This window comes from Angustibacter sp. Root456 (assembly GCF_001426435.1).
GTDB lineage: Bacteria > Actinomycetota > Actinomycetes > Actinomycetales > Angustibacteraceae > Angustibacter.
This window is the reverse complement of sequence record NZ_LMER01000001.1, coordinates 284-113,908: the sequence shown is the minus strand read 5'-3', so window position 1 is coordinate 113,908 and position 113,625 is coordinate 284. Positions and strand designations below refer to the sequence as shown.

General features: G+C 72.2%; 115 protein-coding genes, 4 tRNA genes and 3 pseudogenes (1 of these 122 running past the window's edge). 94 read left to right on the top strand and 28 right to left on the bottom strand.

What is annotated here, in order from left to right:
• From ASD06_RS00610 to ASD06_RS00600, 3 genes are all read left to right on the top strand, one after another.
• Nucleotides 1–511, top strand: the 3' portion of a protein-coding gene (locus tag ASD06_RS00610) for an ABC transporter substrate-binding protein (protein WP_162248018.1). 497 nt of this gene lie to the left of the window's left edge; only the last 511 of its 1,008 coding nucleotides appear in the window; the start codon falls outside the window, past its left edge; the stop codon is at nt 509–511.
• A 61-nt stretch (nt 512–572) separates the two neighbouring features.
• A complete protein-coding gene (locus ASD06_RS00605) occupies nt 573–1,589 on the top strand; it encodes a D-cysteine desulfhydrase (protein WP_056671845.1) in 1,017 nt (338 codons plus the stop codon).
• A 107-nt stretch (nt 1,590–1,696) separates the two neighbouring features.
• Nucleotides 1,697–2,737: a YeiH family protein gene (locus ASD06_RS00600; protein WP_255354467.1), complete on the top strand. Its 1,041-nt coding sequence runs from the start codon at nt 1,697–1,699 to the stop codon at nt 2,735–2,737.
• Nucleotides 2,738–2,770: 33 nt separating this feature from the next.
• On the opposite strand, the gene ASD06_RS00595 is transcribed toward ASD06_RS00600, so the two are convergent.
• The 3 genes and pseudogenes from ASD06_RS00595 to ASD06_RS00585 all read right to left on the bottom strand — a co-directional run.
• Nucleotides 2,771–4,093: a DNA polymerase IV gene (locus tag ASD06_RS00595; protein WP_056671842.1), complete on the bottom strand. Its 1,323-nt coding sequence runs from the start codon at nt 4,091–4,093 to the stop codon at nt 2,771–2,773.
• A 14-nt stretch (nt 4,094–4,107) separates the two neighbouring features.
• Nucleotides 4,108–4,539 carry a type II 3-dehydroquinate dehydratase gene (aroQ, locus tag ASD06_RS00590; RefSeq protein WP_056671839.1) on the bottom strand — a complete coding sequence of 144 codons (432 nt, stop codon included), beginning with the start codon at nt 4,537–4,539 and terminating at the stop codon, nt 4,108–4,110.
• Between the two features lie 31 nt (nt 4,540–4,570).
• Nucleotides 4,571–4,834: pseudogene (locus tag ASD06_RS00585) on the bottom strand (3-methyladenine DNA glycosylase); the annotation flags it as partial.
• A gap of 158 nt (nt 4,835–4,992) precedes the next feature.
• On the opposite strand from ASD06_RS00585, the gene ASD06_RS00580 reads away from it, so the two are divergent.
• On the top strand, nt 4,993–6,387 hold the full coding sequence (locus ASD06_RS00580; RefSeq protein WP_082537554.1) for a 26S protease regulatory subunit: 1,395 nt from the start codon (nt 4,993–4,995) through the stop codon (nt 6,385–6,387).
• 821 nt (nt 6,388–7,208) lie between these two features.
• Nucleotides 7,209–7,658, top strand: coding sequence for a hypothetical protein (locus tag ASD06_RS19500; RefSeq protein ID WP_235502154.1), 450 nt, complete (start codon nt 7,209–7,211; stop codon nt 7,656–7,658).
• Nucleotides 7,659–7,786: 128 nt separating this feature from the next.
• Here the strand turns inward: ASD06_RS19500 and ASD06_RS00570 are convergent, their stop codons facing one another.
• From ASD06_RS00570 to ASD06_RS00560, 3 genes are all read right to left on the bottom strand, one after another.
• Nucleotides 7,787–8,659 (bottom strand): SIR2 family protein, encoded by an 873-nt coding sequence (locus tag ASD06_RS00570; RefSeq protein ID WP_082537553.1) that lies wholly within the window; start codon nt 8,657–8,659, stop codon nt 7,787–7,789.
• A complete protein-coding gene (locus ASD06_RS00565; RefSeq protein WP_056671825.1) occupies nt 8,656–9,663 on the bottom strand; it encodes a ParA family protein in 1,008 nt (335 codons plus the stop codon). Before ASD06_RS00565 ends, ASD06_RS00570 begins: the two co-directional genes overlap by 4 nt.
• 153 nt (nt 9,664–9,816) lie before the next feature.
• Nucleotides 9,817–10,749: a 3-methyladenine DNA glycosylase gene (locus ASD06_RS00560; RefSeq protein ID WP_157371419.1), complete on the bottom strand. Its 933-nt coding sequence runs from the start codon at nt 10,747–10,749 to the stop codon at nt 9,817–9,819.
• A 57-nt stretch (nt 10,750–10,806) separates the two neighbouring features.
• On the opposite strand from ASD06_RS00560, the gene ASD06_RS00555 reads away from it, so the two are divergent.
• The 6 genes from ASD06_RS00555 (at nt 10,807) to ASD06_RS00530 (ending at nt 15,399) form a co-directional block, all read left to right on the top strand.
• Nucleotides 10,807–11,586, top strand: coding sequence for a fumarylacetoacetate hydrolase family protein (locus ASD06_RS00555; RefSeq protein ID WP_056671818.1), 780 nt, complete (start codon nt 10,807–10,809; stop codon nt 11,584–11,586).
• A gap of 36 nt (nt 11,587–11,622) precedes the next feature.
• A complete protein-coding gene (locus ASD06_RS00550) occupies nt 11,623–12,252 on the top strand; it encodes a hypothetical protein (RefSeq protein WP_056671816.1) in 630 nt (209 codons plus the stop codon).
• Between the two features lie 44 nt (nt 12,253–12,296).
• A complete protein-coding gene (gltX, locus tag ASD06_RS00545; protein WP_056671813.1) occupies nt 12,297–13,769 on the top strand; it encodes a glutamate--tRNA ligase in 1,473 nt (490 codons plus the stop codon).
• Nucleotides 13,770–13,879: 110 nt separating this feature from the next.
• A tRNA-Gln gene (locus ASD06_RS00540) sits at nt 13,880–13,951 on the top strand.
• Nucleotides 13,952–14,002: 51 nt separating this feature from the next.
• Nucleotides 14,003–14,075: transfer RNA gene (locus tag ASD06_RS00535), tRNA-Glu, on the top strand.
• A gap of 100 nt (nt 14,076–14,175) precedes the next feature.
• Complete coding sequence (locus ASD06_RS00530) at nt 14,176–15,399, top strand: MFS transporter (protein ID WP_235502153.1); 1,224 nt, start codon at nt 14,176–14,178, stop codon at nt 15,397–15,399.
• Between the two features lie 62 nt (nt 15,400–15,461).
• On the opposite strand, the gene ASD06_RS00525 is transcribed toward ASD06_RS00530, so the two are convergent.
• Nucleotides 15,462–16,178, bottom strand: a complete 717-nt coding sequence (locus ASD06_RS00525; RefSeq protein WP_056671810.1) for an IclR family transcriptional regulator — start codon at nt 16,176–16,178, stop codon at nt 15,462–15,464.
• A gap of 100 nt (nt 16,179–16,278) precedes the next feature.
• On the opposite strand from ASD06_RS00525, the gene leuC reads away from it, so the two are divergent.
• The 4 genes from leuC to murA all read left to right on the top strand — a co-directional run bounded on the left by leuC (nt 16,279) and on the right by murA (nt 20,825).
• Nucleotides 16,279–17,673, top strand: coding sequence for a 3-isopropylmalate dehydratase large subunit (gene leuC / locus ASD06_RS00520; RefSeq protein WP_056671807.1), 1,395 nt, complete (start codon nt 16,279–16,281; stop codon nt 17,671–17,673).
• Nucleotides 17,674–17,682: 9 nt separating this feature from the next.
• Nucleotides 17,683–18,276, top strand: coding sequence for a 3-isopropylmalate dehydratase small subunit (gene leuD, locus ASD06_RS00515; RefSeq protein ID WP_056671804.1), 594 nt, complete (start codon nt 17,683–17,685; stop codon nt 18,274–18,276).
• A gap of 338 nt (nt 18,277–18,614) precedes the next feature.
• Nucleotides 18,615–19,424 (top strand): HU family DNA-binding protein, encoded by an 810-nt coding sequence (locus ASD06_RS00510; protein ID WP_056671801.1) that lies wholly within the window; start codon nt 18,615–18,617, stop codon nt 19,422–19,424.
• 84 nt (nt 19,425–19,508) lie between these two features.
• A complete protein-coding gene (gene murA / locus ASD06_RS00505; protein ID WP_056671798.1) occupies nt 19,509–20,825 on the top strand; it encodes a UDP-N-acetylglucosamine 1-carboxyvinyltransferase in 1,317 nt (438 codons plus the stop codon).
• Between the two features lie 6 nt (nt 20,826–20,831).
• Here the strand turns inward: murA and ASD06_RS19215 are convergent, their stop codons facing one another.
• Together ASD06_RS19215 and cofC are read right to left on the bottom strand one after the other, a co-directional pair.
• Complete coding sequence (locus ASD06_RS19215) at nt 20,832–21,023, bottom strand: hypothetical protein (protein WP_056671795.1); 192 nt, start codon at nt 21,021–21,023, stop codon at nt 20,832–20,834.
• A 10-nt stretch (nt 21,024–21,033) separates the two neighbouring features.
• Nucleotides 21,034–21,720 (bottom strand): 2-phospho-L-lactate guanylyltransferase, encoded by a 687-nt coding sequence (gene cofC / locus ASD06_RS00495; RefSeq protein ID WP_200941765.1) that lies wholly within the window; start codon nt 21,718–21,720, stop codon nt 21,034–21,036.
• A 119-nt stretch (nt 21,721–21,839) separates the two neighbouring features.
• Between cofC and ASD06_RS00490 the strand changes: the two genes are divergently transcribed.
• A complete protein-coding gene (locus ASD06_RS00490; RefSeq protein ID WP_056671789.1) occupies nt 21,840–22,592 on the top strand; it encodes a 1-acyl-sn-glycerol-3-phosphate acyltransferase in 753 nt (250 codons plus the stop codon).
• Between the two features lie 26 nt (nt 22,593–22,618).
• Nucleotides 22,619–23,620: an NAD(P)H-dependent glycerol-3-phosphate dehydrogenase gene (locus ASD06_RS00485; protein ID WP_056672852.1), complete on the top strand. Its 1,002-nt coding sequence runs from the start codon at nt 22,619–22,621 to the stop codon at nt 23,618–23,620.
• Between the two features lie 4 nt (nt 23,621–23,624).
• Here the strand turns inward: ASD06_RS00485 and ASD06_RS00480 are convergent, their stop codons facing one another.
• The 3 genes from ASD06_RS00480 to ASD06_RS00470 are packed head-to-tail and all read right to left on the bottom strand — an operon-like array spanning nt 23,625 to nt 26,270.
• Nucleotides 23,625–24,188, bottom strand: a complete 564-nt coding sequence (locus ASD06_RS00480) for a dihydrofolate reductase family protein (RefSeq protein ID WP_056671786.1) — start codon at nt 24,186–24,188, stop codon at nt 23,625–23,627.
• Between the two features lie 7 nt (nt 24,189–24,195).
• Nucleotides 24,196–25,092 (bottom strand): alpha/beta fold hydrolase, encoded by an 897-nt coding sequence (locus tag ASD06_RS00475; protein WP_056671782.1) that lies wholly within the window; start codon nt 25,090–25,092, stop codon nt 24,196–24,198.
• Nucleotides 25,093–25,118: 26 nt separating this feature from the next.
• A complete protein-coding gene (locus tag ASD06_RS00470) occupies nt 25,119–26,270 on the bottom strand; it encodes a PLP-dependent aspartate aminotransferase family protein (RefSeq protein WP_056671779.1) in 1,152 nt (383 codons plus the stop codon).
• A 69-nt stretch (nt 26,271–26,339) separates the two neighbouring features.
• Here ASD06_RS00470 and ASD06_RS00465 point away from each other — a divergent pair, with 69 nt between their 5' ends.
• Nucleotides 26,340–27,473, top strand: coding sequence for a D-alanine--D-alanine ligase family protein (locus ASD06_RS00465; RefSeq protein ID WP_056671775.1), 1,134 nt, complete (start codon nt 26,340–26,342; stop codon nt 27,471–27,473).
• A gap of 28 nt (nt 27,474–27,501) precedes the next feature.
• Here the strand turns inward: ASD06_RS00465 and ASD06_RS00460 are convergent, their stop codons facing one another.
• Both ASD06_RS00460 and ASD06_RS00455 read right to left on the bottom strand, forming a co-directional pair.
• Nucleotides 27,502–27,972, bottom strand: coding sequence for a DUF3515 domain-containing protein (locus ASD06_RS00460; protein WP_056671772.1), 471 nt, complete (start codon nt 27,970–27,972; stop codon nt 27,502–27,504).
• On the bottom strand, nt 27,951–28,184 hold the full coding sequence (locus ASD06_RS00455; RefSeq protein WP_056672849.1) for an Lrp/AsnC family transcriptional regulator: 234 nt from the start codon (nt 28,182–28,184) through the stop codon (nt 27,951–27,953). Before ASD06_RS00455 ends, ASD06_RS00460 begins: the two co-directional genes overlap by 22 nt.
• A gap of 68 nt (nt 28,185–28,252) precedes the next feature.
• On the opposite strand from ASD06_RS00455, the gene ASD06_RS00450 reads away from it, so the two are divergent.
• Nucleotides 28,253–29,242 (top strand): thiamine-phosphate kinase, encoded by a 990-nt coding sequence (locus ASD06_RS00450; protein ID WP_056672848.1) that lies wholly within the window; start codon nt 28,253–28,255, stop codon nt 29,240–29,242.
• 219 nt (nt 29,243–29,461) lie between these two features.
• Here the strand turns inward: ASD06_RS00450 and rpmB are convergent, their stop codons facing one another.
• Nucleotides 29,462–29,647, bottom strand: coding sequence for a 50S ribosomal protein L28 (gene rpmB, locus ASD06_RS18290; protein WP_082537551.1), 186 nt, complete (start codon nt 29,645–29,647; stop codon nt 29,462–29,464).
• Between the two features lie 177 nt (nt 29,648–29,824).
• Here rpmB and ASD06_RS00445 point away from each other — a divergent pair, with 177 nt between their 5' ends.
• The 9 genes from ASD06_RS00445 (at nt 29,825) to mutM (ending at nt 37,885) form a co-directional block, all read left to right on the top strand.
• Entirely contained in the window at nt 29,825–31,465 is a 1,641-nt protein-coding gene (locus ASD06_RS00445) for a DAK2 domain-containing protein (RefSeq protein WP_056671769.1), read from the top strand.
• Nucleotides 31,466–31,518: 53 nt separating this feature from the next.
• Nucleotides 31,519–33,702, top strand: a complete 2,184-nt coding sequence (recG, locus tag ASD06_RS00440) for an ATP-dependent DNA helicase RecG (RefSeq protein WP_369853650.1) — start codon at nt 31,519–31,521, stop codon at nt 33,700–33,702.
• A gap of 29 nt (nt 33,703–33,731) precedes the next feature.
• A complete protein-coding gene (rsmD, locus tag ASD06_RS00435; protein ID WP_056671765.1) occupies nt 33,732–34,289 on the top strand; it encodes a 16S rRNA (guanine(966)-N(2))-methyltransferase RsmD in 558 nt (185 codons plus the stop codon).
• Nucleotides 34,290–34,325: 36 nt separating this feature from the next.
• On the top strand, nt 34,326–34,817 hold the full coding sequence (gene coaD / locus ASD06_RS00430; RefSeq protein ID WP_056671762.1) for a pantetheine-phosphate adenylyltransferase: 492 nt from the start codon (nt 34,326–34,328) through the stop codon (nt 34,815–34,817).
• A 16-nt stretch (nt 34,818–34,833) separates the two neighbouring features.
• Nucleotides 34,834–35,433 (top strand): hypothetical protein, encoded by a 600-nt coding sequence (locus ASD06_RS00425; protein ID WP_056671760.1) that lies wholly within the window; start codon nt 34,834–34,836, stop codon nt 35,431–35,433.
• Nucleotides 35,434–35,512: 79 nt separating this feature from the next.
• Entirely contained in the window at nt 35,513–36,055 is a 543-nt protein-coding gene (locus ASD06_RS00420) for a DUF177 domain-containing protein (protein ID WP_235502151.1), read from the top strand.
• Between the two features lies 1 nt (nt 36,056).
• Nucleotides 36,057–36,251 carry a 50S ribosomal protein L32 gene (gene rpmF, locus ASD06_RS00415; protein ID WP_056671754.1) on the top strand — a complete coding sequence of 65 codons (195 nt, stop codon included), beginning with the start codon at nt 36,057–36,059 and terminating at the stop codon, nt 36,249–36,251.
• A 37-nt stretch (nt 36,252–36,288) separates the two neighbouring features.
• A complete protein-coding gene (gene rnc, locus ASD06_RS00410) occupies nt 36,289–36,993 on the top strand; it encodes a ribonuclease III (RefSeq protein ID WP_056671751.1) in 705 nt (234 codons plus the stop codon).
• A gap of 7 nt (nt 36,994–37,000) precedes the next feature.
• Nucleotides 37,001–37,885, top strand: coding sequence for a bifunctional DNA-formamidopyrimidine glycosylase/DNA-(apurinic or apyrimidinic site) lyase (mutM, locus tag ASD06_RS00405; protein ID WP_056671749.1), 885 nt, complete (start codon nt 37,001–37,003; stop codon nt 37,883–37,885).
• Here mutM and ASD06_RS00400 read toward each other — a convergent pair.
• The 3 genes and pseudogenes from ASD06_RS00400 to ASD06_RS19490 form a co-directional block, all read right to left on the bottom strand.
• The gene (locus ASD06_RS00400) at nt 37,839–38,771 is read right to left on the bottom strand and encodes an N-acetyltransferase (protein WP_056671745.1); all 933 of its coding nucleotides are present in this window, start codon (nt 38,769–38,771) and stop codon (nt 37,839–37,841) included. The genes mutM and ASD06_RS00400 overlap by 47 nt on opposite strands.
• Nucleotides 38,772–39,602: 831 nt before the next feature.
• Nucleotides 39,603–39,824, bottom strand: a pseudogene (locus ASD06_RS19495) (hypothetical protein); the annotation flags it as partial.
• 54 nt (nt 39,825–39,878) lie between these two features.
• The gene (locus tag ASD06_RS19490) at nt 39,879–40,079 is read right to left on the bottom strand and encodes a hypothetical protein (protein ID WP_056671739.1); all 201 of its coding nucleotides are present in this window, start codon (nt 40,077–40,079) and stop codon (nt 39,879–39,881) included.
• A 55-nt stretch (nt 40,080–40,134) separates the two neighbouring features.
• On the opposite strand from ASD06_RS19490, the gene ASD06_RS19485 reads away from it, so the two are divergent.
• From ASD06_RS19485 to ffh, 8 genes are all read left to right on the top strand, one after another.
• On the top strand, nt 40,135–40,443 hold the full coding sequence (locus tag ASD06_RS19485; protein ID WP_056671736.1) for an acylphosphatase: 309 nt from the start codon (nt 40,135–40,137) through the stop codon (nt 40,441–40,443).
• A 114-nt stretch (nt 40,444–40,557) separates the two neighbouring features.
• Nucleotides 40,558–44,133 (top strand): chromosome segregation protein SMC, encoded by a 3,576-nt coding sequence (gene smc / locus ASD06_RS00380; protein WP_056671734.1) that lies wholly within the window; start codon nt 40,558–40,560, stop codon nt 44,131–44,133.
• 70 nt (nt 44,134–44,203) lie between these two features.
• On the top strand, nt 44,204–44,551 hold the full coding sequence (locus ASD06_RS00375; protein ID WP_056671731.1) for a hypothetical protein: 348 nt from the start codon (nt 44,204–44,206) through the stop codon (nt 44,549–44,551).
• A 35-nt stretch (nt 44,552–44,586) separates the two neighbouring features.
• On the top strand, nt 44,587–45,774 hold the full coding sequence (gene ftsY / locus ASD06_RS00370; protein WP_056671728.1) for a signal recognition particle-docking protein FtsY: 1,188 nt from the start codon (nt 44,587–44,589) through the stop codon (nt 45,772–45,774).
• A gap of 147 nt (nt 45,775–45,921) precedes the next feature.
• Nucleotides 45,922–47,274, top strand: a complete 1,353-nt coding sequence (locus tag ASD06_RS00365; protein WP_056671725.1) for an ammonium transporter — start codon at nt 45,922–45,924, stop codon at nt 47,272–47,274.
• Complete coding sequence (locus ASD06_RS00360) at nt 47,271–47,609, top strand: P-II family nitrogen regulator (protein ID WP_056671722.1); 339 nt, start codon at nt 47,271–47,273, stop codon at nt 47,607–47,609. The genes ASD06_RS00365 and ASD06_RS00360 overlap by 4 nt, the downstream gene beginning before the upstream one ends.
• 2 nt (nt 47,610–47,611) lie before the next feature.
• Entirely contained in the window at nt 47,612–50,059 is a 2,448-nt protein-coding gene (locus ASD06_RS00355; RefSeq protein WP_235502148.1) for a [protein-PII] uridylyltransferase, read from the top strand.
• 66 nt (nt 50,060–50,125) lie between these two features.
• Nucleotides 50,126–51,721 (top strand): signal recognition particle protein, encoded by a 1,596-nt coding sequence (gene ffh, locus ASD06_RS00350; RefSeq protein WP_056671719.1) that lies wholly within the window; start codon nt 50,126–50,128, stop codon nt 51,719–51,721.
• Between the two features lie 159 nt (nt 51,722–51,880).
• Here the strand turns inward: ffh and ASD06_RS00345 are convergent, their stop codons facing one another.
• The gene (locus ASD06_RS00345; RefSeq protein WP_082537549.1) at nt 51,881–53,125 is read right to left on the bottom strand and encodes a glycoside hydrolase family 3 N-terminal domain-containing protein; all 1,245 of its coding nucleotides are present in this window, start codon (nt 53,123–53,125) and stop codon (nt 51,881–51,883) included.
• 51 nt (nt 53,126–53,176) lie between these two features.
• Between ASD06_RS00345 and ASD06_RS00335 the strand changes: the two genes are divergently transcribed.
• The 14 genes from ASD06_RS00335 to ASD06_RS00270 all read left to right on the top strand — a co-directional run bounded on the left by ASD06_RS00335 (nt 53,177) and on the right by ASD06_RS00270 (nt 65,164).
• Entirely contained in the window at nt 53,177–54,265 is a 1,089-nt protein-coding gene (locus ASD06_RS00335; RefSeq protein ID WP_056672843.1) for an amidohydrolase family protein, read from the top strand.
• On the top strand, nt 54,262–55,413 hold the full coding sequence (locus ASD06_RS19205; protein WP_200941763.1) for a GNAT family N-acetyltransferase: 1,152 nt from the start codon (nt 54,262–54,264) through the stop codon (nt 55,411–55,413). The genes ASD06_RS00335 and ASD06_RS19205 overlap by 4 nt, the downstream gene beginning before the upstream one ends.
• A gap of 5 nt (nt 55,414–55,418) precedes the next feature.
• Nucleotides 55,419–56,324 carry a pyruvate, water dikinase regulatory protein gene (locus tag ASD06_RS00325; RefSeq protein ID WP_082537548.1) on the top strand — a complete coding sequence of 302 codons (906 nt, stop codon included), beginning with the start codon at nt 55,419–55,421 and terminating at the stop codon, nt 56,322–56,324.
• Complete coding sequence (gene ppsA / locus ASD06_RS00320) at nt 56,321–58,693, top strand: phosphoenolpyruvate synthase (protein ID WP_056671713.1); 2,373 nt, start codon at nt 56,321–56,323, stop codon at nt 58,691–58,693. Before ASD06_RS00325 ends, ppsA begins: the two co-directional genes overlap by 4 nt.
• 182 nt (nt 58,694–58,875) lie before the next feature.
• Complete coding sequence (gene rpsP / locus ASD06_RS00315; RefSeq protein WP_056672841.1) at nt 58,876–59,352, top strand: 30S ribosomal protein S16; 477 nt, start codon at nt 58,876–58,878, stop codon at nt 59,350–59,352.
• A gap of 2 nt (nt 59,353–59,354) precedes the next feature.
• Complete coding sequence (locus ASD06_RS00310; protein WP_056671710.1) at nt 59,355–59,597, top strand: RNA-binding protein; 243 nt, start codon at nt 59,355–59,357, stop codon at nt 59,595–59,597.
• Nucleotides 59,598–59,694: 97 nt separating this feature from the next.
• The gene (gene rimM / locus ASD06_RS00305; RefSeq protein ID WP_056671708.1) at nt 59,695–60,210 is read left to right on the top strand and encodes a ribosome maturation factor RimM; all 516 of its coding nucleotides are present in this window, start codon (nt 59,695–59,697) and stop codon (nt 60,208–60,210) included.
• Nucleotides 60,210–61,010, top strand: a complete 801-nt coding sequence (gene trmD, locus ASD06_RS00300; protein ID WP_056671705.1) for a tRNA (guanosine(37)-N1)-methyltransferase TrmD — start codon at nt 60,210–60,212, stop codon at nt 61,008–61,010. Before rimM ends, trmD begins: the two co-directional genes overlap by 1 nt.
• 121 nt (nt 61,011–61,131) lie before the next feature.
• The gene (gene rplS / locus ASD06_RS00295; RefSeq protein ID WP_056672839.1) at nt 61,132–61,491 is read left to right on the top strand and encodes a 50S ribosomal protein L19; all 360 of its coding nucleotides are present in this window, start codon (nt 61,132–61,134) and stop codon (nt 61,489–61,491) included.
• A gap of 115 nt (nt 61,492–61,606) precedes the next feature.
• Nucleotides 61,607–62,344, top strand: a complete 738-nt coding sequence (gene lepB, locus ASD06_RS00290) for a signal peptidase I (protein WP_056671703.1) — start codon at nt 61,607–61,609, stop codon at nt 62,342–62,344.
• A 16-nt stretch (nt 62,345–62,360) separates the two neighbouring features.
• On the top strand, nt 62,361–63,152 hold the full coding sequence (gene lepB / locus ASD06_RS00285; protein WP_082537624.1) for a signal peptidase I: 792 nt from the start codon (nt 62,361–62,363) through the stop codon (nt 63,150–63,152).
• 10 nt (nt 63,153–63,162) lie between these two features.
• Complete coding sequence (locus ASD06_RS19065) at nt 63,163–64,107, top strand: NUDIX hydrolase (protein ID WP_056671701.1); 945 nt, start codon at nt 63,163–63,165, stop codon at nt 64,105–64,107.
• Nucleotides 64,104–64,847, top strand: a complete 744-nt coding sequence (locus ASD06_RS00275) for a ribonuclease HII (RefSeq protein ID WP_056671698.1) — start codon at nt 64,104–64,106, stop codon at nt 64,845–64,847. The genes ASD06_RS19065 and ASD06_RS00275 overlap by 4 nt, the downstream gene beginning before the upstream one ends.
• On the top strand, nt 64,844–65,164 hold the full coding sequence (locus ASD06_RS00270; RefSeq protein WP_056671695.1) for a DUF2469 domain-containing protein: 321 nt from the start codon (nt 64,844–64,846) through the stop codon (nt 65,162–65,164). Before ASD06_RS00275 ends, ASD06_RS00270 begins: the two co-directional genes overlap by 4 nt.
• Before the next feature lie 100 nt (nt 65,165–65,264).
• Here the strand turns inward: ASD06_RS00270 and ASD06_RS00265 are convergent, their stop codons facing one another.
• A complete protein-coding gene (locus ASD06_RS00265) occupies nt 65,265–66,242 on the bottom strand; it encodes a hypothetical protein (protein WP_056671692.1) in 978 nt (325 codons plus the stop codon).
• A gap of 198 nt (nt 66,243–66,440) precedes the next feature.
• Between ASD06_RS00265 and dusB the strand changes: the two genes are divergently transcribed.
• The 6 genes from dusB (at nt 66,441) to ASD06_RS00235 (ending at nt 72,925) form a co-directional block, all read left to right on the top strand.
• Nucleotides 66,441–67,673: a tRNA dihydrouridine synthase DusB gene (gene dusB / locus ASD06_RS00260; RefSeq protein ID WP_056671689.1), complete on the top strand. Its 1,233-nt coding sequence runs from the start codon at nt 66,441–66,443 to the stop codon at nt 67,671–67,673.
• 7 nt (nt 67,674–67,680) lie between these two features.
• Nucleotides 67,681–68,448: an SDR family oxidoreductase gene (locus ASD06_RS00255; protein WP_235502146.1), complete on the top strand. Its 768-nt coding sequence runs from the start codon at nt 67,681–67,683 to the stop codon at nt 68,446–68,448.
• Nucleotides 68,449–68,562: 114 nt separating this feature from the next.
• The gene (locus ASD06_RS00250; RefSeq protein WP_157371416.1) at nt 68,563–70,623 is read left to right on the top strand and encodes a CARDB domain-containing protein; all 2,061 of its coding nucleotides are present in this window, start codon (nt 68,563–68,565) and stop codon (nt 70,621–70,623) included.
• A complete protein-coding gene (locus ASD06_RS00245; RefSeq protein WP_056671684.1) occupies nt 70,620–71,090 on the top strand; it encodes a hypothetical protein in 471 nt (156 codons plus the stop codon). The genes ASD06_RS00250 and ASD06_RS00245 overlap by 4 nt, the downstream gene beginning before the upstream one ends.
• Before the next feature lie 72 nt (nt 71,091–71,162).
• A complete protein-coding gene (locus ASD06_RS00240) occupies nt 71,163–71,780 on the top strand; it encodes a YdcF family protein (protein ID WP_200941762.1) in 618 nt (205 codons plus the stop codon).
• 38 nt (nt 71,781–71,818) lie between these two features.
• Nucleotides 71,819–72,925, top strand: a complete 1,107-nt coding sequence (locus ASD06_RS00235; protein ID WP_200941761.1) for an HD domain-containing protein — start codon at nt 71,819–71,821, stop codon at nt 72,923–72,925.
• A gap of 3 nt (nt 72,926–72,928) precedes the next feature.
• Here the strand turns inward: ASD06_RS00235 and ASD06_RS00230 are convergent, their stop codons facing one another.
• Nucleotides 72,929–74,380: a carboxylesterase/lipase family protein gene (locus ASD06_RS00230; protein WP_056672831.1), complete on the bottom strand. Its 1,452-nt coding sequence runs from the start codon at nt 74,378–74,380 to the stop codon at nt 72,929–72,931.
• 142 nt (nt 74,381–74,522) lie between these two features.
• Between ASD06_RS00230 and dnaG the strand changes: the two genes are divergently transcribed.
• From dnaG to ASD06_RS00210, 4 genes are all read left to right on the top strand, one after another.
• Complete coding sequence (gene dnaG / locus ASD06_RS00225) at nt 74,523–76,427, top strand: DNA primase (protein WP_056671679.1); 1,905 nt, start codon at nt 74,523–74,525, stop codon at nt 76,425–76,427.
• Between the two features lie 125 nt (nt 76,428–76,552).
• Entirely contained in the window at nt 76,553–77,128 is a 576-nt protein-coding gene (locus tag ASD06_RS00220; protein ID WP_056671677.1) for a hypothetical protein, read from the top strand.
• A 14-nt stretch (nt 77,129–77,142) separates the two neighbouring features.
• Nucleotides 77,143–77,215: transfer RNA gene (locus tag ASD06_RS00215), tRNA-Asn, on the top strand.
• Nucleotides 77,216–77,443: 228 nt separating this feature from the next.
• On the top strand, nt 77,444–79,714 hold the full coding sequence (locus ASD06_RS00210) for a bifunctional diguanylate cyclase/phosphodiesterase (protein WP_056671674.1): 2,271 nt from the start codon (nt 77,444–77,446) through the stop codon (nt 79,712–79,714).
• Here ASD06_RS00210 and ASD06_RS19060 read toward each other — a convergent pair.
• A complete protein-coding gene (locus ASD06_RS19060) occupies nt 79,677–80,306 on the bottom strand; it encodes a hypothetical protein (RefSeq protein WP_056671671.1) in 630 nt (209 codons plus the stop codon). The two genes, ASD06_RS00210 and ASD06_RS19060, sit on opposite strands and share 38 nt — an antisense overlap.
• Nucleotides 80,307–80,462: 156 nt before the next feature.
• Between ASD06_RS19060 and ASD06_RS19055 the strand changes: the two genes are divergently transcribed.
• Nucleotides 80,463–81,110 carry a phosphatase PAP2 family protein gene (locus ASD06_RS19055; RefSeq protein ID WP_162248017.1) on the top strand — a complete coding sequence of 216 codons (648 nt, stop codon included), beginning with the start codon at nt 80,463–80,465 and terminating at the stop codon, nt 81,108–81,110.
• Between the two features lie 19 nt (nt 81,111–81,129).
• Here the strand turns inward: ASD06_RS19055 and ASD06_RS00195 are convergent, their stop codons facing one another.
• Nucleotides 81,130–84,426 carry a hypothetical protein gene (locus ASD06_RS00195; RefSeq protein WP_056671666.1) on the bottom strand — a complete coding sequence of 1,099 codons (3,297 nt, stop codon included), beginning with the start codon at nt 84,424–84,426 and terminating at the stop codon, nt 81,130–81,132.
• 116 nt (nt 84,427–84,542) lie between these two features.
• On the opposite strand from ASD06_RS00195, the gene ASD06_RS00190 reads away from it, so the two are divergent.
• A tRNA-Ile gene (locus tag ASD06_RS00190) sits at nt 84,543–84,619 on the top strand.
• A gap of 85 nt (nt 84,620–84,704) precedes the next feature.
• Here ASD06_RS00190 and ASD06_RS00185 read toward each other — a convergent pair.
• Nucleotides 84,705–85,298 carry a hypothetical protein gene (locus ASD06_RS00185; protein WP_056671663.1) on the bottom strand — a complete coding sequence of 198 codons (594 nt, stop codon included), beginning with the start codon at nt 85,296–85,298 and terminating at the stop codon, nt 84,705–84,707.
• A gap of 205 nt (nt 85,299–85,503) precedes the next feature.
• Here ASD06_RS00185 and ASD06_RS00180 point away from each other — a divergent pair, with 205 nt between their 5' ends.
• From ASD06_RS00180 to ASD06_RS00170, 3 genes are all read left to right on the top strand, one after another.
• Entirely contained in the window at nt 85,504–85,641 is a 138-nt protein-coding gene (locus ASD06_RS00180; protein ID WP_157371413.1) for a hypothetical protein, read from the top strand.
• 249 nt (nt 85,642–85,890) lie between these two features.
• Nucleotides 85,891–86,199: a hypothetical protein gene (locus ASD06_RS00175; RefSeq protein WP_157371412.1), complete on the top strand. Its 309-nt coding sequence runs from the start codon at nt 85,891–85,893 to the stop codon at nt 86,197–86,199.
• A gap of 96 nt (nt 86,200–86,295) precedes the next feature.
• Nucleotides 86,296–86,787: a hypothetical protein gene (locus ASD06_RS00170; protein ID WP_056671654.1), complete on the top strand. Its 492-nt coding sequence runs from the start codon at nt 86,296–86,298 to the stop codon at nt 86,785–86,787.
• 83 nt (nt 86,788–86,870) lie between these two features.
• Here ASD06_RS00170 and fliW read toward each other — a convergent pair whose 3' ends face one another.
• Genes fliW through flgN form a run of 4 tightly spaced genes read right to left on the bottom strand, consistent with a single transcriptional unit; the run spans nt 86,871 to nt 90,064 of the window.
• Complete coding sequence (gene fliW, locus ASD06_RS00165; RefSeq protein ID WP_082537546.1) at nt 86,871–87,284, bottom strand: flagellar assembly protein FliW; 414 nt, start codon at nt 87,282–87,284, stop codon at nt 86,871–86,873.
• Nucleotides 87,281–88,162 carry a flagellar hook-associated protein FlgL gene (gene flgL, locus ASD06_RS00160; RefSeq protein WP_157371411.1) on the bottom strand — a complete coding sequence of 294 codons (882 nt, stop codon included), beginning with the start codon at nt 88,160–88,162 and terminating at the stop codon, nt 87,281–87,283. Before flgL ends, fliW begins: the two co-directional genes overlap by 4 nt.
• A 2-nt stretch (nt 88,163–88,164) precedes the next feature.
• Complete coding sequence (gene flgK / locus ASD06_RS00155) at nt 88,165–89,571, bottom strand: flagellar hook-associated protein FlgK (protein ID WP_056671645.1); 1,407 nt, start codon at nt 89,569–89,571, stop codon at nt 88,165–88,167.
• 7 nt (nt 89,572–89,578) lie between these two features.
• The gene (gene flgN, locus ASD06_RS00150; protein ID WP_056671641.1) at nt 89,579–90,064 is read right to left on the bottom strand and encodes a flagellar export chaperone FlgN; all 486 of its coding nucleotides are present in this window, start codon (nt 90,062–90,064) and stop codon (nt 89,579–89,581) included.
• A gap of 131 nt (nt 90,065–90,195) precedes the next feature.
• Between flgN and ASD06_RS00145 the strand changes: the two genes are divergently transcribed.
• The 29 genes and pseudogenes from ASD06_RS00145 to ASD06_RS19050 all read left to right on the top strand — a co-directional run.
• A complete protein-coding gene (locus ASD06_RS00145) occupies nt 90,196–91,119 on the top strand; it encodes a sigma-70 family RNA polymerase sigma factor (protein WP_082537545.1) in 924 nt (307 codons plus the stop codon).
• A gap of 94 nt (nt 91,120–91,213) precedes the next feature.
• Nucleotides 91,214–92,440 carry a flagellin gene (locus ASD06_RS19810; RefSeq protein WP_056671639.1) on the top strand — a complete coding sequence of 409 codons (1,227 nt, stop codon included), beginning with the start codon at nt 91,214–91,216 and terminating at the stop codon, nt 92,438–92,440.
• 58 nt (nt 92,441–92,498) lie between these two features.
• Nucleotides 92,499–93,881 (top strand): flagellar filament capping protein FliD, encoded by a 1,383-nt coding sequence (fliD, locus tag ASD06_RS00135; protein WP_056671636.1) that lies wholly within the window; start codon nt 92,499–92,501, stop codon nt 93,879–93,881.
• Nucleotides 93,878–94,318, top strand: coding sequence for a flagellar export chaperone FliS (gene fliS, locus ASD06_RS00130; protein WP_235502145.1), 441 nt, complete (start codon nt 93,878–93,880; stop codon nt 94,316–94,318). The genes fliD and fliS overlap by 4 nt, the downstream gene beginning before the upstream one ends.
• Entirely contained in the window at nt 94,305–94,673 is a 369-nt protein-coding gene (locus tag ASD06_RS00125) for a hypothetical protein (RefSeq protein WP_056671633.1), read from the top strand. The genes fliS and ASD06_RS00125 overlap by 14 nt, the downstream gene beginning before the upstream one ends.
• A gap of 193 nt (nt 94,674–94,866) precedes the next feature.
• Nucleotides 94,867–95,208 (top strand): flagellar basal body protein, encoded by a 342-nt coding sequence (locus tag ASD06_RS00120; protein ID WP_056671630.1) that lies wholly within the window; start codon nt 94,867–94,869, stop codon nt 95,206–95,208.
• Nucleotides 95,208–95,597: a flagellar basal body rod protein FlgC gene (locus ASD06_RS00115; protein ID WP_056671627.1), complete on the top strand. Its 390-nt coding sequence runs from the start codon at nt 95,208–95,210 to the stop codon at nt 95,595–95,597. The genes ASD06_RS00120 and ASD06_RS00115 overlap by 1 nt, the downstream gene beginning before the upstream one ends.
• On the top strand, nt 95,597–95,914 hold the full coding sequence (fliE, locus tag ASD06_RS00110) for a flagellar hook-basal body complex protein FliE (RefSeq protein ID WP_056671624.1): 318 nt from the start codon (nt 95,597–95,599) through the stop codon (nt 95,912–95,914). The genes ASD06_RS00115 and fliE overlap by 1 nt, the downstream gene beginning before the upstream one ends.
• The gene (gene fliF / locus ASD06_RS00105) at nt 95,914–97,515 is read left to right on the top strand and encodes a flagellar basal-body MS-ring/collar protein FliF (protein ID WP_082537544.1); all 1,602 of its coding nucleotides are present in this window, start codon (nt 95,914–95,916) and stop codon (nt 97,513–97,515) included. The genes fliE and fliF overlap by 1 nt, the downstream gene beginning before the upstream one ends.
• A gap of 38 nt (nt 97,516–97,553) precedes the next feature.
• Nucleotides 97,554–98,612 (top strand): flagellar motor switch protein FliG, encoded by a 1,059-nt coding sequence (fliG, locus tag ASD06_RS00100; protein WP_056672825.1) that lies wholly within the window; start codon nt 97,554–97,556, stop codon nt 98,610–98,612.
• Nucleotides 98,596–99,231 carry a FliH/SctL family protein gene (locus ASD06_RS00095; RefSeq protein ID WP_082537543.1) on the top strand — a complete coding sequence of 212 codons (636 nt, stop codon included), beginning with the start codon at nt 98,596–98,598 and terminating at the stop codon, nt 99,229–99,231. Before fliG ends, ASD06_RS00095 begins: the two co-directional genes overlap by 17 nt.
• On the top strand, nt 99,228–100,562 hold the full coding sequence (locus ASD06_RS00090; protein WP_056671614.1) for a FliI/YscN family ATPase: 1,335 nt from the start codon (nt 99,228–99,230) through the stop codon (nt 100,560–100,562). Before ASD06_RS00095 ends, ASD06_RS00090 begins: the two co-directional genes overlap by 4 nt.
• The gene (locus tag ASD06_RS00085) at nt 100,559–101,002 is read left to right on the top strand and encodes a flagellar FliJ family protein (RefSeq protein ID WP_056671611.1); all 444 of its coding nucleotides are present in this window, start codon (nt 100,559–100,561) and stop codon (nt 101,000–101,002) included. Before ASD06_RS00090 ends, ASD06_RS00085 begins: the two co-directional genes overlap by 4 nt.
• Nucleotides 100,999–102,042, top strand: a complete 1,044-nt coding sequence (locus tag ASD06_RS00080; protein ID WP_056671608.1) for a transglycosylase SLT domain-containing protein — start codon at nt 100,999–101,001, stop codon at nt 102,040–102,042. Before ASD06_RS00085 ends, ASD06_RS00080 begins: the two co-directional genes overlap by 4 nt.
• Nucleotides 102,039–103,445: a flagellar hook-length control protein FliK gene (locus ASD06_RS00075; RefSeq protein ID WP_056671605.1), complete on the top strand. Its 1,407-nt coding sequence runs from the start codon at nt 102,039–102,041 to the stop codon at nt 103,443–103,445. Before ASD06_RS00080 ends, ASD06_RS00075 begins: the two co-directional genes overlap by 4 nt.
• 33 nt (nt 103,446–103,478) lie before the next feature.
• Entirely contained in the window at nt 103,479–103,916 is a 438-nt protein-coding gene (locus ASD06_RS00070) for a flagellar hook assembly protein FlgD (protein ID WP_200941759.1), read from the top strand.
• Between the two features lie 152 nt (nt 103,917–104,068).
• The gene (locus ASD06_RS00065; protein WP_056671602.1) at nt 104,069–105,244 is read left to right on the top strand and encodes a flagellar hook protein FlgE; all 1,176 of its coding nucleotides are present in this window, start codon (nt 104,069–104,071) and stop codon (nt 105,242–105,244) included.
• Nucleotides 105,245–105,453: 209 nt separating this feature from the next.
• Complete coding sequence (locus ASD06_RS00060; protein WP_056671599.1) at nt 105,454–105,768, top strand: flagellar FlbD family protein; 315 nt, start codon at nt 105,454–105,456, stop codon at nt 105,766–105,768.
• Nucleotides 105,768–106,535, top strand: coding sequence for a flagellar motor protein (locus ASD06_RS00055; RefSeq protein WP_056671597.1), 768 nt, complete (start codon nt 105,768–105,770; stop codon nt 106,533–106,535). Before ASD06_RS00060 ends, ASD06_RS00055 begins: the two co-directional genes overlap by 1 nt.
• On the top strand, nt 106,535–107,458 hold the full coding sequence (locus tag ASD06_RS00050) for a flagellar motor protein MotB (protein WP_056671592.1): 924 nt from the start codon (nt 106,535–106,537) through the stop codon (nt 107,456–107,458). The genes ASD06_RS00055 and ASD06_RS00050 overlap by 1 nt, the downstream gene beginning before the upstream one ends.
• A gap of 31 nt (nt 107,459–107,489) precedes the next feature.
• Nucleotides 107,490–107,975 (top strand): flagellar basal body-associated protein FliL, encoded by a 486-nt coding sequence (gene fliL / locus ASD06_RS00045; RefSeq protein WP_200941758.1) that lies wholly within the window; start codon nt 107,490–107,492, stop codon nt 107,973–107,975.
• A 139-nt stretch (nt 107,976–108,114) separates the two neighbouring features.
• The gene (locus tag ASD06_RS00040) at nt 108,115–109,098 is read left to right on the top strand and encodes a flagellar motor switch protein FliM (protein ID WP_162248016.1); all 984 of its coding nucleotides are present in this window, start codon (nt 108,115–108,117) and stop codon (nt 109,096–109,098) included.
• Nucleotides 109,095–109,829, top strand: a complete 735-nt coding sequence (gene fliN / locus ASD06_RS00035) for a flagellar motor switch protein FliN (protein ID WP_056671584.1) — start codon at nt 109,095–109,097, stop codon at nt 109,827–109,829. The genes ASD06_RS00040 and fliN overlap by 4 nt, the downstream gene beginning before the upstream one ends.
• Complete coding sequence (gene fliO / locus ASD06_RS00030) at nt 109,829–110,269, top strand: flagellar biosynthetic protein FliO (protein ID WP_056671581.1); 441 nt, start codon at nt 109,829–109,831, stop codon at nt 110,267–110,269. Before fliN ends, fliO begins: the two co-directional genes overlap by 1 nt.
• Nucleotides 110,266–111,111, top strand: a complete 846-nt coding sequence (gene fliP / locus ASD06_RS00025) for a flagellar type III secretion system pore protein FliP (RefSeq protein ID WP_056671578.1) — start codon at nt 110,266–110,268, stop codon at nt 111,109–111,111. Before fliO ends, fliP begins: the two co-directional genes overlap by 4 nt.
• A gap of 4 nt (nt 111,112–111,115) precedes the next feature.
• Nucleotides 111,116–111,391 (top strand): flagellar biosynthesis protein FliQ, encoded by a 276-nt coding sequence (gene fliQ, locus ASD06_RS00020; RefSeq protein WP_056671575.1) that lies wholly within the window; start codon nt 111,116–111,118, stop codon nt 111,389–111,391.
• Nucleotides 111,392–111,394: 3 nt separating this feature from the next.
• On the top strand, nt 111,395–112,159 hold the full coding sequence (locus ASD06_RS00015; RefSeq protein ID WP_082537542.1) for a flagellar biosynthetic protein FliR: 765 nt from the start codon (nt 111,395–111,397) through the stop codon (nt 112,157–112,159).
• The gene (locus ASD06_RS00010) at nt 112,156–113,250 is read left to right on the top strand and encodes a flagellar biosynthesis protein FlhB (protein ID WP_056671572.1); all 1,095 of its coding nucleotides are present in this window, start codon (nt 112,156–112,158) and stop codon (nt 113,248–113,250) included. Before ASD06_RS00015 ends, ASD06_RS00010 begins: the two co-directional genes overlap by 4 nt.
• Nucleotides 113,251–113,361: 111 nt before the next feature.
• Nucleotides 113,362–113,625 (top strand): annotated as a pseudogene (locus tag ASD06_RS19050) (hypothetical protein); the annotation flags it as partial.

Sequence of the window (113,625 nt, the reverse complement as noted above, 5' to 3'; positions counted from 1 at the left end):
CGGCAAGATCGCCGGGGGTTTCAACGACGCGCCGTTCACCACCGAGATGGTGGCGGCGGGTGGCCGGCAAGTCGTCGACTCGGCCCAGATCGCGGGGATGGGCTTCCCCGCGCTGAACATGGTCACCGTCGACCGGACGTTCGCGAAGCAGAACCACGACCTGATTCGCGGCTACCTGTGCGCGGATGCGGCGGCCCACGACCTGATGACGGGGGCCAACAAGAACGACGTCATCACCAAGGCGTCCGACTTCCTCGGCCAGGACCCCAAGTTCGGAGTGCCGACGGGACTCTCGTACCCGCTGATCGCTCCCGCCGACGAGCTCACTCCCAAGGCGCTGGGCACCCCGGATGACGTCAAGAACGGCGCCGTGGTGCAGTCACTGCTGAAGACCGGGGAGTTCCTTCACGACCAGGGCGTCATCAAGACAGTGCCCTCCATCGACGAGATCGCCGCGCACGTCGACACGTCCTTCGCCCAGGAGATCGCGGCAGGCGCCTGCTCCAAGTGACCGGCGCCCGTTCAGTACCCCTCGCACCCACGACCTGACCCGACTCCAAGAAGGAGCCATCATGCACCTGGCCCGCTTTCCCCGGCGCCGCTACACCGCCGGACCCACCCCTATCGAGTTCCTGCCACGGCTGACCGCCGAGCTCGGAGGGCCCCAGATCTTCATCAAACGCGACGACCTCCTCGGCCTCACCTCTGGAGGCAACAAGACGCGGAAGCTGGAGTTCCTGATGGCCGATGCTCTCGCCCAGGGAGCCGACACAATCATCACCACAGGGGCGGTGCAGTCCAACCACTGTCGCCTCACTCTGGCCGCGGCAGTCAAGGAGGGCTTGCGGTGTCGGCTGCTGGTCGAAGAACGCGTCCCGCGCTCCTACGACCCGCAGGCCAGCGGCAACAACTTCCTGTTTCGGCTGCTGGGCGCTGAGAGCGTCACCGTGGTCCCGGCCGGGACGGACCTGGCAGCGGGGATGGAGCAGATTGCTCAGGACGTGACGGCTGAGGGCGGTAAGCCCTACATCATCGCCGGCGGAGGATCGACCGCACTGGGCGCACTGGGTTACGTCGCCTGTGCGGAGGAGATCCTCGCGCAGACATTCGAGCAGTCACTGGCTCTGGACCACGTGGTCTGCGCAAGCGGGTCGGGTGGCACCCACGCCGGCCTCGTGGCTGGCTTCTACGGGAACCAGAGCTCGGTGCCTGTGACTGGCATCAGTGTGCGGGCGGAGAGGGAACCCCAGGAAGCGAAGATCCATGCGCTGGCCACCGAGACCTCTTCTCTGGCAGGGGCTCATCAGTCCGTGCCGGCTGACCAGATCAAGGTCGAGGACGGATTCGTCGGACCGGGCTACTCGCTGCCGACCGACGAGATGGTCGCGGCCATCCAGCTGTTCGCCAGGACCGAGGGCATCTTGCTCGACCCGGTGTACACGGGCAAGACGGCGGCCGGCTTGATCGCCCTTGCCCGCGCGGGTGCGTTCGGCCACGACAGCAACGTGCTGTTCGTCCACACCGGTGGTTCTCCCGCCCTGTACGCGTACCAAGGCGTCGTCCTGGACGAATCATCCGCCACCAGCTGATCCCCCAGTTCCGCTGACGGAACAGGCGCAGGAGGAGGGGGCCGCCTGACCAGCAAGACCCTCAGTGGTGCGTCGCAAGCTCCCGGCCCTGCAACGGAAGGCACGATGTGTTGCGTTCACGCCCAGCTGTAACGAGCGGCCCAGAACTGAGCAGGCTGTTCGGCAGAGGGTTCCTTTCCACCAATGGCCCTGGGTTGATTGCCGTGGGCATCGGAGTGGCCCTGTCGTACGCGCTGAGCTCAGCCGTGCCGGCCATCAGCGCCTTGACGGTCGCTGTCATCCTGGGCGCCTTGTCGCGCAACGTCGGCATCTTGCCGACACGCGCCGTCCCGGGCGCACGGTTCGCCACCCGGACGCTCCTACGAGCCGGAGTCGTGCTCCTCGGCCTTCAGCTGGCGATCTCGCAGGTCCTCGGCCTCAACACCTCGGTCCTCGTGGTGGTGGTGGCCACCGTGACCGTCACCTTCGCGGCCACCCTCTGGGCGGGAAGACTGCTGGGAACCACACCAGGCACGACCCTGTTGGTGGCGACCGGCTTCTCCATCTGCGGCGCGTCGGCCGCTGCGGCGATGGATGCGGTCAGTGACAGCGACGAAGAAGACCTTGCCACTGCGGTAGCCCTGGTCACCCTCTTCGGAGGCGCCGCGATCTTCGTGCTGCCCCTGCTGCGGCAGCCGCTGGGTCTCGACCACACAGCCTTCGGCGTCTGGTCGGGCGCAAGCGTGCACGAGGTGGCCCAGGTCGTGGCGACAGCGTCGGCCGCCGGCCCCGCCTCGGTGGCGATCGCTACGGTCGTGAAGCTCACGCGCGTGGTCCTGCTGGCGCCGTTGATCGCCGGTTACAGCATCATCAAACGGCGGCGTGGCGTCCGCACGGTGTCCGACAAAAGGCCACCCGTCGTCCCGCTCTTCGTCGTCGGCTTCGTCGCCATGGTCGCGCTGCGGAGCACCGGGCTGCTGAGCCCCTCAGTGCTGTCCGCGTTGAAGATCGTCACCACGCTGCTGCTCGCCGGTGCCCTGTTCGGCCTCGGTACCTCGGTGCACATGGGATCGCTGATTCGCACTGGTGGACGAGCGATCGCTCTGGGCGCCGTCTCCACACTCGTGGCGGCCGGGATCTCCCTCCTGTGCATCACCGTGCTGACCTGATACTCATCAGCCTTGAGCAGTCGCAGCCCCGGGTCAACGCCCCGGCAGGTCGGGCGGGTCGGCGGTGGAGAGGTCGGGGTCGTCGTCCGCGAAGGTGCGCACCGGGCCGGGCGGGGTGCCGGGTCCCTCGAACCGCACGGTGACGCGACCGCGGCCGCTGCCCCACACCCAGCCGGCGCCGTACTCGGCGTGCCGGACGTCGGCGCCGGGCCGCCACGTGGGTCGCGGTTCGAGCTCGGGCGTGGGGGCCTGCGCGGGCTCGGGGACGTCGGCCGCCACCTCCTCGTCGGCGGTGATGAGGTCGGGCTGGAACCAGTCGGCGAGGCCCGAGACTCCCACTCCGAGAAGGCGGATGCCGCCGGCGGTCGACCACGTGAGCGTGTCGATCTCGGACAGCAGCCGCCGAGCGGCCCGGGTGATCGCTGCCGTGCCGTCGACGGCCTGTGGGTGCGTGTACGACCGGGTGCGCCCGGTGAAGTCGGCGAAGCGCACCTTCAGCGTCACGGTGCGTCCGGCGAGCCCCTCCTTGCGCAGCCGGCCCGCCACCTTCGCGGCGAGCAGGTCGACCTCGGCGGCCATCCGCGCGGGGTCGCGCAGGTCGACGTCGAACGTCTCCTCGGCCGACACCGACTTGGCCTCGCGGAAGGGCTCCACTGGGCGGTCGTCGTCACCGCGGGCCAGCGCGAGCAGTCCGTGGCCGTGCGCCGACCCCAGCAGCCGCACGGCGTCGTCGTCGTCCATCGCGGCGAGCTCGGCCACGGTGCGGATGCCGTGGCTTGCCAGCCGCGCTGCCGTCGCGGGACCCACGCCCCCGATCGCGGTGACCGGCAACGGGTCGAGGAAGGCCCGGACGTCGTCGGGCTCGACGACCATCAGCCCGTCCGGCTTGGCAGCCTCGCTCGCGAGCTTCGCCACGCTCTTGGACGGCGCCAGGCCGACCGAGGCGGTGAGGCCGCCTGTGGCCTGGGTGACCTTGCGGCGCAACGCCTTCGCGATGTCGGTCGGGGGCGTGTCGGCCGCCGCGAGGTCGGCGTAGGCCTCGTCGATGCTGACCTGTTGCACGATCGCGCTCACCTCGTGCAGCGCCGACATCACCACGCGGCTGGCCTCGCGGTAGGCCGCGAACCGCGGTGACAGGTACGCAGCGTTCGGGCAGCGGCGACGAGCCTCGGCGATGCTCATCGCGGACCGGACGCCGAACACGCGCGCCTCGTACGACGCCGTGGCCACCACGCCGCGCCCACCGACTCCGCCGACGACGACCGGCTTGCCGCGCAGCGACGGCTTGTCGCGCTGCTCGACGGCCGCGAAGAAGGAGTCCAGATCCAGGTGCAGGATCTCGGCTCGGGCGCGCACCCGACCAGTGTCGCTCAGGCGGTGCGCTCGGCGAGCCAGCGGATGGCGGCGGCGTACCCCTGCACGCCCAAGCCGGCGATGACACCCGTGGCGACGGGGGAGACGTAGGAGTGCCGGCGGAACTCCTCGCGGGCGTGCACGTTGCTGATGTGCACCTCGACGAGTGGGGCGGTGAGGGCGGCGCAGGCGTCGCGCAGGGCGACGGAGGTGTGCGTCCAGCCGGCGGGGTTGAGCACCACCGGCGTCGAGCCGTCAGCGGCCTCGTGGAGCCAGCCGAGCAGCTCGTGCTCGGCGTCGGTCTGGCGCACCTCGACGGCGGCCCCGACGTCCCGGCCCGCGGTCTCGCAGAGCGTCACGAGGTCGGCGTACGTGGTGGTGCCATAGATCTCGGGCTCGCGCGTGCCGAGGCGACCCAGGTTGGGACCGTTGAGCACCAGGATCCGCACGCTGACTCCTCACGTTGGCTGCAGGCGCAGCCTATCGGCGGCTCAGCGGTTCCAACGCCGACACGAGCGCGGCGCGCAGCACCAGGCCGCGCTCGGCGAACCCGCGCTGCCTGCGTGCGTGCTCCGCCCGCCCGTCGGGCGTTTCGATGCGCACCGGCTCGACACCGAGCGCGCTGAGGTCGTACGGCGAGGCCTGCATGTCGAGCAGCCGGACGTCGCGAGCCAGCTCGAAGCACTGCGCCACCACGGACGTCGGCACCGTCGGCGTCAGCTTGTAGGCCCACTTGTAGAGGTCGCTACTCATTCAACCAGCAGGCACCTCACGCCAATGCGCGATAGCCACGCAGACACCCCCATCGACCAATACGCACTAGCCTTTCGTCGGGATGGCCACGAGCGAGGGTGGGCCATGCTCGCAATCCGTTGACCGTTGTTGATGACAGAGGGGGGACCATGGCGCCGCCGGTCGGTGTACCTGCAACGGTGGTACTTGTCGACGCCGCGCGAGGACTGCTGTGGGTTCGCTTCGCCAACGGCAACGCCACGTGTCTTGACCCAGACGACGGCCCAGATGTTGGCGTAGGCACCGTCCTGCTCGTATCGGACGACGCCTCCTTCATCGAGGCGCCCGCTGAGGTCTTTCCGAAAGACATCGACGTTGGATCACTCGCCACGGTTGTGATGGCTGACGCCCATGAGCCGTACTGGCTTCGTTACGCGGCAGGTGCCTACGGGCCAATCCACCGCGATGGTGGCCCGGAGGTCTCCGTGGGAGCCGTTGTGCTCGTCACGGGCACCACGTTCAGCCTGGCTCCGGACAAACTATTGCCTGGGCCACGACCTAGAGTCGGGGTGGTTCGGCGCGTTGAGGACACGCGATCGCTCGTCGAGACCGACCATTCGATTGTCTGGCTCCAGCACGATGGCGTTGTCGACTGGGCCGAGTGGTCGACAGTGGAGCTGAGTGACACCGGCGTTGTGAAAGAGATTGATGCCCGCCCACTCAGGTACCGCGACGAGCCTCCTGCGACGGCCACGGTGCATTCCCGGTTCCGCGTCGACCAAAGCCGGGTAACGGAGACGTTTGATGGAATCGAGGGTCTGGACGGCCAGATTGCCGAGCTACGTCAGATCATCGAGCTCACAAATGAGGCTGAAGCGCTTAGAGGCAGGGGCATGCTGCCAATTCGGGGAGTGCTCCTCGCCGGAGAGTCTGGCACGGGCAAGACGATGTTGGCTCGAGCTTTGGCGAATGAGTCAGGTGCGGCATACTTTCACGTGCGCGGCCCTGAGATTGCGAGCAAGTGGGTCAACGAGAGCGAAGAGATGCTGCGCGCGCTAATGGATGAGGCCGACGCGCTTGAGCGTGCGATCGTGTTCTTCGACGAGATTGACAGCCTTGGTGAAGTTCGATCATCTACGGCTCATGAAATGTCCAATAAGCTCATCACGCAGTTTCTGGCGCTGCTTGATGGCTTCGACGACAAGCCGGGTCGGGCGCTGATCGTGGGTGCTACGAATCGACCGGACGCCCTCGACCCCACCATGCTGCGTTCTGGAAGATTCGACCGCCGAATCAATTTCCAACTGCCGTCGCTGGAGGCGCGAGCGGCCATCTTGCGCGCTACGCGGCCGAAGGATGTCGCCGCGGATGTCGACACTTGTGAGTTGGCCGTACTGACGGAGTCATGGTGCAGCGCCGACCTTCGCGCGCTGTGGACCCGTGCTTTTCAATTTTGTCATAGCGAGGGGAGAAGTGTCATTCTTCGGTTGGACTGCGTCGTTGCCATCGAAGGTATCGCCCCCCAAGTATCAGCCCGCCGCGCCCAAGTCGCGAGGCTTGGATGAGGCTTTTCAGAAGGAAGTCGTCTCCCAAGGTCGTGCCTCCGGCCCCGATCATAGGAACCGCCGGCTCGCTGCGAGAGTTTGTGTACTTGGACGAGGTCAGTGTCTACAGTCTGACCTCGGCGCCGGACATGCCACCACCGGTCTCCATGTCCGAGTCGGCCGACACGACAGCGGGAGAGATCTTTCGTGCACAGATCGAGGCGGGCGCCCCGCTGGCGGCCAAGGCGGGTTTGAGCGGGGAACTCAACGCCAGCCGATCAAGCGGCCTCCAGGTCCAACGCAACTTCAATATTCAGAGTCAGTTCGCTCGGCTCCATGGCATGTATCGCCCCACATTCTTGCTGACGCCGAGTGTTGACACTGAGATCCACAGACCAGTGGTCGGTCTCGCCAATGCCTTGACGCGCCTAGAAGAGGAGCGACGAGCGGTACGCGCTGCCAAGCTGACGCGAGGGGCGCTCGCAGAGCTCCGCGTTTCGCTGCGCGCACATCACACTTTCGATGTGACCGCCTTCATTCGCCTGGTGGCGGGGCTCGCCAAGAAGTATCCGAACCTACTTCACGTGTCCAATATCAGTGAACTGCATACTGCCATGGAGGCAGGCGAGTTCCTCGCGGAGCTCATGGACGATCTTGTCCCCATTGAAGGGCTCGCGACGGTGCATGAGATCCTGCGAGATGATGAGGGCGCTCTCTGGGTCGTAGATATGGCCGCGCTCAAAGCCGTTTGGTCCGGTNCCCGCCGAATCCTACATGCAGATTCAGAGTTCGACGTCTTAGGTCGCATCGGTCGGAGTGGTCTGCAGGGACAATGGACGCCCGTGAAGATGATCGACACGTTTCGACGAGTCGTCCCGTCGGCAGCAAGCGGTCTCCTTGCGGCCGTGGATGAGCTCAAGAAGGTAACTGACGAGGGTCCGGTGGAAGTCGAGCGGACGTCACCCGCTGTGGTCGCTGGCATGAATCTCCACATGGAGTTGTCGCTGCACCACGGAGTCGAGCCGACACCTCTGCCGCCCGGTCTCCTTTCCTCGCTGGTAGAGGGCGACACGCTTGAGCGCAGGCTGACGGCCCTGAATGCAGTCGCTGATGAGTTCTACGCGACGCACGCGGATATGGAACGAGATCACGACACCGTCGGCGTGCTGCGTCAACGCGCATGGTGCAGTGCGGCAGCGTCCGCGGCTTCGTCGACAAGCCAGGAGGGCGGGGGAGCGCCTGTGCGGGATTCGCCGGTATTGGAGCTCGAGTTCATCGCGATGTATTGGTAGGACTGAGCCATGGATCCCACTGAGGGTGCCGGCGCGGCAGCGCACAAGAACTAGCGCGGCATTGCATTGAATGCGGACCCCGTCTTAAACGGTGACGACGTGCCACCCGGCCCGAGCGAAGCTTCTGCCTAGGCTGGCTTAGCGCTCTGAACCAGGTCTGCAAGCACCCGAAGCGAGGCTAAGCCCCGCTCATGCTCCCCTGACGGGTATGTGATAGTTGTGACTCCGTGGCTATACCGTAGGACGTCGCGCTCGTAATCAGGCAAAGAATCTTGGGTGAGCATGTAGTGTGCTGGCGACTCATTGCGCCCGCCCAACACGTTCTCAAGAAGCAGTTGAATGTCTGGATCACCGAGCGAGTAGCCGAGCAGCAGAACCGTCCGGGTAAGAAAGAGGGCTTGGAGGACCGAAAGTGCGTGCACCCCATGGAGCCTCAGTCGCGTGAAGTCCGTGCGCGTCAGGATGGTGTCCTCGATGGCGTCAACTGACCCGTGGATCTTGAGTAGGGTGGGAATTCTTCTCCTGACGTCCCCAGCTACTCTTTCAGATTCGTACGTGTGGGTGCTGTAGCCGTGTCCGGTACTGCGCTCAATGATCTTGTCGTAGTTAGTCGTCACAATCAGGTCGGGTTCGAGTTTGACGAGCGCGTCATGCCACTCGCTTCCGTCGAAGTTGCTTCCTGCTCGTCCGTCAACGGCGGTCCTGATGTAGCTGAAGAAGTCCTGCTCCCGCGACACCCGTTTGGCCTCAAGTTTGACGAGTTCGGCTGCATCTAGAAGGCGATTCGCCGTAAGCAGTTCGCTGATCTCATCTTTTCGCTCAGTGATACCGAGGTGGTCGACCAGGCCTGCAAGGAGAGCCTTCCAGGTTGGCGGGCGTACGCCGTCGCGCTCGCACGAGGCCGACAGTCCCGAACCAACCAAGACGACTAGGTTTCGGCGGAGAGCTTGCTCCACCACATCGTCCGGCCAGCCATGGCTGGACGATTCGCCGCCGCTCACAGGCCTACGTTCTCTGCCAGTCGCCGGAACATCTCATTGAGTTGCTCGACGTACCGGGACTGCTGCGTGACTTGGGCCCCGCGCACGCCGTCGCTAGTGCTCAGATCCGAGATGGGGGCGTGGGCCGCCTGGGCAAGAGGCACCATCGAGAACATGTTGGGCACAATGCCTAGTTCAAGAAAGGGTAGGTCAGGCACCCCCAAAGACTGCAGGCGCTCAGCTCGTACGGGAATTTGCAGCCGATAACGCTCGTAGGACTGGACCCCTCGAATCTTCCCGCCGCTACTCTTTGCCACATACTGCTGAACGCTGTATCCGGCCCATCCGTGCCTCATGGGCAGGTCACTAGGGATGTCGTAACCGTCGATGTTGTGGTGGGTCTTGAGACGCTTGAACGCCTCCGAGTATTCACCGAGCCATGCGGAGGCCCAGTCACCGATGTTCTCCAGCGCGTAGAGGCTAAATAGATCGGCGGCGACGGGAGTGACGAAGAAGTCGCAGCCCATGAGAACGCTCCTATTGAGCGCCCCCAGGCTCGGCCCGAGGTCAAAGATCACCAAGTCGAACTTCTCGGCCAGCTGATCAAGCAATTGCCGGATCCAGAGGGACCGTCGCGCTCCGCCGAGCCGACTTGCGAGGAACTCGCCCCATGAAGCACTCAGTAGGTCCTCGACAACGGACAGCGAAGGGTGCCCGGCGATAACCCCCACGCCGAACCGCGTGGAGTCGTGGACCTCAAGGCCCGGCGTCACAGTGGAATCGCCGGCGCGAATATCGCGAAGCGAGCGCAGGATTGTCCGCTGCTCCGCTGCGTCGCGATCCTCGTATATTTGCTCCCAAGCGTTCTCTTGTAGGAGCAATTGAGTCGCGTTGGCCTGGGGGTCACAGTCGGCCACTGCGACTCGCAGTCCTCGGTCCACCGCCATGTAGGACGCGAAGTTGCAGGCCAAGGTGGTCTTGCCGACCCCACCCTTGTTGTTGAAGAACGCGATCGAGGCCGTCACGGCGTCGCCTGAGAAACCATCAGCATGGTGCTATCCAAGCACGACCATGTCCCCAATGAGCGAGTCAGCGCTGGGACGGCGGCGCGCTGCGTTCTTGCAGCCCCTCCTAGTCCAAGACCGGCGCGAAGAGTCTGCACTGCCTCATCTTCGGCTTCATTGCCCCCCGCTCCTCCGCCGGGAGCGGCTCGCTGTGAGCGGTCGGCACAACCTGACGATCGCTGATCGCAGACGCTGCCCGCGGATTGCGAGATCACGTTGTAGTCGTACGTACTCAGCCCGTCCAGCTGCAGTCTCGACATGGATGGGACTGACACCAAGACTGCGCAGGTCGTAGGGGGAGGCCCGCATGTCCACTTCTCTGGCGTCTCGGGCCAGTTGGAAACACGCGGCTATGAGCGAGGAGGGAAGTGCGGGAACGAGTTTGCTCGTCCACTTGTAAAGATCCATCGTCGCGTGCAGGCAGCCCGGCTGCTCGAGCGCCACCTGCGCCTCACGCGTGGGCTGGTGAGCGTTGAGCGGACGCGCTGGCTCGGTGAAGAAGCGGAACGCGTCGAAGTGCGTGCACCGCACAGGGTGCGCCTCCACGACCGCGTCGGTGCCCGCGGGCTCCAGGCGCAGCGGCCAGTCCTCGTGCCGCTGCTCGCCCTCGCGCAGCCGGTAGACCATCGCCCACTCGTGCAGGCCGAAGCAGCCGAGCTGCGCCGGGCGCGACGCAGTGGCGGCGAGCAGGCCGGTGACGAAGTCGACCGTCGCGCCGCGCTCGGCCAGGAACCCGGCGACGTCGACCGCGACGCCCGAGCCGGCGGCCCCGGCGTCCACCTCCGTGTAGAAGCGCCAGCCGAGCCGCTCGAGCGCCGCGTCACCCAGCAGGACCACGCCAGCGCCGGGGTGCCACCGCCGCAGCTGCGCCGGCCGGTGCGAGTAGTAGGTGAACAGGAAGTCCTCGACCGGGTGCTTCTCGCGACGGCGTCGCCGGTCGAGGTGCCCGGTCGTCCAGGCATCGACCTGCGCCTGGTGGGCCGCCTCGAGCGCCTGCCACTCGCGCTCGCGCAGCACGCGCGGGGGAGCGGTGGTCGGAGCGGTCACCCCACCAGGCTAGGTGCCGGGCACGAAGGACGGCGTCACCCTCGGTAGCCTCGGGGCGTGCGCATCGCGAGGTACACCACAGGCGAGGACCCCACGTTCGGTGTGGTCGAGGACGAAGGTGGCCGGCTCGTGCTGGCCGAGGTGCAGGGCGACCCGCTCTACCAGCCGGTGGTGTTCACCGGCGTCCGGACGCCGCTGGACGACGTCCGGCTGCTCGCGCCGGTCATCCCGCGCAGCAAGGTGATCGGCATCGGCAAGAACTACGCCGACCACGCCGCGGAGATGGGGGGTGAGGCGCCGGCCGAGCCGCTGATGTTCCTCAAGCCCAACACCTCGGTGGTCGGCCCCGACGACCCCATCGTGCTGCCGCGCCAGTCGCAAGAGGTGCACTACGAGGGCGAGCTCGCCGTCGTCATCCGGCGCATCTGCAAGGACGTGCCGGTCGAGCGCGTCGGCGAGGTGATCTACGGCTACACCTGCGCCAATGACGTCACCGCGCGCGACCTGCAGCGCGGCGACGGCCAGTGGTCGCGCGCCAAGGGCTTCGACTCCTTCTGCCCGCTCGGCCCCTGGATCGTCACGGACCTCGACGCGACCGACCTCGCGCTCACCACCCGCCGCGACGGCGAGGTCGTGCAGGACGGCCGCACCAGCCAGATGATCCACGACGTCGCCAAGCTGGTCGCCCACGCCTCGGCGGCCTTCACGCTGCTGCCGGGTGACGTGATCCTCACCGGTACCCCGGCCGGGGTGGGGCCGATCGTGGCCGGCCAGCGCGTCGAGGTCGAGATCGAGGGCATCGGCACGCTCTCGAACCCCGTCGTCAGCCGCGACTGAACCCGCTCGACCCGTCAGGGCGCCTAGGGTGACGCCGTGAGCGACGACGACTTCACCCCCTGGACCTCCGACGGCGCCGCGCGCGTCCGGACGGCGGCAGCCGAGTTCTCCGCAGCGATCGTCGCGCACGCCGAGGTCGTGGCGTCCGCCTCTTCGGACGCCGACGTGCCGCGGATCTTCGCCGCCAGCGACCGGCTCCTGCCCGTGGCCCTCGCCTATGCCGACGCCCACTTCGAGCACACGGGCACCGGATCCCCGTTCGGCATCCTCGCCGAGCTGGACGACGACGGGGCTGACGACGACGAGAGCGAGAGCGACGAGCCGGTCACCGGCGTCAGCGTGCTGCAGCGCCGCGACTACCGCGTGGTCGACGAGGCCGCGGTCATCGCCGCAGGGCGCCAGGCCTACCTGCGCGTGTGGCCGGACGACGACGAGGCCGCCGCCGCAGCGGACGTCACTGACCTCGGCCGAGCGCTGTACCAGCTGGCGCACGCTGACGGCTGGCACAGCCTCGACCAGGTCGAAGGCCTGCGCGTGACGGCGGGTGCCGTCGCCGTGTTCGAGCAGGACGAGCTGCTCCGCGGAGATCCGGACGACTGGCCGGACGACGTGTTCGAGCCCGAGGGTGAGCTGTTGTACAGCCAGGCCGACGTCTTCGTCGACTAGGGGAGCGAGGGCGCCGGCCGGACGCCCCCTAGGCTGGACGCATCATGAGCGAAGCGACCGGCCCCGTCCGGCTGCGTGTGGCGCCGTCCCCCACGGGCGACCCGCACGTCGGCACGGCGTACATGTCCCTGTTCAACCTCGCGTTCGTCCGCCAGCAGGGCGGGCAGTTCGTGCTGCGCGTCGAGGACACCGACCGCGCGCGCTACCGCGACGACAGCGAGCAGCAGCTCTACGACACCCTGAGCTGGCTCGGCCTGCACTGGGACGAGGGCCCCGACAAGGGTGGCCCCTTCGCGCCGTACCGGCAGTCCGAGCGGCTCGAGACGTACAAGCCGTACGTCGAGCGACTGCTGGCCGACGGCCACGCCTACTACTGCTGGTGCTCCACCGAGCGACTGCAGGAGATGCGCGAGGCCCAGCAGGCGGCCAAGCAGCCCACCGGCTACGACCGCCTCTGCTACGGCAAGACCCGCGAGGAGCGCGCGCAGCTGCCGGGCTTCAGCGAGACGCCGGTCGTGCGCATGCTCATCCCGGACGACGCGCCGCTGACCTTCACCGACGTCATCCGCGGTGAGGTGAACGCCCCGCGCCCGGACGACCAGGTGATCCTCAAGGCCGACGGCTTCCCGACGTACCACCTCGCCGTCGTCGTCGACGACTACGAGATGGGCATCACGCACGTCGTGCGCGGCGAGGAGTGGATCAGCTCGACGCCGAAGCACGTGCTGCTCTACACCTGGCTCGGTCTGCCGCTGCCGAAGTTCGCGCACATGCCGTTGCTGCGCAACGCGAACAAGTCGAAGATCAGCAAGCGCAAGAACCCGGCCGCGCGCCTCACCTGGTTCCAGGAGCAGGGCTACCTGCCCGAGGCGCTGCGCAACTTCCTGGCCCTGCTCGGCTACTCGATGCCGGGGGGCGAGGAGGTCTTCTCCTTCGACGACATGGTCGAGCACTTCGACTGGAAGCGCGTGAACACCGTCGGGCCGGTCTTCGACCTCGACAAGCTCGACTGGCTCAACGGCCACTACATCCGCAGCCTCAGCGAGGACGATCTCACCGACCGGCTGGTCGCGCGCCTGCAGTTCGACGGACTGCTCGGCGACGAGCCGCGCGAGCGCGACCACGAGGTCGTGCGGGCGGCCACCCCGCTGGTGCAGACGCGCATGGTGCGGCTGAACGAGGCCGCCGGCATGATCGGCTTCCTGCTCGTCGACGATCACGACCTGGTGGTCGAGGACGACGCCCTCGCCTCGCTCAAGGACGACGCCCCCGCGGTGCTCGACGCGGCCGTCACGGCGCTGCAGCCGCTGGCGGACTGGTCGACGGCGCAGATCGAGGCGTCGCTGCGTGCGGCACTGGTCGACGGGCTGGGGATCAAGCCGAAGTTCGCCTTCGGACCGCTGCGCGTCGCCGTCACCGGCCGCCGGGTGTCGCCGCCGCTGTTCGAGTCGATGGAGATCCTCGGCCACGCCTCGACGCTCACCCGGCTCATGGCCCTGCGCTCGCGGCTGGGCTGAAGGCTGGGCTGACGGCTGGGCTGATTTGGGGGAGCGACCGTCGGCCCGCTAGTATCGGCGGTCGGGTCACGGCCCCGGAGCGGTTCCCCGCGTCGGACGTGATACCCCGGTGGGGTATGGTGTAATTGGCAGCACGACTGATTCTGGTTCAGTTAGTCTAGGTTCGAGTCCTGGTACCCCAGCGAGGATGTTCCTGCGAGAGCAGGTAAGATCCTTCACGCAACACCAGCTAGGGCCCCGTTGTGTAGCGGCCTAGCACGCCGCCCTCTCAAGGCGGTAGCGCGGGTTCGAATCCCGTCGGGGCTACGAGCACGAAGGCCCCCGTCCTCGGACGGGGGCCTTCGTCATGTGACACCCAGGAGAGCACCGGGATGAAGTGGCAGGATGTCGAGCGTTGGCGCCGGACGTGACCCGTACCGCTTCGCCGTCCATCGCGCCAGCGCTGACCTCGCTGGCGGTCGGTGGTTTCGCGATCGGCACGACGGAGTTCGTCACCATGGGCCTGCTGCCCGACATCGCCCGCGGCCTGGACGTCTCGATCCCCGCCGCCGGCCGGGTCATCTCGGCCTACGCGCTGGGTGTCGTCGTGGGGGCGCCGCTACTCGCCGTGCTCACCGCCCGCATCCCCCGGACGCGCCTGCTCATGGCGCTGATGGTGGCGTTCGCGCTCGGTAACGTCGCCTCGGCGCTCGCACCGAGCTACACCGGGCTGGTGCTCGCCCGGTTCCTGTCCGGCGTCCCGCACGGCGCCTACTTCGGCATCGCCTCGCTGGTCGCGGTCTCGATGGCCGACCCCGGACGTCGGGGCCGCGCGGCCGCGTTCCCGTTGCTCGGCCTGACCGCCGCCAACGTCGTGGGCGTGCCGGCGTCGTCGTGGCTCGGTCAGCAGCTCGGCTGGCGGGCGGCGTACTGGTTCGTGGCCTTCGTGGGGCTGCTCACCGTGGCGCTCGTGTGGCGGCTGGTGCCCCACGTGCGGGCCCACGAGGGGGCGAGCCGCCGGCAGGAGGTGCGCGCGCTCGCCAAGGGCCAGGTCTGGGTGACGATGGCCATCGGGGCGATCGGCTTCGGCGGCATGTTCGCCGTCTACAGCTACATCGCGCCGCTGCTCACCGAGGTCGCCGGCTGGCAGCCGCGTGCCGTCCCGATCGCGCTCGCCGTCTTCGGCGTCGGCATGACCATCGGCACCGTGCTGGGCGGCCGCCTCGCCGACTGGTCGGTGCCGCGCGCCCTGCTGCTCGGGTTCACGCTCACGCTCGCCGTGCTCGCGTCGTTCCCCTTCGCCGCCCACTCGCGGGTCGGCGTCGCCGCCGCGGTCGTCTCGCTCGGCATCGTGGGCTCGATCACGGTCAACGCCCTGCAGCTGCGGCTCATGGACACCGCGGGCCCGGGGGCGGCGGCGCTCGGTGCCTCGCTCAACCACTCGGCGCTCAACCTGGCCAACGCCTCGGGCGCGTTCCTGGGCGGCCTGGTGATCGACGCCGGCTACGGCTGGACCTCGCCCGCCTGGGTCGGCGCGGGACTGGCCGCCATCGGGCTCGCGATGGCCACGGCGAGCGTGCTCGTCGACCGCCGCCGCGCAGCCGCCCCGACGCCGGCTCCCACGACGCAGATACCCGCCGAAGTCCGGTGATCTCGGCCCCTCAGAGGCCTCGTTGACCGGAAGACGGCGGGTATCTGCGGGGAGAGCCCGGGTCAGCTCGCGCGGCGGAGCACCTCGCTGAGCTTGTTGGCGCCGGCCACGACGGACGGCGCGTGCAGCCGGCCCGGCTGGCGCGACAGGCGCTCGATGGGGCCGCTGATCGACACGGCCGCCACGACGCGACCCGACGGGCCGCGCACCGGCGCCGACACCGAGGCGACGCCGGCCTCGCGCTCGCCCACGCTCTGCGCCCAGCCCCGACGGCGGACGCCGGACAGCGCGGTCGCGGTGAACGCCGCGCCCTGCAGCCCGCGGTGAAGCCGGTCGGGCTCTTCCCAGGCCAGCAGGATCTGGGCCGCCGAACCCGCGAGCATCGACAGCGACGAGCCGACGGGGATGGAGTCGCGCAAGCCGACCGGGCGCTCGGCGGCTGCCACGCAGATGCGGTGGTCGCCCTGGCGGCGGAACAGCTGCGCGCTCTCGCCGGTGTGGTCGCGCAGGGCGGCGAGCACCGGGCCGGCGGCGGCCAGCAGGCGGTCCTCGCCGGCGGCCGAGGCGAGCTCACCCAGGCGCGGGCCGAGCACGAAGCGGCCCTGCATGTCGCGCGCCACGATCCGGTGGTGCTCGAGGGCCACGGCGAGCCGGTGGGCGGTGGGCCGGGCCAGGCCGGTGGCCGCCACGAGCTGGGCGAGGGTCGAGGGCCCGGCCTCCAAGGCGCCCAGAACGACGGCGGCCTTGTCGAGGACGCCGACTCCGCTAGAGTTGTCCATGCCTCGATATTGCCGTCTCACCACGTGAGAAGCAAGTCCCGGCGCGGTGACAACGACGTCACCATCGCTGCCGAGGCGAGACCACGAAAGGACAGTCGACATGGGCCGCACGCTGGCGGAGAAGGTCTGGGACGCGCACGTCGTCCGCAGGGCAGAGGGCGAGCCGGACCTCATCTACATCGACCTGCACCTGCTGCACGAGGTGACCAGCCCCCAGGCGTTCGACGGGCTGCGCCTCGAGGGACGCCCGGTGCGGCGACCGGACCTCACGATCGCGACCGAGGACCACAACGTCCCCACCGTGCCCGGGCCCATCGCCGACCCGGTGTCGCGCACGCAGGTCGAGACGCTGCGCCGCAACTGCGAGGAGTTCGGGGTGCGGCTGCATCCGATGGGCGACGCCGAGCAGGGCATCGTCCACGTCATCGGGCCGCAGCTGGGTCTGACGCAGCCGGGCATGACCATCGTCTGCGGTGACTCGCACACCTCGACGCACGGAGCCTTCGGGGCCCTCGCGTTCGGCATCGGCACGAGCGAGGTCGAGCACGTGCTCGCCACGCAGACGTTGTCGCTCAAGCCCTTCCGCACGATGGCGGTGACGGTCAACGGCGTGCTGCCCGACGGTGTCACCGCCAAGGACCTCGTGCTCGCCGTGATCGCGCGCATCGGCACGGCCGGCGGCCAGGGCCACGTCATCGAGTACCGCGGTGAGGCCATCGAGGCGCTGTCGATGGAGTCGCGGATGACCGTGTGCAACATGTCGATCGAGGCCGGTGCCCGCGCGGGCATGATCGCGCCCGACGAGACGACGTTCGCCTACCTCGAGGGCCGCCCGCACGCGCCCCGGGGCAGCGACTGGGACGACGCCGTGGCCGCCTGGCGGTCCCTGCGCACGGACGACGACGCGCAGTTCGACCGCGAGGTGGTCATCGACGCCGCCGAGCTCACGCCCTTCGTCACCTGGGGCACCAACCCCGGGCAGGGTCTGCCGCTCGGCGAGCGCGTGCCCGACCCGGCAACCCTCGGCGACGACAACGCCCGCACGGCGGCCGAGCGAGCCCTGGAGTACATGGGCCTCACCGCTGGCACCCCGCTGCGCGAGATCGCCGTCGACACCGTGTTCGTGGGGTCGTGCACCAACGGCCGCATCGAGGACCTGCGCGCTGCCGCCCAGGTGCTGAAGGGCCGCAAGGTCAAGGACGGCGTGCGGATGATGGTGGTGCCGGGCTCCGCGCGCGTGCGGCTGCAGGCTGAGAGCGAGGGGCTCGACCAGGTGTTCACGCAGGCCGGTGCCGACTGGCGGCTCGCCGGATGCTCGATGTGCCTCGGCATGAACCCCGACCAGCTGGCGCCTGGGGAACGCAGCGCATCGACGTCGAACCGCAACTTCGAGGGCCGGCAGGGCAAGGGCGGGCGCACCCACCTGGTCTCACCGCCCGTCGCGGCGGCCACGGCCGTCCGCGGAACCCTGTCGTCCCCCGCCGACCTGGACTGAGGAGCCACCATGCAGCCCTTCACGCGACACACTGGTATCGGCGTCCCGCTGCGCCGCAGCAACGTCGACACCGACCAGATCATCCCGGCGGTCTACCTCAAGCGCGTGACGCGCACCGGATTCGAGGACGGCCTGTTCGCGGCCTGGCGGTCGGACGAGACGTTCGTCCTCAACCAGCCGGCGTTCCGGGACGGCAGCGTCCTGGTGGCCGGCCCCGACTTCGGCACCGGTTCGTCGCGGGAGCACGCCGTGTGGGCGCTGATGAACTACGGCTTCCGGGTCGTCGTCAGCTCGCGCTTCGCCGACATCTTCCGCGGCAACAGCGGTAAGCAAGGCCTGCTGACCGCGCAGGTGAGCCAGGACGACGTCGAGCTGCTCTGGAAGCTCCTCGAGAACGAGCCGGGCACCGAGGTCACGGTCGACCTGGAGGCCAAGACGGTGCACGCGGGAGACATCACCTGCCCCTTCGAGGTCGACGACTACACCCGCTGGCGGCTGCTCGAGGGCCTCGACGACATCTCGTTGACCCTCGGACACGGCGACGAGATCACGAATTTCGAGCAAGGTCGTCCAGCCTGGTTGCCGCTGACGACGCCGGCCTGATCCGGCCAGCCTGGCGGCCTCGCAAGAGCCCGATCATCCCCACGGGGGTGATCGGGCTCTTCGCGTCTTCGCCTGCGCTGCAACGGGTTTCGGCGCTCGATCCCGCTGCGGTGCTTGGTCAGCAGATCGCGACCGTCACGGTCAGGACGCCGTCGATCCGTAACCGGAAGGCCCGATCCTGGCCCCCAAACGCTTGCGACACAAGCGTTAAGACCTTCGCATGTGTTGGACGTGGACCCCGTGTGGTCCTACCGTCGTCCACGAGTCGAGCGCCGCTCGACGGCAACGGCATCAGCCGGGCAGCGGCCTGGCGGACATCTCCAAGAGGGAGAAACGCAGTGAACAAGGGACAGCTGGTCGACGCACTCGAGTCACGTCTCGGCAGCAAGCGCGCCGCGGCCGAGGCCCTGGAGGCCGTCGTCGACGTCATCACCGTCACGGTCGCCAAGGGCGAGAAGGTCGCCATCACCGGCTTCGGCACCTTCGAGAAGGCCGCCCGCGCCGCCCGCACCGGCCGCAACCCGCGGACCGGTCAGGCCGTGAAGATCAAGAAGACCTCGGTGCCTCGCTTCCGCGCTGGCACGGCGTTCAAGGAGGTCACCTCCGACGCCAAGGCGCTGCGGGCGTTCACCGCGGCCGCCGCCGGCCGTGCGGCGTCGTCGGCCACCAAGGTCGCCGCGTCGGTTGCGGGCTCTGCGGCCGGTGGCGCTCGTCGGGCGGCCGGGGCTGCGGCTCCGGCGTCGAAGACGACGGCGAAGAAGACCACGGCGAAGAAGACGACGGCGAAGAAGGCCGCGGCGAGCACCTCGACGGCCAAGAAGGCGACCGCCAAGAAGGCCGCGACCAAGGCGACGACGAAGACGGCCGCCAAGAAGTCGACGGCCACCAAGGCGACGGCGAAGAAGGCCACGACCAAGGCGGCTCCGGCCAAGAAGGCGACCGCGAAGAAGGCCACCGCCTCGAAGGCCACCACGAAGAAGGCCACGACCAAGGCCGCACCGGCCAAGAAGGCCACCGCTTCGAAGGCCACTGCTTCGAAGGCCACTGCTTCGAAGGCCACCGCTTCGAAGGCGACCGCCAAGAAGGCGACCGCCAAGAAGGCCACCACGAAGAAGGCGGCGGCCAAGCGCGCGGGCCGCGCCCGCTGACCCACCGCCGAACGACGAGCACGGCCGGAAGGGGCCGGCACCCTCGATGAGGGTGTCGGCCCTTTTCCTTGCGATGATGGGGGCATGACTGACGTCCTCACCGTGCACGGCGGCACCCCGCTCAAGGGCGAGATCCGCGTCCGCGGCGCCAAGAACCTGGTCTCGAAGGCCATGGTGGCGACCCTGCTCGCCGAGAGCCCCAGCCGGCTGCGCGGTGTGCCGCAGATCGCCGACGTCCGGATCGTCTCCGGGCTCCTGGAGCTGCACGGCGTGCAGGTCTCGGACGGCGCCGAGCAGGGTGAGCTGCTGTTCGACCCGACGAACGTCGAGAGCGCCCACGTCGCCGACATCGACGCCCACGCCGGGTCCAGCCGCATCCCGATCCTGTTCTGCGGCCCGCTGCTGCACCGGCTCGGCGAGGCGTTCATCCCCGACCTCGGCGGCTGCCGGATCGGTGAGCGGCCCATCGACTACCACCTCGACGTGCTGCGCCAGTTCGGCGCCGTCGTCGAGAAGCGCCCTGAGGGGCTGCACCTGCACGCCCCCCAGCGGCTGCAGGGCACGCGGCTGGAGCTGCCGTACCCCAGCGTCGGCGGCACCGAGCAGGTGCTGCTCACCGCCGTGCGGGCCCAGGGCCTCACCGAGCTGCGCAACGCCGCCATGGAGCCCGAGATCCTCGACCTCATCGCGGTGCTGCAGAAGATGGGCGCGATCATCAGCGTCGACACCGACCGGGTGATCCGCATCGAGGGGGTCGACTCGCTCCAGGGCTTCACCCACCGCGCGATCCCCGACCGCATGGAGGCGGCGTCCTGGGCGTGCGCGGCCCTGGCCACCCGCGGCGAGATCTACGTCGAGGGCGCCCGCCAGCCCGACATGATGACCTTCCTCAACGTGTTCCGGAAGATCGGCGGCGCCTTCGAGGTCGACGACGGCGGCATCCGGTTCTGGCGCGAGGGCGAGGCGCAGCGCTCGCTCGTGCTCGAGACCGACGTCCACCCCGGCTTCATGACCGACTGGCAGCAGCCGCTCGTCGTGGCCCTCACCCAGACCAGCGGGCTGTCGATCCTGCACGAGACGGTGTACGAGAACCGGCTCGGGTTCACCCGCGCGCTCGTCGACATGGGCGCGACCATCCAGCTCTACCGCGAGTGCCTCGGTGGGCTGCCGTGCCGCTTCGGTCAGCGCAACTTCAAGCACTCCGCCGTGATCTCCGGGCCCACGCCGCTCAAGGGCGGTGACATCGAGGTGCCCGACCTGCGCGGCGGGTTCAGCTACCTCATCGCGGCCCTGGCGGCACAGGGCACCTCCACCGTGCGCGGCGTGGATCTGATCTACCGCGGCTACGAGCAGTTCCTCGACAAGCTCGACGCGGTCGGCGCGCAGTACGAGCGCAGCTGACGTCGCTCAGACGCCGACGATCCGCAGGCCCACCACGCGGTCGTCGGCGACCTCGACGGTGAGGCGCTGGCCGACGCGCAGCAGTCGCAGGCCACTGCGCTCGAAGGCCTCGGCGGCGAACGGCAGGCGCGTGCCGTCGTCCAGCAGCACGCTGCCCGCGCCGGTCGTGGTGTCGAACTCGTGCACCGATGCCTGCATGGCGGCCAGGCTAGTGCGCGGTGCCGGCGGCTGGCCCGCACGGGCACAGGTCGACCGCGCCGCCCAGGGCCGCGGCCGTGGCCGGCCCGACGCCGAGCGCGACGGCCGCGGTGAGGGCGGCCCAGGTGTCGACGTCGCGCCGCAGCCGAGGCAGGTCCAGGTCGAGCCGGACGGCGCCGCGCTGCTCGTGCCGGAGGGCGGAGTCGCCGCCGAAGGCCGGTTGCAGCAAGCCCGGCCGCGCGGCGCTGAGCAGCACGCTGCCGGAGCCCTCGGCGTCAGGGACGACGGCGAGCTGCCGGCTCGCTGCCTGCTCGAGCGCCGCAGCGAGCTCGTCGGGGGTGAGCGCCGGGACGTCGGCGAGGAGCACGGCGGCGGGGTGGTCGGCGGCGAGCTGCTGGGCCACCTCGACACCGCGCCGCACGGCGTCGCTGAGGCTGCGACCGCTGTCGCGGACCACGTGGTCACCGGCGGCCGCGCACTCGGCCGCCAGGTCGTCGTCGGCGGTGACGACGACGACCCGGGCCACTGCCGACGTCGCGCGCACCGCGGCGAGGGAGTCGCGCGCGATGGCCCGAGCGAGTCGTGGGCGGTCGACACCCGCGGGCACCTCGAGCCGGCTCTTGGCACGCGTGGAGCTCTGCACCGGCAGGACGAGCGTCCACCCGTGGCGCGGGCTCGGGGCTGCGTACTGGCTCACCACCCGATGGTCGCAGTCACCGCGTGCTGCCTCGACAAGCCCCCCGCCCGGCGGCGAGGATGCATCCGCTGCAGGATGCAGGTCGGGCGCGACAGCGCTCCCACGACGAAGGAGCGTGCGTGTCGCTGAAGGAGCAGAGCTGGGCGTACCGGTTCGTCGTCCACCTGCTGCGGCCGCTGTTCATGGCGCTGACCCGCCGCGACTGGCGGGGAGCCGAGCACCTGCCCGCTGAGGGTGGCTTCGTCGCCTGCTCCAACCACATGACCTACGTCGACCCGCTGACGTTCGCGCACTTCCTCATCGACAACGGCCGGCCGCCGGTGTTCCTCGGCAAGGAGGAGGTGTTCCGGGTGCCGGTGGTGGGTTGGCTCCTGCGCGAGGCCGACCAGATCCCCGTGCACCGTGAGACGGGCGACGCCGTTGCGGCGTTCTCGTCCGCGGTCGAGGGGCTGGAGCAGGGAAGGTGCATCGCGATCTTCCCCGAGGCCACGCTCACCCGTGACCCTCAGCTGTGGCCCATGGTGGGCAAGACCGGGGCGGCCCGCCTGGCGCTCACGACCGGCTGCTCGGTGGTCCCCGTGGCGCAGTGGGGCCCCCAGGAGATCCTCATGCCCTACGCGAAGCGGCTGCGCCTGCTGCCGCGCAAGACGATGCGCGTGCTGGCCGGGCCCCCGGTCGACCTCGACGACCTGCGCGGGCGCCCGCTCGACGCCGAGGTGCTCACCGAGGCCTCGGGCCGGATCATGCGCGACATCACCGGCTTGCTCGAGCAGCTGCGAGGGGAGCAGGCGCCCGCGCGTCGCTTCGACCCGCGCGAGCACGGCCTGCCCCGCACGGGCAACCCGCACAAGCCGAAGCGGCGCGCCTCGTGAGCCACGGTGTCGCGAGCCACGGTGTCGTGAGCCGCTGCGCCGTGATGGGCGCCGGCAGCTGGGGCACCGCGTTCGCGATGATCCTGGCTGACGCCGGCAACGAGGTGACGATGTGGGCCCGGCGGCCGGAGCAGGCTGCCGCGATCCGCGACCAGCACCGCAACCCGGACTACCTGCCGCAGCTGGAGCTGCCGACCGCGGTGACGGCCACCGCTGACGCGCGCGAGGCGCTCGACGGCGCGGACGTCGTCGTCCTGGCCGTGCCCTCGCAGCACCTTCGCGAGAACCTCAGCGCCTGGCGCCACGACGTCCCCCAGGGCGCGCCCGTGGTCTCGCTCATGAAGGGCGTGGAGCTCGGGACCACCCAGCGGATGAGCCAGGTGATCCACGAGGCCGGTCACATCGCGCCCGAGCGGGTCGTCGTCGTCTCGGGCCCCAACCTGGCGCCCGAGATCGCCGAGCGGCAGCCGGCGGCGAGCGTCGTCGCCTGCGTCGACCACGACACCGCCGACCGCGTGGCCCACGCCTGCGCGACGTCGTACTTCCGCCCCTACACCGGCACCGACGTCGTGGGCACCGAGCTGGGCGGGGCGGTCAAGAACGTCATCGCCCTGGCCGTGGGCATGGCCGCGGGCATGGGCTTCGGCGACAACACCAAGGCGACGATCGTCACGCGCGGGCTGGCCGAGACGGCCCGGCTCGGCGAGGCGCTGGGCGCGGACCCGGCGACGTTCGCCGGTCTCGCGGGTGTGGGCGACCTGATCGCCACCTGCCTGTCGCCGTTGTCGCGCAACCGGACCTTCGGGGAGAACCTCGGTCGCGGCATGAGCGTCGACGAGGTCATCGCCACCACCCGGCAGACCGCCGAGGGCGTGAAGTCGTGCCAGTCGATCCTCGACCTGGCCTACGCCAACGGGGTCGACATGCCCATCACCGAGGGCGTGGTCGCCGTCGTCCACCACGGCCTGTCGCCGCAGGAGATGGGCCGGCGGCTGCTGTCGCGCGCGCGCAAGCCCGAGGCCGACTAGCGGCTCAGCGCCGTACGGCGTACCGCAGGAACACCACCCCGGCGGCGAAGCGGCGGGTCTCGGTGAGCTCGAGGTCGAGCCGGACGTCGTCGGGCAGCCATCGCGTGCCGCCACCAACCACCACCGGGATGACCAGCTGCTGCAGCTCGTCGACCAGGCCGGACCGCACGGCCTGCGTGGCCAACGTGGCTCCGCCGATGCCGACGTCGCGGGCCGAGTCGGCCACCAGCTGCTGGACGGCGGCGGGGTCGAACGTGCGCTCGACCGTCGTGCGCCGGGTGGTCGGCTGCTCGAGAGTCCGGGAGAAGACGACCTTGTCGGCGTCCTGCCACAGGGCCGCGAACTCGTCGGTGATCGCGGAGTCGGGGTCGCCGGAGTCCGGCGGTGCCTCCCAGTAGCGCATCACCTCGTACATACGCCGTCCCAGCAGGTGGGTGCCGAGCGGGCGCACGAGCTCGTTGGCGAAGGTGTGCACCTCCTCGTCGGGCCGGGCCCAGGCGAAGCTGCCCTCGGCGTCGACCGTGTAGCCGTCGAGGGACGTGATCGCGTTGTAGACGAGGCGGCCCACGGCAGTCTCAGCCCGCCTGCTCGAGCAGCCAGCTGTGGGCCCGGCCGATACCCGCGAGCAGCGAGAGGTGGCCTGCGTCGTCGTCGAGCAACGCGCTCGCGCCCGGCACCGCCTGGGCGAGCCAGCTGCCGTGGTCGAGCGGCACCATGAGGTCCTGGCCGCCGGCCATCACCAGCACGGGCACGCGGATGTCGTCGAGGCTGAACCCCCAGGGCTGCACGAAGGCGAGGTCGTCGTCGAGCCATCCGTCGACCCCCGGTCGCAGGCCGTCGGCCATGCTGGCGTGCAGCCACGTGCCGAGCTCGCCGCCCAGCACCGCGAGGTCCGCGGGCGGGAGCAGGGTGCGCATGCTCGCCTCGAGTCCCTCGGGTCCGGCGTCCAGGATCGCCTGCCGACCCGCGACGAGGAACGGACGCAGCTGCTCCTCGCCGGCCACCGCGGCCCCGAACTCCTCGACGTTGTCGTCGCCCATGCCCGCGAGCCAGTCGAGGCCGGCGACGTCGTACGGCGCCACACCGGCAACCGTGGCCGCGGCGAGGCACCGGTCGGGCAGCAGCGCGGCGCAGGCGAGGGAGTGCGGGCCGCCCCCCGATGAGCCGGAGGTGACGAAGCGATCGACGCCGAGCGCGTCGAGCAGGTGCGTGACGTCGGTGACGACGTCGGCGACGCGGCGTCCCTCAGCCCGCGACGACCCGCCGTACCCCGGCCGGTCGAAGCTGATGACGCGCAGGCCCTGGGCGCGGGCGTCGTCGAGCTGCAGCGACAGCACCAGGCCCGACTGGGGCGAGCCGTGGTGCAGCACCAACGACAGGCGGTCGTCGCCGGGCTCGCCGTCGTCGCGGACGTGCAGCGTGCGGCCGTCGGGCAGCGGGACGTCGAGGGTGCGCGCGGGGGAGGAGGCCATGACGCGCAACCTACCTGGGCGGTCCGTCAGGCGCGCAGGGCCTGGTCGAGGTCGGCCCAGAGGTCGTCGACGTCCTCGATGCCCACCGACAGGCGCAGCAGCGACTCCGGGACGACGGGTGACTCGGCCGCGTGCCGTCGCCGGCGCTCCAGCGACGACTCGACGCCGCCCAGGCTCGTCGCGTGCACCCACAGCCGGGTGGCCGCGGCCACCCGCTCGGCGGCCGCCGCGTCACCGTCGACCTCGATGCTGACGATCGCCCCGAAGCCACGCATCTGGGCGACGGCCCGGGCGTGCCCGGGGTCGTCGGGCAGCGACGGGTGCCGCACCGCACGTACCGCGGGGTGCGCCTGCAGCCGCCGGGCCAGCTCGGCTGCGTTGGCTTGCGCCCGCTCGACGCGCACCGTGAGCGTCCGCAGCCCGCGCAGCGCCAGCCAGACCTCCTGGGGGCCGGCGATGCTTCCGGTGAGATGCCGGTGAGCCCGCAGCCGCTCGTGCAGGTCGCGGCCGGCGGAGTCGTCGCGCGTCACGGTCGCCCCGAGGACGACGTCGGAGTGACCCGCGAGGTACTTCGTGACCGAGTGGACGACGACGTCGACGCCGTGGTCGAGCGGGCGCTGCACGACCGGCGTCGCGAACGTGTTGTCGGCGACCACGAGCGCGCCCTCGGCGTGGGCCAGGTCGACGAGCGCCGGCAGGTCGGCGACGTCGAGCATCGGGTTGGTCGGCGACTCCACCACGAGCAGGTCGGCGCCCCGCAGCGCCTCGCCCACGGCGTCGGTGTCGGCGATCTCGACCTGCCGCAGCGTCAGCCGGCCCTGCCTCTGGGCGAGCTGCAGCTGCGTGGTGGTGCCCGAGTAGGCGCTGCTCGGCGCCACGACGACCGAGCCGTCGGGCACCAGCGCGGTCGCCGCCGCCATCGCGGCGAGGCCCGCGGAGTACACGAGGGCCCGGCCGCCCTCGAGCGCACCGAGCACGGTCTCGAAGGCGTCCCACGTCGGGTTGCCGGTGCGGCCGTAGTCGTACGGGCCGTCGGCCACGTAAGTGGAGGTCAGCCACACGGCCTCGTTGACGGCGGCACCCGGCCGGGTCCTCGGGCGTCCGGCGGTGACGGCGACGGTGGCCGGGGCCAGCCCGGCGGGTGAGGCCGGGCGACCGGCGTCCTGGGGTGCGCTCACGGCTGGGAGGGTAGCCGGGCGGGCGCGTCGTCGAAGGCGGCGTCCACGCCCGGGTAGGGTGCTGCGGCGATGAACCTCACCCCTGGCCAGGCCCCCGCCCCGCACAAGCCCCGCGTCGCCGTCGTCTTCGGTGGACGTTCCAGTGAGCACGCCGTGAGCTGCATGACGGCGGCCGGTGTGCTGCGCGCTCTCGACCGCGACCGCTACGACGTCGTGCCCGTGGGAATCGCCACCGACGGCCGGTGGGTGCTGGCCGAGGACGACCCCGACGTGCTGGAGGCGCGCGACCGCACGCTGCCCGCGGTCGACACCTCGGGCCCCGGAGTGCTCGTGCCCACCAGCACCTCCGACCGCACGCTGCGCGCGCTGCGTCCGGGCGAGGTGCCGAGCACCCTCGGGAACGTCGACGTCGTCTTCCCGCTGCTGCACGGCCCGTTCGGTGAGGACGGCACGCTCCAGGGACTCCTCGAGCTCGGTGACGTGCCGTACGTCGGGTCGGGCGTGCTCGCGTCCGCGGCGAGCATGGACAAGCACTACATGAAGGTGCTGCTGGCCGGCCACGGACTGCCGGTGGGGCCGTACGAGGTCGTCACGCCGCGCCAGTGGGAGACCGACCCCGACGCCGTCCTCGCGCGCCTCGCCGCCCTGGCACTGCCGGTGTTCGTCAAACCCGCCCGCGCAGGGTCGAGCATGGGCATCACGCGTGTGGAGGACCCCGCCGACCTGCGCGCCGCCATCGAGGCCGCCCGCGAGCACGACCCCAAGGTCGTCGTCGAGGCTGGCATCGCCGGACGCGAGCTCGAGTGCGGCGTGCTGCAGGACCTCGACGGCACGCCGCGAGCCAGCGAGCTCGGAGAGATCGAGGTCGTCTCGGGTCACAGCTTCTACGACTTCGAGGCCAAGTACCTCGACGAGGACGACGTCCGGCTCACCACGCCGGCCGACGTGCCACCCGACGTGCGCGATCGCGTGCAGGAGCTCGCGGTGGAGACCTTCGAGGTCATGGGTTGCGAGGGCCTGGCCCGGGTCGACGTGTTCCTCACCCCCGACGGCGAGGTGGTGGTGAACGAGATCAACACGATGCCGGGGTTCACGCCGATCTCGATGTTCCCGCGCATGTGGGCGGCGTCCGGCGTCGACTACCCGGCGCTGGTCGACCGGCTGATCCAGCTCGCCCTGCGGCGGCGCACCGGCCTGCGCTGAGCCCAGCCGAGCCCACCTCAGGGCCCGCTCAGCGGCAGCGGTGCTCGCCCTGCGCGATCGCGGCGACGACGTCGGAGAACGGCGGCAGCACGAGCGGCTCGGGTGCGTAGGCGTTCGGCACGAGCACCTGGACGGCGGGATCGCGGCCGAAGGTGGTAAACGACTGGCCGTCCTTCAGCGGGTGGCGCACCCAGTCGACGCCGTTGACCTCGATGCACTCGTCGGTGGTCGGCCCGGGTGGCCGCACGCCGCAGCGCCAGATGACCGCGGGGTCGCCCCACGCGGCCACGGCTGGGGAGTCGGACGACGTCGCCACCCGAGGCTGCCCCTGGACGGACGCGGGCAGCTTCGCCGCCAGCTCGGCGCACGCCGGGTCAGCCGCACCGACCGGCGCCGTGACCTCGAGGGGCCGGGTGAGCCACCACACCGTTCCCGCCGTGACGGCGGCCAACGCCACCGCGGCGGCGAGCAGCCAGGTCAGACGTGGACGACGGTGCACGTGAGCGTGCGGGTGATCCCTGCGACGTCCTGGATCTTGGCGATGACCAGCTTGCCCAGCTCGTCGACGTTGCGGGCCTCGACGCGCGCGATGACGTCGTAGGGGCCGGTGACGTCCTCGGCGAGGGTGACCCCGGTGATCCCGGCGATCGTCTCGGCGACCGTGGCGGCCTTGCCGACCTCGGTCTGGATGAGGATGTAGGCCTGCACCACCACCGCGTCCTCCACTGCTCGGGCGGTGCCGACTGCCCCGCTTCGCCCCGAACGCTACCGTGCCGGACGTGGCAGATGACCTTGCGTCCACGACGACGTTGGCCGACGTGGGCGAGGACGGCCTGCTCGCGGCGATCTTCCCCGTGCTGCCGGTCGCGCCGAGCACGCTCATCGGCCCCGGGGACGACACCGCCGTGGTGCGCGCTCCGGACGGGCGCGTCGTGGTGACCACCGACGTGCTGGTCGAGGGCCGGGACTTCCGCCGCGACTGGTCGTCACCGCAGGACGTCGGGTGGAAGGCCGCCGCGCAGAACCTCGCGGACGTCGCGGCCATGGGTGCGGTGCCGACCGCGCTGGTCGTCGGGCTGGTGGCGCCCGCTGAGCTCCCGGTGACATGGGCAGTGGGCCTGGCTGAGGGCCTGGCGGCGGCCTGCGCCGGCACGGGCGCGGGCGTCGTCGGGGGTGACCTGTCGTCCGGCCCGGTGGTGATGGTGTCGGTGACGGCGCTGGGTGACCTGCAGGGCCGCCCGGCCGTGCTGCGGTCAGGGGCGCGGCCCGGCGACGTGGTCGCGGTGGCCGGCCGGCTCGGTGGGTCGGCCGCGGGGCTCGCGCTGCTGCAGGCCGGGCGCCCCGACGCCGCCCCCGACCTGGTGGAGGCCCACCGCCGTCCGCAGCCGCCGTACGAGGCCGGCCCGGCGGCGGCGCAGGCGGGCGCCACGGCGATGCTCGACGTCAGCGACGGCCTGGTGCGCGACCTCGGCCGGCTCGCCCGCGCCAGCGGCGTCGCCATCGACCTCGACTGGAGCCAGCTCACGGCGTTCGCGGCGCCGCTCGCTCCGGCGCTGCGGGCGCTGGGTCGGCCCGACAACGGTTGGGGGCCCTGGGTGCTCGCCGGGGGAGAGGACCATCCGCTCGCCGCGACCTTCCCGGCGGGCGTCGTGCTGCCCGACGGCTTCACGGCGGTGGGTCAGGTGCTGCCCCCGATCGAGGGGCGCCCCCCGGTGCTGCTGGACGGCGAGGAGCCCGCCGTCCAGGGCTGGGACCACTTCCGCCCCTGACCCCTGGCGTGATCATGCACGTCAGCGCACCCGAGCTGCGCTGGCGTGCATGATCACGAACGAGGTGGGGGGCCGGGGCGGGGTGGGGGCTGGGTGCGGTGGGGGCTGGGTGCGGTGGGGGCTGGGTGCGGTGGGGGCTGGGTGCGGTGAGTGGTGGTGCGGATGCAGTGAGGGCCGGCCCGCAGCAGCGGACCGGCCCTCACCGACGGGGTGCGAGGCTCAGCGGGTGACCTTGCCGGCCTTCAGGCAGGAGGTGCACACGTTGAGGCGCTTGGGGGTGGAGCCCACCATGGCGCGCACTCGCTGGATGTTGGGGTTCCAACGCCGCTTGGTACGGCGGTGCGAGTGCGAGATGGAATGACCGAAACCCGGCCCCTTGCCGCAGACGTCGCAGTTGGCAGCCACGGGTGCTCTCCTGATCGCTGGTACGTGGTCGTGAGGTCTCGCACGCGCGCACCGCAGGCACCGGGACGGGCACCGTGCTGGTGGCGGGGGACGTGCGAAAGAGCCCGAACGGGTCGGGCAACCGGTACAGCGTAGCCGACGGCGGCCGAGCGGCCCAAATGCGGTTAGCCTTCGACCGTGCTCGACCACCTCGACGCCCGCGCCGCCCGTCAGTGGGGACGCGAGGTGCTCGCCCAGCTCGGCGAGCAGCGCGCCGAGATCGACGCCCTCAACGTCTTCCCCGTGCCGGACGGCGACACCGGCACGAACCTCTACCTCACCATCGAGTCGGCCGCCGCTGCCGTCGAGGCGCTGGGAGAGGGTTGCGGGCTGCCCGAGGTGGCCGACGCGTTCGCCACGGGGGCGCTGCTCGGCGCGCGCGGCAACTCCGGGGTGATCCTCAGCCAGCTGCTGCGCGGCTGGGCCCACGTGCTCGCCGAGCAGCCGGACGGCGGGGCCGGCGCCGTGCGTGAGGCGCTGCAACGAGCTGCCGACGAGGCCTACCGCGCGGTGAGCCGCCCGGTGGAGGGCACGATGCTCACGGTGGCGCGGGCGGCGGCCCAGGGAGCGCGCGACGCGGCCGGCGACGACCTCGGCGCCGTCGTGCGGGCCGCGGTCGAGGCCGCCGACGACGCGCTGGCCCGCACCACCGACCAGCTCGAGGCGCTGCACCGGGCGGGGGTGGTGGACGCCGGCGCCCAGGGCCTGATCGTGCTGCTCGAGAGCCTGCTGGGCGTCGTCACCGAGCAGCGCACCGTGCGCTCGCACCGCCCGCCGCCGGGCAGCCGGGCCCCCCGCGTCGTGGCCGTCGACGGCGCCGACGCCGGCCCCGAGTACGAGGTGATGTACCTGCTCGACGCCCCCGGGGACGACGGGGCCTGGCTGGCCACCCTGCGCGACACCCTCGACCGCATCGGTGAGTCGACCGTGGTGGTCGGGGGCGGTGGCCTGTGGAACGTGCACGTGCACACCGACGACGTCGGTGCGGCGATCGAGGCGGGAGTCACCGCCGGGCGCCCGCACCGCATCCGCGTCACGCGCATCGCCGACCAGCTCGGCCGCCGGGCCGCCTCCGGTCACGAAGCGGGCCACGGGCCGAACCACGGCGGCGAGCAGGCGGTGGCGGTGGTGGCCACGGCCGCTGGGTCGGGCCTGGCGGCGGTGCTCGAGCAGGCCGGTGCGGTGGTGGTGCCGAGCGTCCCGGGACACCGGCCGTCCACGGCCGAGCTGCTGGACGCCGTCCGCGCCACGCACGCCCAGGCGGTGATCCTGCTGCCCAACGACCGCGACGCCCTCGCCGCGGCCGGTGCCGCGGCGGCGGCCGCCCGGGACGAGGGCGTGCACGTGGCCGTGCTGCCGACCCGCGCTGCGGTGCAGGGGCTGGCCGCGCTCGCGGTGCACGACCCGCACAGTCCGCTGTCGCAGAACCTCGTGCGGATGTCGGCTGCTGCGGCGGCCACCCGGCACGGCGCGGTCATGGTGGCGGCGGGCGAGGCGCTCACGTCCGCGGGCTGGTGCCGTCCCGGCGACGCCCTGGGTCTGATCGACGGCGACATCGCGGTGATCGGCACGCAGCTGCCTGACGTCGCGGCCGATGTCGTCACCCGCATGCTCACCGGCGGCGGCGAGCTCCTGACCGTGGTGACCGGTGACAGCGAGGACGCCGCCCGGCTGGCTGAGGCGGTCGTCGCGCGCGTGCGCGCTGACCGGCTCGACGTCGAGGTCAACGTCGTGGCCGGAGGGCAGCCCGGCTACCCCCTGCTGCTGGGTGTGGAGTGAGGGTGAGCGAGCCAGGCGGCGCGCAGGCCGGGTCGTCGTCGGCCGAGCTGTCCGTGCGCGCCGACCGGCGGATCGGACCCAAGGCGGCCAAGGCCCTCGAGAAGCTCTTCGGCATCACCACGGTCGGTGAGCTGCTGCGCCACTACCCGCGCCGGTACGCCCAGCTCGGCGAGCTCACCGACCTCTCGCGCCTGCCGGTGGGAGAGCACGTCACGGTGCTCGCCCAGGTGCAGCAGGTGACCGCGCACACCATGCGGCAGCGCCGGGGCAGCCGGGTGCAGGTGCGGATCGGAGACGGCCGGGGGACCCTCGAGCTCGTCTTCTTCGCGGCCAAGTCGTTCCTCACGGCCAAGTACGAGCGCGAGCTGGCGGTGGGCACGGTGGCGCTCTTCAGCGGCAAGGTCGGGCTCTACGAGGGCCGCCGGCAGCTGGCCCACCCGCTCTACGAGCGGCTGCCCGACTACGACCCGCAAGCCGCGCAGGCCTTGGCGCGCAAGCCGATCCCGATCTATCCCGCGGGCGCCGGCATCCAGTCCTGGCAGATCCGAGGGGCCATCACGCCGCTCGTGCAGACCCTGCCGCCGCTGCCCGACCCGCTGCCCGTCTCGGTGCTGCGAGCCCGCGACCTGATGGGGCTCGACGAGGCGCTGCGAGGAGTGCACGACCCGGCGACGATGGAGCAGGCCCTCGAGGCCCAGCGGCGGCTGCGGTTCGAGGAGGCCTTCGTGCTGCAGGCCGCCCTGCTGCGGCGGCGAGCGGCGCTCGCTGACCTGCCGGCGGTGCCCCGCGTTCCGGCGTCCGGTGGGCTGCTCGAGGCGTTCGACGCCAGGCTGCCGTTCGCGCTCACCGACGGCCAGCGCGAGGTGGGGCAGCAGATCGCGGCCGACCTCGCGGCTTCCCACCCGATGCACCGGTTGCTGCAGGGCGAGGTGGGCTCGGGCAAGACGCTCGTGGCCCTGCGGGCGATGCTCGGCGTCGTCGACGCCGGCGGTCAGGCGGCCCTGCTCGCGCCCACCGAGGTGCTGGCGGTGCAGCACCACCGCTCGATCACCGCGATGCTCGGCGACCTCGCCGAGGGCGGCATGCTCGGCGGCAGCGACATCGGCACCCGGGTGGCGCTGCTCACCGGGTCGCAGCCCGCGGGGGTGCGCCGCGCGATGCTGCTCGAGGCGGCGTCGGGCCAGGCCGGCATCGTCGTGGGCACGCACGCGCTGCTGCAGGAGCACGTGCAGTTCGCCGACCTCGGCCTCATGGTCGTCGACGAGCAGCACAGGTTCGGCGTCGAGCAGCGCGATGCGTTGCGCGCCAAGGGTTCGGTGCCGCCGCACGTGCTCGTCATGACCGCGACGCCGATCCCGCGCACCGTGGCGATGACGGTGTTCGGCGACCTGGAGACCTCGACCCTCACCGAGCTGCCGCGCGGCCGGTCGCCGATCACCACCCACGTCGTGCCCGGCGACCACCCCCGCTGGGTCACGCGGGCCTGGGAGCGCGTGCGCGAGGAGGTCGACGCCGGGCACCAGGCCTTCGTGGTGTGCCCGCGCATCGGCGGTGACGGCACCGAACCGGACGTCGACACCGCCCCCGGCGCCGACGTCCCCGACGACGAGACCGGCCGCCGCCCGCCGCTCGCCGTCCTGGACGTGCTCGAGCCGCTGCGGGGGGAGCCCACGCTCGCGGGCCTGCGCATCGAGGTGCTGCACGGGCGCCTGCCGGCCGAGGAGCGCGAGGCCACGATGGCTGCGTTCGCGCGCGGCGAGGTCGACGTCCTCGTGGCCACGACGGTGATCGAGGTGGGCGTCGACGTCCCCAACGCCACGGTGATGGTGGTCATGGACGCCGACCGCTTCGGCATCTCGCAGCTGCACCAGCTGCGCGGCCGCATCGGCCGGGGCAGCGCGCCCGGCCTGGCGCTGCTCGTCACCGAGACGCTCGACGGCACCCCCGCGCGAGAGCGGCTCGCCGCCGTCGCGAGCACCACCGACGGTTTCGAGCTGTCGCGGGTCGACCTCGAGCAGCGGCGCGAGGGCGACGTGCTGGGCGCGGCGCAGTCGGGCTACCGGTCGTCGCTGCGGCTTCTGCGCGTGCTGCGCGACGAGGACCTCATCGGGCAGGCCCGAGAGGCAGCGGCCGAGGTGCTCGCCGGCGACCCCGACCTGTCGGGTCACCCGGCGCTGGCCGAGGCCATCGACGTGCTGCTCGGCGAGGGGCGCGAGGAGTTCCTCGAGCGGGGCTGAGGACGCGCTCACGGCTAGGCTCGCCCGTCGTGACGCGGATCATCGCCGGCGCGGCGGGAGGCAGGCGGCTGCAGGTGCCCGCCGGACGCGACACGCGCCCGACCAGCGACCGCGTGCGCGAGGCGCTCTTCAGCCGGCTCGACCACGAGGGCTGGCTGGACGGCGCGCGCGTGCTCGACCTGTACGCCGGCTCCGGCGCGCTGGGCCTCGAAGCTGCCAGCCGGGGCGCCGCCGAGGTGGTGCTGGTCGAGAGCGCCCGGCCCGCCGCGGCCACGATCCGCCGCAACGTCGCGGCGCTGGGCCTGGTCGGCGTCCGGGTGGCCGAGGCGAAGGTCGAGCGGTGGCTCGACCGGCCGGCCGAGGCGCGGTTCGAGGTCGTGCTCGCCGACCCGCCGTACCCCGTCACCGACGACGCGGTCGACGCCGTGCTGCACCGGCTCGTCGAGCACGGCTGGCTCGCCGACCAGGCGCTGGTGGTGGTCGAGCGGGCCAGCCGCAGCCACGCCCCGCACTGGCCGGCCCCGCTGGAGGCGGCGGGTGACCGCGCGTACGGCGAGACGCGCCTGTGGTTCGCCGAGCGCACCTGAGCCCGAGGTGGCCGGTGGCCCGCTAGGTTCGAGGCCGTGAGCGACTCCCGGCGCGTGTGCGTTTGCCCCGGCTCGTACGACCCGGTGACCCTCGGGCACCTCGACGTCATCGAGCGCGCGGCGGCGATGTTCGACGACGTGGTCGTCGCGGTGCTGCACAACCCCGACAAGCGGGGCACGTTCACGGCGGCCGAGCGGGTCGAGCTGCTGCGGCACGTGCTCGAGGGCCGCGAGCGCGTGCGGGTGGTCGAGTTCGGCGGCCGGCTGCTGGTCGACGTCTGCCGCGAGCTGGGTGCCGCGCACGTCGTGAAGGGTCTGCGCGGTGGTGCGGACTTCGACTACGAGCTGCCGATGGCGCTGATGAACCGTCACCTCACCGGCGTCGAGACGGTGTTCGTGGCCGCCGACCCCCGGTTGGCCCACGTGTCCAGCTCGCTGGTGCGGCAGGTCAACGCCTACGGTGGCGACGTGAGCGGGCTCGTGCCCGACGTCGTCCGCGACGCGCTGGTGGCGCACCGGCGGGCCTGACCCGAGAGGACTGGCTGTGGACGTGCACGACAAGCTCGACGAGATCACGCAGTACGTCGAGGACGCCCGGGCGATGCCGATGTCGGCGTCGGCGCTGGTCAACCGGGTCGAGCTGCTCGGCCTGCTCGACGAGCTGCGCGAGCTGCTGCCCGAGGAGCTGCACCACGCGGACCTGCTGCTGTCGGATCGCGAGGCCGTCGTCGAGCAGGGGCGAGCGCAGGCCGAGCAGCTGCTCGCTGAAGCGCAGACCGAGCACGACCGCCTGGTGGAGCAGACCGAGGTGGTGCGGGCCGCCCGCGAGCGCGCGGCCGAGGTGCAGCAGCACGCCCAGGCCGAAGCCACCCGCCTGCTCGAGGAGGCCGACGACTACGTCGACCGCAAGCTCGGGGAGTTCGAGGTGGCCCTCGACAAGCTGAGCCAGCAGGTGCAGCGCGGACGCGAGCACCTCTCGCAGCGCTCGGCGGTCGACCGCGCGCGGGGCATCGTGGCCGACGCCGACCCCTCAGGTGAGGGCGACGAGGAGCCCGGAGCCCGCGGTACGGCCGGCGAGGGCCACGAGGGCCACGAGGCGCGGGGGTCCGGCAGCGGATTGGGTGACGACGCGGTCGTCCGGTAACCTTGTGCGTCGGCCCTGACCGGCCGAAGCCGCCACTTTCCTGGAGCCTGCGATCACTCTCGACCCCCGCGCGCCGCTCGTGCTCGACACGCACGAGCTGGGCCGCCGTCCGGGGTCGATGGTCAAGATCTCCCGAGAGGTGCCGGCTCCGGCAGAGATGGGCACCGACGTCATCGGCGTCGCCGAGGGTTCGCCGCTGCGGCTGGACCTGCGGTTGGAGTCGGTGATGGAGGGGGTCCTCGTGACCGGCACGGTGGCAGGACGCGCCACCGGGGAGTGCGGGCGGTGCCTGACCGACCTCGAGCAGGACGTCGAGGTCGAGCTCATGGAGCTGTACGCCTACCCCGGCAAGCGGCCTGAAGCCGACGTCGACGAGGACGAGGTGCGTGAGCTCGAGGGCGACCTGATCGACCTCGAGGGCGCGCTCCGGGACGCGGTGGTGCCTGCGCTGCCGTTCCAACCGGTGTGCCGGGACGACTGTCCGGGACTGTGCTCCGAGTGCGGGGCGCGCCTGGCGGACGACCCCGAACACCACCACGACGTGGTCGACCCCCGGTGGGCCGCGTTGCAGGGACTGACCCGGGCCCCGGGCCAGTCGACCGACGACCAGGAAGAGAACTGACGTGGCTGTCCCGAAGCGGAAGACGTCGCGATCCAACACCCGCTCGCGCCGGGCGAACTGGAAGACGACCGCCGTGACGCTGTCCGCGTGCCCGCAGTGCCGTGAGCCGAAGCAGCCGCACATGGCCTGCCCGAGCTGCGGCACGTACGCCGGCCGGCACTACGCCGCGGCCGAGCGCACCGAGCACCAGGGCTGATCGCGCTGTCTCCTCTCGTGTCGACGTCCGACGCGCGATGAGCCAGCCGGCTGACGCCACCGACCTGCAGGCCAGCATCGGCCTGCAGGTCGATGCTGCGTTGCTGCAGCGCGCGCTGATGCACCGCAGCTACGCCTACGAGAACGGTGGCCTACCCACCAACGAGCGCCTGGAGTTCCTCGGTGACTCGGTGCTCGGCCTCGTGGTGACCGACACGCTCTACCGCACGCACCCCGACCTGCCCGAGGGGCAGCTGGCCAAGCTGCGCGCCTCGGTGGTCAACATGCGCGCGCTCGCCGGCGTCGGGCGCACCCTCGAGCTCGGCCGGTACGTCTACCTCGGCCGCGGTGAGGAGGCCACGGGCGGGCGCGACAAGGACTCCATCCTCGCCGACACGGTCGAGGCGCTGCTCGGTGCGGTGTACCTCGACCACGGCATCGAGGTCGCGGCCGACCTCGTGCACCGGCTCGTCGACCCGCTGATGGAGCAGGCCGCCCAGCTCGGGGCGGGCCTGGACTGGAAGACCAGCCTGCAGGAGATGACGTCGTCCGCCGGTCTCGGCGTGCCCGAGTACGTCCTTGACGACGACGGCCCCGACCACGACAAGGTGTTCACCGCCGTGGCGCGCATCGCGGGCGAGGACCTCGGCAGCGGCACCGGCAAGAGCAAGAAGGAAGCCGAGCAGCACGCGGCCGCCACGGCCTGGCGCACCCTGCGGGCGCGGCAGTCCGAGGAGGCCTGAGCCCCGGGTGCCCGAGCTGCCCGAGGTCGAGGTCGTCCGCCGGGGTGTCGAGCAGCACGCCGTCGGCCGGGTGATCCGCTCCGCCGCCGTGCACCACCCGCGGGCGGTGCGTCGGCACGTGCCGGGAGCTGACGACCTCGTCGGCCGCCTCGCCGGCCGCACCGTGCTCGCCGCCCGCCGCCGGGGCAAGTACCTCTGGCTCGACCTCGGCGAGCCGCCGTCGCCGCCCGACGAGGCGCTCGTCGTCCACCTGGGCATGAGCGGGCAGCTGCTGGTGCAGCCGCCTACCGCAGCCCCCGAGACCCACCTACGGGTCGAGCTCGCCTTCGCCGACGACGGCCCCGACCTGCGCTTCGTCGACCAGCGCACCTTCGGGGGCATGGCGCTGGAGCCGCTCGTGGGCGCCGGTGAGGGCGACACCGTCCCGGCCAGCGTGGCGCACATCGCGCGCGACCCGCTCGACCCGCGCTACGACGTCGAGGCGGTGGTGACGGCCCTGCGCCGTCGCCGCACCGGCCTCAAGCGGGCGCTGCTCGACCAGACGCTGGTGTCGGGTATCGGCAACATCTACGCCGACGAGGCGCTGTGGCGAGCCGAGCTGCACGGCGCGCGGCCCACCGAGACGCTGCGTCGCGCCGACGCCCGGCGCGTGCTGGACGCCGCGGCCGAGGTGATGCGCGAGGCGCTCGGGCAAGGCGGCACGTCGTTCGACGCGTTGTACGTCAACGTCAACGGCCAGAGCGGCTACTTCGACCGCTCGCTGGCCGCCTACGGGCAGGCCGGCCGGCCGTGCCCCCGGTGCGGCACGCCGATCCGCCGCGACGCGTTCATGAACCGCTCGAGCTTCAGCTGCCCGCGCTGCCAGCCCCGCCCGCGACGCGCTCGCTGGTAGCGCCCGCGCTGCTGGCGGGCCGGTACTTGCGCCACTCGCGGTCGACCTGCAGGCCGACCCCGAGGTAGAGCCCGAGGGCGTGGGAGTTCTCGGCGCTCACCCCGAGGCCGAGCCGCTTGGCGCCGCCCGCGACCCGGCGACGGAACGCCTCGAGCAGCAACGCCCGGCCGATGCCTTGCTTCTGCAGCTCCTGCGGCACCGCGAGCTGAGCGACCCAGCCCGACCCGTCGGAGAAGATCTTGCCGAGCGCGGCGCCCACCAGCTCCTCGCCGCGCCAGGCCAGCACCTGCTGGTCGGCGGGCTCGCCGGCCACGAAGAGGTGCCGCCACTCCTCGAAGCCCCGGTTGCCGTGTCCGGGCACCGTCGCCCAGCGCGCCCGGTCGTAGATGAGCTCGTGGGTGGCGCGCTCGGCGTCCGGCCCGAGGTCGGTGACCGTGACGGCGTCGGGCCAGACCGGCTCGGGCAGCTGCCAGTCGGGGGAGACCTCGCGCAACAGCTCGAACGACGACAGCCAGTGCTCCCAGCCGTGCCGGTCCAGCGCCGCGGCGAAGGCGTCGTCGCCGGCGAGGGCCTCGACCGAGTGGACGCCGCAGGCGGCGTACCACGCGAGCAGGTCGTCGAAGACGTCCCGGCGCACGACCTCGGGCGCGTCGTGGCGGACGCTCAGGAACACGTCGTCCGGGCTCCACCACCAGGTGGCGGCGAGCAACCCGCCGTCGTCGGCGACCAGGGCGCGGCTGCGCTCGTCGAGCGGGACGGCGAGCTCGAGCACCTGCTTGATCTCGCTCTCGTCGCTCTCCTGAGCGCCGAACCAGTGGGTGTCGAAGGCGGCCTGCAACGCCGTGACGGCGGGCAGGTCGTCAGGCGAGACGGGGCGTGCGCGCATAGCCGGTGACCCTAGAGCGCGCGCACCACCGGTTGCCTCTGGTTTACCCCCTCCGCCGTTCGTGCCGCTCTGCGCCACGTCAGCGCTGCACGGGGCCGTGGGTCACGCTCGCCACCACCCGCGGGCCGCTCAGCCGCACGAGCTCGTGGCCGGTGCGGTCGACGAGCACGAGCTGGCGATCGGCCAGACCGACGCGCGCCGCCGAGGCCCACAGCGCCGGCAGGTCGATGCCCTCGCAGCCGATGAGGGTCCGGGGCCCCGACGTCGTGAGCAGCCGGCCGTCGTCGCCGACCAGCCAGCGCCCGGACGCGGCGTTGCAGCCGTCCCACCCGGTCCAGGTGCCCTGCGGATCGGCGAAGACGAACGGCGGCCTGCTGCCCGCCGCCGGGCGGGCCGGGGTGCGTGAGGGCGGCTCGGCGAGCGTCCAGCGTCCGGCGGCCGTCGCCCGGGACGCCGGTCGCAGGCCGGAGGGCAGCGGCGCCGGCTCGGCGAGCGCTGCGCGGGCCGCGGCGTCGAGGGTGGGCGGCGCGGCCAGCGAGGCGTCGACCCCGGGGCGCGGCGTCACCGTCGCGCCGGGCCGCAGCGTGGCCTGCCGGCGGCCGCCCGTGTCGAGTAGCCGCCAGCCGTCGCCGTCGCGCTCGTACCGCGTGGTGCGCTCGAGCCAGCCGGAGGCCGTGGTGCCGGCGCCGCCGGTGCGGGCGCAGCTGCCGACCGAGCTGTCGCCGGCATCGAGCAGCAGCATCCCGGCTCCTGCCTGCCACGACCCGAAGGCCACCCCGCAGTCGCGCCACCACGACAGGTCGCCGGCGGCCAAGCGCAGCACCGAGCGCNCCCGGACGCCGACTCCACCCGCCACACGCCGACGAGCCCCACCGGGCCGGCCGTCGAACCGATCGTCGAACCGGTCGTCGAGCCGGTCGTCGAGCCGGTCGTGCCCCGCGACGGCTGGCCGGCTTCGGAGCCGTTCTCGGGCTGGGCGCCGCAGGCAGCCAGGGCCGCGAGCACCAGCCCCGCCACGGCGAGGCGCCCGGGCGTCGTGTGCCGGGAGGTCATGGCGGTCCTCCTGCCTGGTCGATCCGGACGTCGCTGGGACGCAGCGCGGCGCCGTCAGGTTCCCGCGGCCCGGGCCAGCTCCGCACGCACCGACGCCGGCACCGTGCCGTCGCGGTCGATCGGCGTCCACAGCTGCGTGTGGTCCCACTGCGAGCCGCAGCCGGCGCACGCGAAGCGGCGGGGCGCCGCGGCGCGGTCGTCCGGTCCCCACTGGCAGGCGTCCTGGCAGGCGTACTGGGCGAGTGGTTCAGGCACCGCCCCATCATCGCGGCAGGTGGCGCGGCGCGCCGAGCGACGTAACGTTCGGCCCGTGGACGACGACCTCGACCGCACCGGCCCGGTGCGCCTGACCGCCTTCGTGCGCGGCGACGTCCAAGGGGTGGGCTTTCGGTGGTGGACCCGCTCTCGGGCTCTCGAGCTGGGGCTCGCCGGTCACGCCACCAACCTGCCCGACGGTCGGGTGCAGGTGGTGGCTGAGGGCGAGCGCGCAGCCTGCGACCGTCTGCTCACCCAGCTGGCCGAGCAGCCCTCGACCACCGGGCGTCCCGGCCGGGTGACCGGCGTGACGGAGCAGTGGACGCAGGCGCGCGGCACGACCAGCGGGTTCACCGAGCGATAGGGGTCGGCCGGGGTCGAGGCGGTACTGTGGCCGCACTTCCCCGCACAGATCCAGCACAGTTTCCGCAACTGGCCCGGCCACGGGCCAGCGCAGTCGGCCAGGAGCGAGCGCCCGGTGTACCTCAAGAGCCTCACCCTGCGGGGATTCAAGTCCTTCGCGTCCGCGACGACGCTGAACCTCGAGCCGGGCATCACCTGCGTCGTGGGACCCAACGGCTCCGGCAAGTCGAACGTCGTCGACGCGCTGGCGTGGGTCATGGGCGAGCAGGGCGCCAAGAGCCTGCGCGGCGGCAAGATGGAGGACGTCATCTTCGCCGGCACCTCCGGGCGCCCGCCGCTGGGCCGCGCCGAGGTGAGCCTCACGATCGACAACACCGACGGCGCGCTGCCCATCGACTACAGCGAGGTCACGATCTCGCGCACGATGTTCCGCGGTGGCGGCTCGGAGTACACGATCAACGGCACGGCCTGCCGCCTGCTCGATGTCCAGGAGCTGCTCTCGGACTCCGGCATCGGCCGCGAGATGCACGTCATCGTGGGCCAGGGCCAGCTGGACGCCGTCCTGCGGGCGACGCCGGAGGAGCGCCGGGGCTTCATCGAGGAGGCCGCAGGCGTCCTGAAGCACCGCAAGCGCAAGGAGAAGGCGCTGCGCAAGCTCGAGGCGATGCAGGCCAACCTCACGCGCGTCTCCGACCTCACCGCCGAGATCCGCCGCCAGCTCGGGCCGCTGGGGCGCCAGGCCGAGGTGGCCCGCAAGGCCGTCGTCGTCCAGACCGACCTGCGTGACGCGCGGTTGCGCCTGCTGGCCGACGACCTCGCCCAGCTCACGAGCACGCTCGAGGCCGAGGTGGCTGACGAGACGGCGCTGCGCGAGCGGCGCGCCGAGGTCGAGCAGGCCCTGAGCGAGGCACGAGCCCGCCTCGCGCGGCTGGAGGAGGCCGCGCAGGCTGAGGCGCCGCTCGTGGCCCGCACGCAGGAGACGTGGTACCGCCTCAGCAGCCTGCGCGAGCGGCTGCGGTCGACCGAGGGCGTGGCCCGTGAGCGGCTGCGGCTGCTCGCCAGCGAGAGCGACGACACGGCGCAGACCGGTCGCGACCCCGAGCAGCTCGCCGCTCAGGCGGCGCGGGTGCGCGAGGACGAGCGGTCGCTCGCCGAGCAGATCACCGGGCACCGCGAGACGCTCACCCGCGCCGTGGAGCACCGCCAGCAGGTCGAGCAGGCGCTCGCCGACGCCCAGAAGCGCCTGGCCACCGCCCTGCGTGCCGCCGCCGACCGCCGTGAGGGCCTGGCTCGGCTGTCGGGTCAGGTGCAGGCCCGGCGCAGCCGGATCGAGGCCGCCGAGGCCGAGGTCGGCCGGCTCGCCGAGACGCTCGAGGAGGCGCTCGCCCGTGGCGCTGAGGCCGAGCAGGAGTTCACGGCGCTGGAGTCGCAGGTGGCCGGCGTCGAGCGTGGCGAGGAGGGCCTGGACGCCGAGCACGAGCAGGCGAGCGCCGCGCTCGAGGCCGCCGAGGCCGAGGTCGAGCGGCTGCGCGAGGCCGAGCGGGCCGCTGAGCGTGAGCGCGCCACCTGGACCGCCCGGCGCGAGGCGCTGGAGCTGGGCCTGGCTCGCAAGGACGGCGGGGGCGCGTTGCTCGCCGCCGACGACCGCGTGAGCGGTGTGCTGGGCTCGGTCGCGACGCTGCTCACCGTCGAGTCCGGCTACGAGACCGCCGTGGCCGCGGCCCTCGGTGCCGCGGCCGACGCCGTGGCGGTCGACTCGCTGGACGCCGCGGTCGGCGCGCTGCGCATGCTCCGCTCGCAGGACGCCGGGCAGGCGGGGCTCGTCGTCGCCGGTGCACCCGCGCCGCAGGACGAGCCCGGGCGCTGGCCGCAGCTGCCCGACGGCGCGCGCTGGGTGCGTGAGCTGGTGCAGGTGCCCGACACCGTGCGACCCGCGATCGAGCGGCTGCTGACCCGCGTGGCCGCCGTCCAGACACTGGACGACGCCCGCGCGCTCGTGCGGGCGCTGCCCGACTGCACCGCCGTCACCTCGGACGGCGATGTGCTGGCTCCCGGCCTGGTGCGCGGCGGCTCGGCCAGCGCACCCAGCCTGCTGGAGGTGCAGGCGGCGGCCGACGAGGCGAGCGACGCCGCCGCCGCGGCCACCCGCCGCGTCGAGCAGCATCGCTTCGCGCTCGCCGCCGCCGAGCGTGCCGCAGCGGAGGCGCTCGAGCGCGTCGAGGCGGCGCTGGAGCGGCTGCACGAGTCCGACGCCCAGCACGCCGCGGTGGCCGAGCGGCTGGGCCACCTCGGTGCCGCCGTCCGGTCGGCGCACGCCGAGGCCGACCGCGTGCGCAAGGCCCGGGAGAGCGCCGTGGCCGCGCTCGAGGCCGACCAGGCGACGCTCAGCGAGCTCGAGCAGCGCCTTGCCGCCGCCGAGGACGAGCCCGACGAGGTCGGCGAGCCGTCGACCGACGAGCGCGACCGCCTCGACGAGGAGGCCGCCACCGCCCGGGCCGGCGAGACCGAGGCTCGGCTCGCCCTGCGCACGGGTGAGGAGCGCGTGCGGGCGCTCACCGCGCGTGCCGAGTCGCTCGAGCGCGCCGTGCGCGAGGAGCAGCAGGCCCGCGAGCGGGCCGCCGCTCGGCGGGCGCGCCGCCAGCGCGAGGCCGAGGTGGCGCACGCCGTCCAGGTGGCCGCCGAGTTCACCCACGAGCTGCTGACCGCCTCGCTCGAGCAGGCGACTGCCGAGCGCGACGCCGCCCAGGCGACGCGTTCGCAGCGCGAGGCCGAGCTGAACGCCGTGCGCGCCGAGCTGCGCGAGCTCGAGGACACGCTGCGCGAGCTCACCGACTCGGTGCACAAGGACGAGGTGGCGCGCACCCAGCAGCGACTGCGCATCGAGTCGTTGCAGGCCAAGGCGGTCGAGGAGCTCGGCGTCGACCCCGACGTCCTCATGGAGGAGTTCGGCCCGCACCAGCTCGTGCCGCCGTCGCCCGCCGTGCCCGGTGACCCCGAGCCCGAGACGCCTCCCGAGCCGCGGCCGTACGTGCGCGAGGAGCAGGAGAAGCGGCTGCGCAAGGCCGAGCGGGCGCTCAGTCTGCTCGGGCGGGTCAACCCGCTGGCGCTCGAGGAGTACGCGGCGCTGGAGGAGCGGCACAAGTTCCTCACTGCGCAGCTCGCCGACCTCGGTCGCAGCCGCACCGACCTCATGGACATCGTCAAGGAGGTCGACGAGCGGGTCGAGCAGGTGTTCACCGCGGCCTACCACGACACCGCCGCGCAGTTCGAGGGCGTGTTCTCTCGGCTGTTCCCCGGCGGTGAGGGGCGTCTGGTGCTCACCGACCCCAGCGACATGCTCACCACGGGCATCGAGGTCGAGGCGCGCCCGCCGGGCAAGAAGGTCAAGCGGCTGTCGCTGCTGTCGGGTGGCGAGCGGTCGCTCACGGCGGTGGCGCTGCTCGTGGCGATCTTCAAGGCCCGGCCGAGCCCGTTCTACGTCATGGACGAGGTCGAGGCGGCGCTCGACGACACCAACCTCGGGCGCTTGATCCAGATCATGGAGGAGCTGCGCGAGTCCAGCCAGCTCATCGTGATCACGCACCAGAAGCGCACGATGGAGAACGCCGACGCGCTGTATGGCGTCACGATGCGCGGCGACGGCGTCACGACTGTGGTGAGCCAACGGTTGCGCGAGGCCTCCAGCGCCTGACCCCACCCGCGACCCGCCCGGGTCGCGCGCCGATTTGAGCCGTGTGTGCCGAGTGAGGCACGGTAGAGGCATGACGGTGCTGATCATCGGGATGCTGGTCACCCTGCTCATCGCCGGTGTGGTGGTGGCGATGGTCGCCGTCCCCGCCTACCGCGAGGGCCGCGACGTGCTCTCGCGTGAGGGTGAGCAGCTCGTGCAGACCGCGCGTGAGCGCACCGTCGAGGCCGTCGGCACGGCCCGGGAGAAGGTCGGTGAGCGGGTCGGCGACCTCGCCGAGCGGCTGCCCAACCGGTCCGCCGACGCCGAGCCCACGTACGAGCCGGCGCCGTCCGCGGCGCTCGGCCCGCAGGAGATCGACCTGCGCGAGCCCGCGACCACGTCCTCGACGGAGAGCGCGGAGCGCCGCCACCGCGCCTGAGCCGCGCCGCGCCCGGTCTGGGAGAATCGCTCCTCGTGGACCCCATCACCCTCGTCATCGTCATCGCCGTCGCGATCCTCTTCCTCGCGGGCGCGCTGGTCGGCCTGCTGCGCGGCCGCGGTCGGGGGTCGGCTCCGTCGGCGCCCCGCCCCGGCACGGACTACGCGCCGGGCGTCGGTGACGACGCCACCCCACCTCGCGACGCGCCCAAGCGCGACATCCAGGACGTCGCGGTGCTCGACCGCGAACCGGCCGTGGTCGAGCCCGAGCTCGAGCCCCTGCCCGCGCTCGAGCGCCCGGCCCCGGCTGGTGGCCGGCTGCACCGGCTGCGCGCGCGGCTGGCCCGCTCCAACTCCACCTTCGGCCAGGGCCTGCTCGCGCTGCTCAGCCGCGACCACATCGATGACGAGACGTGGGACGAGGTCGAGGAGACCCTGCTCGGCGCCGACCTCGGGGTCGGGCCGACCACCGAGCTCATCGAGCGGCTGCGCACCGAGGTGCGCGTCGACGGCATCGCCGACCCCGAGCAGCTGCGGGGGGTGCTGCGGCGCGAGCTGGTGGCGCTCGTCGACCCCACGATGGACCGCTCGCTCGCCCTGGACGCCGCGGTCGGCCGCCCCGCCGTCGTCCTCGTCGTCGGTGTCAACGGCACCGGCAAGACGACGACCGTGGGCAAGCTCGCTCGCGTGCTCGTGGCCGAGGACCGCGACGTCCTGCTGGGCGCGGCCGACACGTTCCGCGCCGCGGCGGCCGACCAGCTGCAGACGTGGGGCAGCCGCGTCGGCGTCCCCACCGTGCGGTCCGACCGCGACGGCGCCGACCCCGCCGCCGTCGCCTTCGACGCGGTGAGCGCCGGCATCGACGCCGAGGTCGACGTCGTCCTCATCGACACCGCGGGCCGCCTGCAGAACAAGGCCGGCCTCATGGACGAGCTCGGCAAGGTCAAGCGGGTCATCGAGAAGCGCTCGCCGGTCGACGAGGTGCTGCTGGTGCTCGACGCGACCACCGGCCAGAACGGCATGCGCCAGGCCCAGGTGTTCAGCGAGGTCGTCAACATCACCGGCATCGTGCTCACCAAGCTCGACGGGACGGCGAAGGGCGGCATCGTCGTCGCCGTGCAGCGCGCGCTCGGCGTGCCGGTGAAGCTCGTCGGGCTCGGTGAGGGCCCGGACGACCTCGCCCCGTTCGACGCCGAGGAGTTCGTCGACGCGCTGCTGGCCTGAGCCGAGCCGCGCCGCGCCGGCGAGCCGTCGCGCGGACGCAACACAGGTTTCACGCGGCCGGGCGGTTGGTGACCTCACCGAAACATTCGCGGTGCGAGGACGAAACCACGGCTGGGGAAGGTCGAGGGCATCCGCTCCCGACTCCCGATGGAGGTTGCCGTGGTCAACACCGGCGACACCGCCTGGGTGCTCACCAGCGCCGCCCTCGTGCTGCTGATGACCCCCGGCCTCGCGCTCTTCTACGGCGGCATGGTCCGCGGCAAGAGCGTGCTCAACATGATGATGATGAGCTTCGGCGCCCTCGGGCTCATCACCGTGCTGTGGGTGCTGTACGGCTACTCGTTCGCGTTCGGCAACGACGTCGGCGCAGGGCTGCTCGGCAGCCCGACCGAGTTCCTCGGCCTCAAGGGCCTGATGGTCGACGCGACGTCGCAGGGCGGGGGCCTGCCGACCATGGCGTTCGTGGCCTTCCAGGCCGTGTTCGCCATCATCACCGTGGCCCTCATTTCCGGCGCCATCGCCGACCGCGCCAAGTTCGGCACCTGGATGGTGTTCGCCGGCATCTGGGCCACGGTCGTCTACTTCCCGATCGCCCACTGGGTCTTCGACTTCACCGTCACCGACGACAAGGGCGTGGTCACCCACGTCGGCGGCTGGATCGCCAACAACCTCAAGGCGATCGACTTCGCCGGGGGCACCGCCGTCCACATCAACGCGGGTGCGGCGGGTCTGGCGCTGGCGCTCGTGCTCGGCAAGCGGGTGGGCTTCGGCCGCGACCCGATGCGCCCGCACAACCTCACGCTGGTGATGATCGGTGCGGGCCTGCTGTGGTTCGGCTGGTTCGGCTTCAACGCCGGCTCGGCGCTCGCCGCCAACAACACCGCCGCCGTCGTCTTCGTCAACACGATCGTCGCGACGGCCGCGGCGATGCTCGGCTGGCTGGCCACCGAGCGCGTGCGTGACGGCCACCCGACGTCGCTGGGTGCGGCGTCCGGCGTCGTCGCCGGGCTGGTCGCGATCACGCCCTCCTGCTCGGCGGTCTCGCCGCTGGGGGCCATCGCCATCGGCGCCGTGGCCGGCGTGGCCTGCGCCTACGCCGTCGGCCTGAAGTTCCGGCTCGGCTTCGACGACTCGCTCGACGTGGTCGGCGTCCACCTCGTCGGTGGACTCTGGGGCACCATCGCCATCGGGTTCTTCGCCACCGACGCTGCCCCGGCCGCCGTGAAGGGCCTGTTCTACGGCGGGGGCCTCGACCAGCTCTGGCGTCAGGTGGTCGGGGCGCTGGCGGTGCTGGTCACGTCGTTCGTCGCGAGCTACGTGATCGGGCTGGTGCTGCACCGGACGATGGGCTTTCGGGTCAGCGAGGAGGCCGAGGTCAGCGGCATCGACTCGGCGGAGCACGCTGAGACCGGGTACGACCTCGCCGGGGTGTCCGGTGGAGGCTTCCGGCCGACCGTGGGGTCGGCCAGCGCAGCGCGGACGACGGAGGTGTCGGCATGAGGCTCGTGACCGCGATCATCAAGCCCCACAAGCTCGACGACGTGAAGTCGGCCCTGGAGTCCTTCGGGGTGCAGGGCATGACCGTGAGCGAGGCGAGCGGCTACGGCCGCCAGCGCGGGCACACCGAGGTCTACCGCGGCGCCGAGTACACGGTCGACCTCGTGCCGAAGCTGCGCGTCGAGGTGCTCGTGGGCGACGACGACGCCCCCGACGTCCTCGAGGTGCTCGTCAAGAGCGCGCAGACCGGGCGGATCGGCGACGGCAAGGTCTGGACCGTTCCGGTCGAGGACGTCGCCCGCGTCCGCACCGGCGAGCGCGGGCTGGACGCGCTCTGAGCGTGCGCGACCTGCGAGCCGAGCGGCTGACTTCGGCGGCCCGGTCCCCGTCCTGGCACACCGGTGACGGGCCGGGTCGCCGGCGCGCGCTCACGACGCTCGTGGACGCGTGGCTGGCCGACGTCTGGTCGGCAGCCGTGGGGGAGCCGGCCGCGCCGGCCGGCGTCGCGCTCGCGGCCGTGGGCAGCCTCGCGCGCCAGGAGGCCGGCCCGACGAGCGACCTCGACCTGGTGCTGCTGCACGACGGCCACGCGCTGGCGAGCCCGGACGTCGCCGCGCTGGCCGAGCGGCTCTGGTACCCGATCTGGGACGCCGGGGTGCGCCTCGACCACTCGGTGCGCACCCCGGCCCAGTGCCGCGACGTCGGCTCGCACGACCTGGCCGCCGGCGTCGGACTGCTCGACCTGCGGGTGGTGGCAGGCGACGCCGAGCTCGTGGCGGCGACTCGCAGCCGGCTGCTCGACGACTGGCGCGGGGCCGCGCGCCGCCGCCTGCCCGAGCTGCTCAGCGCCGTCGAGGAGCGGGCCGAGCGGTACGGTGACGCCGCGTTCCTGCTCGAGCCCGACCTCAAGGACAGTCGCGGCGGCCTGCGTGACGTCACGGTGCTGCGGGCCCTGTCGGCCTCGTGGCTCGCTGACCGGCCGCACGTGCCGGTGGACGCCGCGCACCGCCTGCTGCTCGACGTCCGGGACGCGTTGCAGGTGGTCAGCGGGAGGGCGGGCGACACGCTGCTGCTGGCCGAGCAGGACACCGTGGCCGGGCTCGTGGGCGCCGACGACGCCGACGACCTGCTCACGCGGGTGTCGCGGGCAGCGCGCACGGTGGCCTTCGCCCTCGACACCACGGCCCGCCGGGCCCGGCAGGCGGCTCCCGCGCGGCGCCTGCGCCGCGGCCCGCGCCGTCCGGTGCTGCGGCCACTCGGGCACGGGCTCGTGGAGCACGACGGCGAGGTGGTGCTCGGGGTGGGCGTCGACCCGCGCACCGACCCGGCTCTCGCGCTACGGGCCGCGGCGACCTCGGCGCGGCTCGCGCTGCCGCTGTCGCCGGTGACCGTCGAGCACCTCGCACGGACCGCCGCGCCGGGCGAGCAGCCGTGGACGGCGCCGATGCGCGAGGCGTTCCTGGACCTGCTCGGTGCCGGGCCCGGCCTGGTCGCGACGTGGGAGGCGTGCGACCTGGCCGGGCTGGTGAGCGCCTGGCTGCCGGGCTGGGAGGCGGTGCGCTCACGGCCGCAGCGCAACGCCGTGCACCGGCACACCGTCGACCGGCACCTCGTCGAGACGGTCGTGCGGGCCGGTGCGTTCCTGCGCGACGTCGAGCGCCCCGACCTGCTGCTCGTCGCGGCGCTGCTGCACGACGTCGGCAAGCTGCCCGGCTCGGCTGACCACAGCGCGACCGGTGCGCCGATCGCCCGCCGCGCCGCCGAGCGCCTCGGGTACGAGCCGCGCGACGTGGACGTCGTCGAGCGGCTCGTGCGCGAGCACCTGACGCTCGTCGACCTCGCGACGCGGCGCGACCCCGACGACCCCCGCACGGTGCAGGCCGTGGCCGCGGCGGTCGACGGGCGCGGCGACGTCCTGGACCTGCTGCGCGCGCTCACCGAGGCGGACGCGCTGGCGGCGGGTCCCGCCGCGTGGAGCTCGTGGCGCGCCCGGCTGGTCGACGACCTGGTGGCTCGGGCCCGGCGGCTGCTGGCAGAGGGCGAGGTGCCCGCGCCGGCACCGCTGAGCGAGCGCGAGGCCGCGCTGCTCGCCGCGGTGCGGGACTCGGGGGAGCCCGAGGTCGCCGTCGAGCAGGTCGACGGCATGCACGTCGTCACGGTCGTCGCGCCTGACCGGCTCGGCCTGTTCGCCGACGTCTCGGGCCTGCTCGCCGCGCACGGGCTGTCGGTGCGTTCGGCCCTCGTGCGCACGGTCGGCGGTTCCGGTTCCGGTTCCGGTTCCGGTTCCGGTTCCGGTTCCGGTTCCGCTGCCAGTGCCAGTGCCGGCGCGGTGGCGGTGGACAGCTGGTGGGTGAGCGCGCCCTACGGCGACCTGCCGCCCGTGGCGACGCTCGTGCTCGGGCTGCGGCGTCTGGCGAGTGGCGACGCCACCGTGCTCGACCGGCTGCACCGGCGCGACGCGGCGTACCGGCCCGCCCGGTCGGTGCCCCCTCAACCGCGGGTGGTTCTGGTGCCGGGGGCCTCGCAGGACGCCACGGTGGTGGAGGTGCGCGCGGCCGACCGGCCGGGACTCCTCCACGCGTTGGGGACAGCACTCGCGACGGCGCGGGTCGACGTCCGGTCGGCGCACGTGGCGACTCACGCGGGGCAGGCGGTCGACACGCTCTACCTGGCCGAGCCGGGTGCAGGAGCGCTGGACCCGCCCCGCGTCGGCCGCGTCGTGGCCGCTCTCGTCGACGCCGCGGAGCTGCCGCCTCGTGCGCAGGAGGTCACCGGGGACGCCAAGTAGGCTGGGGGCGAGCTCGTCCACCGTTCGTCTCCAGTCCCACGACGTCCAGCACCCCGAGGTTGCTTCGTGTTCGCCACCCTGTCCGACCGCCTGTCCGCCACGTTCAAGAACCTGCGCGGCAAGGGTCGCCTGTCCGAGTCGGACGTCGCGGCCACGGTGAAGGAGATCCGCACCGCGCTGCTCGAGGCCGACGTCGCCCTGCCCGTGGTCAAGCAGTTCACCGCGGCGGTGCGCGAGCGGGCCCTGGGCGCCGAGGTGAGCGGCGCGCTGAACCCGGCGCAGCAGGTCGTCAAGATCGTCAACGACGAGCTGGTGTCGGTGCTCGGTGGCCAGACCCGCCGCGTGCGGTTCGCCAAGACCCCGCCGACGGTGATCATGCTCGCGGGTCTGCAGGGTGCCGGTAAGACGACGCTCGCGGGCAAGCTCGCGCTGTGGCTGAAGTCGGAGGGTCACACGCCCCTGCTGGTGGCGGCCGACCTGCAGCGCCCCAACGCCGTCACCCAGCTGCAGGTGGTGGGCGAGCGGGCCGGTGTGCGGGTGTTCGCGCCCGAGAAGGGCAACCAGGGCGACGACCTCGACCAGGCGAGCGTGGGCGACCCGGTACGCGTGGCGCGCGACGGCGTCGCAGAGGCTCGCGCCCGCCAGCACGACGTCGTGATCGTCGACACCGCCGGCCGCCTCGGCATCGACTCCGAGCTGATGCAGCAGGCAGCCGACATCCGCGCCGCCGTGCAGCCCGACGAGGTGCTGTTCGTCATCGACGCGATGATCGGCCAGGACGCCGTCACCACCGCCCAGGCGTTCCTCGAGGGCGTCGAGTTCACCGGCGTCGTGCTGTCGAAGCTGGACGGCGACGCCCGCGGTGGTGCGGCGCTGTCGGTGGCGACCGTGACCGGCCGGCCGATCATGTTCGCCAGCACGGGCGAGAAGCTCGAGGACTTCGAGGTCTTCCACCCCGACCGCATGGCCAGCCGCATCCTCGACATGGGCGACGTCATGACGCTCATCGAGCAGGCGCAGAAGGCGTTCGACGCCGAGCAGGCCGAGAACATGGCCCGCAAGTTCGTCGAGGAGGAGGACTTCACCTTCGACGACTTCCTCGCCCAGATGCAGGCCGTCAAGCAGATGGGCTCGCTGAAGAAGATGCTCGGCATGATGCCGGGCATGGCCCAGATGAAGGACCAGCTCGACGCCATCGACGAGCGCGAGTTCGACCGCGTCGAGGCCATGGTGCAGTCGATGACGCCGTTCGAGCGCAAGCACCCCAAGCTCATCAACGGCTCGCGGCGAGCCCGCATCGCGCGCGGCTCGGGCCGCTCGGTGTCCGACGTCAACGAGCTGCTGCAGCGGCTCACCGAGGCGCAGAAGATGATGAAGCAGATGCGCCGCGGCATGGGTGCCATCCCGGGCATGGGCTCGCTGCCCGGCATGGGTGGCGGTAAGAAGGCCAAGGGCAAGGCGCCGCAGCGCAAGAAGGGCAAGAGCGGCAACCCGGCCAAGCGCGCGGAGCAGGAGCGCCTCGCCGCGCAGCGGGCGCAGGAGTCGCGGGGTGCCTCGCTGGGCTCGACGGGATCGCCGTTCGGTGCCGGCACGACGCCGGAAGAGGACGCTCAGGCGCTCAGCCAGCTGCCCGCGGGCTTCGAGAAGTTCCTCGGCCGCTGACCTTCCGTAGCCCTTGTGGCGCGGTGGCACCCCGCTGCACTCCTAGTGGAGGTGGGTGCCCCCGCTTCATTCGTGGAGTGCAGTGATCCTCCCCAGGAGTGCGCTGGTGTGCATGATCACGGCGGGACGGGGCGGACGGCGGGGAGCTGGCTACCGGCGTCAGCGCAGGACGCCGTAGGCGGCCTTGAGTCGCAGCACCCGCAGAGCGGCGGCGTCGACCTTGGCGCGAAAGGCCTTGTCGCTCTTGGCCTTCGCGTACAGCGCCGTGTACATCGCCGGTGCGTCGTCGGGGTCGACAGTGAGCACGACGTCCCCGCCGGCCGCGACGAGCTGCACCGCGCGGGAGCCGGCCGACCAGCGCTGCACCTGGCGTGCCTGACCCAGGTCGTCGCTGATGACGACGCCGTCGAACCCGAGGTCGCCGCGCAGCAGGTCCGTCACGACGGTGCGGGAGAAGCAGGCAGGGTGGTGGGGGTCGATCCGGCTGTAGACCGCGCTCGACATCATCACCATCGGCGTGCCCGCGGAGATGGCCGCGCGGAACGGCTGCAGGTAGGGATCGGTGCGGGTCGTCGTCCCATCCGTGACGCCGCTGGTGGTGTCGGTGTTGCCGCGGACCCGGCCGAGGCCGGGGAAGTGCTTGGCCGCGGTGGCGACGCGCGCCGTCGTCATGCCGGTGATGAACGCCGCGGCGTGGGCTCCCACGGTGTCGGGGTCGTGACCGAACTCGCGCGAGTACCGGCCGATGGGGGCGTTCGAGCGGCCCAGTGAGCTCGGCACGGTGTCGGCCACGGGCGCGAGGTTCACCTGCACACCGGCGTCCCGCAGCTGCTCTCCCCACTGCTGCGCGCGGACCTGCAGCGTGGCGGACGCCCACGTGCCTTGGCTCAGGGCGGACGGGATGTCGGAGAAGCCGGGGCCGGAGAGCACCTGCACCTGGCCGCCCTCCTGGTCGGTCGCGACGAGCAGTGGTACGCCGCCGGTCGCGGAGGCTCCGGCGTCCGACTGCAGCGCCCGGCTCACCCGAGCGGTCGCGGTGACCCCCAGCGCGCTGCGACCGGTGAGCATGACGTTGCCGGCGTGGTAGCGCGTCACGGCCCGGCGCGTGGCGGCGTCCGCGTGCTCGGCCGAGCTGCCCACCATCAGCAGCTGGCCCACGCGCTGGGCGAGGCTGAGGCGAGCCAGCGCCCGCTCGGCGCGGTCGGGCGTGGCCGTCGCCGTCGCCGTCGCCGTCGGGCTGGTCGTCGGAGTGCTTGTCGGAGAAGGCGTCGAGGTGGTCGTCGGGGACGCCGTCGCGGTGGTCGGGCCCGGTGACGGCGAGCCGCCGCCCGCGGTCGACGAGCACGCGGCCAGCACCACCAGCGCGCCCACCACCGTGCCGCTCCAGCGTCGTGTGCTGCTCATCGGCCTCCGTCCCCCGGGAGGCGAACGTACCTCGCGGATAGGGTGACGGCCATGGCTGCGGACGTGCTGCACCTCACCGGACCCGTGCTCGTCGGCCCGCACGAGGAGGTCGAGCAGGCCTGGGTCGTCGGCGGCCGGCTCACCTTCGAGCGCCCCACGGCGGCGGGCCATGACGTCGTCCGGATCGACGGGCACGTGCTGCCCGGCCTCGTCGACGCGCACTGCCACGTCGGCCTCGACGCCCACGGGGCCGTGGACGACGACACCACCCGCGCCCAGGCCGAGACCGATCGCGCCGCCGGCACGCTGCTGGTGCGGGACGCCGGCAGCCCGGCCGACACCCGCTGGATCGACGACGCGCCCGACCTCCCGCGCATCATCCGCGCCGGACGCCACATCGCCCGCACGCGCCGCTACATCCGCAACTTCGCCCATGAGATCGAGCCCGAGCAGCTCGTGACCCAGGTGCGAGCCGAGGCCCAGGCGGGCGACGGCTGGGTCAAGCTCGTCGGCGACTGGATCGACCGCGACACCGGCGACCTGGCACCGTGCTGGCCGGCCGACGTCCTCCAGGCCGCGATGGCCGCCGCTCACGAGCTCGGCGCCCGCGTCACGGCGCACTGCTTCAGCGAGGACAGCCTGCCCGACCTCATCGACGCCGGCATCGACTGCATCGAGCACGCCACCGGCCTCACGGACGAGACGATCGAGGCCGCAGCCGAGCGCGGGGTGGCCATCGTCCCCACGCTCGTCAACATCGCGACGTTCCCGACGATCGCCGACAGCGCCGAGGCGAAGTTCCCGGTCTACGCGCGACACATGCGGGACCTGCACGCCCGCCGCTACGACACCGTGCGCGCCGCGTTCGAGGAGGGCGTGATGGTGTTCTGCGGCACCGACGCCGGCGGTTCCCTGCCGCACGGACTGGCCGCGCAGGAGGTCGCCGAGCTGCACCGTGCGGGCCTGCCGCGCCTCGACGCGCTGGCCGCCGCCACCTGGACGGCGCGAGAGTGGCTGGGCCGGCCGGCCCTCACCGAGGGGGCGTCCGCCGATCTCGTCGTCTACCCCGCCGACCCGCGCGAGGACCTCGGCGTGCTGGCCGACCCCGGTGCCGTCGTCCTGCGCGGACGCCGGTGGTGAGCGAGCCCCTCACCGCGCGTGGGGCGGGGGTGCACGTGCGCCCCGTGGCCCGCCAGGACGTCGAGCCCTACCGCGCGGCCTTCGCGGCGTCCGAGCAGCGGATCGCGCGCTGGAACCCCGTCGACCCGCGCCGGATCGAGGCCGACCTCGCCGAGCAGTCGCCCACCCGCCGCACGTTCGTGGTGCTGGCCGACGACCCTGCCGGCAGTCACGGGCTCGTCGGCCGGGTCAACGTGTCGAACGTCGTGCGGGGCACGTTCCACTCGGCGTCCATCGGCTACGACGCCTACGACCCGTACGCCGGACGCGGGCTGTTCCGCGAGGGTCTGCGGCTCGTCGTCGACGTCTGCCTGCGGGCCGAACGCGATGGTGGCCTCGGACTGCACCGCGTGGAGGCGAACGTGCAGCCGGGCAACGTGCGCTCGGCGCTCGTGCTGCGCTCCCTGGGCTTTCGGCACGAGGGCGAGACGCCCCGCATGCTCCGGCTCGTCGGTCCGGACGGCCTGGCCTGGCGCGACCACGAGCGCTACGCGGTCACGGCCGAGGAGTGGCCGGCCGAGCCGTACGCGCCGCATCGCCGCGCGCGGCGCGTCGTGCTGGTCAACGGGCTGCCCGGTGCGGGGAAGTCGACGCTCGCGCGGGCCCTGGCGCAGGAGCTGGCGCTGCCGCTGCTCAGCAAGGACGCGGTCAAGGAGGCCGTCGGGGCGTCTCTGGCGGCTGCGGACGCCGAGCAGTGGGACGGCCGGTCGCCAGTGCTGGGTGCCGGCTCCACCGAGGCGCTGTGGAGCCTGCTGGCCGACTGCCCCAGTGGGGCCGTGGTCGAGAGCTGGTGGCCGACGTCGGCGCGACACCTCGTCAGCGCCGGGCTCGACCGGGCCGGGGTCGACCCGGCCGGCACCGTGGAGGTCTGGTGCGACGTCCCGGCCGACGTCGCCCGCACCAGGTACCTCGAACGCCTTCCGTCGCGGGCCGCGATCCACGGCGGCTCGGCCGGCCTCGCGCTGTGGGACAGCGGCGGCGCGACCAGTGCGCACCCACTGGCCCTCGGCGACGTGGTGCGTTTCGACACCAGTGCGCCTCTCGAGCCGCGGGCGGTCGCGCGCCTGGCCCTCTGGGTGCGCGCCGAGCCGGGCCGCCCCCTACCCTGACCACCATGGGTGAGCCCCCCGCGACGACGGCGTCGCCGGACGTTCCGGTGCCCGTGTTCTTCCTGTCCGACAGCACCGGCATCAGCGCCGAGACCATGGGCAACGCCCTGCTCATCCAGTTCCCCCACCTGACCTTCGAGCGCCGGCTCATCCCCTTCATCGGCTCGGTGGAGGAGGCGCGACAGGTCGTGGCCATCCTCGACGAGGCGATGGACGGGCCCGTGACGCCGCTGGTGTTCTCGACCGCGGCGACGGAGGAGATCCGGCTCGAGCTCGGCAAGGCCCGCTGCCCGGTCATCGACTTCTACGAGATGCACATGTCGCGCGTGGAGCAGACCCTCGGCGTCAGCGCCCAGAACGTGCCCCGTCGGCTGCACGGCGTGGGTGACGTCCAGCGCTACAACTCGCGCATGCAGGCGATCGAGTACTCGATCCAGCACGACGACGGCCAGACGCTGCGCGCGATCGACCGCGCCGACGTGATCCTCATCGCGCCGTCGCGGTGTGGCAAGACCCCCACCTCGATGTTCCTCGCGCTGCAGCACGGGCTCTTCGTGGCCAACTACCCCCTGGTCGACGAGGACCTCGAGGGCACCGAGCTGCCGCGGCCGCTGCGCGAGCTCGCCGACCGGTGCTTCGGTCTGCTCGCCACGCCGACGCGCCTGGCCGAGGTGCGCCAGCAGCGCCGTCCGAACTCGCGCTACGCCTCGATCGACCAGTGCACGTTCGAGCTGCGACGCGCCGAGGCGATGTACCGCGCCCACCACCTTCCGGTCATCAACTCCACCACTAGGTCCGTGGAGGAGATGGCCGCGCTGATCGTGCAGACTCTCAGCGACCGACGCCAGCCCGGCCGACCCCGCCTGCGGGAGTGGGTCGATCACACCCTCACCAAAGGAAGCGATCTATGAGCGACGACGTCCGGTGGTTCTCCAGCCTCGGCATGGGTGATCTCGACCAGGTCGGGGGCAAGAACGCCTCGCTGGGCGAGATGGTCAGCAACCTCGCCGACGCCGGGGTGAGCGTGCCCGACGGCTTCGCCACCACCGCCGACGCGTTCCGCTCGTTCCTCGGCGAGACCGGCCTCGCCGACCGGATCGCCGAGCGGCTCGCCTCGCTCGACTCCGACGACGTCCAGGCCCTGGCGGCCGCGGGCACCGAGATCCGCCGCTGGGTCATCGAGCAGCCGCTGCCGCAGCACCTCGAGACGGCGATCCGCGAGGCCTTCGCGACCCTGGCCGGCGACGACGAGGAGGTGTCGTTCGCCGTCCGCTCGAGCGCCACGGCCGAGGACCTTCCCGACGCCTCCTTCGCCGGCCAGCAGGACACCTTCCTCAACGTGCGGGGCATCGACGGGGTGCTGCGGGCCATCCGCGAGGTCTTCGCCTCGCTCTACAACGACCGCGCCATCGCCTACCGCGTGCACCACGGCTTCGAGCACGCCGAGGTCGCGCTGTCGGCGGGAGTGCAGCGGATGGTGCGCTCGGACGTCGGCGCGTCCGGCGTGATGTTCACCATGGACACCGAGTCCGGCTACGACGACGCGGTGTTCGTCACGTCGTCGTACGGCCTGGGCGAGGCCGTCGTCCAGGGTGCGGTGAACCCCGACGAGTTCTACGTCTACAAGCCCGGTCTGCGGGCGGGGCGCCCGGCGATCCTGAAGCGCGGCATCGGCACCAAGGCCACCAAGATGGTCTACACCGACGACCGCACCGTCGGCCGCTCCACGGAGTTCGTGGACGTCGACCCCGCCGACCGCGCGCGCTTCAGCCTCACCGACGCCGAGGTGACCGAGCTGGCGCGGCTCGCCGTCGCCATCGAGGACCACTACGGGCGTCCGATGGACATCGAGTGGGGCAAGGACGGTGTCGACGGACGGCTCTACATCCTGCAGGCTCGGCCGGAGACCGTGCAGTCTCGGCGCTCGGCGACCACGATGCAGCGGTTCCGGCTCAACGAGCGCGGCGACGTCATCGCCGAGGGCCGCGCGATCGGGCAGAAGATCGGCGCCGGGCCGGTGCGTGTGCTGCAGTCAGCCGAGCAGATGAGCCAGTTCTCGCCGGGGGAGGTGCTCGTCGCCGACATGACCGACCCTGACTGGGAGCCGATCATGAAGCGTGCCAGCGCGATCGTCACCAACCGCGGTGGCCGCACGTGCCACGCCGCGATCATCGCTCGCGAGCTCGGCATCCCGGCCGTCGTCGGCACGGGGTCGGCGACACGCGACCTGGCCGACGGCCGCGAGGTCACGGTGTCGTGCGCCGAGGGCGACACGGGGTACGTCTACGAGGGCGTGCTCGACTTCGAGGTCATCGAGACCGACCTGCAGGCCATGCCCGAGCTCGACGTCGACATCATGATGAACGTCGGGACGCCTGACCAGGCCTTCGCGTTCTCGCGGCTGCCGAACGCCGGCGTCGGGCTCGCGCGGCTGGAGTTCATCATCAACCGGCAGATCGGCATCCACCCGCGGGCGCTGCTGGAGCTCGACACGCTGGACGAGCCGCTGCGCTCGCAGGTGAGCGAGGCCGTGGCCGCGTACCCCAGCCCGCGCGACTACTTCGTGCAGCGGGTGGCGGAGGGCGTGGCCACCATCGCGGCGGCGTTCGCGCCGAAGCCGGTGATCGTGCGGATGTCGGACTTCAAGTCGAACGAGTACGCGAACCTGCTCGCCGGTGACCGGTTCGAGCCCCACGAGGAGAACCCCATGATCGGGTACCGCGGCGCGTCGCGGTACGTCTCCGAGCAGTTCCGCGACTGCTTCGCGATGGAGTGCGAGGCGCTGCGGTACGTGCGTGACGAGATGGGGCTCACCAACGTCAAGGTGATGATCCCGTTCGTGCGCACGGTCACCGAGGGACGCCGGGTCGTCGAGCTGCTGGCCGAGCAGGGTCTGCGCCGCGGCGAGAACGACCTGCAGGTCATCATGATGTGCGAGCTGCCCTCGAACGCCGTGATCGCCGAGCAGTTCCTCGAGCACTTCGACGGCTTCTCGATCGGCTCGAACGACATGACGCAGCTGACGCTGGGCCTCGACCGCGACTCCGCACTGGTGGCCGAGTCGTTCGACGAGCGCGACCCGGCCGTGCTGTTCATGCTCGAGCGGGCGATCGAGGCGTGCACGGCGGCCGGCAAGTACGTCGGCATCTGCGGCCAGGGGCCGAGCGACCACCCGGACCTCGCCGAGTGGCTCATGCAGCGGGGGATCGCCTCGATGTCGCTCAACCCCGACACCGTCGTCGACACCTGGAACCGCCTGGCGAAGGTCGCCAAGGGCTGAACCCCCGGCCTGTGTCGAGGCGTGGTCGAGAGAACCGGCCACGTCTGGCAGAATGGTCGGCCGTACCGGTGCGTCGCGGCCCCTCTCTCCGCCTCGCGCCGTGTCCCGAGCGCCACGGCACCCGAGTCCCCACCCGGGAGCCCGCCGCGCCACCCCACGCAGACACAGGAGTGACCACACCCGTGGCCGTCAAGATCCGTCTCAAGCGCCTGGGCAAGATCCGGGCCCCGTACTACCGCGTCGTCGTGGCCGACTCGCGCACCAAGCGCGACGGTCGCTCGATCGAGGAGATCGGCAAGTACCACCCGACCGAGGAGCCGTCGCTCATCGACATCGACTCCGAGCGGGCGCAGTACTGGCTCAGCGTGGGCGCGCAGCCCACCGAGCAGGTGCTGGCGCTGCTCAAGGTCACCGGCGACTGGCAGAAGTTCAAGGGCCTGCCGGGTGCCGAGGGCACGCTGCGCACCCGTGAGCCGCGCCCCGACCGCGACGCGCTGTTCAACGAGGCCGCTCGCGCCTCCGCGGGCGATGCGGTCAAGGAGGGCGCGACCACGCCCAAGAAGAAGGCCGCCAAGAAGGCCGAGCCGAAGGTTGACGAGGGTGCCGCTGAGCAGACCGCCGACGCCTCGGCCGACGAGGCCGCCACCACCGAGGCCTGAGCGTGCTCGAGAACGCCCTCGACCACCTCGTCCGCGGCATCGTCGAGCACCCGGACGACGTCACCGTCCGCCGGGTCGACGGCCGTCGCGGCGAGATGCTCGAGGTGCGCGTGCACCCGGACGACCTCGGTCGCGTGATCGGACGGTCGGGGCGGACGGCGAGCGCGCTGCGCACCGTCGTCGGCGCCCTGGCCAGCGGCCGCTCGGTACGGATCGACATCGTCGACACCGACCGCGTGCGCTGACCAGCACCACCTGCGTCCGAGCACCTGACCGCACCGGTCGGGTGCTCGGACGCCGCTGTTTCCCGGCCGCTACGGCCGCCGCACCGAGGGAGTGAGCATGCAGCGTGTCGTCGCCCGCGTCGGACGGGCCCACGGGCTGCGCGGCGAGGTGAGCATCGAGGTGCGCACCGACGTCCCCGAGCAGCGGTTCGTGCCCGGCGCGACGTTCGTCACCGATCCCGCCGACGCCGGGCCGCTCACCCTCGAGACCGCGCGCGACCACAACGGCGTGCTGCTGCTGCAGTTCGCCTCCGTCGCCGACCGCACCGCCGCCGAGGCGCTGCGCGGCGTGCTGCTGCTGGTCGACGTCGAGACCTCTGACGAGCCGGACGCCTGGTACGAGCACGAGCTCATCGGCCTGCGCGTCGACGACCCGGCGGGGCAGGTGCTCGGCGAGGTCGTGCGCCTGGACGCCGGAGCGGCCCAGGACCTGCTGGTGGTGCGCACCGCCGCGGGCGCCGAGGTGCTGGTGCCCTTCGTGGCGGCCCTCGTGCCGGAGGTCGACGTCGCCGGCGGACGCGTCGTCGTCGACCCGCCCGGGGGGATGTTCGACCCGGACACCGAGGCCGACTGATGCGCGTCGACGTCGTCACGATCTTCCCGGCCTACCTGGACGCCCTGCAGCTCTCGCTCATCGGCAAGGCGCGCGAGCAGGGCCTGCTCGACGTGGCCGTCCACGACCTGCGCGACTTCACCCACGACCGGCACCGCACCGTCGACGACACCCCGTACGGCGGCGGCCCGGGCATGGTCATGCGACCCGAACCCTGGGGTGAGGCGCTCGACCACGTCGAGCAGGCGGGTCGCGCCGCCCTCGGCGACGACACGGTCACGCCGCACCTGCTCGTGCCCAGCCCCTCCGGCGTCCGGTTCACCCAGGCGATGGCCCACGAGCTGGCGGCCGAGCGCTGGCTGGCCTTCGCGTGCGGTCGCTACGAGGGCATCGACGAGCGGGTGCTGGACGACGCGGCCGGCCGCTGGCGGCTCACGCCGGTGAGCCTGGGGGACTACGTGCTCAACGGCGGCGAGGTGGCCGTGCTGGCGATCGTCGAGGCCGTCGCCCGGCTGCTGCCCGGCGTCGTCGGAAACGCCGAGAGCCTGGTGGAGGAGAGCCACGAGGACGGGCTGCTCGAGTACCCGGTGTACACCAAGCCGGCGTCCTGGCGGGGTCGGGAGGTGCCGCCGGTGCTGCTGTCGGGCCACCACGGCGCCGTCGCGCGCTGGCGCCGCGACGAGCGGCTGCGGCGCACGGCGGTGCGCCGTCCCGACCTGCTGGCGGCCCTCGACCCGGCCGCGCTCGACGCCGCCGACCGGGCGGCGTTGCAGGGCCAGCGCGACGGATTTCAGGCCGAGCCCCCCGCTGTGGCAGACTAGGCCCTCGCGCCACGCACCGGCCGCGTCCCCGCCACGGGGGAGACGCACGCGCCGACTCGGTGGCGAAACCTGACCACGATGACCGTGGGTGACCCGTGGCACCTGCGAGAACGGACGCGCCATGCACATCCTCGACTCTGTTGACGCCGCGAGCCTGCGGGACGACGTCCCTGAGTTCCGCCCCGGCGACACGCTGAAGGTCCACGTCAAGGTCGTGGAGGGCAACCGCTCGCGCATCCAGGTCTTCCAGGGTGCGGTCATCCGCCGCCAGGGCGACGGCGTCCGCGAGACCTTCACGGTCCGCAAGGTCAGCTTCGGCGTCGGCGTCGAGCGCACCTTCCCGCTGCACTCCCCGGTGATCGACAAGATCGAGGTCGTGACCCGCGGCGACGTGCGCCGAGCGAAGCTGTACTACCTGCGCGACCTGCGCGGCAAGGCCGCCAAGATCAAGGAGAAGCGCGAGACGCCGGTCTCGCGTTGACCACAGACCCCCAGCGGTCGGCTGCGCCCGGGACCCTCTCAGGAGTCCCGGGCGCCGCTGTCTGCGCGCCCGCGGTGAGTGGGTGCGGCCCGGCGTCCGCGATAGGCTCGCGGTGATGGACGTCGCCCCCCAGGACGCCGCCGGCGAGGCAGCCTCCGGTGCCGCACGGCACGAGACCACCGCGGATGGCGTGCGGCAGCAGACGGGGCATCGCCCCTGGTGGCGTGACCTGCCGATGCTCGTGGCGGCCGCCCTCGTGCTCACCCTCGTGGTGCGCACCTTCCTGGTGCAGGCGTTCTACATCCCCTCGGGGTCGATGGAGCCGACGCTGCAGATCGGCGACCGGGTGCTGGTGTCGAAGCTCAGCTACCGGCTGGGTGACATCCACCGCGGCGACGTCATCGTCTTCGACGGTCGCGACTCCTTCGCGGGCTCGCAGGAGGTCGCACCAGCGCACGGGCTGCTCGGCCGCGCGGCACGGCAGGTGGGCGCGTTCTTCGGCGTCTCGCCGTCCGAGAAGGACTTCACCAAGCGGGTCATCGGCCTGCCCGGCGACCACGTCGAGTGCTGTGACGCCGCTGGCCGACTGAAGGTCAACGACCGTCCGGTCGACGAGCCGTACGTCAATCCGGGCGACGCGCCGAGCACCACACCGTTCGACGTCGTCGTGCCTGCTGGGCGGCTGTGGGTCATGGGCGACCACCGCAGCGACTCGGCCGACTCACGGGCCCACCTGGGTGATCCCGGCGGTGGCACGGTGCCGGTCGACCGCGTGATCGGCAAGGTCTTCGTGCGGTTCTGGCCGTTGTCCCGGATCGGTGGCGTCGACGGCGCCCCCGCGGCGCGGCACTGATCAGCGGGGAGTGGACGTGAGCACTGACGACGACCGGCCGCAGCCGGAGGCGGAGTCCGCGGACGGCGCTCCGGCGTTTCGCAGCGAGAGGCACCGCGCGGCTGCTGCCGGCCAGCAGCCACCTGCCTCACGCCGCCGTCGGGCCGGTCTGGGGCTGCTCGGGGCACTGCGCGAGGCGGTGATCGTCGTCGGCATCGCGCTGGTGCTGTCGTTGCTGGTGAAGACGTTCCTCGTGCAGGCGTTCTACATCCCGTCGGTGTCGATGGAGAACACGCTGCTCGTGGGTGACCGCGTCATCGTCAGCAAGCTCACGCCCGGGCCCTTCTCGCTCAAGCGCGGCGAGGTCGTGGTGTTCACCGACCCCGGCGACTGGCTCGAGCAGAACGAGGTGCCGGTGCCCGACCCCGGGCCCCTGCGCCAGGTGCTGATCTTCGTCGGGCTGCTGCCCAACGACTCGGGCAACCACCTCATCAAGCGGATCATCGGCCTGCCTGGGGATCACGTCGTCTGCTGCGACGACCACGGCCGGCTCACGGTGAACGGCGTGCCGCTCGAAGAGCCGTACGTCCACCCGGGCGACCGGCCGTCCGAGAAGCCGTTCGACGTCCGCGTCCCGGCGGGGCAGCTGTGGGTCATGGGCGACCACCGCTCGGCGTCCGAGGACTCGCGCTTCAAGGGCTTCGTGCCGATCGACCTGGTGACGGGGCGAGCCATGGCGGTGGTCTGGCCGTTCTCGCGCGTCGACTGGCTCGGCGTCCCGCAGTCGACGTTCGCCCGGGTGCCCGCTGCGGGTGCGAGCACGCCGTAGGGTCGACCTGATGACGCTCATCGACCGTCCAGCGGCCCGACTGCTGTGCCTGGACCCCAGCGGCGCGCTGCTGCTGCAGCGCGTCGTCGACCCGGCCGAGCCCGACGTCGTGCGTTGGGTGAGTCCCGGTGGGGGAGTGGAGCCGGGCGAGAGCCCGCACGACGCCGCCTGCCGCGAGGCGTGGGAGGAGCTCGGCTTCAGCGTCGACGACCTCGCAGAGCCGGCCCTGACGTCGAGCAACGAGTTCGGTTTCGACGGCCGTCGTTACCTGGGCCACAACACGTTCTTCGCGCTGCGCACTGAGCGGTTCACCCCCGTGCCAGTCGGCATGAGCGAGCAGGAGCGGGCCTTCACGCTCGGGGCGCAGTGGCTCGGCCTCGAAGAGCTCGAGGCGCTCGTCGACTCCGGCGCTGCGGTCGCGCCGGCCGAGATGGTGCAGTGGCTGCCCGAACTTCACGAGCGACTGCCGCGCGAGCCGGTGCGCCCCACCGTCCGCGTGCTGGTGGTCGATGCCGACCACCGGGTGCTGCTGCTGCGCTCGCGCTCGGGCTTCTGGTTCCCCCCTGGCGGCGGGATCGAGCCGGGTGAGACCGCCACGCAGGCCGCGCGCCGCGAGCTCGTCGAAGAGCTCGGGCTGCACCTCGCGGACGACGGCGAGCTCGGCCCCTGCGTGTGGACCCGCCGGCACGTGCTGCCGTCCTTCGACCTGCGCGAGCGCTGGTACCTGCTGCGCGTGGGAGCGGGCGGCGCCGCGGTGGAGCTCGACCACTCCGGCTGGACCCCGCTCGAGCGCAGCACCCTCGACCAGGTGCGCTGGTGGACCCTCGACGAGCTCGCCGCCGAGCAGCGCGACATCCTGACCCCCCGCGCGCTGGCCACGCTCCTGCCGGCGCTGCTCGAGCAGGCCCGCAGCGGAGCCCTCGAGGGGGCCGACCCGGTGCAGGTGGGCGTGTGAGCCCCGCCGGCCGGGCGCCGTCCCTGCGGGTCGAGCGGGCGCTGCTGCGCGAGGAGTGCACGCTGCTCGCCGCCGTCGACGAGGTGGGCCGTGGCGCCTTGGCGGGGCCGGCCAGCGTGGGCGTGGTGCTCGTCGACGCGCGCGTGCGGACGGCGCCGGCCGGCGTCCGCGACTCCAAGCTGCTGACACCGGCTGCTCGCGAGGCGCTCGTGCCGCGCATTCGGCGGTGGGCCCTGGCCAGCGCGGTCGGGCACGCCAGCCCGCAGGAGGTCGACCACCTCGGCATCCTGGGCGCGCTGCGCTCGGCGGCGCGACGCGCGCTCGCCGCGCTGCCCGCCGAACCCGACCTCGTGCTGCTCGACGGCAACCACGACTGGCTCACCGACCCGGCGTCCGACGGCCTGCTCGCGTTCTGCGACGACGCGGTGGTGACGCCGCCCGTGCGCACCCGGATCAAGGCCGACCTGTCGTGCTCGTCGGTGGCGGCCGCGAGCGTGCTGGCCAAGGTGGAGCGCGACGCGATCATGCTCGACCTCGCGGCGCGCTTCCCGCAGTACGGCTGGGACGTCAACAAGGGGTACTCCACGCCTGAGCACGTGGCCGCGATCGCGCGGGCGGGCGCCTCGGAGCACCACCGGCTCTCGTGGCGGCTGCCGGCGTTCGGCGCCGCGCCGCGGGCCGAGGCAGCAGGTGTCGACGCCGTGGTCGATGATGGGCTGATGACGGAGGTGGGCCCGTGAGCGCTGAGGATCTCGAGAACTACGAGACCGAGATGGAGCTGTCGCTGTACCGCGAGTACCGCGACGTCGTGGGCCTGTTCTCGCACGTGGTCGAGACCGAGCGCAGGTTCTACCTCGCCAACTCGGTCGACGTGCAGGTGCGCTCTGACGGCGGCGAGGTGTACTTCGAGGTCACCATGAGCGACGCCTGGGTGTGGGACGTCTACCGGCCGGCCCGGTTCGTCAAGAACGTCAAGGTGATGACGTTCAAGGACGTCAACGTCGAGGAGCTGGAGAACAAGCCGGACCTGTCGTTGCCCAAGGACGCCGGCTTCTGACCTCTCCCGTGGGTTGGGCGCGGTGGCACCCCGTCGCCAACCTATGGCAGTAGGGGCACCCAGTCGCCGCCGCCGAATGCAGTGATGTTCCCCAGAACGGTCACCGTCGGACGTCGGACGGCGGCCGCGCCACCAGCGCCGACGTGGGCTGGTGCTCGGCGTGGGTCCCCCGGAACGCCCTGACCTCCGCGACGAAGCCGTGCTCGTTCTCCTGGACGTCGCTCGGCGCGACAGGCAGGAAGGGCACGTCGTAGCAGGCGAGGGCTCGTTGCAGCTGCTGCGTGCGCCGGTAGAGGCGCGGGCCGAGGTGATAGCGCATCGAGTCGATCTGCAGCGCGCACCCGATGTCGTCCCACCAGCCGTCCGGGGTGGCGACGTGCTCGCCGTCCACGGTGTAGAGCGCCCAGTTCCAACGTGGCTGCGGGATCCCGTGCCGCGCGAACACCTCCCGAGTGTGCGCCTCCGCCACCGAGCGCACGCCGGCGTGGATCTCGGCGACCGCTTCTCGCGGCAGCGCGCTTCGCTGGTTGGCTGCCGTCGACAGTGCCTCGATGAGGTCGCTCGCCGTGCACAGCCCACGCTGCACGACCTCAGCGACGAGCTCCCGCACGTCGCTGAGCCGCTGCATCTGGCGACAGGCGTCGATGACGCAGCGCGCGACCGGGGCCATCGCCAGACCGCTGTGCTGCGTGGGCGTCGGCATCGTGCGCGTGCGCTCGACCATGACGTCGGGGCGGCTCTGCTTGCGACGGTGGTGCGGCACCAGCACGTGCTGCGTCTGAACCCGCGCGACGGCCCGGACGCCACGAAGGCGCAAGGCCGCGGCTCCAGTGAGCATCGCGCCGTCACCGGCGTAGGTGAGCGCCGCAAGAGTGCGTTCGCGAGCGGTGGGTGTACCGGAGTGGGTGATCACCACCCCCGGGTGGGCGCGCTGCCAGGGTCCGCCGCGCCGGATGCGTTTGCAGATGGTCGACAGGCTCACGCCGAGCTGGACGAGCTCTCCGTGGCTGACCACGCGCTCGCGCACTCGCAGGAGGTCGTCAACGGCGGCGTGGTCGAGGGAACGGCGTCGAGGCATGCGACGACTGTGCCCGTCCGCGCGACGTTGCTGCCGCCGTCGCGTGGGCAGTTGTGGACGACGGGCCGCGTCTGGGTCCCGCAGCTTCATTCACCCAAGGCGACTGGGTGCCCCAGCTGCCATAGGTTGGCGACGGGGTGCCACCGCGCCCAACCCACGGGAGAGGTCGGTTTGGGTGGGGGAGGCCGGGCTGGGAGAATGGAGCGCGTGACCGCCACCGCCGACGCCCCCACCGTCGCGCCGCTGGCCATCGGCCCGCACGCCGTCGGGACGCCGGTGGTGCTGGCGCCGATGGCTGGCATCACCAACGCCGCCTTCCGCCAGCTGTGCCGCGAGCTCGCGGGTGAGGCGCTCGCGGACGCCGGCCTGCCCGGCGTGGGTGCGGGGGTCTACGTCAGCGAGATGGTCACCTCCCGCGCGCTGGTCGAGCGCACGCCCGAGTCCCTGCGCCTCATCCAGCCGGCCCCCGGCGAGCACCCGCGCAGCGTGCAGCTCTACGGCGTCGACCCCGCCACCGTCGGTGCCGCCGTCCGGATGCTCGTCGAGGAGGATCGCGCCGACCACGTCGACCTCAACTTCGGCTGCCCGGTGCCCAAGGTGACCCGCAAGGGCGGCGGCTCGGCGCTGCCCTGGAAGGCCACGCTGTTCCGCGACATCGTCCGGGCCGCGGTGCGCGCCGCCGAGCCGCACGGCGTGCCGGTCACGGTCAAGATGCGCAAGGGCATCGACGACGACCACCTGACGTTCCTGGACGCCGGCCGCGCGGCCGAGGCGGAGGGCGTGGCCGCCGTCGCCCTGCACGCTCGGACGGCGGCCCAGCACTACTCCGGTCATGCCGACTGGGACGCCATCGGCGAGCTCAAGGCCGCCGTCACCACCATCCCGGTGCTCGGCAACGGCGACATCTGGAGCGCCGACGACGCCCTGGCGATGGTGCGCCGCACCGGATGCGACGGCGTCGTCGTGGGCCGCGGCTGCCTCGGCCGCCCGTGGCTGTTCGCCGACCTCGCGGCCGCGTTCGCCGGGCGCGAGGTGCGTGTGCAGCCCACGCTCGCTCAGGTCGCCCGCGCCCTGCGTCGCCACGCCGAGCTGCTCGCCGAGCACTATGAAGCCGCGGGTCAGGACGGCGAGCTCAAGGCCTGCCGCGACATCCGCAAGCACGTCGCCTGGTATCTCAAGGGTTTCGTGGTCGGCGCGCACGTGCGGTCGAACCTCGGCCTCGTCGACTCCCTGGCCCGGCTCGACGAGCTGCTGGCCGAGCTGGATCTCACCCAGCCCTGGCCGGGTGACGCCGCCGAGGGCCAGCGCGGTCGCGCGGGCACGCCGCAAAAGCGCGTGGCCCTGCCCGAGGGCTGGCTCGACAGCCGCGAGCTCGAGGGCGAGTCCGCGCGGGCGATCCGCGAGGCCGAGCTGTCGGTGAGCGGCGGGTGAGCGGCGGGTGACCCGCCTGCCGGACGGCTCGCGCGGCACGGCCCTCGTCACGGGCGCCAGCCGCGGCATCGGCGCCGCGACGGCCCTGCGCTGCGCAGCGGCGGGCTGGGTGGTCGCAGTGAACTACCGCCAGGACGCCGCTGCGGCCGCGAGCGTCGTCGAGGCCATCCGCTCCGCAGGAGGCAGCGCCCAGGCCGTCCAGGCGGATCTCACCGACGACGCTCAGGTGGTCGCGCTGTTCGAGCAGCTGGACGAGCGCCTGCCGCCGCTCACTGCCCTGGTCAACAACGCCGGCGTGGTGGACGTCGCGGCGCGGGTCGACGAGCTCAGCGCGCAGCGGGTGCGGCGGATGTTCGAGGCCAACGTCTTCGGTGCCTTCTCGTGCGCCCGCGAGGCGGTGCGGCGCATGTCCACCCGCCACGGCGGCACGGGCGGTGCGATCGTCAACGTGTCGTCGGCCGCGGCCCGCCTGGGCTCCGCCGGCCAGTACGTGGACTACGCGGCAGCCAAGGCCGCGATCGACACGTTCACCCTCGGCCTCGCGCAGGAGGTCGCCGGCGAAGGTGTCCGCGTCAACGGCGTGCGTCCCGGCATCATCGACACCGGCATCCACGCGAGCGGGGGCCAGCCCGACCGCGCGTGGCGACTCGCCTCCACGGTGCCCCTCGCGCGTCCGGGCACCGCCGAGGAGATAGCCGCCGCGATCGTGTGGCTGCTCTCGGACGACGCGTCCTACGCCACCGGGGCCGTGCTCGACGTCAGCGGCGGCCGCTGAGGCCGCGTAACCTCCTCGGGCTCGGCTCGTTGACCCGGCTGGTGGGGACATCGGGTCCCGGGCCGTTCATCGGTGGAGGCAGCCGTGGTTCGTGCACATCGTCCAACTCGTCCGTTGGCACTCGTCGCGGCCATGGCCGCCGCGGCACTCGTCGCGACCTCGGTGGCCGCCCAGGCGGCGACCCCCGCCGACGGCTCGGTGAGCGACACCTCGACGACGACGTCCTGGACGGCGGGCCCGTTCGCCGTCCCCAACGTCACGGGGACCGCCGGCGACATCACCTGCTCGGCGGCGACGCCGTGCGACGACTACACGCTGAAGGTCGACACGCCGGCCGGCTACGGCGACGGCCACCAGCTCAAGGTCAGCGTCGACTGGACGCAGGCGGCGGCCGACTTCGACATCTACCTGCTCGACGCCGCAGGCAACGTGCTCTCGAGCTCGGCGTCGAGCGCCAAGCCTGAGACGATGATCGTCCCGCCGGACGCCGGCACCTACACCGTGCGCGTGGTGCCCTACGCCCCGCTCGGTGACTCCATCAGGGGCACCGCGACGCTGACGAGCACCCCACCCGACCCCGCGCCGAGCACGGCCACGCGGCCGACCTACGGCACCTACGCCCCGCCGGAGTCGCTCAGCGCCGACGTCCACAACGCGGGTGAGCCGTCGATCGGCGTCAACCACCAGACCGGCGCGGTGATGTACCAGGCGTACACCTCGACGTTCAAGGCGACGTTCGACGACGCCACCGCGCCGGCGAAGGCCACGTGGTCCGACGTCAGCGCCACGGCCACCAACGGGTGCCTCGGCGGCAGCACCACGAGCCTCGACCCGATCCTGTTCACCGACCACCAGACCGGGCGCACGTTCGAGTCCCAGCTCGCCGGCAAGGCCGCGCTCACCTGCTACACCGACGACGACGGCACGAGCTGGCACAACACCACCGGCTCGGGCATCAACTCCGGCGTCGACCACCAGACGATCGGTGGCGGGCCGCTGCCCAGCGGCGCGAGCAACCTGCCCACCACGAGCTACCCGAACGCCGTCTACTACTGCAGCCAGGACATCGCCGACGCCTCGTGCGCCCGCAGCCTCGACGGCGGCACGACGTACGGCCCGGCCGTCCCGATGTACTCCCTGCTCGACTGCGGTGGCCTGCACGGGCACGTGAAGGTCGCGCCCGACGGCACCGTCTACGTGCCCAACAAGGGCTGCGGGGCCAACCAGGCCGTCGCCGTCTCGACCGACGCCGGCACCACGTGGTCGGTGCGTCCCAACCCCTCCAGCACGCCCGGTGACTCCGACCCCAGTGTCGGCATCGGCTCGGGTGGCACGGTCTACATGGGCTACCAGGCCGCCGACGGCAGCGCGCGCGTCGCGGTGTCGCACGACCAGGGCCGCACCTGGCAGCACGACCAGAACGTCGGCGCCCAGCTCGGCGTCAAGAACGCGGTGTTCCCGGCGGTCACCGCCGGCGACGACGACCGCGCCGCCTTCGCCTTCATCGGCACCACCACTGGCGGCAACTACCAGGACCAGGCCACCTTCGCGGGCGTGTGGCACCTGTACGTCGCCACCACCTACGACGGCGGCCAGACCTGGGGCACGGTCGACGTCACGCCGAACGACCCCGTGCAGCGCGGGTCGATCTGCACCGGCGGCACCACGTGCGGGAACGACCGCAACCTGCTGGACTTCATGGACATCACGACGGACGCCGACGGCCGGGTGCTCGTGGGCTACGCCGACGGCTGCACCGCGGTCTGCGCGAGCGGCGGTGCGCAGAACTACGACGCCCTGGCCTCGATCGCCCGCCAGTCCGGTGGACTGACGCTGCGCGCGGCGGCCGACCCGCAGCCCAACCTCACGGTCGCGTCGCTGAGCACGAGCGTGTCGGCCAACCGGACGGGCACGGCCACCGCCGTGCTCACGAACACGGGCGCGGCGACGGCCAAGGGCTCGGCGCTGCGGGTGCTGCTGGACGGCGTGGCCGTCGGCACCAGCCCGATGACCGACCTCGCGCCGGGGGAGTCCCGCACGGTCACGCTCAGCCTGGGGTCACGACTGGCCAAGGGCAGCAGCCACGCGGTGCTGGCCGTGGCCGACCCCGACCAGCTCGTGGCGGAGTCCGACGAGGCCGACAACAAGCGCGCGACGTCGGTGACGGTGCGGTGAGCGCCCTGCTGCGGGGCGCGCTGGCCGGCGTCGCCGCCCTGGCGGTGCTGGCTGCCGCCGGCGGGTGCGCCGACCCGGACCTGAAGGCCGCCGACGCCGAGGCCACGAGTGCGCTCGGCAGCGGCTGCCACCCGAGCCCCTCGCCCGGGGCCCGAACGACCCTGCCGGACGACGTCGCCGCCCTCCCGCTGCTACCGGACGGTGCCGTGGTCACCGGGGTCGAGTCACGGTCCGGGCAGCGGACGGTGGTCAGCGCCGTCGTGGAGCGGCCGTTCGACGAGGTGCTGCCGCAGCTGCGACGCACCTACGAGCAGGGCGGTCTGGTGCTCGACCACGGTGAGGTCGAGGAGCACGACGCCGAGTCGGACTTCCACGGCCAGGGCGTCAAGGGGCGCTGGGGCCTGCGCACCGCGGCGGGCTGCGACGGCGCGACGACCGTCAGCGTGGTGGTGGCTCCGGCGTCCTGAGGGGCCGCTGTCGGCGACCCGCATTAGGCTGATGCTGACCTGCCCGACCGCCCGTGAAGGAGTGCGCTGCCGGTGACCACGCGTGGCCACGCGATCGTCCGAGCAGTGCGGGCCCTCCTCGTCGGGGTGCTGCTGCTCGCCGTCGTGGTGCTCGCGGTCACGGCGGTGCGCGTGGTGCGGCAGGGTCGCTCCGACGACGCGCGCCAGGCGGACGCCATCGTGGTGCTCGGGGCCGCGCAGTTCGACGGCCGCCCGCAGGAGTACCTCGTGGCGCGGCTGCAGCACGCCCAGGACCTCTACGAGTCCGGCACCGCGCCGCGCATCGTCACGCTCGGCGGCAAGCAGCCGGGCGACCGCTTCACCGAGGGGCAGGCCGGACGCGCCTGGCTGGTCGATCACGGCGTGCCGGCGAGCGACGTCGTCGCCGTGGGTGAGGGCAACGACACGCTCGAGAGCATCCAGGCGGCGGCTGAGCTGTTCGACCGCAAGGGCTGGCACGATGCCGTCGTCGTCACCGACCCGTGGCACGAGCTGCGCAGCACCACCATGCTCCGCGACGCCGGCGTCACGGCGTACGGCTCGCCCACCTCCACCGGACCGTCCGTGGCCGGGCTCGGGGTGAAGGTCCGCTACGTCGGCCGGGAGACCGTCGCCTACCTGGCTTACGAGCTCTCCCGGTGGCTGGGGTGAACCAGCCGTCACAGCGGGCGCGAGCTTGGGCGGCCACGATGAGCGGGCACGCCACCGGGGGGATCGTGCGCGCGCACGCCGACGCCGAGCCCGTGCTCGCACCACGCGCCCCCCGCGACCGCGAGGAGCGCGAGCGTCTCCAGGACTCCCTGCTCCAACCAGGGGCCACCCGCGCCGAAGGCGCTGGGCGCCGCGCGCGGCCGGAGGAGCCGGACGCCGAACGCACCTGCTTCGAGCGCGACCGCGACCGCGTGCTGCACTCCTCGGCCTTTCGCCGGCTCGCCGGCAAGACGCAGGTGTTCGTCTACCCGGCAGACCACCAGCGCACCCGCCTCACCCACGCGCTGGAGGTCGCCCAGGTCGCGACGTCGGTCGCCCGAGGCTGCGCCCTCAACGTGGCCCTCACCGAGGCGATCGCGATCGGGCACGACTGCGGCCACGGCCCGGGCGGCCACGCGAGCGAGGAGGCCTTCGACACCTTCTTGAGCGAGGGCTACGACCACGCCGTGTGGGGTGCCGACGTCGTGCTGACGCCGCTCAACCTGTGTGCCGAGACCCTCGACGGCATCCGCAACCACTCCTGGTCGCGGCCGGCGCCCAGCACCCCCGAGGGGGTCGTCGTCAGCTGGGCCGACCGCATCGCGTACACGGCCCACGACCTCGAAGACGCTGTGCACGCGGGCATCGTGTCGCTCGACGACCTCCCGGACGACGTCGCCGCGGTCTGCGGCCGCACGCGGCGCGAGCAGCTCGGCACCTTCGTCCGCGAGCTGGTGCACCGCACGACGCAGACCGGCGTCATCGGCATGTCCGACGACGTCGCGCAGGCGCTCGCGGCGTTGCGGGCGTTCAACTACGAGCGGATCTACACCCGGCCCGAGGCCCTGGCACAAAGTGCCGCGGTCGTGGCGGTCCTGCGTGCGCTGGTGGAGTTCTACGTCTCGCGCCCCGCCGCGCTGCCGGTCGACTTCCGGCCCGAGGCGCTCGGCCTGCAGGCCCTGGGCGACGACGAGGCCCGGGTGCGCGCCGCCGTCACCTACGTCGGTGGCATGACCGACCGGTACGCCTTCCGCACCGCCGTCGAGCTGCTGGGCTGGCCGGTCGATCGCCTACCGGTAGGCATCGACCTGCCGCGCCTCGGCTGAGGGTCAGGCCCAGGCGGCGCGCTCGTCGTCGCGCGGCGCGCTGACCGTGCGGCTGCCGTCGCCGTCGAAGACCATCACGGTGCGGTCGGGGTCGTAGGGCCGCCAGGCCGGGCGACCGGTGACCGCGAAGTCGACCCAGACGCGGTGCATGGCGTCGGCCAGCCTCTGCGGTGCCCCGCGGCCCACCAGGCCGTCGGCGCCGGTGGCGTCCAAGGCGTCGAACACGAACGGGATGTCGACGGCGTGGGCGGCCCCGAGGTCGCGATGCGGCGTCCGCCAGGCCATCTCGTAGACCCACGTCCGCGAGGCGCTGCGGGCCGACACGACGTCGAGCGCAGGAAGGCGGAAGAACCGGTCGGTGAGCAGCGCGGCGAGCAGGTCGCCCGGCGTGGCGTCCGGCCGGCCGGCGCGGTAGACCTCGAGCACGGACGCCGGCACGCCACGCGAGGTCAGGAAGGCAGCGAGCACCGGCTCGGTCGTGGCGGCGGCCAGTCCCGTTGGCACGAGGAAGAAGCGGTACTCCTCGGTCGTGGTGCCCGTGAGCAGCGCGACGTCGGCGGACGCACCCGCGGCCAGGGCGCGCAGCGGGTGCTCGGGCAGGACGTCGCCGTCGACGACCGGGATGAAGGCCATCGAGCTGGCCACGACGCTGGGGCCGAAGCGCTCGGGGTCGAAGGAGGCCGTGAGGGCGTCCGACACCGTGCGCTGGGCCGCCACGAGCTCGGTGACCGGCACGTCGGCGAGCGACGAGGCGTTCGCCTCGCGGCCCAGGGTCCGACCCAGCTCGGCCGTGACGAGCGCCGCGTCGGCAGGGGCTGCGGCCGCCTGGGCGGCGCCGCTTTGCGTGATGGCTCGCGCGAACAGACCGCGGGCCCGGGGCGAGGCCAGCAGCGAGGTGATGCTCATCGCACCGGCGGACTCGCCGAAGACCGTCACCCGGCCCGGGTCGCCGCCGAACGCGGCGATGTTGGCCTGCACCCACTCCAGCGCGGCGATCTGGTCGAGCAGGCCGCGGTTGCTGGGGGCGTCCGGGAACCAGGCGAAGCCGTCGACACCGAGCCGGTAGTTGAACGTGACCAGCACCACGCCGTCGCGGGCGAAGGCGTGGCCGTCGTACATCGGGATCGCGGCGTTGCCGTTCACGAAGGCGCCGCCGTGCACCCACACCATCACCGGCAGGCCGGAGCCGCCGGGGTCGGGGGTCCAGACGTTGACGGTGAGCCAGTCGTCACCGGGCACGGTCGGCTGGTACAGGATCTCGTCGACCGGCGGGCGGTAACCGGGGCACGGGGGAGTGGCACCGAACGCGGTGGCCGGGCGCACGCCGTCCCAGGGCGCGGGCGGGGTCGGCGCGGCGAAGCGCCGGGGGCCCGTGGGGCTGGCCGCGAAGGGGACGCCGAGGAAGCGCGCGACGCCCTGGTGCTGCTCGCCACGGACACGGCCGTGCTGGGTCATGACGATGGTCTGCACGGGCGGGCCTCTCGCCGTCGGGTGGGTGCCGGGTCACCGTAGCCCGTGCGAGCGGCCCATCCTGGGACCGAGTCGTCGGCGCGCTCACCTAGACTGCGTCCGGACCACGAGGAGCACCAGGAGCCCAGTGCCGGGTCGGATCAAGGCGGACGTTGTGGCCGCCGTCAAGGAGCGGACGTCGATCGAGGACGTCGTGCGCGAGCACGTCACCCTGCGCACCGGCGGAGTCGGGTCGCTCAAGGGTCTGTGCCCGTTCCACGACGAGAAGTCCCCGTCGTTCAACGTGCGGCCCCAGCTCGGCGTCTGGCACTGCTTCGGCTGCGGCGAGGGCGGCGACGTCCTGTCGTTCGTGCAGAAGGTCGACCACCTCACCTTCGCGGAGGCGGTCGAGCGGCTGGCCGAGCGGGCCGGCGTCCCGGTCGAGTACGAGGAGGGCGGCGGCCCCCGCCCGCGCGAGGAGGTCGGCCGCCGCACGCGGCTGGTCGAGGCCAACCGCACGGCCGAGGAGTTCTACGCCGAGCAGCTCGCGAACAGCTCGGAGGCGCTGCCGGGCCGGACCTTCCTGGCCGAGCGCGGCTTCGACCGCGAGGCGGCGGCCCGCTTCACGGTCGGCTACGCGCCGCGGTCCGGCGAGGCGCTGCTGCGGCACCTGCGCGGCCGCGGCTTCACCGACGACGAGATCGTGCTCGCGGGCCTGGCCGGTCGGGGATCGCGGGGGCCCTACGACCGCTTCCGCGGTCGCCTCATCTGGCCGATCCGCGACATCACCGGCGACTGCGTGGGCTTCGGGGCGCGCCGGCTGTACGACGACGACCGCATCGAGGCGAAGTACCTCAACACCTCCGACACCCCGCTGTTCAAGAAGTCGCAGGTGCTGTACGGGCTCGACCTGGCCAAGAAGGCCATCTCGACCTCGCGTCGCGCCGTCGTGGTCGAGGGGTACACCGACGTCATGGCGTGCCACCTGGCGGGTGTCGACACCGCCGTCGCGACCTGCGGTACGGCGTTCGGCACCGACCACATCAAGGTCGTGCGGCGCATCATGCGCGACGACGACGAGGTCAACCCGGCCGAGGTGGTGTTCACCTTCGACGGCGACGCCGCGGGGCAGAAGGCCGCGCTGCGCGCCTTCGGCGAGGACCAGCGCTTCGTCTCCCAGACCTACGTCGCGGTCGAGCCGCACGGGCTCGACCCTTGCGAGCTGCGCCAGCAGCACGGCGACGAGGCGGTGCGCGAGCTGATCGCGCGCAAGGCCCCGCTGTTCGAGTTCGCCATCACCACCACGATCGGGCGGTTCAACCTCGACACCGCCGAGGGCCGGGTGCAGGCGCTGCGGGCGGCGGCGCCCGTGGTCGCCCGGATCAAGGACCGCACCCTGCGCCCGGAGTACGCGCGGCGCCTCGCCGGCTTCGTCGGGCTCGACGTCGAGGAGGCGCGCCGAGCCGTCGCCGCGGTGGGGCGCGCCGACGAAGCCGCGGGTCGCCGGCCGATCCCTGTGGCCGCGCGGCCGCCTGCGGATCCCGACCCGTCGGCGCCGGCCGTCGAGCCGGTGCTGCCCCGGCCCGACCCTCGGCACCCGGACGTCTCGCGCGAGCGGCAGCTCCTGCAGTGCGTGCTGCAGGCGCCGTGGGTGCTCGACGCCGCCGAGTTCGACGCGCTCGGCGACGACGCCTTCGTGGCGCCGATGCACCAGGTGGTGCACGCCGCCGTGCGTCAGCTCGGAGGGCTGAAGATCGCCGGTGCCGGCTGGCACGAGCAGGTGGCCGCGCAGGTGCCGGACGCCGTGCGCCCCTACGTCACCGAGCTCACGGTCTCGCCGCTGCCCGTCGTGGGTGATGACGGGTTGGCGCGCCTCGGCGTCTCGCTGCAGATCGATCTCGCTCAGCGCGACCTGCTGCGGCGTGAGAAGGAGGTGCACAGCCGCATGCAGCGCCTGGACGCCGCTGGCGACGCGGTGGGCTACATGGCCGCCCTGCGGGAGGCGCAGGTGCTGGTGGAACGGCGGCGGGCGTTGGCGTCGCGCGCCGACTGACCAAGCCCGCGATGCGGGACGGTGCTGGTCACGATGTGAGACGAACGCTCGTCGTTGTCACACCGTTGTCGAGACGTGACCGCCGTCCGGCGGTGCACGCCCGATCCGCTGCTTACCCTGGGGGCATGCCATGGCTCCGCCGGTCCGACCGCCTGCCCGCGCTGCCCGCGCAGGTGCGCGAGGGCCTGGCGCTGCGCCGCGGTGAGCGCCTGCTGGCGCACGCCCAGCGGCTCGACGGCGGCTGGGTCATCGCGACGTCCGCGGCCCTGGTGCTGGTCGACCCCGTCGACGGGCCGCTCAAGGGCCCGGGGACGCCGTCCGAGCGGCGCTGGTGGCACGACGTCGCGGACGCGACCTGGGATCCGGACACGAGCTCCTTCGCGATCCGCTGGGCCGACGGTTCGCCGTCCTCGTCACTCGCGTTGTCCGAGCCCGTCGCGAACCTTCCGCAGGTGCTGCGCGAGCGTGTCATGAGCACCTTCGTGCTCTCGCAGCGGGTACCGGTGCGCGGTCGGCGCGGGGTCACCGTGGCCGTGCGCCGACACGCCGTCGACGGCACGCTGTTCATGCAGCAGGTGCCCGACGACGGCGTCAACCTCACCCGGGCGGCCGTGGCTGACCAGGTGGCGGCCCTGACTCGCGACCTCGCCGAGCAGGCCGGACTGCCACCGGATGTGAGATCTGCCCCGGAGACTTGCTAAGGTTCTCCAGCCGATCCCGCGTAGCTCAATCGGCAGAGCATCCGACTGTTAATCGGACGGTTACTGGTTCGAGTCCAGTCGCGGGAGCCGCAGTCGAGGGGGCCCTGGTCGACGACCAGGGCCCCCTCGTGCGTCTCGCGCCAGCGCTCGTGCCTCGACGGCGCGACCGGGGCGGCATGAGATGGGTCACGCGCGCCGCGAAGCGGCCTTCAGGCCGCGGCATCGACGGCCGATAGTGGAAGATGACACTGCCGGGTGTCATCGTTGCTGCCCGCCACGCGTGGTGGCTCGACTCGACCGGACGAGGGAGCGGTGATGGCGCAGACCGCGGCTGCCAGGCTGCCGCGCGCTACGTGGCTCCTGCGCGCTCACGTCGCGCTCGTGCTGACCTGCCTCGTCGTCTACGTGGCCGACCTCGGTTCCACCGTCAGCGCCGCGGCGTTCGTGGTGACCGGACTCGCGACCGCTGCGGCGATGGTGGTCGGCCCCCGGCTGCACCGGCCGCAGGACGTCGTCACCTGGCGACGCCTGCTCGTCACGTGCGTGCTGTTCGCCATCGGCCCCGCGGTGCGGCCTCAGGTCGACGGCCTGCACGGCCTGGGACTCGCCCTACCCGATGCCTTCCTGCTGCCTGGTTACGTCATCGCCCTGGTCACGCTGCGCCGGCTGCTGCGGCTGCGCGGCAGTCGCGACCCCGACGCCGCGCTCGACGTCGCGGTCGTCACGGTGGGCGCGGCGCTGCTCTCGATCAGCTACATCGTCGGCCCGGCCCTGCAGCACTCGAGCCTGCCCGGGTGGACGGCTGCGATCGTGGCCGTCTACCCGGTGCTCGACGTCGTCCTGCTGGCCCTGCTGGCCTTGCTCGCCTTCACGGCGCGCGAGCGGACGCCGTCGCTGATGCTCGTGGGTGGCGCCATGCTGGCCCTGCTCGTCGGTGACCTCGGCTACAACCTGCTGGGCAGCCGGGGAGCGCTCACGGCGCCGCCGGTGTTCGACACGCCGTACCTGCTCGCGTTCGGCCTGCTCGGCGCCGCGGCGCTGCACCCGTCGATGCGGGCCGTCGGGTCGGGGTACCACGAGCGCGTGCAGGCGTGGTCGTGGCAGCGACTCGCCGTCCTCGTGCCAGCGCTGCTGGTGCCGTCGCTGCTGATCATCCCGGACGCCAACCTGCCGCTGGTGGTGCGCTGGTTGCAGGCGATCGGCAGCGCCGGGCTGGTGGCCGCGATCATCGTGCGCGCCGGTCGGGCGGTGCGCGAGCAGAGCGACTCGCGCCGGGTGTTCGAGCACCTGGCGACGCACGACGCGCTCACGGGCCTGGCCAACCGTCCCGCGCTCAACGAGCGGCTCGAGCAGGAGCTGGCGCTCGGCAACGGCGTCAACGTGCTGTTCATCGACCTCGACGGCTTCAAGATGGTCAACGACTCCTGGGGCCACGCCGTGGGTGACGAGCTGCTGCTGCTGGTGGCGGACCGGCTCCGGCGGCACCTGCCGCCCGACGTCGTGGTGTCCCGCGCCGGCGGCGACGAGTTCATCCTCGTGACGCCGGCCCGCCAGCACGACCTCGACGGCACGGTGTTCGCCGAGCACGTCATCGCCGAGCTCTCGCAGCCGTACGCGCTGTCGGTGGGCGACGTCGTGGTCACGCCGTCGATCGGGGTGGTGTCGTCCGCGGCGGCGGGGGAGCGCACCGCGGACGCGCTCGTGCGCGACGCCGACACCGCCATGTACCGCGCGAAAGACGGTGGGCGCAGCCGCGCCGTGGCCTACGACCCGTCGATGGGTGAGATCGTGCGCGGCCGCGTCACCCTCGACCGCGCCCTGCGCCAGGCGCTGGGCCGCGGCGAGATGGACGTCGCGTTCCAGCCGCTCGTCGAGCTCGCCACCGGCCGGCTGCTCGGCTTCGAGGCGCTCGCCCGCTGGAACCGGCCGGACGGCGGCCCGTGCACGCCCGACGTGTTCATCGCCGCGGCGGAGGAGAACGGCCTCATCCTGCCCATCGGTGACTTCGTGCTCGACCGGGCGCTGGCCGAGCTGAGCACGTGGCGGTCGAGCTCGCCGTGGGAGATGGGCGTCAACGTCAACGTCTCGGCGCGCCAGCTGCAGGACCCCGGCTTCACCGGGCGCGTGCTGGCGGCGCTCGCGCGATTCGACGTCCCGGCGTCGGCGCTGCGGCTCGAGGTGACCGAGTCGACGCTGGTCGGTGACGAGGCCACGGCCGCGACGTCGCTGCGCGAGCTCGAGCGAGCCGGGGTGTCGATCTCGGTCGACGACTTCGGCACCGGCTACTCGTCCCTGAGCTACCTGAGCCGGCTCAAGGTGCACGAGGTGAAGATCGACCGCTCGTTCGTCGCGGGGGTGACCACGCGACCGGAGGACCTGGCGATCGTGCGAGCCACAGCGGCCATGGCGCACGCCCTCGGGCTCGCGGTCGTGGCCGAGGGCATCGAGACCGAGGAACAGCGCCACGCGCTCGTCGAGCTCGGCATCAGCCGTGGGCAGGGCTGGTTGCTCGGCCGGCCGATGCCTGCGGCGTCGGCCGCCGCCCTGGTCAGCCGCGTCTGGGGCGCTGCGGCTCGCCGTCCCTGAGGTCGATGCCCACCGGCTCGCGCAGGTCGAGGGCCTGCGGCACCGGTGTCGTGTAGGCCCAGTAGCCCTGCGCGTCGACCATCTCGTACTCGACGTCGGCCACCACGGCGTCCGCGATGCGCTTGACCGCTCGAGGGACGTGGAAGCCCTCCATGTTGCGCTGCGGGACGTCGAGCACCAGGACACCGCCGCGTGGGCCGAGCGTCGCGGCCACGGTGCCGACGATGAGCTGGAACGCACCACCGTGCTGCTCGCTCGGCCGGACGCCGACGAGGCCGATGTACCAGCAGCGGCCTGCCGCGTAGTGCTCCGGCCAGCGGGCGGCGAAGAACTCCGGCGACACCAGCGGCATCGCGGTGAGGTCGTTGGCGAGCGTGGCGATGCCCGCGATCACGCCGTCCGCGCGCTCGGCGAGGTAGACCGCCACACGGTCGTCGGCCATCACCTCGTCGAACTCGGTGCGGGTCATGACGTGCCGCTGGATCGCGGCCGACCGCAGCTCGGCGAAGGCGTCGCAGTAGGCGTCCCACGCGCGCTCGCGCAGCTCGCCGTCAACGACGTGGACGACCTTCAGGGCCAGGTCCTCGCTCATGATCGGCAAGGTATCGGCGGGAATCCGCCGAGCGTGGGAGGGCGGCGCCGACACGGCGCGCCGCCCCCTTCCGCCACTCAGGCCGGTTTGCGCCACCCAGGCCGCGGTGCGCACTCCGGCGGCGGTCTGGGCGGCGGAGGCAGGCATGATCGTGCGGTGCTTCGTGTGCGACGGGCGTGGTGGCCGACCCTGGGTCTCGCCCTGGCCGTCGCGGTGCTGACCGTGCTCGTCGCTACGGGTGCGCTGCTGGGGCTCGACTCGACGGCGCAGCCGTGGCTCACCTCCCAGCCGGACGACGGCGTCGGCCGCCGCGTGGCCGGCGTCCTGGCGGCGCTGGGCGAGGTGTGGCTCGTCGGCTTCGTCCTGCTGGGCACGGTGCTGTGGGCCTGTGCCCGCGACCGGAGCGCGCGACCGGCGGTGGCTGCGGTGTCGGCAGCGGCGGGGACGGCGCTCACCGTCGTCGTCCTGAAGGCGGCGACCGGCCGGACGGCGCCCGGGGCCGGCGCGAGCGATGTCCTGGCCGGCGGTCGGTCGTACCCGTCGGGGCATGCTGCGACCGCCGCGGTGTGCCTGCTGCTCGTGGCGTTCCTGATCGCCGCAGCTCTGCGCGGACGAGCGCGCGGCGGGGTGGTCGTCGCGGCGACGGCGCTGTCTGTCGCGGTGGCGTGGGCGACGGTGGCTCTCGACTTCCACTGGGTGAGCGACGTCGTCGGTGGCCCGCTCGTCGGCGCGGCCTGGGCGACCGGCGTCCGGCCCTGGCTGCGCACCGAACCGGTCGGTGCGCGCCGGGGCGAGGGCGCGTAGCCGAGGTCGCTCGCACCGGCTACGGCGTCGGGGCCGCCTGGGCCTGGTCGAGGAGGCGCTGGGCGCGCGCAGCCCAGTCGGCCGACGGCTCGGCGTCGATGACGGCCTGGCTCCTGGCGAAGGCGGCCGTCGCTGTCGTGTGGTCGCCGCCCCCTCGAGCGCTCTCACCCCAGCTCGTCAACGCCTCGCAGAGCAGCGCTCGGCAATCCTCGTCGGCTGCCGCCAGCGGCTCGAGAAGGTCGGCGGCCTCGGCGTACGCCGCCACCGCCTCGGCGGTGCGGTCAGCGTGGGCGAGGTCATGACCGTGTTTGACCAGGTGCATTGCGAGGCTGTGGTGCGCCTTGGCGTCCGTGCCGTCGGTGCGGGCGAGCGCGACCAGCTCGGCGCCGACACTCACGGCGTCTTCGCGCCGCCCGCCGTAGCGAAGCCCATACCGCCACTGCGCAAGGGCGAGGACGCGTCGATGGATGTCGAGAGGGGTCGCTTCGCGGCTCATGAGGTCGCTCAAGCGCTCGTCGACCGGTCGACCGAGGGCGCCTGCGGTGGCGTGCCTCGACGCCTTGTTCAGGTGGTACAGCAGCCCCCACGCCTCGCGTGCGGCGGCGCGCGACAGGCGGGGGACGCCGGCCCCCACCGCCTCGACCAGGGCGGCCGGCTGGTCGTCGGGTGCGGAGATGACGGCGTCAGCCACCAAGCGCCAGCACCGTTGGGCGTCCCCGGGCTCGATGTCGTCGTCGGTCAGGCACCGCAGCGCGATGTCGACCGCGGCAGCACGCCAGGTGGCCGCGAGCTCGTCATCAGGCGCCGCATCGGCGGCGGCCACGAGCCGAGCCGTGGCCTCGGGGCCGTAGAAGGTGAGGTCGGCGTTCGCCGCTGCGTGCGCCAAGGGGGCTGCAGCGACGGGGTCCAGCTCGCCGAGCCGGATCATGCTGGCGCGGGCCCACGACGGGTGGCGCTCCAGGTTGGAAGTGAACACGGCGGCGAAGCCGGTTGCTGCATCCTGCGACGAGCCCAGACCGGCGTCGGCGCGGGCGAGCTCGAACCGGGCCCGTGACCCGAGATCCGGGTCCTCGACGACGTCCGCCGCAGCGGCCGCACGTTCCGCCCACGTCCGCGCTTCGGCATGGGTCTGCACGTGGTTGAGTGCCACTGCCAGCTGGACGGCGGTGTCGGCGTACGGCAGCTTCAGCCCCAGCTCCTCGTACTCGGTGGCGGCAAGGCGCCCCCACGGCACGGACTCGGTGGGCTCACCTCGCTGCAGGTGATGCTCGGCCAGCCAGCTGGTGGCGTGCGCTGCACCCTCGGCGAAGCCGACCTCTGCGCGGAAGTCGCGCACGCGCTTCGCCGCCTCGACCGTCGAGGCCTCGTCGTCGCCCCGAGCGGCGATCGTGCGCAGGCCGACCAGAGCGTCGTCGACCAGGTGCCGCGGGTCGAGGAAGGGGAGGCCGACCGCCACCTCGGTGCGCGGCGCCCGGGTCAGCCGGCTCACCTGCGAGAAGCGCTCGCGCGCCTCGTCGAGCCGCCCGAGGTGCAGCAGGGCGTCCGCAGCCCAGACGTCCGCCGCGGCCACCGCGGTCTTCTGGTCGTCGGCCGCGGCGAGGCGCCGGGCCTGCTCGACCAGCTTCAGTGCCTCGTCGGCGTCCCAGCCCTCCCACTTCGCGGCGGAGGCGACCATGGCTCGGCTGAACAGCGCGCGCGCGTGCAAGCTGAGCTTCGAGTGACCGTGCACGAGGGTGTGCGCGAGGTCGGGTGCGTCGACCGGTTGCGGGGCGTGCAGCAGGGCGCGTGGGCGGCTGCGACCGGCCTCGATGTCGGCGAGCGTGTCCAACGCGCGGCGGATCAGCTCATCTGCGGGGTGCTCGTCGGCCGCCCCTAGCAGGATGCGTCGCGCTCCGGCTGGGTCTTTGTCGATCTCGAGTTGGGCCCAGGCCCAGCCAACGATCGTGGCCGGCGTGTCGTCCAGCGATGCGGCCGCGCTCGCCAGCGTGGCCCGGGCGGCCCGTCGGCCGCGGTGACCGCCGAGGTCGTAGGCGGCCTGGTGGAACGGGTCCTCGACGTTCGCGATGGTGCGCCGGATGGAGCGATCGTCCTCATGGCGTAGGTGGCCGCGCAGGGTGATGGCGTGGTGCATGACGGTGGCGGTGTAGGCCGACCAGTCGCGGCCACACGCGGTGTAGTAGATCGGGCGGCCGGTGTCGTCGAACGTCATGGCGAGCAGACTCACCGCGAGAACGTCGGGCAGGCGCAGGTGGTCGGGGACGCCGAGCGCGTCGACGATCGTGCGATGCCGTTCCAGCGTTCCCTCCTCGCCGTCGGGGGGAAAGAGGATGAGCGACTTGCGCGTCACGCGCAGCTCGTTGAGCTGCTGCATCTCCCACGCGAGGCTGTCGGTGCGCCCGGCCATCGCCATGATGGCGCGGCTACGACTTGCGGTCGCCTGCATCGCCGCTTGCCAGTCGTCGTGAGACCAGTACGACCGCGCCGCGCCGAGAGCGGGCAGCTTCTCGTCGGGGCGACCGATGGCTACCAGCCGCCCGCTGTTGTGCAGCGCGGTCGCCAGGAACTCCTCGAAGCGCCGGCGACCCGGCACGAAGCGGAACCGCGGGCCGAAGGAGGCCATTGGTGTGAAGAGCCGGAAGTCGTCGTCGGCGAACGAGCGCAGGAACAGGATGCTGTCGGCGCCAGTGCCCTGGGCGAAGTCGACGACGCGGCCGCGGCGGCTCAGGCGGTCGACCCACAGGGCGGGTAGGTAGCAGTAGGTGACCAGCAGGTAGGCCGCCAGGTCGAGGCCCAGCCCGCGTGCCCAGGCGCCTCGGTTGACGGCCGCGACGCCGGCGTACGCCGTGAGGACGCCGGCGCCGACGAGGAACGCCTTGACGACGGTGGCGCCGAGCAGGGCGAGTGAGTGCGCGCGGGTCTTCGAGCCCTCCGCGTCGGTGATGCCGAAGATCCCGGCCACGCCCCAGGTGAGGGCGCCGCTGACGAAGACGAAGCCCGCGAGTGCCGCGGCGACGATCCACGGTGCGAAGCCGAGGACGACCTGCAGCGCGACGGCGACCGCGGCCAGGGCGAAGGGGCCGAGCCAGGTGCGTCGCAGCTGTCGCCGCACCGCAGCAGCGGCGTCCGAGAGCTCGTGCACCCGACCGCCGGCGGCTTCGAACTCGCCCATCTCGACGAGCAGCCAACCGTAGAGTCTGTCGAGCTTCCGGCGCTCGAGGGCTCCGCGATCGTTGCGCTGGTTGACCGCCACCAGCGCCGACCACAGGGCGACCAGCGCCACGAGCCCGAGCATGGGGGTGACCTGGTCGACGCTCACGCAGACGGATACTGCCCGTCCGTGAGGCCTGTCTGCAGCGTTTCGCCGGATCTCGGCGGCGGTGGTGTCGGCGGCGAACCTGCGGGCGGCGGTACTGTCGGCAAGCGCTACGCCCGGGGGCGGTAGCTCAGCCGGTCAGAGCAGCGGACTCATAATCCGTCGGTCGTGGGTTCGAGCCCCACCCGCCCCACCACTTCAGCTCAGCTCACCACTTCAGCTCACCACTTCAGCTCACCACTTCAGCTCACCACGTCCGCTCACCACTTCAGCCCCACCACTCAGTGTCGACCGGGCCGACGCAGCGCCGTCCGAGCGCCGAGGAGCACCAGGCCGCCCAAGGCGAGCAGGATCACGGCAACTGCCAGGGCCGCACGACTGACCCCGCCGGTGGCGGCGAGATACTGGCCGTTCTTCACCGGGCCGACGCTGGCCGCTCCCGTGCAGGGGCGGCCCACTCGGTGCTCGTAGACGAGCCACGGGAAGTGAAAGCCGTCTTCGGCGACGTGCACTACGCCGTCCGTGAGACGACTCAGCGGAACGGTGAAGACCCGCCTCGATCCCTCCGGAACGGCGACGTACCAGTTGAAGCGGGATGGGTCGGGGAACAGCATGTCGTCGAAGTGGTAGTCAGAGATGTTGAACCGTGTTGAATGCGCTGGCGCAGCGGTGTTGTCGATCGTCACCGCGACGGTCCGTGATGCGCAGTTGACGTCATCCACAGACACCGACGCCTTCCGGTAGTGCAGGATCTGGCCACACAGCACACGGTCCTGCTGAGCGAGCTTTGTCCCGTCTTCGAGCTCGACCGACAGAGCGTTGTAGGCGTTGTGGTGGATGGCCGGGTGCTCCACAGCAATGCCGCCCGGCTCCACTTGAAGCGAATCCGGACCCCATGACTCAGGCTCGTCCTCTGTCGCGGGCCTGAGTCGGAAGACGTAGAAGGTGGTCGGTGTGGATACGTCACGGTTGTCGAGGGTGATGGTCGCGAACTCCTGAGCGCAGTCGAACGAGTCGATGCTGGCGCGAGGTTGCGCGGGTGCCGGATCGGATGAACTCGTCGGGCTCGCGGTCGTGGGCGTGAGACTCGATCGTGCGGTCGCGCTGTTCTGCGAGGTCGTCGCCGAGGTCGTCGCCGAGGTCGTCGCCGTGGTCGTCGCCGTGGTCGTCGGGGTGACGATGCTCGGCGTCGCGCTGCTGCCCTCTCTGCGGGGCTGAGCGCCGGCGGCGTCGGCAGTTCCTTCCAGACCGGCCAGAGCCAGAGCCAGGGCCAACGCCGTACCGATCGTCAGTGGCTTGAGTCGCACGGTTCACCTCACCGCTCCCGCAGAACACTCGAGTTCCAGTGCAGGGGCTCGCGAGCCGACGTGGCAGGGCACGAGGTCCCGGCGTGCCTACGCGTCGGCCCCGGCCGGCGGGACCTTCGCCCGCGTGCAGAGAGGGCGACCCAGCGCCATGCTCGGAACCATGACTAGGTACCTGGTTGAAGCCCACGCCGCCCTGGACGGCGGATCAGAGCGCCGTGTGGACGTCGAGTCGCTGCTTGCTCAGCGTGATGACGTCCTGCCGGACCCAGCACCCAAGGTGCTTGGTGAGGACGTCGTCGACCACCTCGTCCTGCAGTTCACGATCGAGGCCGACAACGAGAAGAGCGGCGACGCGAAGGGCCGCAAGATCGCGCACGAGGTGCTCGACGTCGGGGACGTCGACGACGGCGACGAGCACGGGCTGACTCTGGTCTCGGCTCGTGCCCTCGACTGGGAGGAGAAGGACTAGCGAGCCCGCGCGGCAGCCGCCTCCGGTTGCGGGGCGGGTCGAGCGCGCCCACGATCACGGGTGATCGGGGACCACCAACCCACAAGGAGCCCGGACATGGACGGCACGACCATCCTGTGGATCGTCATCGCCATCGTCGTGATCGCGGTGATCGCCTTCGTCGCCGCGACGATGATGGGCAAGCGCCGCACCGAGGCGCGTCGCACCGAGGCCCAGGAGCTGCGCGAACGCGCGGACTCACAGCGCGCTGATGTCATGCGGCGCGAGGCCGAGGCGGCGCAGGCGCAGGCGCAGGCACGGCGTGCGCAGGCCGAGGCGGACGCCAAGATGGCCCAGGCCCAGCAGCTGCAGGCCGAGGCCCACGAGCGGGTCGAGCACGCGACGCAGACGCGCGAGGAGATGCACGAGCACATCCGCCGCGCTGACGAGCTCGACCCCGACGCGCCCGCGCCGCAGGAGCAGGCGCTGGCGGAGGGCGCGCAGCACGACGGCCACCACCGCGTGGACGGCGAGGTCGACCTGCGAGAGGGCGACACGGAGCGCGCCGCATCGGCCCGCGGAGAGCACCGGGTCGACGGCGACCGCTGACCTTTCCGCCGCCCAGGCCGCTGCGGCAGAGCGCAAGACGGCCAGGGCGGCGGAAAGCGGCCTGGGTGGCGGAAGGGGAGAGGTCAGGCGGCGACGAGCGGGGCCTGCAGCGGCAGGTCCGGCGAGGGCTGCACGACCTGCACGGCGCGCCGGGTCACCTGGTTGACCACGATGGGCGCCAGCAGGTTCGCCGTCGACTCGGCCAGCGAGGCCCCGACGGTGACGACCACGAGCAGCAGCGCGTCCTCGGCCCGCTCGAGGCCGATGAGGGCGGCCGTCTCGTCGTCGATCTCGGGCGCGTAGTCGGCGAAGAACACCGACGGCGCGGCCACGACGAGCTGCAGGTCGGGGTCGATCACCGAGCGCAGCCGGAACAGCGAGCCGGAGTCGCCGAGCTCGACCAGCAGGCAGCGCGACATCCCCGGCAGGCCGGGAAGCGCATCGGCGAACTCGATCACGCGGTCGTCGTCCATTGGTGCTGTGCCCTCCGGGCTCATCGCAGGAAGTCCATCAGAGAAGGTTGCAGCACTTTCGCGGTCGCCGACAAGGCGGCCTGGTAGGTGGTCTGCTGCAGCTGCAGGTCCATGATCGTCTTCGGCAGGTCGATGTCCTCGACCCCCGACAACGTGGTCCGCAGTGACAGCACCGTGTTGTCGGCCGTCGTGGCCGCGGCCTCGGCGCGGTTGTAGCGCACGCCGACGTCCGTGAGCGTCTGGAGCACCTGCTGGCTGCGCGAGTCGAGCTTGGTGAGGTCGCCGGCGAGCTGGCTGGTGTCACCGACGGCGTGAGCGGCGATGTCGTCGAGGAGCGTGAACACCGAGGTGGCACCGTCGCCGAAGACCGCGGTACCGCTCGCGGCGGCGTCGACCGTGCTACGAGCGTCGAGCCGCCGGACGACGGACCCGCCGTCACCCACGTAGGTGTAGGTCGTCGGGTCGAAGGCCTGCGAGCCGCTGGTGGTGCCACCGAAGATCGGCCGGCCCGCGTAGGTGGTGTTGGCCAGCCCCATGAGCTCCGAGCGCAGGCTCGTGACCTCAGCGGCGAGCGCCTGGCGCGAGTTCACGTCCATGTTGCCGGTCGAGGAGGCGCTCAGCGTCAGCTCGCGCACCCGCTGGAGGCGCGAGTTCACCGACTGCAGGGTGCTGTCGGCGGTGCCGAGCCACGCCTTGGCGTCGTTCGCGTTGCGGGAGTACTGCTCGTTGGCACCGATCTGCGTGCGAAGCGCCAGTGACGACACCGTGCCGGACGGCGAGTCCGAAGCCCGGTTGATCACCTTGCCGCTGCTGAGCTGTTCCTGCAGCCGTGAGCTGCGCTGGAGGCTCGACTGGAGGTTCGCGAGCGTCGAGGCCGCGATGGACGTCTGGGTGATGCGCATCGTCACCTACCTACCTGTCCGGTGCGGTTGATCAGCGTGTCGAGCATCTGGTCGATGGCGGTCATCATGCGGCCCGCACCCTCGTAGGCGCGCTGGTACATCAGCATGTTCGACATCTCCTCATCGAGGCTGACGCCGGAGACCGACTGGCGGGCGCCGTCGGCGTTCTGGCTGATGGCCGCGTGCACCGTCACCTGGTTCTGCGCCGAGGCGGACGCGACGCCGGTGGCGGCGACGAACGCGCTCCAGCGGGCGTCGGCGCCGGTCGTGGACGTCGCGAGCTGGCCGATCTGGTCAGCGATCGAGCTGTCGAGACTCGGTGTGCCGGACGGATTCGCGACGGCGGCGCGCACCTTGCGCGGGTCGGTGAACGCGACGGCGAGCGTGGACGCCGTCGTCCCGGTGAAGAACGCACCCGGGGCGCTGGAGTCACCGTCGAGGTCCTGACCGGTCGCGTGGATGGCGTTGACGGTCGACCCCAGCGTCGACGCCACCTGGTCGTAGCCGGCTGCGGCGTCCGGGTAGGTCGACCGGAGCGAGTCGACGAGGCCACCGAGCTCGCCGGAGGTCAGCGTCGCGGCCGCGCCGTTGGTCCACGTGAGCTTCAAAGGGGCGGACGACAGCGAGTCGATCGAGGTGCCGTCGGCGACCTGGAGGGCGTACGCCTTCGTCGACGACACGATCGTGACGCCGCTGACCGAGAGGCTGACGGTGCCGTCGTCGTTCGCCGTGCTGCGTGCCCCGACGAGCTCGGAAAGCCGCAGCACCATCTGGTCGCGCTGGTCGATGAGCTCGTTCGCCGGGTCACCGCTCGCACCGGCGATGCGGATCTTGTCGTTGAGGGCGGCGACACCCTGGGCCGTGGTGTTGACCTCGGTCGCGAGCGTGTCGAGGTGGCTACGCGTGTCGGTGTAGGCGGCGTCGAGCGCGTCGCGTCCGCGGCGCAGTGTGCCGGCCACCGACGTCGCGTTGCTCATCACGGCCTGGCGCGCGGGGATGGAGTCGGGGGCGTTCGCGAGGTCCTGCCACGAGCTCCAGAAGGCCGCGAGGTCCTTCGACAGTCCGGTGTCGGACGGCTCACCGAGGATGTTCTCGATCTGGCTGAACGCCGTCGCCTGGGCCTGTGTGTACGACGCGTTGGCGTGCGCGTCGCGCTGCCGGGCGTCGACGAAGACGTCGGCCAGCCGGCGCAGCGAGTCGACCGTGACGCCGCTGCCGACGCGGTCGATGAGCGCGCTCGCGTTGAAGCCGACCTGCGACGGCGTTCCGAGCGCCGCGAGCTCCGCCCGCTGGCGGCTGTAGCCCGCGGTGTTCGCGTTGGCGATGTTCTGGCCCGTCACGGTCAGCCCGGCGCGCTGTGCCATGAGGGCGTTGAGGGCCGTGCTGAGCCCCGAGAACGTGCTGCTCATCGTCGCCTCACAGCGCCCGGTCGATGACTCGGGTGGACGGCGTGGGGCGGCTCTTGCGGCCGTCGGGGGAGTACGTCTGCGCCGCGTGCGTCTCGACGCCCATGAGGGCTTCGCGGCTGGTGCGCGCGGCGGTGCCGAGCAGCTCGCGGTTGGACTTGGAGATGCTGCTGATCTCGTCGGTGAGCGACAGGAACGCCTGGCGGTGGTCGCGCAGGATGTCGTCCCACGGCGCGTCGGCGGCGTCGGCCAACGCGGTGAGGCTGGGGCCGGGCAGCAGGCCCAGCTCGGCGGCCAGCTCGTCGACGGCGACGGCGCGCGCCAGCTCGGCGCCGCGAATCTGCTCGATGATCATCTCGACCTCGCGCGTGGCGTGGGCAAGCCAGCGGGTGCGCCCGCTCGCGAGTACGAGCTGCTCCTCCTCGAGCTTGAACAGCAGCAGCTCGAGGAGCTCGCGCTCGGTCCACAGGACCGTCGAGACCTCTGCAAGGCCCATCGGACTACCTCCCGCCGGAGCACCTCTCCGTCTGACATCTCATCGGCTGCACAGACTGTGACCTGAGGTAATCACCCACACCGCTCTTCTGGACGCTACAGGTCACGCGATGCCAGGACGAAGACCGTTGCATGCAGCCGCGCGATCCGTCCTCGTCCACCCCAGGGCTGGAGGACCGCACCTCCGACGCGCCGCTCGACGACTCGCAACGCGACCTGGTCCGCCAGCACCTTCCGGTGGTGGGCTACCTCGTGTCCGAGATCCTCGGGCGGGTGCCCCAGCACGTGCAGCGTGACGACCTCGTCTCCGCCGGCCAGCTCGCGCTGGTGAAGGCGGCGCGTGCGTACGACGCGTCGACCGGCGTCCCGTTCGGGCACTACGCCCGCACGCGGATCCGCGGTGCGCTGGTCGACGAGCTACGAGCCGCCGACTGGGCCACCCGTTCGGTCCGCAGCCGCGCCCGCTCGATGGCGCGCGCCGAGGACCGGCTGGCCGCCGAGCTCGGCCGCTGGCCGAGCGACGCCGAGCTGGCGCGTGAGCTGGAGGTCGACCTGGCTTCGGTGTCGTCGGCGCGCACCGACCTGCACCGCAGCGTCGTCGTCAGCCTCGACCAGCTCGTCGAGAGCACCGGCTCGGCCGACGAGCACCTGTCTCCCGGCATGCACCAGGTGGACGCCGGTCAGTACGTCGTGCAGGCCGAGCGCATCCGCTACCTCACGGCCGCCGTGCAGGCGCTGCCCGAGCGGCTGCGCGTCGTCGTCGAGCAGTACTTCCTGGGCGAGCGGCCGATGGCCGAGATCGCCGCCCAGCTGGGCGTCACCGAGTCGCGGGTGTCGCAGCTGCGCGCCGAGGCGCTCACGCTGCTGCGCGACGGCATGAACACCCACCTCGACCCCGAGAAGGTGGCCGTGCCCGAGCGTCCCGACGGCGTGGTCGCCCGCCGGCGGAGCGCCTACTACGCGCAGGTGGCGGCCTTCGCCGCGGCGAAGGTGCCGGCCCAGCGAGCGGGCGAGCCGGTCACCGACCTCACCGGCGACGTCACCCTGACGGCCTAACCAAAAACCCTCAGCCCCACCGCCGACCCGCCGAACTGGCGGGTGGCAGCCCACGGACGGGCGCCGTCCAGAAACTCACGGAGGAGCAAGCATCATGGGTCTTCGGATCAACCAGAACATCGCGGCGCAGAACGCCTACCGCAACCTGTCGGTCACCGACGGGCAGATGAGCAAGTCGCTGGAGAAGCTGTCCAGCGGCTTCCGCATCAACCGCGCGGCTGACGACGCCGCTGGCCTCTCGATCTCCGAGGGCCTGCGTTCGCAGATCGGTGGCCTGAAGGTCGCCGTCCGCAACGCTCAGGACGGCATCAACGTCGTGCAGACCGCTGACGGCGCCCTCAACGAGAGCACCGCGATCCTGCAGCGCATGCGTGACCTGGCTGTGCAGTCCGCGAACGGCAGCAACGACTCGAACTCCCGTGGCGCCATCAACGAGGAGGCCAAGGCGCTCAAGTCCGAGCTCAACCGGATCTCGGACAAGACGACGTTCAACAACGTCAACCTGCTCGACGGCTCGTTCGCCAAGGACTTCCAGGTCGGCTACCAGGGCGGCGACACCATCAACGTCGCGGTGGCCTCCGGTGGTGCGGCCGTCACGGCCTCTGGGGCCACGAAGGCGTCCACGACGAGCAGCGCAGCCAGCGCGCTCAACCAGGACTTCAGCGCCGCGGGCAACGCCCTCGTGGTGAAGTACAAGGTGGACGGTGGCGCCGAGCAGACGTTCACCTACTCGACCGACCAGTCGGCTGCGGCCGACAGCGACGCGGCCGGTACTGCGATCGCCACGGCTCTGGGTGCGGCGTCCGGCCTGGACGCGACCTACGACGCTGCCACGCAGAGCTTCACGCTGACCTCGGCGGGGACGAACGACGGGGCGACCTCCACCCTGGAGATCACGTCGGTCGACAACGGCGCCTCCGGTGCGGCCTCCGGCCTCACCACCGGCACGTCCACGGGTGCCGAGGCCATCGCCGCCAGCAACAAGGACTCGTTCGGCGCGGGTGGCCTGGGCCTGAACTCGGTCGACCTGTCGACCCAGAGCGGCGCCACGTCGGCGATCGCGAGCATCGACAGCGCCATCAAGACGGTGTCGACCGCTCGTGGCAAGCTCGGTGCTCTGCAGAACCGCTTCGAGCACACGGTGAACAACCTCAACGTCACCGTGGAGAACCTGTCGGCGTCGGAGAGCCAGATCCGCGACACCGACATGGCTCAGGAGATGACCCAGTTCACCCGGGCGCAGATCCTGCAGCAGGCCGGCACGTCGATGCTCGCCCAGGCGAACTCGTCGCAGCAGTCGGTGCTCAAGCTCCTCGGCTGAGNGGGTCCCTCAGGACCCGCCCGCCTTGCGTCACCGACCAGGAAGCGAAGGAGGCGACGTGGCGACCACCGTCGACGGGCTGATCAGCGGCCTGGACACCACCGGCATCATCAGCCAGCTGATGCAGGTCGAGGCCGTGCCGCAGAACCGCCTCAAGACCTCACTCACCACCGAGCAGTCCGCGCTGAGCGCGCTGCAGTCGGTGAACACCCGCTTCTCGAGCCTGCAGAGCGCCGCGGAGAAGCTGCAGCAGGCGGCCACCTGGGGTGCGGCCAAGGCCAGCTCCTCGTCGAGCTCCGTCACAGCGACCGCCGCCTCTGGCGCGCTCGGTGGCTCGGTGACCTTCTCGGTCACCCAGCTCGCGGCGGCCCAGTCGAGCATCAGCGGCCAGACGTTCTCATCGCTCACCGACACCTCAGCGATCACCGACCCGGGCCTCGAGTTCCACCTCGGCTCCGGATCGACCGCCAAGACCGTCGCCGTGCACAAGCCGGCCGACGGTTCGCTGCAGTCCCTGGTCAACGCCATCAACGGCACCAAGGACGCCGGCGTCCGCGCCGCGGCCGTCCAGGTGTCGCCCGGCCAGTACCGGCTGCAGCTCACCGCCACCTCGACCGGCGCGGCGAACACCTTCGCGCTGGCGCGCGCGGACGGTCAGCCGCTCACGAGCCTGTCGTTCAGCGACGTCACCACCGCCCAGGACGCTGTGCTCCACGTCGGCGACCCCACGTCGGGCTACGACATCACCTCGGCGAGCAACACGATCGAGGGTGTGCTGCCAGGAGTGACGCTCAAGGTCACGGGCAAGGTCAGCGACGTCACCGTCAACGTCAACACCGACACCTCGTCGATCGCAGACGCAGTGCAGGCACTCGTCACCGCCGCCAACCTCGCGCTCACGGGCATCTCGAACGTGAGCTCGCAGGGGACCATGGGTGCCGATGGCAAGCGCACCGGCGGCGGCGCACTTGCCGGCGACAGCCTCATGCGCCAGCTCACCAGCCAGCTGCTCAGCAAGGTCACCTCAGGTGTCGGCGGGACGTCGTTGTCGACGGTCGGGATCGGCGTCAACAAGGACGGCATCATCACCTTCGACCCGGCCAAGTTCACCGATGCCCTGGCCGCAGACCCGGTTGGTACGCAGGCGAAGTTCACGACCGCGGCCACGGGCGGTACCGGTTTCGCCGACACCGTGCAGGCACTGGCCAAGTCCGCGAGCGACAGCACCGGAACCATCGCGAGCGCGATCGACGGGCGCAACTCGACCATCAAGACCCTCACCGACCGCATCTCCGACTGGGACGTCCGGCTGGCCAGTCGCAAGGAGGCCCTGCAGCGCCAGTACTCGGCGCTCGAGATGGCGCTCGGCAAGCTCAAGAACCAGTCGACGTGGCTGGCTGGGCAGATCAACCAGATGAGCAACACCGGAGGCTCCCAGTGACGTTGCCCACCTACGGCACCAACCAGGCCTACCAGCGCGCCGCGGGCCGCTACGGGTCCGAGGCCGCCGCCACCGCCTCTCCGGCCAAGCTCGTCGTCATGCTCTACGACCGGCTCGTGCTCGACCTCGCGCGTGGCCGGCAGGCGCAGCTCGACGGTGACCGCGAGGCCGCGAACGAGCAGCTCGCCCACGCGCAGGACATCATCGCCGAGCTGCTGTCGAGCCTCGACGTCGACGCGTGGGAGGGCGGCGCCGGTCTGGCCAGCCTCTACCGCTGGCTGATTCGCGAGCTCATCGCGGCCAACGTTCAGCTCGACCCGCAGCGCACCGCTGGGTGCCTCGCCGTCGTCGAGCCCCTGCGTGACGCGTGGACCGAGGCGCTCACCAAGGGTGCAGGGGCACCCGCGGCCGCGCCGCTCATCGGTGCGACGGCCTGACGTCGTGCACCTCGCCGAGCAGGACGACGACGAGCGCAGCTGGCGCGCCGAGTGGGAGGCCGCTCTGACCCTGCTCGACCTCGACCTCGACGCCGCGGAGGCGCTGCTCGCCGCGTCGCGGGGCGGCCCCACCGCGGGTGCCGTCGAGGCGCTGGGTTCGTGGACCCCGCCCGCCGGACTCGGCCGGCTGCCGGAGTCGTTGCAGGAGCGGGCCGAGGCTGTCCTCGCTCGCCAGCTGCGAGTCATCGAGGACGTCGCGCAGGCCGCCGTGCGGTCGCGCCAGCAGCTCGAGCTGAGCCGCCGCATGGCGCCCTCGCAGCCCACCCCGCCGCTCTTCGTGGACGCCGCGGTCTGAACCGCTGGCCGTCGCGCACCGTGATGGCATCGCTCACGGTGACGGCTGCTGAGCCAATCGGGGAAACGTGAAAACGGTTGTCCTGCAGGGCTCAAGTGGTGACGCACAGCGACGAAGGAACTAGCGAGCACGGATCGCTCACCCCCGGCCACGGATTGGCCTGACGCCTCGGCGACCCCTTGGGTGGTAATCCGTGTTCAACGACGTCACGAGCGTGGCGCTGCACAGCGCGTTGACCGGCCTGTCGGCCCGGCAGCGAGCCATCGCGGACAACATCGCGAACGTCCAGACGCCTGGCTACCACGCCACGCGCGTCAGCTTCGAGGACGACCTGCGTCAGGCGGTCGAGTCCGGTAGCGGCTTCGCCTCGCCGGTGGCCCAGACCTCGCTGGAGCCCACGCGGCTCGACGGCAACAACGTGAACCTCGACACCGAGACGCTGAGCAGCGTCGACACGAACCTGCGCTACCAGCTGACGCTGCGCGCCGTCGACCACGACTTCAGCATCCTGCGCGCGTCGATGAAGGCCGTCTGATGCCGATCTTCGAGGCGCTCGGGATCGCGCAGTCTGGCGTCGCCGTCTACCGCAAGTGGCTCGACGCGGTGAGCGACAACATCGCCAACATGAACAACGTGACGTCGACATCGCAGGCCGCGTACCAGCAGAAGTCCATCATCGCGACGGCGATGGACGAGGGCGTGCAGGTCGGCGGCGTGGCCCTCGGCAGCGCCCAGGGCCGGCTCGTCTACGACCCGACCCACCCGCTCGCCGACGCCGGAGGCTACGTGCGTTACCCCGACATCGACCTCGGCCAGCAGATGGGCCAGCTGATCATGGCCCAGCGCGGGTACCAGGCGAACCTCAGCGTCGTCGACCGCGCTCGCGAGGCCTACCAGGCCGCGCTGCAGCTGGGTCGTGGCTGATGAGCGTCCCCGCGATCGGCGCGGCTTCGCTCGCGTCGGCGGTCTCGCTGCCCACGGCGGGCGCCGCCGGCGCCACCGCGTCGGCAGCCACCGACGGCAGCGGCTTCGCGCAGGCGCTCGCCGGTGGTCTGCAGAACGTGCAGGACGTCCAGTCGCACGCTGACCAGCTCGGCGTCCAGGCCGCCACGGGCGACCTCAAGGACGTCCACGACTACATGATCGCCGCGACCCAGGCTGAGCTCACCACCGAGCTCACGGTGACGCTGCGCAACAAGGCCCTCGAGGCGTTCAACGAGATCATGAGGATGCAGGGCTGATGCCTCGAGCGATGAACCAGACGCTGCAGCGTCTGCAGAAGCAGCTTGCCGCCTTCACGGTGGCCCAGCGCGTCATCGGCGTGCTGCTGCTCGTCGGTGTCGTGATCGCCGGCCTGGCGTTCTTCCGCTGGGCCAGCGCGCCGACGTACGCACCGCTGTTCAGCAACCTCGCGGGCTCGGACGCCAGCGCGATCGTCGACAAGCTCGACGGTGACGGCGTGAAGTACAAGCTCGCGGACGGCGGCAGCACCGTGCTCGTGCCGAACGACGTGGTCTACACCGAGCGCGTCAAGCTCTCGGGCGCCGGGCTCCCGGCGTCGAGCGAGGGCGGCTACTCGCTGCTCGACCAGCAGGGCGTCACCGCGTCGCAGTTCCAGCAGCAGGTGACCTACCAGCGGGCCCTCGAGGGCGAGCTGGCCAAGACGGTGCAGGCCATCGACGGGGTCAGCACGGCGGTCGTGCACCTCGCGATCCCGGCCAAGGACGTCTTCCTCGACGAGCAGAGCAAGCCGAGCGCCTCGGTGCTGGTCGGCATGAAGCCCGGCGTCCAGCTGAACGACCAGCAGGTGCAGTCGGTCGTCCACCTCGTGGCCTCGAGCATCGAGGGCATGAGCCCCGAGGACGTCACGGTCGTCGACGGCAAGGGCAACCTGCTGTCCACCAAGGGTGGACCGGGCTCAGTGGGCGTCGGCGGCACCAGCCGCGACCAGATGACCGCCGACTACGAGTCGCGTCAGGCGTCGCAGCTGCAGTCGGTGCTCGACAAGATCGTCGGCCCCGGTCGCGCTGTGGCGCAGGTGAACGCGACCCTGCAGTTCGACACCATCGACACCACCACCGAGCGCGTCTACACCGACCCGCAGGCCAAGCCCCTCGCCACGACGACCACCAAGGAGACCTACTCCGGCGGTGGCGGCGCGGCCAGTGGCGTGCTCGGCACCGACAACATCGCCGTGCCCAGCGGCAGCAGCGGCACCGGCAAGTACGACAAGACCACGACGACGACCAACAACGCCGAGTCGAAGGTCACCGAGAAGAAGAGCGCGACGCCCGGAAGCGTTGTGCGGCAGTCGGTCTCCGTGGTCGTCGACACCAAGGCGACCGGCGTCGACCTCACCAAGCTCGAGAGCGCCATCAGCACGGCCGCCGGCATCGACACCACCCGTGGTGACACGCTCAACGTCACCAGCCTGCCGTTCGACACGAGCACCGCCAAGACCGCGGCCGCCGAGCTGAAGAAGGCCGAGGCGGCGCAGCAGAAGGCGCAGCTGATCGGCTGGGCCAAGCAGGCGCTCATCATCCTGGGCATCGCGGTGCTGCTGTTGCTCATCTGGATGTCGCGCCGCAAGAAGCGCGGGGCGGTTTCGGCCGAGGAGCTCGTCCGACTCGACCTCATGGAGCAGCGCGAGGCCGCGCTCGCCCTGCCGGGTCAGCGCCGCGCGATCGACGGGGCGGAGCAGGTGCCGGCTCTCGAGGCGGCCGGCGGCGCTGCTCCCGTGACGCCGCAGCGACGTAAGGACGACGTGCTCGCGCTCGTGGAGCGCCAGCCTGACGAAGTGGCCGAGCTGCTGCGCGGCTGGCTCGCGGACCGCCGGAGCTGAGCGCCATGACGACTCCCGCCGACGCCCTCACCACCGCCATGACCAGCCCCGCCACGCCCGTCCCGGCGATCCCGCCGCAGCCCAACGCCGCCGCGTCCCTCACCGGAGCGCAGAAGGCCGCAGTGCTCATCATGCAGCTCGGCCGCGAGCACTCCGCGCCCGTGCTGTCGCAGCTTCGCGAGGCCGAGATCGAGGAGGTCGCGACCGAGATCGTGCGCCTGCGCTCGGTGCAGGCCGACGTCGTCGACGCCGTCCTGCGCGAGTTCCAGGAGGCCGTGGGCACCGGCCACACCGGTGCGGGTGGCGGCGTCGAGGTGGCGCACGACCTGCTCGCAGCGTCGTTCGGCGCCGAGCGCGCGTCAGCGGTCATCGACCGGCTCGCCAAGGCCCACGCCACGGACGCGTTCGCGTTCCTCGCCGACGCCGACCCGCGGACGCTCGTCAACTTCCTCAGCGGCGAGCACCCCCAGGTGATCGCCGTGGTGCTCGCACACCTGCAGCTCGACCAGTCGTCGGTGATCCTCTCCGGCCTGCCCGCGGAGACGCAGGTGGAGGTGGCGCACCGGATCGGCACGATGGAACGCACCAATCCCGAGATGGTGCGCGTCGTCGCGGAGGTGCTGGAGCGCCAGACCTCGACGGTGCTGACGCCTGGCCGCAACGCCGCCGCTGTGGGCGGGGTGCAGCCACTTGTCGACCTCATCAACCGGGCCGACCCGGCCACCGAGCGCATCATCCTCGAGAACCTCGAGCGCAAGGACGCCGCGCTGGCCGAGGCCGTGCGCGCCAAGCTCTTCGTCTTCGAGGACATCACCACGCTGGAGGACCGCGGCGTGCAGCTCGTGCTGCGTCAGGTCGAGACCGGAGACCTCGCCGTGGCCCTCAAGGGCGTCACCGAGGTCGTGCGCGAGAAGGTGCTCAGCAACGTCTCGGAGCGCGCCCGCGAGAACCTGCTCGAGGAGATCGAGCTGCTCGGCCCGCAGCGGGTCTCGGCGGTCGAGGAGGCACGGGCGAAGGTCGTGCAGGTGATCCGCTCGCTCGAGGAGAGCGGTCAGATCATCCTGCGCCGGGGGAGTGACGATGACTTCGTCAGCTAGCCCGCGCCAGTTCGCGCCGCTCTCAGCAGGCGGCGTCGACGTCCGAGACGAGCGCCAAGCCGCCCGGGCGCTGGGCTATGCCGAGGGGTGGTCAAGTGGCAGCCGGGCGGCTGCGGCTCAGGCCGAAGCCGTGCAGGAAGCGCTGGTGCAGCAGCACGAGCGAACGGCCGCAACGGCGCAGGCCGCCGTCGGCACCGCGATCGCCGCACTCGACCGTGCAACGTCCCAGCTGCTGCAGGCCGTGGCGCCGACGGTGGACGACGTCGCGGACGCCGTGCTCGACGCGGCGCTCGCGCTGGCCCGCGTGATCGTGGGAGCCGAGCTCACCGTGGTCGACGCCGCGGCTCAGTCGGCGCTGCGGCGAGCGCTGCGCCCGCTGCCGACTGACACCCTCGTCACGGTGCGGCTCAACGGTTCTGACCTCGCGCTGCTCGACGACGTCATCACTCGTACGCCGACCGGCGACCTCTTCGAAGGCCATCAGGTGCGACTCGTCGCCGACCCGTCGGTGCGCCCCGGCGACGCCGTGGCGGAGCAGGCCGGGTCCGTCGTCGACGCCACGATCGAGGCCGCGTTCGCACGCGCGGTCGAGGTGCTGCGCGGCGGAGCTGACTCATGAGCACCGCCCTGGCCGGCCGCCTGGCCGACGCCCTCGTGGCTGCTGCGCCGCAACGGGTCGGGCGGATCAGCGCCGTGGTCGGTCTCGTCGTCGAGGTCGTCGGCGTCGACGCTGCCGTCGGCGACCTCGTGCTGCTCGCGTCGACCAACGGCCTGGACGGCGTCCCCGCCGAGGTCGTCGGCATCGCCCGCGACCACCTGCGCTGCATGCCGTTGGGGGAGATCGACGGTCTGCGCGCCGGTGACCGCGTCATCGCCACCGGCGACGGTCTGCGCGTGCGCGTCGGCGCGGAGCTGCTGGGACGAGTGCTCGACGGGCTCGGCCGTCCCGCTGACGGCGGCCCCGCGGTCGCCGGCGAGCTGCTCGGTGTGAACCACCGGGCGCCGGACGCGCTGTCGCGTCAGCTGGTCGACTCCCCGGTCTCGCTCGGTGTGCGGGCCCTCGACACGCTCGTGCCGGCCGGCCGCGGTCAGCGCCTCGGCATCTTCGCCGGCTCTGGTGTCGGCAAGTCCAGCCTGCTGTCGATGATCGCGCGCGGCACCAGCGCCTCGGTGAGCGTCCTCGCCCTGGTGGGCGAGCGAGGCCGTGAGGTGCGCGAATTCGTCGAGGGCGACCTCGGTGAGGCCGGCCTGGCCCGCTCGGTGGTCGTCGTGGCGACGTCGGACGCCCCCGCCGTCACGCGTCTGCGCGCCGCGTTCGTGGCCACCCGCATCGCCGAGTGGTTCCGCGACGGCGGGCTCGACGTCCTGCTCATGATGGACAGTCTCACCCGCGTGGCCATGGCCCAGCGCGAGATCGGCCTGTCGAACGGCGAGCCGCCGGCCACGCGCGGGTACCCGCCGTCGACGTTCGCGCTGCTTCCCCGGCTGCTCGAGCGCGCCGGCCCGGCTGCGTCCGGCACCATCACCGGCATCTACACCGTGCTCGTCGACGGCGACGACCACAACGAGCCGATCGCCGACGCCGCCCGGTCGATCCTCGACGGGCACATCACCCTCTCGCGCCGCCTCGCGACGGCCGGCCACTTCCCGTCCATCGACGTGCTCGAGTCGGTGTCGCGAGTCGTCGGCGCCGTCACGACGCCTGAGCAGCGTGCGGCCGCGACGCTGCTGCGGCGCGTGCTCGCCGCTCACCGCGACGCGCGCGAGCTCATCGAGGTCGGCGCCTACGCCGCCGGCAGTGACCCGGACGTCGACGCCGCCGTCACGCACTGGGACGCCGTGAACGCCTTCCTGCGGCAGCCCATCGACGAGACAGTCGCCTACGAGTCGTCGTGGGGCCACCTCTTCGCGCTCGTCAACGCTCTCGTCGAGGCAGGAGCCCGCGCATGAGCCGGTTCAAGCTGGCAGGTCTGCTGCGCGTGCGCACCGTGCAGGAGGAGCAGGCCCGTCGCGACCTCGGCAGCGCGCAGGTGCAGCTGCGCCGAGCTGGCGAGCAGATGCGACAGCGCCAGCAGACGCTGGCCTCGGCGGGCGCACCCGCGGGCGGTTCGGCGTCCGTGTTCCTCGCCCAGCTCGCCACCCGCACCAGTCTGGCCGCCGCGGTGGCTGAAGCCGCGGCGCTGCGTGAGCTGTCAGAGAGCGAGCTCGGCTACGCGCGCGACCAGTGGCTGCACGCCCGGATGCGCGCCCGCGCGGTCGAGCGGCTCTCGGAGCGCCACGCCGTCGAGGAGCAGCTCGCACTGGGCCGGGCCGAGCAGGCGGCGAGCGACGACCTGGCAGGCGCTCGGCACGCAGCGGCCCGAGTGCTGCGTGAGCGAGGGCAGGCATGAGCGACCTGTCCGTGCTGTCGCGCATCGACGAGATCCGCACGACCATCGCCCAGCTCGCACCGCCCCAGGTCGCGAACCTCGCCGGCGCGTCCGGTGCGGCGAGCGGCGGCCGCGACTTCGCGGCCACGCTCGCGGCGGCTCAGAGCACCGACGGCGCCACCGGGGGAGTGCCCGTCGCCGCAGACTCCGGCGGCACGACGTCTCTCGGTGCGCTCGCGCCGTCGAGCGGTCAGCGCGGACGACCCGACGGTGACGCGGTCGTGGCTGACGCGCGACGCTACCTCGGCGTGCCGTACCGCTGGGGCGGCACCGAGCCGGGCTCGGGCCTGGACTGCTCCGGGCTGGTGCAGCGCGTGTTCAACGACCTCGGCGTCTCGTTGCCGCGCACTGTGGCGCAGCAGAAGGACGTCGGCACCGCCGTGCCGTCGATGGATGCGGCGCGTCCCGGCGACCTGCTGGTGTTCGGCAACCACCACATCGGGATCTACGTCGGTGACGGCAAGATGCTCGCCGCCCCGAAGACGGGCGACGTCGTGAAGATCCAGTCGGTGTACGACACGCCTACTCGGATCCGCCGGGTCCTGCCCGCGGCCGATGGTGTGGCCGGTCCGGCCGTCGTCGGGGACGCGCGGCCGTCGGCGTTGCGCGTCGGTGCCTCGCGCTCCACCGACTTCGACGGGCTGTTCGCCGCGGCGACTTCGCGCTACGGCCTGCCGGCCGGCTTGCTGCGCGCCGTGGCGCAGGCCGAGTCGGGGTTCGACCCCTCAGCCGTGAGCCGCGCCGGCGCGGTGGGACTCATGCAGCTCATGCCGGGCACCGCCCGAGAGCTGGGCGTCGACGCCCGAAACCCCGCACAGGCCGTCGACGGCGCGGCCCGGCTGCTGCGGCGGCACCTCGATGACTTCGGGTCGGTGCCGCTCGCACTGGCCGCCTACAACGCCGGACCTGGCGCGGTGCGCAAGTACGACGGCGTGCCGCCCTTCGCCGAGACGCAGGCCTACGTCCGCCGCATCACCTCGACCATGGAGACCGCCCGATGAGCGCCACGAGCTCCGTCCCAGCCGCAGCCGCGACGGCACCTGCTCCCACCCCCGCGGCTCGCCGTGCGGACCCACGAGGGGGCGGCGACCACTTCGAGCGCGAGCTGGCGACCGCCCGTCGCGACGCCCCGGGCTCGCGCGAGTCGCGGCCCGAGCGCACCGGCGGCGAGCGCCCTGAGCCGCTTCGCCCGACTCGGCGTGAGCGGTCGACCGCTACGCGCTCGGACGCGGCCGCCTCGGATGCCGGGCGCACAGAGGGTTCGCGCGCCGAGCAGAGCGGCCCGTCGAGCGATGCGGCGGCCACTCCCGACGTGCAGGCGACGCAGGCGACAGACCCTGCGGCGGCCGGCCTGGCAGCGCCCACGATCGCCCAGGACGCTGCCGGCGCGAGCGTCGTCCCGTCCGAGGCACCGGCCGTCCAGGTCGCCGTGGCGTCGGCCGCGGTCGCCGTCCCGACCGCCGGTGCGGTCACGACCGCGGTGTCCGGCTCGCCGGCCGTGGCCGGCGTCGAGCAGACGGACGCCACCGACGCCCCCTCGGCCGCTGCCGGGTCGGTGTCGGCCGGCGTCGGGCCGACTCCGGCGACGGCCATCGCGGCCCCTACCGGTCGTCACGACGGCGCCGCAGCCGCGCCGACCACCGCGTCGGACGGCGCCGTGATCGCTGCCGCTCCCGCTCACGGCGCGCGCACCGCCACGCCGGCGTCAGCTGCGCTCCCCGCGGCGACCGCTGGTGCCGGCGCGACCCCTCCGGCCCCCAACGCGTCCGGTACGGCCGCTCCCTCCGCCGTGAACGTGCCGTCGACGAAGGACACGGCCCTCGAAGGGCCGACGTCGGTGCCGCAGGGCGCGACGAGTGCTGCGGCGTCTGCGATGCAGCCGTCCACCCAGCAGCCCGCGCCGGCCGTGGCGACCCCGAGCGCCAACGCCACGACGACTGCGGCGCCACCTGTTCCGTCCGCCGCGACGCAGCTGCTCACGGCCCAGCTGGGCCCGCGAGCGCTGGCTGCCGCGGTGGCCGCGACGACGTCGGGCCTGCACACGATCAACGTGCAGCTGCGTCCCGCCCAGCTCGGCACGGTGCAGGTCACGGCGACGATGAACGCCCAGGGCCTGACGGTGCACCTGCACGCCGCGACTGACGCCACGCGCGAGGTGCTGCGCTCCGCCCTGTCCGACCTGCGCGCCGACCTCACCGCAGGTGGGGTGAACGACCTCGCGTCGCTCGACGTCTCCGACCACGCGCCCGACCAGCAGGCGTGGGGCCACCCGGGGGAGGGCACCCCCCGCGAGGCTGCCCGACCGGATGCTCGCGCCCCCCTGTCCGTCGCCGCCCCGGAGGCGCTCGCCGTCCCGCGCCTCCTCCCGACCGCCCACGACCGTCGCGTCGACCTGCGGGTCTGACCGCCCCGACCTGCCCGCCACCTGGAGACCCTCGTGACCGACCCCATCACCTCGAGCCCGCTCGTGACGCCGATCAGCCAGCTGATGCAGACGTCGGCGGCGCCGTCGGACAAGACGTCCCTCGACAAGGACGCCTTCCTCAAGCTCCTGGTGGCGCAGCTGCGCTACCAGGACCCGTCTTCGCCCGTCGACAGCAGCCAGTTCATGGCGCAGACCGCGCAGTTCACGCAGGTCGAGAAGCTCGAGCAGATGGCCAAGGACTCCACCGCCGCCCTGTCGCTGCAGCAGGGCCTGGCCGCCAGCAGCCTCGTCGGCAAGCAGGTCTCGTGGGTCGATACCGACGGCACAGCGCACCAGGGCGTGGCCGTGGCCGCGACCTTCGGCGGCAGCCTGTCGAGCGAGCCGACGGTGAAGGTCGGTGACCGGCAGGTGCCGCTCTCACAGATCACCACGGTCCAGGCGGGCGGGTGACCTGCCGATAAGCCCTCGAACCCCCCGGTGGCCTCCGCAGCCGCCCAGCATGGATGCGATCTCCCAGGCGCACGGACGCGCCGGATCCCCGCTCGACCCCTTCAGCACCAGCGGTTCCGCCCTCACCGCGGCCGCCCTCTAAAGGAGCAACCATGCTGCGTTCTCTGTACTCCGGCATCAGCGGCCTGCGGGCCAACCAGACGATGATGGACGTCGTCGGCAACAACATCGCCAACGTCAACACCGCCGGGTTCAAGACCTCCAACACGGTCTTCCAGGACACCCTCAGCCAGCTGGTGCAGGGCGCCAGCGCCCCCACCGGTGCGCGCGGCGGCACGAACCCGGCGCAGATCGGTCTCGGCGTGCGCGTCGCGGCGATCACGACGAACTTCAACCCCGGTGCCGCGCAGAGCACCGGACGCAGCTCCGACGTCATGATCCAGGGCGACGGCTTCTTCGTGGAGCGCTCGGGCAACCAGCAGCTGTTCACCCGCAACGGCGCCCTGAGCTTCGACGCGACCGGCCGCCTTGTGGGCCCGGACGGCGGCATCATCCAGGGGTGGATGGCCGACGCCGCGGGCGCCATCAACACCAACGGGCCCGTCGGTGACCTCTCGATCCCGCTCGCCTCGACCCTCGCGCCGCAGGCCACCACGACGGTGAAGCTCTCGGGCAACCTGCCCGCCGACGGCGCGATCACCTCGCCGCAGACCTCCGTCGACGTCTACGACGCGCAGGGCGTCGCGACGACCCTGCAGGCGTCCTTCAACCGCACGTCCAACACCACCTGGGACGTCAGCCTGTCGGACGGCACCACCACCTCCACCAGCACGCTGACCTTCGGTGCGTCCGGTGCGACGCCCACGCCGGCCAACATGACGTTCAACGGCGTCACCGTCGACCTGTCGCAGCTCACGGGGTACTCGGGTCTCAGCACGCTCGCGGTGCAGTCGGCTGACGGCTCGGCGGCGGGCACGCTGCAGGGCTTCGCGATCGGCAGCGACGGTGTCATGACAGGCACGTTCTCCAACGGCCTGACCCGCCCGCTCGGCCAGCTCGCGGTCGCGACCGTGACCAACCCGGCCGGCCTCAGCAAGGCCGGCAACTCCGCCTACGTCGCGTCGCCGAACTCCGGCACGGTGCAGTTCGGCGCGGCCGGCACCGGCTCGCGCGGTGCGCTCGCCGGTGGTGCGCTCGAGATGTCGAACGTCGACCTCGCGGCCGAGTTCACCAACCTGATCGTCGCCCAGCGCGGCTTCCAGGCGAACTCGCGCATCATCACCGCCGGCGACGAGATCCTGCAGGACCTCGTCAACATCAAGCGCTGATCTCGCACCCTTCTCTGGCAGATACCCGCCAAGCTCCGGCTGCGGCGCCCACTCCGGGCGCGCTCGCACCGGCGCTTGGCGGGTATCTGCGTGTCACGGCCGCGCGCCGGTAGTCAGTGAGGGAAGCCTCAGGAGCCGGTCCAGGCGGCCGATGAGGTGGATGAGGGACCCACGGACGGGTCGCCGCCGCACTTCCAGGGACGGATCTCGTGATACAGCTCACTCGTCTGAACGGGCCCGGGTTCGCACTGAACCCTGACCTGATCCAGCGGGCGGAAGCGACGCCCGACACCGTCGTGACCCTCGTCGACGGCACGAAGTACGTCGTCGCCGAGACGGTCGAGCAGCTCATGCAGCGCGTGCTGACCTACCGCGCCTCCGTCGTGGCGCTCGCGCAGCACCTGGCCGACGGTTCGGGCGCCGAGCCCGACGACGTCTCGGAAGACGCGGCTGCCACGACCTCGACGCGGGACGGCGGTGCCATCGCCCAGCCGGTGCCGCTGCACTCGCGCAGGAGGCACTGATGGATCCGCTGACGATCGTCGGCATCGCCGCCGCCTTCGCCGCCATCTTCACGACCATGATCCTCGAGGGGGGCAGCCCGGCGGCGATCTTCCTGCTGCCGCCGCTGATCCTCGTCTTCGTCGGCACGTTCGGCGCCGGTATCGCGGGCAGCCTGCTCAGTGACGTCAAGGCGTCGCTCGCCGCGTTGAAGACCGCGTTCCTCGGCAAGCCGCCGAGCCCGGACGGCACCGTCCAGACGCTCGTGAAGCTCGCCGAGAGCGCACGCCGCGAGGGTCTGCTCGCGTTGGAGTCCGCCGTCCAGGACGTCGACGACCCGTTCCTGCGAGAGGGTCTGCAGTCCGCGATCGACGGCGCCGACCCCGAGGAGCTGCGCGAGATCCTCTTCGCGCAGATCGACACCCGTCGCGCCGCCGACAAGCAGGCCGCCAAGCTGTTCGGGGACATGGGCGGGTACGCGCCCACGATCGGCATCATCGGCACGGTGCTCGGCCTGGTGCACGTGCTGGAGAACCTCAGCAAGCCCGACCAGCTCGGCCACCTCATCGCCGGCGCGTTCGTCGCCACCTTGTGGGGCATCCTCAGCGCCAACGTCATCTGGCTGCCGATCTCCAACAAGCTCAAGCGCGTCTCCGAGGTGCAGTGCCACCAGATGGAGCTCGTCGTCGAGGGAGTGCTCGCCATCCAGTCGGGCACCAGCCCGCGCGTGGTGCAGCAGAAGCTGCAGAGCTTCCTGCCTCCGCAAGCCGCCCAGAAGGAGGCCGCCTGATGTCGCGCGGCGCAGGACGCCGGCGAGGGCACGAGGAGGAGCACGAGAACCACGAGCGGTGGCTGGTGTCGTACGCCGACATGATGACGCTGCTCATGGTGCTCTTCGTCGTCCTCTTCGCGATCGGCCAGGTCGACCAGCGCAAGTTCGCCATGCTGAAGGAGGGCCTGTCACAGGGCTTCGGCGCGACGGCGAACGTGCCCATCAGCGGCGGCAAGGGCATCTCCGAGATGGACGGCGCGGCGCCGTCACCGGTCGACATCGCGCTGGGCATGGGCATCAAGTCCAACGAGAACCAGGGCCAGCAGTCGTCCGGCAACCGCGACTCCAGCAGTGGGGGGACGGCCAGCAACCTCGGCGGCACCACGCCGCTCAAGGGGACGGCGGCCCAGGCGGCCGCGTTGCGTGAGGTGCAGCGGCTCGCCGACGTCGAGCGGCGCATCCGTGCGGCGCTGAAGAAGCACGGGCTGCAGGATGACGTGCGGTTCAAGGTCACCGAGCGCGGGCTCGTCGTCGCGCTCGTCTCCGACGACGTGTTCTTCGAGAACGCCAGCGCCGACCTCCGCCCGCGCGGCCGTCTGGTGCTGCAGGCAGTCGACCCCACGATCCGGGGACTGCCGAACGCGATCGCGGTGGAGGGCCACGCCAACCACCTGACGATCACGTCAGGCATCTACCCGACGAACTGGGAGCTGTCGGGAGCCCGGGCCGCAGGCGTCGTGCGCTGGCTGGCGGGATCTGGCGGCATCTCGGCCCAGCGGCTGTCGGCCACCGGCTACGGGTCGTCGCGTCCGCTGTACCCCGCGAGCGACCCGCGATCGATCCGGTTCAACCGCCGGGTCGACCTGGTGCTCGTGAGCAACCAACCACCCGAGGTCAGGGCGCTGCTGCCGCGGCTCGCGCCCAGCCTCTCGAACCTGTGAGCACACCATGGCCAGCACCGAGGAGCGCATCGTGAGTGCCACCACCTTGACGTCCGCCCCTGGCGGCAAGACCGCCCAGGGCGCCGACGCTCGCGCCGGCACCGAGGGCAAGACCAAGAAGCCGAAGCTGAAGAAGCTGCTGGTGCTGGTCGTGCTCGTGGTCGTCGCCGGCGGCGCCGCCTGGTTCTTCCTGCTGCGTGGTGGCTCGGCGTCCGCCGCACCGAAGAAGCCCGAGAAGGGCGCCGTCGTGCCCATCGACGCGATCAACATCAACCTGGCCGACGGTCACTACCTCAAGTTCGGCTTCGCGCTGCAGCTGAAGAAGGGCGCGAAGGCCGAGCTCGACCCGAGCGAGGCCCTGTCGATCGCCATCGACCAGCTGACCGGACAGTCGATGGAGAAGCTGTCGAAGACCGAGGAGCGCCGCAAGGCGGTGGAGCACCTCACGACCGCGATCGAGAAGGCCTACGGCGAGGAAGTGATCGGGCTGTACCCGACCACCCTCGTCATGCAGTAGCGGCGTCATGCAGTAGCTGCGTCGCGGAGCCGACTGCGGCGCGGCTGCCGACCCATCTGGTGACCCATTCGGCGTAAAGCGACGGCGCGAGCCTGCCGATAGCAGGCACATGCCCTCGAACAGCACTGCCGAGCCTGCCGTGAGCGCGGGCCACCCCGGCGGGATCGAGCCGCAGCCGTACGACTTCCGTCGTCCTACCAAGCTCGCGCGCGAGCACGGGCGGCTGCTCGAGATGGTCTACGAGACCGTCGCGCGTCAGTGGGGGACGGTGCTCGGCTCGGAGATGGGCGCCCAGTGCCAGGTGGTCTTCGAGAGCGTCGAGCAGCGCAGCTACGACGACTACGTCAGCAGCATGCCCTCGCCCAACCTCATGGCGGTCTTCGTACCGGAGCCGCACACCGGCGCCGGCTTCCTGCAGCTCTCGACGCAGACAGGGTTCGAGGCGATCGAGCGCATGCTCGGTGGCAGGGGCGGCGAGCAGCCCGTGCGCATCCCGACGGAGATCGAGACGCAGCTGATCCTGCGCGTCGCCGAGCGTCTGCTCGGTGAGCTGCGCTACGGGTTGGCCGCGGTGACCGAGATCGCGCCCGCGCTGAAGTCCTTGGAGTTCAACCCCCAGTTCGTCCAGGTGGCTGCCGCCACCGACCTGTACATCGTCGCGACCTTCAGCATCAAGATCGGCGACTCCAGCGCCTCTGCGTCGGTGGCTCTGCCCGCGCCGGTGCTCGTGGTCCGGACGAGCGACTCCAGCTCGGGCGACGACCCCGCCGCCCGCGCGGCCCGGGCGCGCGACCGCGGTGCCATGGTGCAGGCCGTCGGCGACGTGCCTGTCGACGTCGTGGTGCGCTTCGTGCCTCGATCGATGCCGACGGCACGCCTGCTGGAGCTGCGCGAGGGTGACGTGATCCGGCTCGACCACCCGGTCGACCGGCCGCTCGACGTCGTCTCGGCCGGCGTCGTGTGCGCCCGCGGCGTCGCGGGCGCCCACGGCGCCCGCGCCGCCTGCCTCGTCACCGACACCGTTCTCACCGGTGTCGCCTCAGTCGTCTCCGCCGCAACGTCCACGTCGTCCGGGACCGCTTCGGCGCCCGGGTCGGTTCTGCCTGGAAGGGCCACCTCATGACCAGCACCACCTCCGTCGAGCACGACGTCGTCGCCACCGCCCAGCGCGTCGCCGACCTCCTGCCCACCGCCAGCCCGCTGTCGGTCGGCACGGTCGCCGGCGTCGATGCCGCGGCCGCCACCGTGCCGCCGGACGCCGTCGCCGTGCACGCCGAGGTGCTGGGGGAGCGCCCGGGCACCGTGGTGGTCGTCGTCGACACCAGCCTCGCCGCGGCGCTCGCCGAGTCGCCCATGGGTCCGCTGCCCCTCGCCGACGCGCTGCGTCCGGCGCTGGAGGCGCTGCGCGGCGCGCTCGGTGTTGGCGCGCTCGGCTCCGTGAGCCAGACCGACGCCGCCGGGATGGTGGCGCTGCTGCAGGGTCGCGACGCAGTCGTCGTCCCGCTGAACGATGCCTCCGGTCCGGCAGCCTGGCTGGCGTTGGCTGCGGCGTCCGGCAGCGACAGCGCCCCGGCTTCGGTTGCGGCGCAGCCGTTCTCGGGCGCGGGACTCGACCTCCTGCAGGACGTCGTGATGGAGCTCAGCGCGGAGCTGGGCCGCACCACGATGACGGTGCGCGAGCTGCTCAACCTCCAGCCGGGTGCCGTCGTCGAGCTCGACCGCCTCGCGGGCAGCCCGGCCGACCTGCTCGTGAACGGCCGGCTCATCGCCCGGGGCGAGGTCGTCGTCGTCGACGAGGACTACGCCCTGAAGATCACCGAGCTGGTGTCGAGCTCGTTGCCCGGCCGCGGCTGATGGAGCTGCTCGTCCAGCTCGGCCGCGTCATCCTGTCACTGGTCGTCGTCCTGGTCCTGCTGTGGGTCGCCGCCCGCGCCCTGCGCAAGAACCAGCGCCGGTCGATGCAGGGCGTCGAGGTCGAGGTCCTGGCTCGCCAGCCGCTCGCCCAGCGCTCATCGGTGGCGGTCGTGCAGGTGGGAGACCGCGCGCTCGTGCTGGGCGTCACCGAGAGCCGCGTGGAGCTGCTCGCCGAGGCACCGTTGGCATCGGTGTTGGCGGCTGCTCCCGTCGAGGAGCCGCCGGCGTCGGCCGACGACGACGAGACCTCAGCGACCTCCCTGACCATGGTGCGGCAGCGCCAGCCGGTCGCCACGGGTGGCCTCGCCGGCTCGGCACTGTCGCCGGCCACCTGGGCCAAGGCCCTCGACGCCGTGCGTGAGATGACGGTGCGCCGGTGACCGCGAGAGCACGAGCCGCTGCTGTCACGCTGCTCGCCGGGCTCGTGTGCGCCCTGGGACTCGCGCTCGCGACGCCGGCGTCGGCCGCCACGTCCCCGCCCACCAGCGTCGTCGCGGTCTCGACCCCGAAGCCGCCGACGTCGCCGGTGAAGCCCTCGGCGCCGTCCGGGGGAGGCGTCAGCATCCAGATCGGTGGCACCGGCACGGACGGGCAGAAGCCGTCGAGCTCGATCGTCATCATCCTGGCCATCACGGCCCTGTCGGTGGCGCCTGCGCTGCTGCTGCTCACCACGAGCTTCACCAAGATCTTCGTGGTGCTCAGCATCACCCGCAACGCCCTCGGCCTGCAGTCGACGCCGCCGACGCAGGTGCTCGCGGGCCTGGCGCTGTTCCTGACGCTGTTCGTCATGAGCCCGGTGCTGACGAAGGTCAACCACGACGGCATCCAGCCCTACCTCAAGGGCGAGCTCACGCAGTCGCAGGCGTTCGACGCCGGCAGCAAGCCGCTGAAGTCGTTCATGGTGTCGAAGACGCGCCCCGAGGAGCTCGCCCTCATCACCAAGGCGGCGAAGCTGCCCAAGCCCAAGAACGCCGCCTCGGTGCCGCTCACGACGCTCGTGCCGGCGTTCGTGCTGTCCGAGCTGAGGTCGGCGTTCGTCATCGGCTTCCTGGTGTTCGTGCCCTTCCTCATCATCGACCTCGTGGTCTCGGCAGCGCTGATGTCGCTGGGCATGATGATGTTGCCGCCCGTGACGGTGTCGTTGCCGTTCAAGCTGCTGCTCTTCGTCCTCGTCGACGGCTGGGGACTCATCGTCCAGTCGCTCGTCGCGAGCTACCGGTGACGCCATGAAGGACTCCACCGTCATCGAGATCGCACTGCAGTCGATCCTGCTTGCCGCCAAGCTGGCCGCACCGATCCTGCTGACCGCGCTCGCCGTCGGCTTCGGGATCTCGCTGTTCCAGTCCGTCACCCAGATCCAGGAGGCCACGCTCAGCTTCGTGCCGAAGGCGATCGCGATCGCCGTCGTGATCGTCGTCAGCGGCAACTGGATGCTGCACGAGCTCGTGAGCTTCACGACGCAGCTCTACGAGCAGATCCCCGCGATCCTGCAGAACGGCTGACCCGTGGCGCTGGACCTCCCCGCCGAGCTGCTCCTCACCGTGCTCCTGGCCGCGATGCGGGCCGGTGCGTGGCTCGCGATCGCGCCACCCTTCTCGAGCCGGGCCATCCCGCGCACCGTGAAGGGTCTGCTGTCGGTGGCGATCGCCCTGCCGGTCGTGGCCGGGTCCCAGACGTCCGTGCCGTCGCTCGAGACGGCCTCCGTGGTCTCGGCGATGGTGCTGCAGCTCCTGGTCGGTGCGGCTCTGGGGTTCCTGTGCCTCCTGGTGTTCACGGCGGTGCAGGCCGCGGGTGACCTGCTCGACGTGTTCGGAGGCTTCTCGTTGGCGTTCGCGTTCGACCCGTTGAGCCAGCAGGGAAACGCGGTGTTCGGCCGGTTGTTCCAGCTGCTGGCGACCACGTTGCTCATGGCGTCCGGGGCGTACCTCATCGTCCTGCACGGGTTCCTGCGCAGCTACGACGCGGTGCCGCTGGACGCCGGTCTCGACCTCACCACGCTGTCGCGGGTGCTCACCTCCGGGCTCGGCCAGCTGATGCTCGCGGCGCTGCAGATCGCGGCGCCGTTGCTCGCGATCCTGTTCCTGGCCGACGTCGCGCTCGGCCTGCTCACCCGGGTGGCCCCGGCGCTCAACGCCTTCGCGCTCGGCTTCCCGTTCAAGATCCTGCTGACGCTGGTGCTGGTCGGTACGACGATCGCCGCGCTACCCGAGGTGGTCAGCCGCTTGGCTGACACGGCCGGCTCTTCACTCGTGAGGCTGGTGGGCGGGTGAGCGGCGAGAAGACCGAGAAGCCGACACCGAAGCGGCTCAAGGAGGCGCGGCGCGAAGGGCAGGTGGCGCGCACTCCGGACGTCGGCGCGTGGCTGGGCATGCTGGCTGCCACGTACCTGGTGCCTCGGGCTGCGCGCTCGGTCAGCGACGTGGTCGTGGGGCTGCTCGTCGGTGCCGGATCCGCGATGTCGGACCCCACGCCGGAACGTGCCGTGGCGTTGCTGTCGAAAGGCCTGCGCGACGGCGCCATGACGCTGTTGCCGTTGGCGCTGGGTCTGCTGCTGATCGGCGTCGTCGCCTCGGCGGCTCAGGGCGGTATCCACCCGGCCACCAAGAAGCTGAAGCCCAGCTTCAAGAGCCTCAACCTCGTCAAGGGAATCAAGCGACTCGTCGGCCTGATGACGTGGTGGGAGGCCGGCAAGATCCTCATCAAGACGGCGGCGCTCGGCCTCGTGCTGTGGGCCGTGGTGGAGGGCGTGGTCCCGCAGCTGGCTGCGGCCACCGACGCTCCCTTGATGTCGACCCTGCAGATCACCGGCGGCAGCATCCTCAGCCTGGTGCGCGCGAGCATCCTCGTCGGTCTGGTGATGGCGGTCGCCGACTACGTCGTCAAGCGGCGCCACATCAACAAGCAGATCCGCATGTCGCGACACGACGTGATGCAAGAGCACAAGCAGTCCGAGGGTGACCCGCACGTCAAGGGACACCGTCGGTCGCTGCAGCTCGCGATGAGCCGCAACCGCATGATGGCCGACGTCGCGTCAGCCGATGTCGTCCTCGTCAACCCGACGCACGTGGCGGTCGCGCTGCGGTACCAGCCGGGTACCGGCGCGCCGCGAGTCGTGGCCAAGGGCGCGGGAGCGGTCGCGGCGGCGATCAGGCAGCGGGCCAACGACGCGCGCGTTCCGCTGGTGCAGGACATCCCGCTGGCTCGGGCGATCCACGGCGCGTGCGAGGTCGGTCAGGAGATCCCGGCGGAGCTCTATGCCGCCGTGGCCCGTGTGCTGGCCTTCGTCATGGGACTGAAAGCCAGGGGAGCGGCTGCCGGATCGCACGTGTCGCCCAACCCGGGTGCCGCGGTGCCGGTCTGAGGGTGGAGCCGGCGTCGCTCGCGGCTTCCACAGTTGACGAAGTGGGAGTGGTTGTCCACAGACCTCTTGCGGGGCAGCGCGTCTGTCGGTGGTGGTGCGTAGGTTTGTCGCATGACGAATCGTGCGGACAGCGGCGGCGCGACAGCGCTGGACGTCGTGCTGTCCGGCCTCGAGGAGGTCTTGGACCGCCTCAGTGCGCTGCCGTTGTGGCAGCTGCCCGACCCGGCGTTGAAGGCGGTGGCGGCCGCGCTGGACCGGGCGCGGCGCCGCAGCCAGGGCCAGATCCTGCGCGTGTTGGGTGAGGTCGACGCCCGCGGGATCCCCGGGCAGGACGGCACCCGGACCTCCGGTGCGTGGCTGCGTTCGGTGGTGCCC

Coding starts and splice junctions, on each gene's coding strand:
- ASD06_RS00605 (WP_056671845.1), top strand. CDS start 573: ATGCACCTGGCCCGCTTTCCCCGGCGCCGCTACACCGCCGGACCCACC.
- ASD06_RS00580 (WP_082537554.1), top strand. CDS start 4,993: ATGGCGCCGCCGGTCGGTGTACCTGCAACGGTGGTACTTGTCGACGCC.
- gltX (WP_056671813.1), top strand. CDS start 12,297: ATGAGCGAAGCGACCGGCCCCGTCCGGCTGCGTGTGGCGCCGTCCCCC.
- ASD06_RS00525 (WP_056671810.1), bottom strand. CDS start 16,178: ATGGACAACTCTAGCGGAGTCGGCGTCCTCGACAAGGCCGCCGTCGTT.
- leuC (WP_056671807.1), top strand. CDS start 16,279: ATGGGCCGCACGCTGGCGGAGAAGGTCTGGGACGCGCACGTCGTCCGC.
- leuD (WP_056671804.1), top strand. CDS start 17,683: ATGCAGCCCTTCACGCGACACACTGGTATCGGCGTCCCGCTGCGCCGC.
- murA (WP_056671798.1), top strand. CDS start 19,509: ATGACTGACGTCCTCACCGTGCACGGCGGCACCCCGCTCAAGGGCGAG.
- ASD06_RS19215 (WP_056671795.1), bottom strand. CDS start 21,023: ATGCAGGCATCGGTGCACGAGTTCGACACCACGACCGGCGCGGGCAGC.
- ASD06_RS00475 (WP_056671782.1), bottom strand. CDS start 25,092: ATGGCCTCCTCCCCCGCGCGCACCCTCGACGTCCCGCTGCCCGACGGC.
- ASD06_RS00465 (WP_056671775.1), top strand. CDS start 26,340: ATGAACCTCACCCCTGGCCAGGCCCCCGCCCCGCACAAGCCCCGCGTC.
- rnc (WP_056671751.1), top strand. CDS start 36,289: ATGAGCCAGCCGGCTGACGCCACCGACCTGCAGGCCAGCATCGGCCTG.
- ASD06_RS00400 (WP_056671745.1), bottom strand. CDS start 38,771: ATGCGCGCACGCCCCGTCTCGCCTGACGACCTGCCCGCCGTCACGGCG.
- ASD06_RS00375 (WP_056671731.1), top strand. CDS start 44,204: ATGACGGTGCTGATCATCGGGATGCTGGTCACCCTGCTCATCGCCGGT.
- ASD06_RS00365 (WP_056671725.1), top strand. CDS start 45,922: ATGGAGGTTGCCGTGGTCAACACCGGCGACACCGCCTGGGTGCTCACC.
- ASD06_RS00360 (WP_056671722.1), top strand. CDS start 47,271: ATGAGGCTCGTGACCGCGATCATCAAGCCCCACAAGCTCGACGACGTG.
- ASD06_RS00345 (WP_082537549.1), bottom strand. CDS start 53,125: ATGAGCAGCACACGACGCTGGAGCGGCACGGTGGTGGGCGCGCTGGTG.
- ASD06_RS00335 (WP_056672843.1), top strand. CDS start 53,177: ATGGCTGCGGACGTGCTGCACCTCACCGGACCCGTGCTCGTCGGCCCG.
- ASD06_RS00325 (WP_082537548.1), top strand. CDS start 55,419: ATGGGTGAGCCCCCCGCGACGACGGCGTCGCCGGACGTTCCGGTGCCC.
- ppsA (WP_056671713.1), top strand. CDS start 56,321: ATGAGCGACGACGTCCGGTGGTTCTCCAGCCTCGGCATGGGTGATCTC.
- rimM (WP_056671708.1), top strand. CDS start 59,695: ATGCAGCGTGTCGTCGCCCGCGTCGGACGGGCCCACGGGCTGCGCGGC.
- trmD (WP_056671705.1), top strand. CDS start 60,210: ATGCGCGTCGACGTCGTCACGATCTTCCCGGCCTACCTGGACGCCCTG.
- rplS (WP_056672839.1), top strand. CDS start 61,132: ATGCACATCCTCGACTCTGTTGACGCCGCGAGCCTGCGGGACGACGTC.
- lepB (WP_056671703.1), top strand. CDS start 61,607: ATGGACGTCGCCCCCCAGGACGCCGCCGGCGAGGCAGCCTCCGGTGCC.
- ASD06_RS19065 (WP_056671701.1), top strand. CDS start 63,163: ATGACGCTCATCGACCGTCCAGCGGCCCGACTGCTGTGCCTGGACCCC.
- ASD06_RS00265 (WP_056671692.1), bottom strand. CDS start 66,242: ATGCCTCGACGCCGTTCCCTCGACCACGCCGCCGTTGACGACCTCCTG.
- dusB (WP_056671689.1), top strand. CDS start 66,441: ATGGAGCGCGTGACCGCCACCGCCGACGCCCCCACCGTCGCGCCGCTG.
- ASD06_RS00235 (WP_200941761.1), top strand. CDS start 71,819: ATGAGCGGGCACGCCACCGGGGGGATCGTGCGCGCGCACGCCGACGCC.
- ASD06_RS00230 (WP_056672831.1), bottom strand. CDS start 74,380: ATGACCCAGCACGGCCGTGTCCGTGGCGAGCAGCACCAGGGCGTCGCG.
- ASD06_RS00220 (WP_056671677.1), top strand. CDS start 76,553: ATGCCATGGCTCCGCCGGTCCGACCGCCTGCCCGCGCTGCCCGCGCAG.
- ASD06_RS00210 (WP_056671674.1), top strand. CDS start 77,444: ATGGCGCAGACCGCGGCTGCCAGGCTGCCGCGCGCTACGTGGCTCCTG.
- ASD06_RS19060 (WP_056671671.1), bottom strand. CDS start 80,306: ATGAGCGAGGACCTGGCCCTGAAGGTCGTCCACGTCGTTGACGGCGAG.
- ASD06_RS00175 (WP_157371412.1), top strand. CDS start 85,891: ATGACTAGGTACCTGGTTGAAGCCCACGCCGCCCTGGACGGCGGATCA.
- ASD06_RS00170 (WP_056671654.1), top strand. CDS start 86,296: ATGGACGGCACGACCATCCTGTGGATCGTCATCGCCATCGTCGTGATC.
- fliW (WP_082537546.1), bottom strand. CDS start 87,284: ATGAGCCCGGAGGGCACAGCACCAATGGACGACGACCGCGTGATCGAG.
- flgL (WP_157371411.1), bottom strand. CDS start 88,162: ATGCGCATCACCCAGACGTCCATCGCGGCCTCGACGCTCGCGAACCTC.
- flgK (WP_056671645.1), bottom strand. CDS start 89,571: ATGAGCAGCACGTTCTCGGGGCTCAGCACGGCCCTCAACGCCCTCATG.
- flgN (WP_056671641.1), bottom strand. CDS start 90,064: ATGGGCCTTGCAGAGGTCTCGACGGTCCTGTGGACCGAGCGCGAGCTC.
- ASD06_RS00145 (WP_082537545.1), top strand. CDS start 90,196: ATGCAGCCGCGCGATCCGTCCTCGTCCACCCCAGGGCTGGAGGACCGC.
- ASD06_RS19810 (WP_056671639.1), top strand. CDS start 91,214: ATGGGTCTTCGGATCAACCAGAACATCGCGGCGCAGAACGCCTACCGC.
- ASD06_RS00115 (WP_056671627.1), top strand. CDS start 95,208: ATGCCGATCTTCGAGGCGCTCGGGATCGCGCAGTCTGGCGTCGCCGTC.
- fliE (WP_056671624.1), top strand. CDS start 95,597: ATGAGCGTCCCCGCGATCGGCGCGGCTTCGCTCGCGTCGGCGGTCTCG.
- fliF (WP_082537544.1), top strand. CDS start 95,914: ATGCCTCGAGCGATGAACCAGACGCTGCAGCGTCTGCAGAAGCAGCTT.
- fliG (WP_056672825.1), top strand. CDS start 97,554: ATGACCAGCCCCGCCACGCCCGTCCCGGCGATCCCGCCGCAGCCCAAC.
- ASD06_RS00095 (WP_082537543.1), top strand. CDS start 98,596: ATGACTTCGTCAGCTAGCCCGCGCCAGTTCGCGCCGCTCTCAGCAGGC.
- ASD06_RS00090 (WP_056671614.1), top strand. CDS start 99,228: ATGAGCACCGCCCTGGCCGGCCGCCTGGCCGACGCCCTCGTGGCTGCT.
- ASD06_RS00085 (WP_056671611.1), top strand. CDS start 100,559: ATGAGCCGGTTCAAGCTGGCAGGTCTGCTGCGCGTGCGCACCGTGCAG.
- ASD06_RS00080 (WP_056671608.1), top strand. CDS start 100,999: ATGAGCGACCTGTCCGTGCTGTCGCGCATCGACGAGATCCGCACGACC.
- ASD06_RS00075 (WP_056671605.1), top strand. CDS start 102,039: ATGAGCGCCACGAGCTCCGTCCCAGCCGCAGCCGCGACGGCACCTGCT.
- ASD06_RS00065 (WP_056671602.1), top strand. CDS start 104,069: ATGCTGCGTTCTCTGTACTCCGGCATCAGCGGCCTGCGGGCCAACCAG.
- ASD06_RS00055 (WP_056671597.1), top strand. CDS start 105,768: ATGGATCCGCTGACGATCGTCGGCATCGCCGCCGCCTTCGCCGCCATC.
- ASD06_RS00050 (WP_056671592.1), top strand. CDS start 106,535: ATGTCGCGCGGCGCAGGACGCCGGCGAGGGCACGAGGAGGAGCACGAG.
- fliN (WP_056671584.1), top strand. CDS start 109,095: ATGACCAGCACCACCTCCGTCGAGCACGACGTCGTCGCCACCGCCCAG.
- fliO (WP_056671581.1), top strand. CDS start 109,829: ATGGAGCTGCTCGTCCAGCTCGGCCGCGTCATCCTGTCACTGGTCGTC.
- fliQ (WP_056671575.1), top strand. CDS start 111,116: ATGAAGGACTCCACCGTCATCGAGATCGCACTGCAGTCGATCCTGCTT.